The 112,976-nt window shown below is 73.2% G+C and carries 100 protein-coding genes, 1 rRNA gene and 3 pseudogenes (1 of these 104 running past the window's edge); 66 read left to right on the forward strand and 38 right to left on the reverse strand.

Annotated features, from left to right (window positions below; all coding sequences use genetic code 11):
- From rrf to ACIGAQ_RS32700, 3 genes are all read left to right on the forward strand, one after another.
- Positions 1-91: ribosomal RNA gene (gene rrf / locus ACIGAQ_RS32690) — 5S ribosomal RNA — on the forward strand; the annotation flags it as partial.
- 225 nt (positions 92-316) lie between these two features.
- A complete protein-coding gene (locus ACIGAQ_RS32695) occupies positions 317-1,486 on the forward strand; it encodes a hypothetical protein (RefSeq protein WP_399790151.1) in 1,170 nt (389 codons plus the stop codon).
- Positions 1,378-2,160, forward strand: a complete 783-nt coding sequence (locus ACIGAQ_RS32700) for a tetratricopeptide repeat protein (RefSeq protein WP_362279093.1) — start codon at positions 1,378-1,380, stop codon at positions 2,158-2,160. Before ACIGAQ_RS32695 ends, ACIGAQ_RS32700 begins: the two co-directional genes overlap by 109 nt.
- An 84-nt stretch (positions 2,161-2,244) precedes the next feature.
- Here ACIGAQ_RS32700 and ACIGAQ_RS32705 read toward each other — a convergent pair whose 3' ends face one another.
- Positions 2,245-3,537 (reverse strand): DUF1015 domain-containing protein, encoded by a 1,293-nt coding sequence (locus tag ACIGAQ_RS32705; RefSeq protein WP_399789441.1) that lies wholly within the window; start codon positions 3,535-3,537, stop codon positions 2,245-2,247.
- Positions 3,538-3,610: 73 nt separating this feature from the next.
- Between ACIGAQ_RS32705 and ACIGAQ_RS32710 the strand changes: the two genes are divergently transcribed.
- The 4 genes from ACIGAQ_RS32710 (at position 3,611) to ACIGAQ_RS32725 (ending at position 7,781) form a co-directional block, all read left to right on the forward strand.
- Positions 3,611-4,642: an HAD hydrolase-like protein gene (locus ACIGAQ_RS32710; protein ID WP_399789444.1), complete on the forward strand. Its 1,032-nt coding sequence runs from the start codon at positions 3,611-3,613 to the stop codon at positions 4,640-4,642.
- A gap of 105 nt (positions 4,643-4,747) precedes the next feature.
- Positions 4,748-5,791, forward strand: a complete 1,044-nt coding sequence (locus ACIGAQ_RS32715) for a FecCD family ABC transporter permease (RefSeq protein WP_399789447.1) — start codon at positions 4,748-4,750, stop codon at positions 5,789-5,791.
- Positions 5,788-6,849, forward strand: coding sequence for an iron chelate uptake ABC transporter family permease subunit (locus tag ACIGAQ_RS32720; protein ID WP_362278925.1), 1,062 nt, complete (start codon positions 5,788-5,790; stop codon positions 6,847-6,849). Before ACIGAQ_RS32715 ends, ACIGAQ_RS32720 begins: the two co-directional genes overlap by 4 nt.
- The gene (locus ACIGAQ_RS32725; protein WP_399789450.1) at positions 6,846-7,781 is read left to right on the forward strand and encodes an ABC transporter ATP-binding protein; all 936 of its coding nucleotides are present in this window, start codon (positions 6,846-6,848) and stop codon (positions 7,779-7,781) included. The genes ACIGAQ_RS32720 and ACIGAQ_RS32725 overlap by 4 nt, the downstream gene beginning before the upstream one ends.
- An 85-nt stretch (positions 7,782-7,866) precedes the next feature.
- Here the strand turns inward: ACIGAQ_RS32725 and ACIGAQ_RS32730 are convergent, their stop codons facing one another.
- Positions 7,867-8,214 carry a sterol-binding protein gene (locus ACIGAQ_RS32730; RefSeq protein ID WP_399789453.1) on the reverse strand — a complete coding sequence of 116 codons (348 nt, stop codon included), beginning with the start codon at positions 8,212-8,214 and terminating at the stop codon, positions 7,867-7,869.
- 42 nt (positions 8,215-8,256) lie between these two features.
- Here ACIGAQ_RS32730 and ACIGAQ_RS32735 point away from each other — a divergent pair, with 42 nt between their 5' ends.
- The 5 genes from ACIGAQ_RS32735 to ACIGAQ_RS32755 all read left to right on the forward strand — a co-directional run bounded on the left by ACIGAQ_RS32735 (position 8,257) and on the right by ACIGAQ_RS32755 (position 13,478).
- Positions 8,257-8,577, forward strand: coding sequence for a hypothetical protein (locus tag ACIGAQ_RS32735; protein ID WP_362278927.1), 321 nt, complete (start codon positions 8,257-8,259; stop codon positions 8,575-8,577).
- Positions 8,578-8,584: 7 nt separating this feature from the next.
- Entirely contained in the window at positions 8,585-9,400 is an 816-nt protein-coding gene (locus tag ACIGAQ_RS32740; protein WP_399789458.1) for a TlyA family RNA methyltransferase, read from the forward strand.
- Entirely contained in the window at positions 9,397-10,302 is a 906-nt protein-coding gene (locus tag ACIGAQ_RS32745) for an NAD kinase (RefSeq protein WP_094055423.1), read from the forward strand. The genes ACIGAQ_RS32740 and ACIGAQ_RS32745 overlap by 4 nt, the downstream gene beginning before the upstream one ends.
- A 70-nt stretch (positions 10,303-10,372) precedes the next feature.
- A complete protein-coding gene (gene recN / locus ACIGAQ_RS32750) occupies positions 10,373-12,091 on the forward strand; it encodes a DNA repair protein RecN (RefSeq protein ID WP_399790105.1) in 1,719 nt (572 codons plus the stop codon).
- Between the two features lie 244 nt (positions 12,092-12,335).
- Positions 12,336-13,478: a glycosyltransferase family 4 protein gene (locus ACIGAQ_RS32755; protein ID WP_311688668.1), complete on the forward strand. Its 1,143-nt coding sequence runs from the start codon at positions 12,336-12,338 to the stop codon at positions 13,476-13,478.
- Between the two features lie 49 nt (positions 13,479-13,527).
- On the opposite strand, the gene ACIGAQ_RS32760 is transcribed toward ACIGAQ_RS32755, so the two are convergent.
- The gene (locus tag ACIGAQ_RS32760) at positions 13,528-15,201 is read right to left on the reverse strand and encodes a PucR family transcriptional regulator (protein WP_399789462.1); all 1,674 of its coding nucleotides are present in this window, start codon (positions 15,199-15,201) and stop codon (positions 13,528-13,530) included.
- A gap of 126 nt (positions 15,202-15,327) precedes the next feature.
- Between ACIGAQ_RS32760 and ACIGAQ_RS32765 the strand changes: the two genes are divergently transcribed.
- Positions 15,328-16,284, forward strand: a complete 957-nt coding sequence (locus ACIGAQ_RS32765) for an LLM class F420-dependent oxidoreductase (RefSeq protein ID WP_362278930.1) — start codon at positions 15,328-15,330, stop codon at positions 16,282-16,284.
- An 18-nt stretch (positions 16,285-16,302) separates the two neighbouring features.
- Here ACIGAQ_RS32765 and ACIGAQ_RS32770 read toward each other — a convergent pair whose 3' ends face one another.
- Complete coding sequence (locus tag ACIGAQ_RS32770) at positions 16,303-18,105, reverse strand: glycoside hydrolase family 15 protein (protein ID WP_094055418.1); 1,803 nt, start codon at positions 18,103-18,105, stop codon at positions 16,303-16,305.
- 474 nt (positions 18,106-18,579) lie between these two features.
- On the opposite strand from ACIGAQ_RS32770, the gene ACIGAQ_RS32775 reads away from it, so the two are divergent.
- From ACIGAQ_RS32775 to ACIGAQ_RS32825, 11 genes are all read left to right on the forward strand, one after another.
- Complete coding sequence (locus ACIGAQ_RS32775; RefSeq protein ID WP_311688642.1) at positions 18,580-20,226, forward strand: CTP synthase; 1,647 nt, start codon at positions 18,580-18,582, stop codon at positions 20,224-20,226.
- A 95-nt stretch (positions 20,227-20,321) separates the two neighbouring features.
- Positions 20,322-20,948 (forward strand): NUDIX hydrolase, encoded by a 627-nt coding sequence (locus tag ACIGAQ_RS32780; RefSeq protein WP_362278931.1) that lies wholly within the window; start codon positions 20,322-20,324, stop codon positions 20,946-20,948.
- 240 nt (positions 20,949-21,188) lie between these two features.
- Positions 21,189-23,228 (forward strand): tetratricopeptide repeat protein, encoded by a 2,040-nt coding sequence (locus tag ACIGAQ_RS32785; protein ID WP_399789467.1) that lies wholly within the window; start codon positions 21,189-21,191, stop codon positions 23,226-23,228.
- A 138-nt stretch (positions 23,229-23,366) separates the two neighbouring features.
- Positions 23,367-24,491 carry an alanine dehydrogenase gene (gene ald / locus ACIGAQ_RS32790; RefSeq protein ID WP_094055414.1) on the forward strand — a complete coding sequence of 375 codons (1,125 nt, stop codon included), beginning with the start codon at positions 23,367-23,369 and terminating at the stop codon, positions 24,489-24,491.
- Between the two features lie 425 nt (positions 24,492-24,916).
- Entirely contained in the window at positions 24,917-26,044 is a 1,128-nt protein-coding gene (locus ACIGAQ_RS32795; protein ID WP_086559363.1) for a ParA family protein, read from the forward strand.
- The gene (locus ACIGAQ_RS32800; protein WP_362278933.1) at positions 26,029-26,592 is read left to right on the forward strand and encodes a hypothetical protein; all 564 of its coding nucleotides are present in this window, start codon (positions 26,029-26,031) and stop codon (positions 26,590-26,592) included. The genes ACIGAQ_RS32795 and ACIGAQ_RS32800 overlap by 16 nt, the downstream gene beginning before the upstream one ends.
- A 429-nt stretch (positions 26,593-27,021) precedes the next feature.
- Positions 27,022-28,026, forward strand: a complete 1,005-nt coding sequence (locus ACIGAQ_RS32805; RefSeq protein ID WP_399790109.1) for a segregation and condensation protein A — start codon at positions 27,022-27,024, stop codon at positions 28,024-28,026.
- Positions 28,023-28,709, forward strand: coding sequence for an SMC-Scp complex subunit ScpB (scpB, locus tag ACIGAQ_RS32810; RefSeq protein ID WP_311688630.1), 687 nt, complete (start codon positions 28,023-28,025; stop codon positions 28,707-28,709). The genes ACIGAQ_RS32805 and scpB overlap by 4 nt, the downstream gene beginning before the upstream one ends.
- The gene (locus ACIGAQ_RS32815) at positions 28,709-29,827 is read left to right on the forward strand and encodes a pseudouridine synthase (RefSeq protein ID WP_311688628.1); all 1,119 of its coding nucleotides are present in this window, start codon (positions 28,709-28,711) and stop codon (positions 29,825-29,827) included. Before scpB ends, ACIGAQ_RS32815 begins: the two co-directional genes overlap by 1 nt.
- A 68-nt stretch (positions 29,828-29,895) precedes the next feature.
- Positions 29,896-30,615 (forward strand): NUDIX hydrolase, encoded by a 720-nt coding sequence (locus ACIGAQ_RS32820; protein ID WP_399790112.1) that lies wholly within the window; start codon positions 29,896-29,898, stop codon positions 30,613-30,615.
- Positions 30,612-31,631: an ADP-ribosylglycohydrolase family protein gene (locus ACIGAQ_RS32825; RefSeq protein WP_399789472.1), complete on the forward strand. Its 1,020-nt coding sequence runs from the start codon at positions 30,612-30,614 to the stop codon at positions 31,629-31,631. The genes ACIGAQ_RS32820 and ACIGAQ_RS32825 overlap by 4 nt, the downstream gene beginning before the upstream one ends.
- Before the next feature lie 3 nt (positions 31,632-31,634).
- Here ACIGAQ_RS32825 and ACIGAQ_RS32830 read toward each other — a convergent pair whose 3' ends face one another.
- Positions 31,635-32,081, reverse strand: a complete 447-nt coding sequence (locus tag ACIGAQ_RS32830; RefSeq protein WP_362278935.1) for a Rieske (2Fe-2S) protein — start codon at positions 32,079-32,081, stop codon at positions 31,635-31,637.
- A 182-nt stretch (positions 32,082-32,263) separates the two neighbouring features.
- Between ACIGAQ_RS32830 and aroH the strand changes: the two genes are divergently transcribed.
- The 5 genes from aroH (at position 32,264) to der (ending at position 36,800) form a co-directional block, all read left to right on the forward strand.
- Positions 32,264-32,626 carry a chorismate mutase gene (gene aroH / locus ACIGAQ_RS32835; protein ID WP_311688622.1) on the forward strand — a complete coding sequence of 121 codons (363 nt, stop codon included), beginning with the start codon at positions 32,264-32,266 and terminating at the stop codon, positions 32,624-32,626.
- Positions 32,623-33,708 carry a prephenate dehydrogenase gene (locus ACIGAQ_RS32840; RefSeq protein WP_311688620.1) on the forward strand — a complete coding sequence of 362 codons (1,086 nt, stop codon included), beginning with the start codon at positions 32,623-32,625 and terminating at the stop codon, positions 33,706-33,708. Before aroH ends, ACIGAQ_RS32840 begins: the two co-directional genes overlap by 4 nt.
- 211 nt (positions 33,709-33,919) lie before the next feature.
- The gene (cmk, locus tag ACIGAQ_RS32845; RefSeq protein ID WP_362278937.1) at positions 33,920-34,600 is read left to right on the forward strand and encodes a (d)CMP kinase; all 681 of its coding nucleotides are present in this window, start codon (positions 33,920-33,922) and stop codon (positions 34,598-34,600) included.
- Positions 34,597-35,244: a lysophospholipid acyltransferase family protein gene (locus tag ACIGAQ_RS32850; RefSeq protein ID WP_399789477.1), complete on the forward strand. Its 648-nt coding sequence runs from the start codon at positions 34,597-34,599 to the stop codon at positions 35,242-35,244. Before cmk ends, ACIGAQ_RS32850 begins: the two co-directional genes overlap by 4 nt.
- Positions 35,245-35,324: 80 nt before the next feature.
- Positions 35,325-36,800: a ribosome biogenesis GTPase Der gene (gene der / locus ACIGAQ_RS32855; RefSeq protein ID WP_311688617.1), complete on the forward strand. Its 1,476-nt coding sequence runs from the start codon at positions 35,325-35,327 to the stop codon at positions 36,798-36,800.
- 64 nt (positions 36,801-36,864) lie between these two features.
- Here the strand turns inward: der and ACIGAQ_RS32860 are convergent, their stop codons facing one another.
- Positions 36,865-37,254 carry a hypothetical protein gene (locus tag ACIGAQ_RS32860; protein ID WP_311688615.1) on the reverse strand — a complete coding sequence of 130 codons (390 nt, stop codon included), beginning with the start codon at positions 37,252-37,254 and terminating at the stop codon, positions 36,865-36,867.
- Positions 37,255-37,340: 86 nt separating this feature from the next.
- Positions 37,341-38,123 carry a hypothetical protein gene (locus ACIGAQ_RS32865; protein WP_311688613.1) on the reverse strand — a complete coding sequence of 261 codons (783 nt, stop codon included), beginning with the start codon at positions 38,121-38,123 and terminating at the stop codon, positions 37,341-37,343.
- Between the two features lie 544 nt (positions 38,124-38,667).
- Between ACIGAQ_RS32865 and ACIGAQ_RS32870 the strand changes: the two genes are divergently transcribed.
- The gene (locus tag ACIGAQ_RS32870; protein ID WP_399789481.1) at positions 38,668-39,297 is read left to right on the forward strand and encodes a transglycosylase family protein; all 630 of its coding nucleotides are present in this window, start codon (positions 38,668-38,670) and stop codon (positions 39,295-39,297) included.
- A gap of 72 nt (positions 39,298-39,369) precedes the next feature.
- Here the strand turns inward: ACIGAQ_RS32870 and ACIGAQ_RS32875 are convergent, their stop codons facing one another.
- Genes ACIGAQ_RS32875 through ACIGAQ_RS32885 form a run of 3 tightly spaced genes read right to left on the reverse strand, consistent with a single transcriptional unit; the run spans position 39,370 to position 43,516 of the window.
- Positions 39,370-40,011, reverse strand: coding sequence for an ATP-binding cassette domain-containing protein (locus tag ACIGAQ_RS32875; RefSeq protein ID WP_399789484.1), 642 nt, complete (start codon positions 40,009-40,011; stop codon positions 39,370-39,372).
- Positions 40,008-43,031 (reverse strand): ATP-binding cassette domain-containing protein, encoded by a 3,024-nt coding sequence (locus ACIGAQ_RS32880; protein WP_399789487.1) that lies wholly within the window; start codon positions 43,029-43,031, stop codon positions 40,008-40,010. The genes ACIGAQ_RS32875 and ACIGAQ_RS32880 overlap by 4 nt, the downstream gene beginning before the upstream one ends.
- Positions 43,031-43,516: a hypothetical protein gene (locus ACIGAQ_RS32885; RefSeq protein WP_311688605.1), complete on the reverse strand. Its 486-nt coding sequence runs from the start codon at positions 43,514-43,516 to the stop codon at positions 43,031-43,033. The genes ACIGAQ_RS32880 and ACIGAQ_RS32885 overlap by 1 nt, the downstream gene beginning before the upstream one ends.
- A gap of 154 nt (positions 43,517-43,670) precedes the next feature.
- Between ACIGAQ_RS32885 and ACIGAQ_RS32890 the strand changes: the two genes are divergently transcribed.
- Genes ACIGAQ_RS32890 through ACIGAQ_RS32900 form a run of 3 tightly spaced genes read left to right on the forward strand, consistent with a single transcriptional unit; the run spans position 43,671 to position 46,577 of the window.
- Entirely contained in the window at positions 43,671-44,234 is a 564-nt protein-coding gene (locus ACIGAQ_RS32890; protein WP_311688603.1) for a hypothetical protein, read from the forward strand.
- On the forward strand, positions 44,209-45,498 hold the full coding sequence (locus tag ACIGAQ_RS32895) for an ABC transporter substrate-binding protein (RefSeq protein ID WP_399789491.1): 1,290 nt from the start codon (positions 44,209-44,211) through the stop codon (positions 45,496-45,498). The genes ACIGAQ_RS32890 and ACIGAQ_RS32895 overlap by 26 nt, the downstream gene beginning before the upstream one ends.
- A 38-nt stretch (positions 45,499-45,536) precedes the next feature.
- The gene (locus ACIGAQ_RS32900; RefSeq protein WP_311688599.1) at positions 45,537-46,577 is read left to right on the forward strand and encodes a YafY family protein; all 1,041 of its coding nucleotides are present in this window, start codon (positions 45,537-45,539) and stop codon (positions 46,575-46,577) included.
- A gap of 43 nt (positions 46,578-46,620) precedes the next feature.
- Here ACIGAQ_RS32900 and ctaD read toward each other — a convergent pair.
- Positions 46,621-48,147 (reverse strand): annotated as a pseudogene (ctaD, locus tag ACIGAQ_RS32905) (cytochrome c oxidase subunit I); the annotation flags it as partial.
- A 431-nt stretch (positions 48,148-48,578) separates the two neighbouring features.
- On the opposite strand from ctaD, the gene ACIGAQ_RS32910 reads away from it, so the two are divergent.
- Positions 48,579-48,788 (forward strand): I78 family peptidase inhibitor, encoded by a 210-nt coding sequence (locus ACIGAQ_RS32910; RefSeq protein WP_399789494.1) that lies wholly within the window; start codon positions 48,579-48,581, stop codon positions 48,786-48,788.
- Between the two features lie 96 nt (positions 48,789-48,884).
- Here the strand turns inward: ACIGAQ_RS32910 and ACIGAQ_RS32915 are convergent, their stop codons facing one another.
- Both ACIGAQ_RS32915 and ACIGAQ_RS32920 read right to left on the reverse strand, forming a co-directional pair.
- Positions 48,885-49,868 (reverse strand): phosphatase PAP2 family protein, encoded by a 984-nt coding sequence (locus tag ACIGAQ_RS32915; RefSeq protein ID WP_362278943.1) that lies wholly within the window; start codon positions 49,866-49,868, stop codon positions 48,885-48,887.
- Positions 49,869-50,095: 227 nt separating this feature from the next.
- Entirely contained in the window at positions 50,096-51,304 is a 1,209-nt protein-coding gene (locus tag ACIGAQ_RS32920) for a glycosyltransferase family 39 protein (RefSeq protein ID WP_399789497.1), read from the reverse strand.
- Positions 51,305-51,566: 262 nt separating this feature from the next.
- Between ACIGAQ_RS32920 and ACIGAQ_RS32925 the strand changes: the two genes are divergently transcribed.
- Both ACIGAQ_RS32925 and ACIGAQ_RS32930 read left to right on the forward strand, forming a co-directional pair.
- Entirely contained in the window at positions 51,567-53,168 is a 1,602-nt protein-coding gene (locus ACIGAQ_RS32925; RefSeq protein ID WP_399789499.1) for an MFS transporter, read from the forward strand.
- A gap of 259 nt (positions 53,169-53,427) precedes the next feature.
- Entirely contained in the window at positions 53,428-54,618 is a 1,191-nt protein-coding gene (locus ACIGAQ_RS32930; RefSeq protein WP_094055437.1) for an acyl-CoA dehydrogenase family protein, read from the forward strand.
- A gap of 50 nt (positions 54,619-54,668) precedes the next feature.
- Here the strand turns inward: ACIGAQ_RS32930 and ACIGAQ_RS32935 are convergent, their stop codons facing one another.
- Positions 54,669-55,106: a cell division protein SepF gene (locus ACIGAQ_RS32935; protein ID WP_311688586.1), complete on the reverse strand. Its 438-nt coding sequence runs from the start codon at positions 55,104-55,106 to the stop codon at positions 54,669-54,671.
- Between the two features lie 291 nt (positions 55,107-55,397).
- Between ACIGAQ_RS32935 and ACIGAQ_RS32940 the strand changes: the two genes are divergently transcribed.
- From ACIGAQ_RS32940 to ACIGAQ_RS32955, 4 genes are all read left to right on the forward strand, one after another.
- Positions 55,398-56,666 (forward strand): DUF5685 family protein, encoded by a 1,269-nt coding sequence (locus ACIGAQ_RS32940; RefSeq protein WP_399789503.1) that lies wholly within the window; start codon positions 55,398-55,400, stop codon positions 56,664-56,666.
- A gap of 27 nt (positions 56,667-56,693) precedes the next feature.
- Entirely contained in the window at positions 56,694-57,479 is a 786-nt protein-coding gene (locus ACIGAQ_RS32945; RefSeq protein ID WP_399789506.1) for a DUF1684 domain-containing protein, read from the forward strand.
- Positions 57,480-57,691: 212 nt separating this feature from the next.
- Positions 57,692-58,594: a S1 family peptidase gene (locus ACIGAQ_RS32950; protein WP_311688580.1), complete on the forward strand. Its 903-nt coding sequence runs from the start codon at positions 57,692-57,694 to the stop codon at positions 58,592-58,594.
- 348 nt (positions 58,595-58,942) lie between these two features.
- On the forward strand, positions 58,943-60,025 hold the full coding sequence (locus ACIGAQ_RS32955) for a S1 family peptidase (protein ID WP_399789509.1): 1,083 nt from the start codon (positions 58,943-58,945) through the stop codon (positions 60,023-60,025).
- Positions 60,026-60,097: 72 nt separating this feature from the next.
- Here ACIGAQ_RS32955 and ACIGAQ_RS32960 read toward each other — a convergent pair whose 3' ends face one another.
- Entirely contained in the window at positions 60,098-61,099 is a 1,002-nt protein-coding gene (locus ACIGAQ_RS32960; RefSeq protein ID WP_311688576.1) for a DUF3533 domain-containing protein, read from the reverse strand.
- 152 nt (positions 61,100-61,251) lie between these two features.
- Here ACIGAQ_RS32960 and ACIGAQ_RS32965 point away from each other — a divergent pair, with 152 nt between their 5' ends.
- Together ACIGAQ_RS32965 and ACIGAQ_RS32970 are read left to right on the forward strand one after the other, a co-directional pair.
- Positions 61,252-64,758, forward strand: coding sequence for a DNA polymerase III subunit alpha (locus ACIGAQ_RS32965; protein WP_399789512.1), 3,507 nt, complete (start codon positions 61,252-61,254; stop codon positions 64,756-64,758).
- Positions 64,755-65,738, forward strand: a complete 984-nt coding sequence (locus ACIGAQ_RS32970; protein WP_362278951.1) for a DNA polymerase thumb domain-containing protein — start codon at positions 64,755-64,757, stop codon at positions 65,736-65,738. Before ACIGAQ_RS32965 ends, ACIGAQ_RS32970 begins: the two co-directional genes overlap by 4 nt.
- Before the next feature lie 16 nt (positions 65,739-65,754).
- On the opposite strand, the gene ACIGAQ_RS32975 is transcribed toward ACIGAQ_RS32970, so the two are convergent.
- Entirely contained in the window at positions 65,755-66,129 is a 375-nt protein-coding gene (locus ACIGAQ_RS32975; RefSeq protein WP_362278952.1) for a cupin domain-containing protein, read from the reverse strand.
- Between the two features lie 94 nt (positions 66,130-66,223).
- Here ACIGAQ_RS32975 and ACIGAQ_RS32980 point away from each other — a divergent pair, with 94 nt between their 5' ends.
- The gene (locus ACIGAQ_RS32980) at positions 66,224-66,670 is read left to right on the forward strand and encodes a MarR family winged helix-turn-helix transcriptional regulator (protein WP_311683933.1); all 447 of its coding nucleotides are present in this window, start codon (positions 66,224-66,226) and stop codon (positions 66,668-66,670) included.
- Between the two features lie 162 nt (positions 66,671-66,832).
- Complete coding sequence (locus ACIGAQ_RS32985) at positions 66,833-67,693, forward strand: esterase/lipase family protein (protein WP_399789517.1); 861 nt, start codon at positions 66,833-66,835, stop codon at positions 67,691-67,693.
- Between the two features lie 67 nt (positions 67,694-67,760).
- On the opposite strand, the gene ACIGAQ_RS32990 is transcribed toward ACIGAQ_RS32985, so the two are convergent.
- Positions 67,761-68,837 (reverse strand): lytic polysaccharide monooxygenase, encoded by a 1,077-nt coding sequence (locus ACIGAQ_RS32990; protein WP_399789520.1) that lies wholly within the window; start codon positions 68,835-68,837, stop codon positions 67,761-67,763.
- 181 nt (positions 68,838-69,018) lie between these two features.
- Here ACIGAQ_RS32990 and ACIGAQ_RS32995 point away from each other — a divergent pair, with 181 nt between their 5' ends.
- Positions 69,019-69,468, forward strand: coding sequence for a GNAT family N-acetyltransferase (locus tag ACIGAQ_RS32995; protein WP_399789523.1), 450 nt, complete (start codon positions 69,019-69,021; stop codon positions 69,466-69,468).
- Between the two features lie 25 nt (positions 69,469-69,493).
- Here ACIGAQ_RS32995 and ACIGAQ_RS33000 read toward each other — a convergent pair whose 3' ends face one another.
- Complete coding sequence (locus ACIGAQ_RS33000; protein WP_311683940.1) at positions 69,494-69,628, reverse strand: hypothetical protein; 135 nt, start codon at positions 69,626-69,628, stop codon at positions 69,494-69,496.
- 160 nt (positions 69,629-69,788) lie between these two features.
- Here ACIGAQ_RS33000 and ACIGAQ_RS33005 point away from each other — a divergent pair, with 160 nt between their 5' ends.
- Entirely contained in the window at positions 69,789-70,397 is a 609-nt protein-coding gene (locus ACIGAQ_RS33005; RefSeq protein WP_399790115.1) for a class I SAM-dependent methyltransferase, read from the forward strand.
- 54 nt (positions 70,398-70,451) lie between these two features.
- Here the strand turns inward: ACIGAQ_RS33005 and ACIGAQ_RS33010 are convergent, their stop codons facing one another.
- The gene (locus ACIGAQ_RS33010; RefSeq protein WP_399789526.1) at positions 70,452-70,952 is read right to left on the reverse strand and encodes a DUF402 domain-containing protein; all 501 of its coding nucleotides are present in this window, start codon (positions 70,950-70,952) and stop codon (positions 70,452-70,454) included.
- Positions 70,933-71,859 carry a GNAT family N-acetyltransferase gene (locus tag ACIGAQ_RS33015; RefSeq protein ID WP_399789529.1) on the reverse strand — a complete coding sequence of 309 codons (927 nt, stop codon included), beginning with the start codon at positions 71,857-71,859 and terminating at the stop codon, positions 70,933-70,935. Before ACIGAQ_RS33015 ends, ACIGAQ_RS33010 begins: the two co-directional genes overlap by 20 nt.
- 72 nt (positions 71,860-71,931) lie before the next feature.
- Between ACIGAQ_RS33015 and ACIGAQ_RS33020 the strand changes: the two genes are divergently transcribed.
- On the forward strand, positions 71,932-72,300 hold the full coding sequence (locus ACIGAQ_RS33020; RefSeq protein ID WP_399789532.1) for a GntR family transcriptional regulator: 369 nt from the start codon (positions 71,932-71,934) through the stop codon (positions 72,298-72,300).
- 48 nt (positions 72,301-72,348) lie between these two features.
- On the opposite strand, the gene ACIGAQ_RS33025 is transcribed toward ACIGAQ_RS33020, so the two are convergent.
- The 6 genes from ACIGAQ_RS33025 to ACIGAQ_RS33050 form a co-directional block, all read right to left on the reverse strand.
- Positions 72,349-73,119 (reverse strand): DUF72 domain-containing protein, encoded by a 771-nt coding sequence (locus ACIGAQ_RS33025; RefSeq protein WP_399789535.1) that lies wholly within the window; start codon positions 73,117-73,119, stop codon positions 72,349-72,351.
- Between the two features lie 33 nt (positions 73,120-73,152).
- Positions 73,153-74,247 (reverse strand): DUF5925 domain-containing protein, encoded by a 1,095-nt coding sequence (locus ACIGAQ_RS33030; protein ID WP_399789538.1) that lies wholly within the window; start codon positions 74,245-74,247, stop codon positions 73,153-73,155.
- A 75-nt stretch (positions 74,248-74,322) separates the two neighbouring features.
- Positions 74,323-75,096 (reverse strand): polysaccharide deacetylase family protein, encoded by a 774-nt coding sequence (locus ACIGAQ_RS33035; protein WP_362279100.1) that lies wholly within the window; start codon positions 75,094-75,096, stop codon positions 74,323-74,325.
- Positions 75,097-75,118: 22 nt separating this feature from the next.
- Entirely contained in the window at positions 75,119-76,108 is a 990-nt protein-coding gene (locus tag ACIGAQ_RS33040; protein WP_311683954.1) for a glycosyltransferase family 2 protein, read from the reverse strand.
- Entirely contained in the window at positions 76,105-76,926 is an 822-nt protein-coding gene (locus ACIGAQ_RS33045) for a glycosyltransferase family 2 protein (RefSeq protein WP_399789541.1), read from the reverse strand. Before ACIGAQ_RS33045 ends, ACIGAQ_RS33040 begins: the two co-directional genes overlap by 4 nt.
- 473 nt (positions 76,927-77,399) lie before the next feature.
- On the reverse strand, positions 77,400-78,605 hold the full coding sequence (locus ACIGAQ_RS33050) for a S8 family peptidase (RefSeq protein ID WP_362278964.1): 1,206 nt from the start codon (positions 78,603-78,605) through the stop codon (positions 77,400-77,402).
- Between the two features lie 335 nt (positions 78,606-78,940).
- Here ACIGAQ_RS33050 and ACIGAQ_RS33055 point away from each other — a divergent pair, with 335 nt between their 5' ends.
- Positions 78,941-79,747 (forward strand): SGNH/GDSL hydrolase family protein, encoded by an 807-nt coding sequence (locus ACIGAQ_RS33055; RefSeq protein ID WP_311683960.1) that lies wholly within the window; start codon positions 78,941-78,943, stop codon positions 79,745-79,747.
- Positions 79,748-79,751: 4 nt separating this feature from the next.
- Here ACIGAQ_RS33055 and ACIGAQ_RS33060 read toward each other — a convergent pair whose 3' ends face one another.
- From ACIGAQ_RS33060 to ACIGAQ_RS33075, 4 genes are all read right to left on the reverse strand, one after another.
- Positions 79,752-81,383: a serine/threonine-protein kinase gene (locus ACIGAQ_RS33060; RefSeq protein ID WP_399789545.1), complete on the reverse strand. Its 1,632-nt coding sequence runs from the start codon at positions 81,381-81,383 to the stop codon at positions 79,752-79,754.
- Positions 81,384-81,462: 79 nt separating this feature from the next.
- Positions 81,463-83,079, reverse strand: coding sequence for a nickel transporter (locus ACIGAQ_RS33065; protein ID WP_399789548.1), 1,617 nt, complete (start codon positions 83,077-83,079; stop codon positions 81,463-81,465).
- Positions 83,076-84,728, reverse strand: coding sequence for a tetratricopeptide repeat protein (locus ACIGAQ_RS33070; protein ID WP_399789551.1), 1,653 nt, complete (start codon positions 84,726-84,728; stop codon positions 83,076-83,078). The genes ACIGAQ_RS33065 and ACIGAQ_RS33070 overlap by 4 nt, the downstream gene beginning before the upstream one ends.
- Before the next feature lie 109 nt (positions 84,729-84,837).
- Positions 84,838-86,370, reverse strand: coding sequence for a DUF4331 domain-containing protein (locus ACIGAQ_RS33075; protein ID WP_399789554.1), 1,533 nt, complete (start codon positions 86,368-86,370; stop codon positions 84,838-84,840).
- 226 nt (positions 86,371-86,596) lie between these two features.
- Here ACIGAQ_RS33075 and ACIGAQ_RS33080 point away from each other — a divergent pair, with 226 nt between their 5' ends.
- The 3 genes from ACIGAQ_RS33080 (at position 86,597) to ACIGAQ_RS33090 (ending at position 88,344) form a co-directional block, all read left to right on the forward strand.
- Complete coding sequence (locus tag ACIGAQ_RS33080) at positions 86,597-87,139, forward strand: sigma-70 family RNA polymerase sigma factor (protein WP_311683970.1); 543 nt, start codon at positions 86,597-86,599, stop codon at positions 87,137-87,139.
- Complete coding sequence (locus tag ACIGAQ_RS33085) at positions 87,136-87,951, forward strand: anti-sigma factor domain-containing protein (RefSeq protein WP_399789557.1); 816 nt, start codon at positions 87,136-87,138, stop codon at positions 87,949-87,951. Before ACIGAQ_RS33080 ends, ACIGAQ_RS33085 begins: the two co-directional genes overlap by 4 nt.
- 126 nt (positions 87,952-88,077) lie before the next feature.
- Positions 88,078-88,344, forward strand: coding sequence for a hypothetical protein (locus ACIGAQ_RS33090; RefSeq protein WP_033312817.1), 267 nt, complete (start codon positions 88,078-88,080; stop codon positions 88,342-88,344).
- 176 nt (positions 88,345-88,520) lie between these two features.
- Here ACIGAQ_RS33090 and ACIGAQ_RS33095 read toward each other — a convergent pair.
- From ACIGAQ_RS33095 to hmgA, 4 genes and pseudogenes are all read right to left on the reverse strand, one after another.
- Positions 88,521-88,763 (reverse strand): annotated as a pseudogene (locus tag ACIGAQ_RS33095) (ABC transporter permease); the annotation flags it as partial.
- A 159-nt stretch (positions 88,764-88,922) separates the two neighbouring features.
- On the reverse strand, positions 88,923-90,068 hold the full coding sequence (locus ACIGAQ_RS33100; RefSeq protein ID WP_311683975.1) for a type ISP restriction/modification enzyme: 1,146 nt from the start codon (positions 90,066-90,068) through the stop codon (positions 88,923-88,925).
- 61 nt (positions 90,069-90,129) lie between these two features.
- A complete protein-coding gene (locus ACIGAQ_RS33105) occupies positions 90,130-90,879 on the reverse strand; it encodes a GntR family transcriptional regulator (protein ID WP_311683977.1) in 750 nt (249 codons plus the stop codon).
- A 26-nt stretch (positions 90,880-90,905) separates the two neighbouring features.
- Complete coding sequence (hmgA, locus tag ACIGAQ_RS33110) at positions 90,906-92,222, reverse strand: homogentisate 1,2-dioxygenase (protein WP_311683979.1); 1,317 nt, start codon at positions 92,220-92,222, stop codon at positions 90,906-90,908.
- A gap of 152 nt (positions 92,223-92,374) precedes the next feature.
- On the opposite strand from hmgA, the gene ACIGAQ_RS33115 reads away from it, so the two are divergent.
- The 11 genes from ACIGAQ_RS33115 to ACIGAQ_RS33165 all read left to right on the forward strand — a co-directional run bounded on the left by ACIGAQ_RS33115 (position 92,375) and on the right by ACIGAQ_RS33165 (position 107,283).
- Positions 92,375-93,337: a hypothetical protein gene (locus tag ACIGAQ_RS33115; protein WP_399789562.1), complete on the forward strand. Its 963-nt coding sequence runs from the start codon at positions 92,375-92,377 to the stop codon at positions 93,335-93,337.
- Between the two features lie 58 nt (positions 93,338-93,395).
- A complete protein-coding gene (locus ACIGAQ_RS33120) occupies positions 93,396-94,016 on the forward strand; it encodes a TetR/AcrR family transcriptional regulator (protein ID WP_311683981.1) in 621 nt (206 codons plus the stop codon).
- Positions 94,017-94,131: 115 nt separating this feature from the next.
- Positions 94,132-96,399, forward strand: coding sequence for a molybdopterin oxidoreductase family protein (locus tag ACIGAQ_RS33125; RefSeq protein ID WP_399789565.1), 2,268 nt, complete (start codon positions 94,132-94,134; stop codon positions 96,397-96,399).
- 135 nt (positions 96,400-96,534) lie between these two features.
- Positions 96,535-97,995 (forward strand): CitMHS family transporter, encoded by a 1,461-nt coding sequence (locus ACIGAQ_RS33130; RefSeq protein WP_399789568.1) that lies wholly within the window; start codon positions 96,535-96,537, stop codon positions 97,993-97,995.
- Positions 97,996-98,027: 32 nt separating this feature from the next.
- Entirely contained in the window at positions 98,028-99,335 is a 1,308-nt protein-coding gene (locus ACIGAQ_RS33135; protein ID WP_399790118.1) for an MFS transporter, read from the forward strand.
- A 100-nt stretch (positions 99,336-99,435) separates the two neighbouring features.
- A complete protein-coding gene (locus ACIGAQ_RS33140) occupies positions 99,436-100,023 on the forward strand; it encodes a hypothetical protein (RefSeq protein ID WP_362278973.1) in 588 nt (195 codons plus the stop codon).
- 412 nt (positions 100,024-100,435) lie between these two features.
- A complete protein-coding gene (locus tag ACIGAQ_RS33145) occupies positions 100,436-101,458 on the forward strand; it encodes a class F sortase (RefSeq protein WP_399789571.1) in 1,023 nt (340 codons plus the stop codon).
- Between the two features lie 232 nt (positions 101,459-101,690).
- Positions 101,691-103,031, forward strand: a complete 1,341-nt coding sequence (locus tag ACIGAQ_RS33150; protein WP_399789574.1) for an ABC transporter ATP-binding protein — start codon at positions 101,691-101,693, stop codon at positions 103,029-103,031.
- Between the two features lie 201 nt (positions 103,032-103,232).
- Positions 103,233-104,621 (forward strand): aldehyde dehydrogenase family protein, encoded by a 1,389-nt coding sequence (locus ACIGAQ_RS33155; protein ID WP_311683993.1) that lies wholly within the window; start codon positions 103,233-103,235, stop codon positions 104,619-104,621.
- 19 nt (positions 104,622-104,640) lie between these two features.
- On the forward strand, positions 104,641-105,723 hold the full coding sequence (locus tag ACIGAQ_RS33160; RefSeq protein WP_399789577.1) for a Zn-dependent alcohol dehydrogenase: 1,083 nt from the start codon (positions 104,641-104,643) through the stop codon (positions 105,721-105,723).
- Between the two features lie 192 nt (positions 105,724-105,915).
- Positions 105,916-107,283: an MFS transporter gene (locus ACIGAQ_RS33165; protein ID WP_399789580.1), complete on the forward strand. Its 1,368-nt coding sequence runs from the start codon at positions 105,916-105,918 to the stop codon at positions 107,281-107,283.
- Here ACIGAQ_RS33165 and ACIGAQ_RS33170 read toward each other — a convergent pair.
- The 3 genes and pseudogenes from ACIGAQ_RS33170 to ACIGAQ_RS33180 all read right to left on the reverse strand — a co-directional run bounded on the left by ACIGAQ_RS33170 (position 107,272) and on the right by ACIGAQ_RS33180 (position 109,769).
- Positions 107,272-108,240 (reverse strand): DMT family transporter, encoded by a 969-nt coding sequence (locus ACIGAQ_RS33170; RefSeq protein WP_399789583.1) that lies wholly within the window; start codon positions 108,238-108,240, stop codon positions 107,272-107,274. The genes ACIGAQ_RS33165 and ACIGAQ_RS33170 overlap by 12 nt on opposite strands.
- Before the next feature lie 110 nt (positions 108,241-108,350).
- Positions 108,351-109,072 (reverse strand): annotated as a pseudogene (locus ACIGAQ_RS33175) (ArsR/SmtB family transcription factor).
- 46 nt (positions 109,073-109,118) lie between these two features.
- Complete coding sequence (locus ACIGAQ_RS33180) at positions 109,119-109,769, reverse strand: TetR/AcrR family transcriptional regulator (RefSeq protein ID WP_311684001.1); 651 nt, start codon at positions 109,767-109,769, stop codon at positions 109,119-109,121.
- A 75-nt stretch (positions 109,770-109,844) separates the two neighbouring features.
- Here ACIGAQ_RS33180 and ACIGAQ_RS33185 point away from each other — a divergent pair, with 75 nt between their 5' ends.
- The 3 genes from ACIGAQ_RS33185 (at position 109,845) to ACIGAQ_RS33195 (ending at position 112,064) form a co-directional block, all read left to right on the forward strand.
- Complete coding sequence (locus ACIGAQ_RS33185) at positions 109,845-110,996, forward strand: acyl-CoA dehydrogenase family protein (RefSeq protein WP_399789587.1); 1,152 nt, start codon at positions 109,845-109,847, stop codon at positions 110,994-110,996.
- A 59-nt stretch (positions 110,997-111,055) separates the two neighbouring features.
- The gene (locus ACIGAQ_RS33190; protein WP_362278980.1) at positions 111,056-111,307 is read left to right on the forward strand and encodes a YiaA/YiaB family inner membrane protein; all 252 of its coding nucleotides are present in this window, start codon (positions 111,056-111,058) and stop codon (positions 111,305-111,307) included.
- 82 nt (positions 111,308-111,389) lie between these two features.
- The gene (locus ACIGAQ_RS33195; protein WP_311684008.1) at positions 111,390-112,064 is read left to right on the forward strand and encodes a TetR/AcrR family transcriptional regulator; all 675 of its coding nucleotides are present in this window, start codon (positions 111,390-111,392) and stop codon (positions 112,062-112,064) included.
- On the opposite strand, the gene ACIGAQ_RS33200 is transcribed toward ACIGAQ_RS33195, so the two are convergent.
- Complete coding sequence (locus tag ACIGAQ_RS33200) at positions 112,055-112,516, reverse strand: MaoC family dehydratase (RefSeq protein WP_311684010.1); 462 nt, start codon at positions 112,514-112,516, stop codon at positions 112,055-112,057. The genes ACIGAQ_RS33195 and ACIGAQ_RS33200 overlap by 10 nt on opposite strands.
- A 100-nt stretch (positions 112,517-112,616) precedes the next feature.
- Here ACIGAQ_RS33200 and soxR point away from each other — a divergent pair, with 100 nt between their 5' ends.
- Positions 112,617-112,976, forward strand: partial view of a redox-sensitive transcriptional activator SoxR gene (soxR, locus tag ACIGAQ_RS33205; protein WP_311684013.1) — the 5' portion only. 123 nt of this gene lie beyond the right edge of the window; 360 of the gene's 483 nt are visible here — the first part of the coding sequence; its start codon is at positions 112,617-112,619; its stop codon lies off the right edge, out of view.

Raw genomic sequence — 112,976 nt, forward strand, 5'->3', positions numbered from 1 at the left:
GCCCGGTTACATTCCGAACCCGGAAGCTAAGCCTTACAGCGCCGATGGTACTGCAGGGGGGACCCTGTGGGAGAGTAGGACGCCGCCGAACAATCTTTGGAAGGACCCCTGGTCACCAGCGTTCAGCTGGGACCAGGGGTCCTTTTTGTTTTTGCACTGCGCGCTGGGCACCCGGCTGCGCGAGAATGACTTGCGGTACCGAAGACAGGAGTCACCATGTCCACCAACTCTCCCGACGACCGACCGGAGCGCGACCAGCGGCGACGGGAGGGCGACCGGAGCGATCGCGGCGGTCAGCGCGGGGATCGTGGCGACCGTGGCGGCTTCCGTCGGAACGACCGTGGCGAGCGCCGTGACGACCGCGGGGAGCGCGGCGGCTTCCGGCGCGATGACAACCGACGCGATGACAACCGGCGTGACGACAACCGCGGCGGCGGCTACGGCCGGCGGGACGACCGTGACCGGGGCCCGCGCCGTGACGACCGGGACCGGGGCGGTTTCCGTCGCGACGATCGTGGTGACCGTCCCTCCTTCCGCCGTGACGACCGCGGTGACCGCGGTGACCGTGGCGATCGCGGTGGTTTCCGGCGCGACGACAACCGGCGCGATGACAGCCGCCGGGATGACAGCCGTCGTGACGACAGCCGTCGTGACGACAGCCGTGGCGGCGGCTATGGCCGGCGGGACGACCGCGGCGGTTTCCAGCGCCGCGACGACCGCGGACCCCGCGGCGGCTTCCGGCGTGACGACCGCCGGGACGACCGGCGCGACGATCGCCGTGACGACCGCAGGGACGATCGCCGTGATGACCGGCGCGACGACCGGCGTGACGGCGACCGCGGCGGATTCGTCCGGCGCGACGACCGCGGAGAGCGCCGCGACTTCCGTGACCGCGGCTACCGTAGCGATGACCGCGACCGGGGGTTCCGCAGCGACGACCGCGACCGGGGGTTCCGTAGCGACGACCGTGAGCGCGGGCCCCGCGGCGATGACCGGGACCGTGGGTTCCGGCGGGACGACCGTGACCGTGGCTTCCGTGGCCGTGACGAGCGTGGGGACCGCGGCGGCTTCCAGCGCCGCGACCGTGACGACGCCGGCCGTGGCGGGCGTCCCGGCTTCCGTCGCGACGACGGCCCGCGCGGCGACCGCGGCGACTTCCGCCGGGACGAGCGTCGGGATGACCGGCGTGACGATCGTCGGGACGGCGAGCGGGGTGGATTCCGTGGTGGCCGGGACGACCGTGGTGGGCGTGGGCCGCGCCGCGACGACCGTGGTGGACGTCCCGGCGGCTTCCGGGGTGGCCGGGACGACCGGCGTGGCGGCGGTGGCGGCCGGTTCCGTGACGAGCGGGAGCGGGACAGGGAGCCGATCAAGCGGCTGCCGATCCCCGAGGACGTCACGGGCGAGGAGATCGACAAGGACGTCAGGCAGGAACTCCAGAGTCTGCCGAAGACGCTCGCGGACGACGTCGCCAGGAACCTCGTGATGGTCGCGCGGCTCCTCGACGAGGACCCCGAGGGCGCGTACGCCTACTCCAGGATCGCGCTGCGGCTGGCCTCGCGGGTCGCCGCCGTCCGGGAGGCCGCCGGGTTCGCCGCGTACGCCAATCAGAAGTACGGCGAGGCGCTGGCCGAGTTCCGGGCTGCCAAGCGGATGACCGGGAACATCGACCTGTGGCCCGTCATGGCCGACTGCGAGCGTGGGCTCGGGCGTCCGGAGAAGGCGCTGGACATGGCCGGTGCGCCCGAGGTGCACAAGCTCGACAAGGCCGGGCAGGTCGAGATGCGGCTCGTCGCGGCCGGTGCGCGGCGGGACATGGGGCAGCTGGACGCGGCCATCGTGACGCTGCAGAGCCCTGAGCTGGCCGCCAGTTCCGTGCAGCCCTGGACCGCGCGCCTGCGGTACGCCTACGCGGACGCCCTGCTCGCCGCCGGGCGCGAGGGCGAGGCGCGGGAGTGGTTCGCGAAGGCCGTCGAGGCCGACCGGGACGGCAGCACGGACGCCTCGGACCGGCTCGCCGAGCTGGACGGCGTGGAGTTCCTGGACGCCCTCTCCGACGACGGGGACGACGACGAGAGCACCGACGAGGTCCAGGACGGCAACGCGGACGACAGCGCGGACGGCGATGCGGAGCCCGATGAGCCGGAGCAGAAGGACTGACGCGCGAACGCAGACGTCCGAACGTGAGTGAAGGGGGCGGATCCCGGTCGGGGTCCGCCCCCTTCGTGTGTCGTGGGGCGGGTGTCAGAGGTCCAGGGCCCGCAGGACCAGCCCGGTCGCCGGCTTCGGGCCGAACGACGTCGACTTGCGCGGCATGGTCACGCCCTGCCGGGCCAGGTCGCGCACGACCTCCTCGCGCACCGGGTGCATCAGGACGGCCGTACCGCCGTCGCGCTCCGCCTTCGCGACCGTGGCGGCGGTGTCGTGGATGTAGGCGATGCGGTCGGGGGAGTCCTCGGGGATGCGCCACACGTGTTCCAGGAGCGTGGCGTGCAGCACCGTCGCGTCGAGGGTGCGCCAGGCGGTGGGCCGGTCGGCCGGGACCGTGCGGTTCAGCAGGTCCGGGTCGGGTTGGTCGACGAGGTGGAAGGAGCCGTCGCCGGCCAGCAGGAACGCGTTGCCCGCGCAGGCCGCGTCCGCCAGCACCTCCAGGGCCTCGGCGAGCGGCACGTCGAGGCGGCGCACCCGGAAGCGGCCGTCCAGGGCGGTCAGGGCCCGCTGGACCGGCAGGCCGTGGAGGAGGCGGTGGATGGCGCGGACCCGCAGCGGGTAGCGGGCCGTGTCGACGAGGAGGACCAGGCCGTGGTCCCACGGGCTGGGGGAGGGGTGTTCCGTGCGCAGGCGGCGGTAGGTCGCCCAGCGGTGGTGGCCGTCGGCGATGAGTGCCTGGTGGCGGGCCAGGTCGCGCTGGACGGTGGTGAGCTCCGCGGGGTCGGTGATCGCCCACAGGCGGTGGCGGAAGCCGTCCTCCGTGGTGGTCGCGAGGAGCGGGGGCCGGTCGGCGACGCGCTCGATCAGATCCGCCGTGGCGGCCGACGAGTCGTCACCGCGGTACGTCAGCAGCAGGGGTTCGAGGTTCGCCGAGGTGGCCCGCATCAGGGCGGCGCGGTCGGCGACGACGTGCGGCATGACGTCCTCGTGCGGCAGCACCACCTGCTCGGCCGGGTCCGACACGCGCAGGGCGCCGATGATGCCGCGCTGCAGCATGCCGTCGCCGTCGCGCTGCTCGTACACGTAGAGGCAGGGTTCCGGGTCGGGGGTGAGGATGCCCTCGGCAAGCCAGCGGCGCAGGGTCTCGGCGGCCTGTTCGTTGCGGGCGCCGGCGGTGGCGGCCTGGGGGAGGATCAGGCGGACGATGTTGTGCGGGTCGGAGGATTCGAGGTGGTGCAGGCCGTCGGGGCGCACCACGACGTCGTACGGCGGGGATGTGACGGCGGCAAGGCCGCCGACCCGGTCGGGGTCGTAACGAAGGCCTCGGAACGGGGTGAGTTCCAGGCCTCGGTGCGCCGTTGCCTCCGAGTGACCTGCTGTGTTCATCCCGGCATCGTACGGGTGTCGGTGGCATGGGGGATGATCGGGGGAAAGCCGCCGAACCGAGGAGCGATACGGGATGAGCCGGAGCGTCAGGACGAGGCCCGAGGGCAGTGGGCAGGCCCTGAGCGAGGCGTACGACACGGCCCTGCTCGATCTGGACGGGGTCGTGTACGCGGGCGGGAGTGCCATCGCGCACGCGGTCGAGTCGCTGGCGGCGGCCCGGGAGGGCGGGATGCGCCTGGCGTACGTCACCAACAACGCGCTGCGGACTCCGGACACGGTGGCCGGGCATCTGACGGAGCTGGGGATACCGACGGGTGCGCAGGACGTCATCACGTCCGCGCAGGCGGTCGCGCGCCTCATCAGCGAGCAGGTGCCGCGGGGCGCGCGGGTGCTGGTGATCGGCGGGGAGGGGCTGCGGGTGGCGCTGCGGGAGCGGGGGCTGGAGCCCGTCGAGTCGGCGGACGACGATCCGGTGGCGGTCGTGCAGGGGTACGGCGGGCCCGATCTGCCGTGGGGCCGGTTCGCCGAGGCTTCCTACGCGGTCGCCCGGGGCGTGCCGTGGTTCGCGTCCAACACGGACCTGACGATCCCGAGCGGGCGGGGCATCGCGCCGGGCAACGGGGCGGCGGTGGAGGTGGTCCGGATCGCCACGGGCGCCGAGCCGCAGGTCGCGGGCAAGCCGCTGCCGCCGATGCACCGGGAGACGATCCTGCGGACGGGGGCGGAGCGGCCGCTGGTCGTCGGGGACCGGCTGGACACGGACATCGAGGGAGCGTTCAACGGCGAGGTCGATTCGCTGCTCGTCCTGACCGGTGTGACCGACGGGGCGCAGCTGCTGGCCGCTCCGCCGCAGCACCGGCCGACGTACGTGGACGCCGACCTGCGTGGGATGCTGGGCGGGCAGCCGGACGTCGTCGACGCGGGCGAGGGAGGGTTCCGGTGCGGCGGCTGGACGGCGAGGGCCGGGGCGGAGCGGCTGGAGCTCGACGGGGAGGGTGAGGCGCTGGACGGGCTGCGGGCGTTGTGCGCCGCCGCGTGGTCGGCCGCCGGTGACGGGACGTGCGGCCTGGACGGCGGGAAGGCGCTGGCCCGGCTCGGGTTGTGAGGGCCGGTTGGGCAGTGTCCCGCGTGGGCACACTGCGCTCGTGTGTGCGAACGGGTGGTCGCTCTCGGATCGTGATCGATTGCGAGGGTAGGCTAACCTAACTGCGTGTTGGTCGAGAGTCCCCCCGAACAGCGCGCGGAGTCCGCCCCCGCGCCCCCAACCCGACGTGCGGCGCGCGCCTTTGGGCTGCTGCTGTCCGTCGCGATCCTGGTGCTCGTCGCGCTGGCGAGTATCGCGATCGGTGCGAAAGAGCTGTCCCTCGGCCAGGTCTGGCACGGTCTGTTCGAGGACTCGGGCAGCTACGGCGACGTGGTCGTCGCGGAGCGGCTGTCGCGGACCGTGCTGGGGCTGCTCGCCGGTGCGGCCCTGGGGCTGGCCGGGGCGGTCCTCCAGGCCCTCACGCGCAACCCCCTGGCCGATCCCGGACTGCTCGGCATCAACGCCGGCGCGTCCGCCGCGGTCGTCACGGCCATCACGTTCCTCGGCGTCACCTCGCTCAGCGGCTATGTGTGGTTCGCGTTCTTCGGCGCGGCCGCGGTCGGGGCGCTGGTGTGGTTCCTCGGCGGCAGCCGGGGCGCGACACCGGTGCGGCTTGCCCTGGCCGGCACGGCGATCAGCGCCGCGCTGTTCGGCTACCTCCAGGCCGTGATGATCATGGACGACGCGGCGCTCGGCAAGATGCGCTTCTGGACGCTCGGTTCGCTCTCCGCGGCGACCGACTCGACCATCGAGCAGGTCCTGCCGTTCCTGCTCACCGGCACGGTCCTCGCGCTGGCCCTGGCCCGGCCGCTCAACGCCATGGCCATGGGCGACGACACGGCCAAGGCGCTGGGCGCCAACCTGAACCGGACGCGGGCGCTGTCGATGCTGGCCGCGACCGTGCTGTGCGGGGCCGCGACCGCCGCGTGCGGGCCGATCGTGTTCGTCGGGCTGATGGTGCCGCACGTGGTGCGCTCCTTCACCGGGCCGGACCTGCGCTGGATCCTGCCGTACGCGGCGATCCTGTCGCCGGTGCTGCTGCTCGGCGCGGACGTCATCGGCCGGGTCGTGGCCCGGCCCGCGGAGCTCCAGGTGGGCATCGTGACCGCGATCCTGGGCGGCCCGGTGTTCATCTTCCTGGTACGACGGCGGAGGACGGCGCAGCTGTGAAGACCATCAACCGTGTCGAGAAGACCACCGGCCGGGTCGTACGCGCCCCGGGCGGGCTCTCCGTACGTCTGGACGTGCGGGCCTTCACCGTCGTGCTCCTGCTGCTGGTCGCGGCGCTCGCGGCGAGCGTGGTGCTCATCGGCACCGGCGACTTCCCCATTCCGGCCGCCGACGTGCTGCGCACGCTGGTCGGCGAGGGCAACGCGGGCCAGGAGTTCATCGTCAACGAACTGCGGCTGCCGCGGGTCCTGGTCGGACTGCTGGTCGGTGCCTCGCTGGGCCTGGGCGGCGCGCTGTTCCAGTCCATCTCCCGCAACCCGCTCGGCAGTCCGGACGTGCTCGGCCTCGGCCAGGGCGCGACGGCCGGCGCGCTCACGATGATCGTGCTGTTCTCCGGCAGCGCCAACCAGGTCGCCCTCGGCGCCCTCGTGGGCGGCCTGGTGACGGGCTTCGCCATCTACGTGCTGGCCTGGAAGCGCGGCGTGCACGGCTACCGGCTGGTCCTGGTCGGCATCGGCGTCTCGGCGATCGTCACCGCGGTCAACGGCTATCTGCTCACCAAGTCCGACATCGTGGACGCGGCCCGCGCTGTGGTGTGGATGACCGGCTCCCTCGACGGCCGTGACTGGGCCCAGGTGTGGCCGCTGCTCGCCCTGTGCGCCGTGCTCGTGCCGCTCGTGCTGGCCAACGGGCGCGGGCTGCGGATGATGGAGATGGGCGACGACGTGGCGTACGCCCTGGGCGTGCGGGTGGAGCGCGTGCGGCTGCTGCTGATGGTCGCGGCGGTGCTGCTCACCGCGTCGGCGACCGCCGCGGCCGGTCCGGTCAGCTTCGTGGCGCTCACCGCGCCGCAGCTGGCCCGGCGGCTGACCCGCTCGCCCGGCCCGAACCTGCTGGCGTCGCTGTGCATGGGCGGCGCCCTGCTGGTCGTCGCCGACCTGGCCTCGCAGCGGGCGTTCGGGGCCGAGCAGCTGCCCGTGGGCGTGGTCACCGGCGTGCTCGGCGGTGTCTACCTGCTGTGGCTGCTGGTCACCGAACGCAAGGCGGGGCGGATATGAGCACCGGAACCTCAGCGGGCACGAGCGCCCCGAGCAGCAACAGCAGCGGGCTGAACAACCGAAGGAGCACCGTGAACCGTCTGTCCGCCCAGAACGTCACCCTCGCCTACGACCAGCGGGTCATCGCCGAGCAGCTGTCGGTGGAGATACCCGACCACTCCTTCACCGTGATCGTCGGGCCCAACGCCTGCGGCAAGTCGACGCTGCTGCGGGCGCTGTCGCGGATGCTCAAGCCCAGCCAGGGCCGGGTGCTGCTGGACGGGCAGGTCATCCAGTCCCTGCCCGCGAAGAAGGTCGCCCGCACCCTCGGCCTGCTGCCCCAGTCGTCCATCGCGCCCGACGGCATCACCGTCGCCGACCTGGTCGGCCGCGGCCGCTACCCGCACCAGGGCATCCTGCGGCAATGGTCCACCGAGGACGAGCGGGTCGTGCAGGAGTCGATGCGGCAGACCGGCGTCGCCGAACTCGCCGACCGCTACGTCGACGAGCTCTCCGGCGGCCAGCGGCAGCGCGTGTGGATCGCCATGGCGCTGGCCCAGCAGACGCCGCTGCTGCTGCTCGACGAGCCGACGACGTACCTGGACATCCAGCACCAGATCGACGTGCTGGACCTGTGCGCGCAGCTGCACGAGGAGCAGGGGCGCACGCTGGTGGCCGTGCTGCACGACCTGAACCACGCCGCCCGCTACGCCACGCATCTCATCGCCCTGCGCCAGGGCACGGTCATCGCCGAGGGCGCGCCGAACGACATCGTCACGGCCGAGCTCGTCGAGGAGGTCTTCGGGCTGCGCTGCCAGGTCATCGACGACCCGGAGACGGGCACGCCCCTGGTCGTGCCGGCGGCGCGCAAGGCACGCGTGCGGGAGGCGGCCGGGCCGCGGGCCGGGGCGGAGACCGGGGCGGAGAAGGTCGCCGCCACGGAAGTCTCCTGAGGCGGAGATGGTCGCCGCCACGGAAGTCTCCTGAGGCGGAGATGGTCGCCGCCACGGAAGTCTCCTGAGGCGGAGAAGGTCGCCGTTACAGCAGTCTCCTGAGGCGGAGCAGGTCCCGCAGCCCCGCGTGCAGCTTCACCCGGCCCGAGCCCCAGGCCGTGGCGAAGTTCAGCTCGCCGTCGACCAGGGCCACCAGGTCGTCGCCGGTCATGGCCAGTCTGATCCCGGCCTTGTCCGGCGGCGGCCCGGGCACCGTGTCACGCACCTCGATCCGACCGCCCCGCATCCGGCCCACGAAGGTGACGTCCAGGTCGGTGATGTGGCAGCTCACCGAGCGGTCCAGGGCCGCGGCCTCGCGGACGTCCCCTTCGGCGCGCTGCATGCTGTCCGAGAGCTTGTCGAGTGCGCTGCGGCACTCCTCGATCGTGGCCATCGCGATCGACGGTACCGCAGGGGTTCGCGGTAGCGTCGGGGCATGGACCACGCAGTTCCCCCCGCGGACCTCACGGCGGGCCTTCCTGAGGACCTCCCGGCGGATTTCCCGCAGGAGGCGCGGCAGGCGGAGCCCGAGCCCGACCCGGCCGCCCCCGCCCCGCTGAACGTGCCCCGCACCCCCACCGGCGACGCCGGCGTGGACGCGGCCCTGACCCGGCTCGGCGACGCCGACCACCTCGCCACGGACGGGCACATCGAGGTGTACGAGGATGTACACCGGGGGCTGCGCGACGCGCTCACCGCGCTCGACGTACGCCCGGGACCTCCGGCGCCCCCGTCGCCGCCTTCACCGAGGAGCTGAACCGAACGTGGCAGGAGTCGCACGACGCCGTCTGGACGCGGAGCTGGTCCGCCGCAAGCTCGCGCGCTCGCGTGAGCACGCCGGCCAGCTGATCGCCGCCGGGCGGGTCTCCGTCGGCAGGACCGTCGCGACGAAACCGGCCACGCAGGTGGAGACCGCCGCCGCGATCGTCGTCGCGGCCGACGCCAACGACCCCGACTACGTCTCCCGGGGCGGCCACAAGCTCGCCGGCGCGCTGGAGGCGTTCGTGCCGCAGGGCCTCGCCGTCGAGGGCCGCAGGGCGCTGGACGCAGGCGCCTCGACCGGCGGTTTCACCGACGTCCTGCTGCGGGCCGGTGCCGCCCACGTCGTCGCCGTGGACGTCGGTTACGGACAACTCGCGTGGTCCCTGCAGAACGATGAACGCGTCACCGTCAAGGACCGTACGAACGTACGCGAGTTGACGCTTGAAGCGATCGATGGGGAGCCTGTGGATCTTGTCGTGGGGGATCTGTCCTTCATCCCGCTCGGGCTGGTCCTGCCCGCCCTGGTGCGGTGCGTGAAGCCGGACGCCGACCTGGTGATGATGGTCAAGCCGCAGTTCGAGGTGGGCAAGGAGCGGCTGGGCAGCGGGGGAGTCGTACGCAGCCCCCAGCTGCGGGCCGAGGCGGTGCGGGGGGTGGCCGAGAAGGCCTGGGGGCTGGGGCTCGGGGTGAAGGGCGTGACCGCCAGTCCGCTGCCCGGGCCGTCGGGGAATGTCGAATACTTCTTGTGGCTGCGGGCCGGGGCACCGGAACTGGACCCGGCCGACGTTGACCGAGCAGTGGCGGAGGGGCCGCGTTGACCGAGAACCGAGCTCGTACTGTTTTCCTGCTCGCCCACACGGGCCGGCCCGCGGCCGTGCGCAGTGCCGAGCTCGTGGTGAAGGGGCTGCTGCGCTCGGGTCTGGGCGTGCGGGTCCTGGAGGACGAGGCCCGGGACCTGCCGCTGCCGGACGAGGTGGTGCTGGTCAAGGAGGCGACCCCGCAGTGCCTCGACGGGTGCGAGCTGCTCATCGTGCTGGGCGGCGACGGCACGCTGCTGCGCGGCGCGGAGTTCGCGCGGGCGTCCGGGGTGCCGATGCTCGGCGTCAACCTCGGGCGGGTCGGCTTCCTCGCCGAGGCCGAGCGCGACGACCTCGACAAGGTTGTCGACCGGGTGGTGACCAAGGCGTACGAGGTCGAGGAGCGGATGACCGTCGACGTCGTGGTGCACCAGAACGGCGACATCGTGCACACGGACTGGGCGCTGAACGAGGCGGCCGTGCAGAAGGTGTCCGCCGAGCGGATGCTGGAGGTCGTCCTGGAGATCGACGGGCGGCCGGTCACCGGGTTCGGCTGCGACGGGATCGTGTGCGCCACGCCCACGGGATCGACGGCGTACGCCTTCTCCGCCGGCGGGCCGGTGGTGTGGCCGGAGGTCGAGGCGCTGCTGATGGTGCCGATCTCCGCGCACGCGCTGTTCGCCAAGCCGCTGGTGACCTCGCCGGATTCCGTGCTGGCCGTGGAGGTGCTGCCGCACATTCCGCCGGGCGTGCTGTGGTGCGACGGGCGGCGGACGGTGGAGTTGCCCGCCGGGGCGCGCGTGGAGGTGCGCAGGGGGGCCGTGCCGGTCCGGCTGGCCCGGCTGCACCACGCCTCCTTCACGGACCGGCTGGTGGCGAAGTTCGCCCTGCCCGTGTCCGGCTGGCGAGGGGCTCCTCACTAACGGGTGACAAGGGCAGGCCGGTCGCAATCCCCGGCCCGGACCTCGTAAGGTCGTGTCCGTGTTGGAGGAGATGCGGATACGGTCGCTCGGTGTGATCGACGACGCTGTCGTCGAGCTGTCGCCGGGGTTCACCGCGGTCACCGGTGAGACGGGTGCGGGCAAGACCATGGTGGTCACCAGCCTGGGATTGCTGCTGGGCGGCCGGGCCGACCCGGCGCTCGTGCGGATCGGGGCCGGCAAGGCGGTGGTGGAGGGGCGGATCACCGTGCCCGAGCACGCCGCCGTCGCCGTGCGGGCCGAGGAGGCCGGGGCCGAGCTCGACGACGGTGCCCTGCTGATCAGCCGTACCGTTTCGGCCGAGGGGCGTTCCCGGGCGCACCTGGGCGGGCGCAGCGTGCCTGTGGGCGTGCTCGCGGAGCTCGCCGACGAACTGGTGGCCGTGCACGGGCAGACCGACCAGCAGGGGCTGCTGAAGCTGTCCCGGCAGCGGCAGGCGCTCGACCGGTACGCGGGCGACGCGGTCGCCGTGCCGCTGGCCAAGTACGGGGAGGCCTACAAGCGGCTGCGGGCCGTCGCCGCCGAGCTCGACGAGATCACCACGCGCGCGCGGGAACGGGCCCAGGAGGCCGACCTGCTGCGCTACGGGCTCGACGAGATCGCCGCCGTCGAACCCCGGCCCGGCGAGGACGTGGAGCTGGCCGAGGAGGCCGAGCGGCTCGGGCACGCCGAGGCGCTGGCGTCCGCCGCCGCTGTCGCCCACGCCGCGCTCGCGGGCAACCCGGAGGACCCCGAGGGCGTCGACGCCGGGACGCTCGTCGCGGGCGCCCAGCGGGCCCTGGACGCGGTGCGGTCGCACGACCCGGCGCTGGCCGCGCTCGCCGACCGCATCGGCGAGATCGGGATCCTGCTGCGCGACGCGGCCGGGGACCTCGCGGGGTACGCCGACGACCTGGACGCCGATCCGCTGCGGCTGGCGGCCGTGGAGGAGCGCCGGGCCGCGCTGACCGGGCTGACCCGGAAGTACGGCGAGGACATCGCCGCCGTGCTGGCCTGGGCGGAGAACGGCGCCGCCCGGCTGACCGAACTCGACGGCGACGACGAGCGGATCGGGGAGCTGACCGCCGAGCGGGACGCGCTCCGCGCCGAACTGGGCGGACTCGCGCAGGCGTTGACGGACGCGCGGACGGAGGCCGCCGAGCGGTTCGCCGCCGCCGTGACCGCCGAGCTGGCCTCCCTCGCCATGCCGCACGCGCGCGTGTCCTTCGACATCCGGCAGACCGAGGACCCCGAGGGCGTCGAGGTCGGTGGGCGGCCCGTCGCCTACGGTCCCGCCGGTGCCGACGAGGTCGAACTGCTGCTGGCGCCGCACCCGGGCGCGCCGCCCCGGCCGATCGCCAAGGGCGCCTCCGGTGGTGAGCTGTCGCGCGTGATGCTGGCCGTGGAGGTGGTGTTCGCGGGGACGGACCCGGTGCCGACGTACCTCTTCGACGAGGTCGACGCCGGGGTCGGCGGCAAGGCGGCGGTCGAGATCGGCCGGCGTCTCGCGCGGCTGGCGAAGACCGCGCAGGTCGTGGTCGTGACGCACCTGCCGCAGGTGGCCGCCTTCGCCGACCGGCAGCTGCTGGTCGAGAAGACGAACGACGGCTCCGTGACCCGTTCCGGCGTGAAGGTCCTGGAAGGGGAGGAGCGGGTCCGCGAGCTGTCCCGCATGCTCGCCGGCCAGGAGGACTCGGAGACGGCCCGGGCGCACGCGGAGGAGCTGCTGGCGACGGCGCGGGCGGACCTGTAACCGGAGGGGGGAGCGGACCTCCAGCGGAGGACGCGCACCCGGCCGGGCGGACCGGGACCGGGCGGGTCGCCCAACTTCACTCGTGTGGGTGACCCGGCCCGGCGCATTCCCCCGCTGCCGCGCCCCACGGTCGCGCCGCCGGGGTTCCGGCGTTCCCGGAACCCCCGTATGTCCTGGCATCCTTGGCGGTGTACGCGTGGGAAACCGCGTCGTGACCGCCCGACCGAACCAGGAGCCCGGCCACGTGACCCCCGTGAGCAGCCACTCACCGCCTGGCCAGTCACCGCTGCGCACCGTGCAGGTGCTGGGCGGGGGCAATGCCACCAGCAGCGCGCATGTGCGCTCGCTGACGGCGGGGCTCGTCGCCCGGGGCGTGAGAGTCACGGTGTGCGCCCCCTTCGAGGCGGATCGCGCCTATGACTTCAGCGGGGTCGGGGCCGACCACGTGCACGTGCCGCGCAGCAGTGACCCCGTGTCGGTGGCGGCCCTGCGGGCGGCCTGCGCCGACGCCGACCTGGTCCACGCCCATGGGCTGCACGCCTCCTTCCGCACCGTGCTGGCGCTCAGCGGGCGGCGCGTGCGGACCCCGCTGGTCGTGACGTGGCACGACCGGGCGCACGCCGACGGTGCGCGGGCCCATCTGCTGCGTGTCCTGGAACGCCGGGTCGTCAAGGCGGCCACGGTGGTGCTCGGCACGACCTCGGCGCTGGTGGACCGGGCCCGGCTGACGGGCGCCCGGGACGCGCGGCTGGCCGCCGTGGCGCTGCCCGGCCCGCGCCGGCCCGTGGAGCCGGACGACCCCGACCGGCTGCGGCCCAAGGTGCGCGCCGAACTCGGCGCGATCGGACGGCCGTTGCTCATGGCCGTCGGTTCCCTGGAACGGCACCGCGGCTACGACGTGCTGCTGGACGCGGCCCGCGTATGGCGCCGGCTGGACCCGGTTCCGCTGGTCGTGATCGCGGGGGAGGGGCCGCTGCGCGGCGAACTCCAGGAACGGATCGAGGGGGAGGGCCTGCCCGTCCGGCTCATCGGCCGCCGCGACGACGTCTCCGACCTGCTCGCCGCCGCCGACCTCGCCCTGCTGCCCAGCCGCTGGGAGGCGCGCTCGGTCCTCGCCCAGGAGGCCCTGCACGCGCGCGTGCCGCTCGTCGCGACCGACGTCGGCGGCATTCCCGAACTCGTCGGCGACGCGGCCGAACTCGTCCCCGCCGGGGACGCCCCGGCCCTCGCCGCCTCCGTCGTGCGGCTGCTCGGCGACCCCGAGCGCCGGACCCTGCTCCAGGACAAGGGCGCCCGGCAGGCGGCGACCTGGCCGACCGAGGACGAGACCGTCGCCCAGGTGCTCAGCGTCTACGACGAGTTGACCCGCCCCCTGCCCCTCGCCTAGGGGCCCCGGCCTCTGCCCCCCTCCCCCCCCGCTTCCTGTCCCGCGTCGCCTAGAGGGCGCCGCCCCCCGCCCGTGGGCCCCTCGGCACGTGGCGGCGGGCCCGCAGGGCCAGGCTCAGGGCCAGCACCGTCTGCGGATCGTCCAGGTCGGTGCCCAGCAACTCCCCGATGCGCGCCAGCCGGTTGTACAGGGTCTGCCGGTTGAGGTGGAGCTCCCGGGCCGTCTCCGCCTTGCGTCCCGCGTGGGCCAGGTAGGTCGTCAGCGTGGGCAGCAGCGGCGGCCGGGAGCGGCGGTCGTGCTCCAGGAGGGGCCCGAGCGCCCGGTCGACGAAGGCCGCCAGGTCCGGATCCTCGCGCAGGCGCCACAGCAGCAGGTCGATGTCCAGGCGGCGGGCGTCGAACCAGGGCCGGTCGGGCAGCCCCTGGGCCGCCGTGGCCGTCTCGGCCGCGTGCCTCAGGCCCGACGCCGCCGCCGTCCAGCCGCCGGCCACCCCGACGACCACCACGGGCGGCCGGCCGCCCGGCCGTGGCATCCCTGCCCGGCCCACCCCGGCCCGCAGCGCCGCCGCCACCCGGTCCGCGACCGTCGCCCGCTCCGTCTCCGCGCGCAGCCCGAGCAGCACCAGCACCCGCCCCTCCACCGGCCGCACCCCCAGCAGCACCGGCACGCCCACCGTCGCCAGTTCCTCCGAGACCGCCCGCGCCAGCACCGCCCAGCCGCCCCCGGGGGACAGTGCGTCGCCGAGCCGCATGACGACCGGCAGCAGCGGGCCCTCGCCCGGTCTGAAGCCCAGTACGCGGGCCTGCGCCGGGGCGTCCTCGGCCGAGACCCGGCCCTCCGCGAGGTCCGTGAGGAAATCGCCGCGCCCGCGCGCGGCCAGCTCCTCCTCCTGGCGTGCCTGCATGAGCACCACGGCCAGGATGCCCGCGGCCCGCTCGGCGGCCATCCGGTGCACCGGGTCCAGGGACGCGCGTACGGGCAGCAGCACCAGCCGTGCCCGGACGCCCCCGCTGCCGGGACCGCCGCCCGGCACGTCCACGAACAGCGAGCCCGCGAGCGGCGGTTCGTCCTGGTGCTGGCCGCGCAGCCCTTCCCACACCTGGAGCGGGTCGGCGCCCTCGGGACCGGCCCCGGCGGCGTACAGCAACTGCCCCTCCACCGTCTCCAGGAAGACCGGGTTGGCGGCGAAGTCGGCCAGGATGCCGAGCACCTGCGGCACCCCGCCGCCGCTCAGCACGGCCCGCGTGCAGCGGCGGTGCACCTCCTCGGCCCGCTGGAGCAGCGCGTAGTGGCCGTTGACGATCTCGGTGTGGATCTCCTCCGTCACGGTGACGAACGGCACCTCTCGGTGCAGCTGCACCAGCGGCAGCCCGGCCGAGCGCGCCGTGTCCACCAGGGCCGCGGGCAGCCGCGTGAACCGCGGGCCGAGCTCCACCACCAGGGCCGCGATGCCGCGCTCGGCCAGCGTGCGCACGAACGCCCGCTGCTCGGCCGGGCGGGTGCCGAGCCCGTAGCCCGTGGTCAGCAGGAGTTCACCGCCCTTGAGCAGGGAGGCGATGTGCGGCACCTCGCCGGCGTGCACCCAGCGCACGGTCCGCCCGAGCCGGTCGGCGCCCGCCAGCACCTCGGGCAGCCCGCCGCGCAGCCCCGGCAGCTCCAGTGCCCGCTGCACGGTGATCCCGGCGCCCTGGGTGTCGTGGCCACTGTGCGTCCCGCTCTCCATGGGCCGGACGCTACCCGGGTGGCTGCCCTTCGGACATCTCCGGACGGGCAGCGGGACGATCACACCCGGGTCCGGGAGCGGATCCTCCCCGGATTACGGCGGGAACGACCGGGTACGGGCGCCGTCATGGACATGAGCGTGGTCGCGGTGGGGCGGGAGGACGACAGTCCGGTCGAGGAGCCGTTGCGGGTCGCGGTCCTCGCCGACCGGCTCGGGTACCGGGAGGTGTGGGCGGGCGAGGGGCCGACCTGGGACTCGTTCGTCCTGGCGACGGCGATCGGCGCGGCCACCGAGCGGGTCGCGCTGACCGCCGGGCCCGTGCCGGTGAACGTGCGCGATCCGCTGACCGTCGTCCGGGGCGCCGCCTCGGCCGCGGCCGTCACCGGCCGGCCCGTCGGCGTCGCCCTCGGCACCTCCAGCAAGCGGGTCGTCGAGGGCGTGCACGGCCGCCCGCGGACCCGGCCCGCCACGACCCTGGAGGAGTCGGCAGCGGCCGTACGGGCGCTGCTGGACAGCGTGCCGGGCGAGCCGGTCGTGCCCGGCAGCGGGTTCCTGCGCCGGCTGCCGCCGCCCGGCGGGATGCTCACCGTCGCGGCGTTCGGCGAGCGCGCGGTCGCCGCGGCCGTCGGGCACGCCGACCGGATGCTCCTCGACCTCGTCTCGCCCGGGCAGGTGCGCATGCTGCGGGCGCGGATGCTGGCGGCCGCCGAGAAGGCCGGGCGCACCCCGCCGCGGCTGGCCGCCTGGCTGCCCGCCGCCGTCGACCCGGAGCCGGAGTCGCTCACCCAGATCCTGCGCAGCGTCGTCGGCTACCTGCCCGTGCCGGGCTACAGCGACATGTTCGTCGACGCCGGGTTCGCCGAGGTCGTCGAGCTGGCCGTCAAGGGCGCCGACCGGGACACCCTGCTGCAGGCCCTGCCGCCCGAGGCCGCCGGGACGGTCGCCCTGGTGGGCGACGCCGCCACAGTCCGCGCCCGCGTCGACGCCTACGCCGAGGCCGGCCTCGACGAGATCGCCCTGGTCCCGGCCACGGCGGGCGACCCGGCCGGGGAGCGCACGCTCACGGCCCTCAAGCCGGAGTGACGCTCCCCAGGGCCCCGTTCAGCCGCCGTACGCGCCCGAAGCCGTCAGCCGCAGCGCCGTGTCGATGAGCGGCACGTGGCTGAAGGCCTGCGGGAAGTTGCCCACCTGGCGCTGCAGGCGCGGGTCCCACTCCTCGGCCAGCAGACCGAGGTCGTTGCGCAGGGACAGCAGCTTCTCGAACAGCTTGCGGGCCTCGTCCACGCGGCCGATCATCGCCAGGTCGTCGGCCATCCAGAACGAGCAGGCGAGGAACGCGCCCTCGTCACCGGGCAGGCCGTCCACGCCCTCGTCGCCGCCCGAGGTCGGGTAGCGCAGGATGAAGCCGTCCGGCGTGGACAGCTCCCGCTGGATCGCCTCGATCGTGCCGATGACGCGCTTGTCGTCCGGCGGCAGGAAGCCCATCTGCGGGATCAGCAGCAGCGACGCGTCCAGCTCCTTCGAGCCGTACGACTGCGTGAAGGTGTTGCGCTCCTTGTCGTAACCGCGCTCGCACACGTCCCGGTGGATGTCGTCGCGCAGTTCCTTCCAGCGCTCCAGCGGGCCGTCGGCGTCGCCGGACTCGATCAGCTTGATCGTGCGGTCGACGGCGACCCAGGCCATCACCTTGGAGTGCACGAAGTGGCGGCGCGGACCGCGCACCTCCCAGATGCCCTCGTCCGGCTCCTGCCAGTGGTCCTCCAGGTAGCGGATCAGCTTCAGCTGGAGCAGCGAGGCGTAGTCGTTGCGCGCGAGGCCGGTCATGTGGGCCAGGTGCAGGGCCTCGGTGACCTCGCCGTACACGTCCAGCTGGAGCTGGTGCGCGGCGCCGTTGCCGACCCGGACGGGGGCGGAGTTCTCGTAGCCCGGCAGCCAGTCCAGCTCCGCCTCGCCGAGCTCGCGCTCACCGGCGATGCCGTACATGATCTGCAGGTTCTCCGGATCGCCGGCCACCGCCCGCAGCAGCCACTCGCGCCAGGCGCGGGCCTCCTCGCGGTAGCCGGTGCGCAGCAGCGAGGACAGGGTGATGGCCGCGTCACGCAGCCAGGTGTAGCGGTAGTCCCAGTTGCGCACGCCGCCGATGTCCTCCGGCAGGGAGGTGGTCGGCGCGGCGACGATGCCGCCGGTCGGGGCGTACGTCAGGGCCTTCAGCGTGATCAGCGAGCGGACCACGGCCTCGCGGTAGGGGCCGTGGTACGTACAGTGGTCGACCCACTCGCGCCAGAAGTCCTCCGTCGCCTCCAGCGACTGCTCCGGCTCGGGCAGCGGCGGCGGCTCCTTGTGCGAGGGCTCCCAGGAGATCGTGAACGCGATCCGCTCGCCCGGCGCGACCGTGAAGTCCGAGTAGGTCGTCAGCGACTTGCCGTACGTCTCGACGGATGTGTCGAACCACACGGAGTCGGGGCCCGCGACGGCCACCGTGCGCCCCTCGTGCTTGTGCACCCACGGCACCACCCGCCCGTAGGAGAACCGCATCCGCAGCGCCGAGCGCATCGGCACCCGGCCGGAGACGCCCTCGACGATCCGGATCAGCTGCGGGGCGCCGTCACGCGGCGGCATGAAATCGGTCACCCGGACCGTGCCCCGCTGGGTGTCCCACTCGGACTCCAGGATCAGCGAGTCGCCGCGGTAGCTGCGCCGGGCCGCGGTGGGCGGCTCCTGGTCGGAGGCGTGCGCGGGGCCGAGCCGCCAGAAGCCGTGCTCCTCGGTGCCCAGCAGGCCGGCGAAGATGGCGTGCGAGTCGAAGCGGGGCAGGCACAGCCAGTCGACTGTCCCGTCCCGGCAGACCAGGGCAGCGGTCTGCATGTCTCCGATGAGTGCGTAGTCTTCGATGCGCCCGGCCACGTGCAACTCCAGTCGAACGGCCACGTCACCCCGCAAGGGGGCTGTCGCTAGTGCGGTCAAGGGGGGTTTTCAGCAGGTCTTGCAATGCGTCGTTGAGCGATGAAGCAAAACAGTTCACTCAGCCGTGACGCAAAGCGCCAATTGTTGCTCAACGAACTGACGAGCTCACGTTGTTCCGGTGCTTACGGGCGGGGGGTGGTGCCGTTGGGCCGGACGGGCTCGGCAGCGAGTGTCCGAGCAGGATACGACGCACGCGGATGTTCCGGGTGCCCGTCGCGACAAGGCGGGTACGCCGAACGAGTGAGCAACGGGTGAGGGACGGGTGAGCATGATCGCCCCGTGTCGGAATGTGTGCGGAGCGTGGCCGGAAGCCATCGCCCCGCGGCGCTGATACGCTGGTAGCCCGTGGACCGGTGGGCGTCTGACCCCCGAACCGCACCTCCAGATCGCGACCACGGGAGCCCCCTCTTGGCCATGCCCAATTCCACGACGACCAAGCACATCTTCGTCACCGGGGGTGTCGCCTCCTCGCTCGGCAAGGGTCTGACGGCCTCCAGCCTGGGCATGCTGCTCAAGGCCCGGGGCCTGCGCGTCGTGATGCAGAAGCTCGACCCGTACCTGAACGTCGACCCCGGCACGATGAACCCCTTCCAGCACGGTGAGGTGTTCGTCACCAACGACGGCGCCGAGACCGACCTGGACATCGGCCACTACGAGCGCTTCCTCGACCGCGACCTCGACGGCTCGGCCAACGTCACCACGGGCCAGGTGTACAACACCGTGATCGCCAAGGAGCGGCGCGGCGAGTACCTGGGCGACACCGTGCAGGTCATCCCGCACATCACCAACGAGATCAAGCACCGCATCCGCCGCATGGCGACGGACGAGGTCGACGTCGTGATCACGGAGGTCGGCGGCACGGTCGGCGACATCGAGTCGCTGCCGTTCCTGGAGACCGTCCGCCAGGTCCGTCACGAGGTCGGCCGTGACAACGTCTTCGTCGTCCACATCTCGCTCCTGCCGTACATCGGCCCCTCGGGTGAGCTGAAGACGAAGCCCACCCAGCACTCGGTTGCGGCCCTGCGCAACATCGGTATCCAGCCGGACGCGATCGTGCTGCGCTGCGACCGCGAGGTGCCCACCGCGATCAAGCGGAAGATCTCGCTGATGTGCGACGTCGACGAGGCCGCCGTGGTCGCCTGCCCCGACGCCCGCTCGATCTACGACATCCCCAAGACCGTGCACGGCGAGGGCCTGGACGCCTACGTCGTCCGCAAGCTCGACCTGCCCTTCCGCGACGTGGACTGGACGACCTGGGACGACCTGCTCGACCGCGTCCACAACCCCGACCACGAGATCACCCTCGCGCTCGTCGGCAAGTACATCGACCTGCCCGACGCCTACCTGTCGGTCACCGAGGCGCTGCGCGCCGGCGGCTTCGCCAACCGCGCCCGCGTCAAGATCAAGTGGGTCACCTCCGACGACTGCAAGACCCCGGCCGGCGCCGCGGCCCAGCTCGGCGACGTCGACGGCATCTGCATCCCCGGCGGCTTCGGCGAGCGCGGCGTCAACGGCAAGGTCGGCGCCATCCGCTATGCCCGCGAGAACAAGGTGCCGCTGCTCGGCCTCTGCCTGGGCCTGCAGTGCATCGTGATCGAGGCCGCGCGCAACCTGGCCGACATCGCCGACGCCAACTCCACCGAGTTCGACCCCGCCACCGGCCACCCGGTCATCTCCACCATGGCCGAGCAGATGGACATCGTCGCCGGCGAGGGCGACATGGGCGGCACCATGCGGCTCGGCATGTACCCGGCCAAGCTCGCCGAGGGCTCGATCGTGCGCGAGGTGTACGACGGCAAGGAGTACGTCGAGGAGCGGCACCGTCACCGCTACGAGGTGAACAACGCCTACCGCGCCGAGCTGGAGAAGAGGGCGGGCATCCTGTTCTCCGGCACCTCGCCGGACGGCAAGCTCGTCGAGTACGTCGAGTACCCGCGCGACGTCCACCCCTACCTGGTCGCCACGCAGGCGCACCCGGAGCTGCGCTCGCGCCCGACGCGCCCGCACCCGCTGTTCGCGGGGCTCGTCAAGGCCGCCGTCGAGCGGAAGACTTCGAAGTAACACACCAGTTGTACGGTGGCCGGGGTGCATCCCTTCAAAGGGTGTGCACCCCGGTTTCGTTTCGGCAGTCGTGCAGGGCACGTGGAAGGACAGGCATGACGATCAAGGACATCCCGGAGGAGTGGGAGATCCGGGCGACGGACACGCCCTTCGTGGGCAACAAGACCTCCGTCCGGACCGACGACGTGGTCATGCCCGACGGCACCGTGGTCGGCCGCGACTACCAGGTCCACCCCGGCTCCGTCGCCGTCCTCGCCCTCGACGAGGCCGACCGCGTCCTGGTCCTGCGCCAGTACCGCCACCCCGTGCGCCACAAGCTGTGGGAGATCCCGGCCGGGCTGCTCGACGTCCCCGGCGAGAACCCGCTGCACGCGGCGCAGCGCGAGCTGTACGAGGAGGCGCACGTCAAGGCCGAGGACTGGCGGGTGCTGACCGACGTCTACACCACGCCCGGCGGCTGCGACGAGGCCGTGCGGATCTTCCTCGCGCGCGATCTGTCCGAGGCCGAGGGCGAGCGCTTCGCGGTCGCGGAGGAAGAGGCCGACATGGAGCTCGACCGGGTGCCGGTGGAGGAGCTGGTCCGGGGCGTGCTGGGCGGCGACCTCCACAACAACTGCCTGGTGGTGGGCGTCCTGTCGCTGGTCGCCGCGCGGGCCGGTGACGGGCTGGACGCGCTGCGCCCGGCGCAGGCCCCTTGGCCCGCGCGTCCCTTCGAGGCGTAGCCGCTCCGCGGGGGAGGGGGTGTCGCGGTCGTCGGGGCGCTGCGGCGCCCTCGGGGCCGGTCGCGCAGTTCCCCGCGCCCCTTCGAGCACGACTCCGTCGGTCCTACGATCTGCTGATCCGATCGGGGGATGTGCCCGCCCTGCTCCTCCGGGGACGTCGCAGAGCGTGAACTAGGCTCTGAGCACGCCCGCACCGGAGTCCCGGCGGGCTCGCAGGTGCGGTGGACGGGAGTGTGGCCCGTGACGGATCAGGTCGTGGAGACAGGCGACGTGCGGCCGGCCGGGCGCGCTGCCGCGGAGCACCAGTTCCTGGGCCGCACACGGGAGTTGAAGGAGCTGCGCGCCGACATCGAGCGCGCCGGACTGGACACCCTCGCGGGCCGCAAGGCCCCCCGCGCGCGCGTGCTGCTCATCGCGGGCCGCCCCGGCTCGGGCCGCACCGCACTCGCCGAGGAACTCGCCCGGCAGGTGGCGGACCGTTACCCGGACGGGGTCCTGCGCGCCCGCCTCACCGACCCCGACGGCACCCCCGTACCGGTCGAGCGCGCCGCCCGTGACCTGCTCGCCGCCCTGGAGGAGCAGGCCCCGGCCGGAGCCTGCGAGGACGACCTCACCGACGCCCTGCGCACCGCCCTGGCCGGCCGGCGCGTCCTGCTCCTGCTGGACGACGCCGCCGACGCCGAGCAGGTCGACGCGCTGCTGCCCGACACGCCGGACTGCCTGGTCGTCGCGGTCTCCCGCGGCCCGCTCACCGGCATCCCGGACGTCCGCCCCTGCACCCTGGGCGGCCTGGACGCCAAATCCGGGGTGGAACTGCTCTCCCGGCACACCGGCTCGGTCCGCATCACCGTCGACCCCCGGGCCGCCGAAGGGCTCGCCGAGGAGTGCCAGGGGCAACCCGCCGCGCTGGTGCTGGCGGGCGGCTGGCTCGCGGCCCGGCCCAAGGCGGCCGTCTCCGACCTGGCCAAGCAGCTGCGTGCCGAGGAGCCCGAGGGCACCGCCCTCACCCGGGTCTTCCGGCTCGCCCACGCCGCCCTGCCCGCCACACCCGCCCGGATGCTGCGCCTGCTCGCCCTCGCCCCGGCCGGCCTGGTCGACCCGCAGGTCGCCTCCGCACTCGCCGGCTGCTCGGTCGGCACCGCCCGCGCCACCCTCGACGACCTCGTCGCCCTCGGTTTCCTGCATGCGGTCGACTCACCGCTGCCCCAGTACGAGGTGCCCGGCTGCCTGCACGACCAGCTCCGCCTCCTCGTCCGGCACCACGAGCGCCCGGCCGAGCTCCAGCTGGCCCGGGCCCGCATGCTGGAGCGGACCGTACGGCTGCTGCAGGCCTGCCGGGCGATCACCGAGACCGACAGCGCCCAGGCCCGCCAGAAACTCCTCGACATGCCGCGGGCGCTGCGCTTCTCCACCCCGCGGGCGGCCGCCGAGTGGCTGCGCCTGACCCGGCCCGCGCTGCTCGCCGCCGCCCGGCTCGCGGTCGCCGACGGGGAGCTGGACACGCTGGCGAGGCGGCTGATGTCACAGCTGGTCAGGGCCATGGTGGCCCATGTCGGGACCCGGGCGGCCGCCCCCGACCTCTATGTCGTCCACAGCCTGGTCCTCGACATCGCCGAGCGCCGGGACCTGCCCCGGGAGAAGGCCGCCGCCCTGCTGAACCTCGGCGACCTCGACGCCCGCACCGGCCGCACCACGGACGCCCTGGCCCGCTACCGGGCCGCCCTGGACGCCGGACGCGAGGTCGACGACCCGTACGCGACCGGCCGCGCGATGGAATCCGTAGGGGGCGCACACCTGGAGCTCGGGGACTTCGACCGGGCCGCCGACTGGTTCGGACGGGCCCTGACCGAGCGGCTGGCCCGGGGCGAGCGCGCCGACGCCGCCCGGCTGTACGGGCGCATCGCCGCCGCCCACACCTTCGCGGGCCGCTACGGCGAGGCCCTGCGCAACTGGCGCTCGGCGATCGCCGGGCACCGCCGGTGCGGCGACGTGGCCGCCCAGGCGCGGGCGTTGAGCGAGCTGGCGCGGGTCCAGGAGTACGCGGGCCGGCCCGAGGAGTCGCTGCGCACCTGCCGCGAGGCCGTCGAGTGGGCCCGGCGCGCGGAGGACACCCGGCTGCAGGCCGCGCTGCACCTGCGGGTCGCCGACACCCTCGAACACCTCGGCGATCCCGCCTCGGCCGGGCTGCACCGGGGCGCCGCCGAGCGGATCCTCGGCGACTCAAACCTTCAAACCGAACCGGACGCCTGCGAAATCCGTACCGCATCCACTGAAGATTGATGCAATGGAAGGCTAGACAGCGGGAACACCTTCATTAGACTGGCTCTGCCGCACGTTCTCCTGCGGTCTCTCCCGGTGTGCCCGTGCGTGCCCGGGTATGTCTAAGAAATACCCCCCATACCCTCTGAGCCAAGGACCGTGATCGACGTGAAGGTCGGCATCCCCCGCGAGGTCAAGAACAACGAGTTCCGGGTGGCCATCACCCCCGCCGGCGTGCACGAGCTGGTGCGCCACGGCCACCAGGTCGTCATCGAGCGCGACGCCGGTGTCGGCTCCTCGATCACGAACGAGGAGTACGTCGCCGCCGGCGCGCGGATCCTGGACACCGCCGACGAGGTGTGGGCCACCGCCGACCTGCTGCTGAAGGTCAAGGAGCCCATCGCCGAGGAGTACCACCGCCTCCGCAAGGACCAGACGCTCTTCACCTACCTGCACCTGGCCGCGTCCAAGGAGTGCACCGACGCCCTGCTGGAGTCCGGCACCACGGCCATCGCCTACGAGACGGTCGAGCTGCCCAGCCGCGCGCTGCCGCTGCTCGCGCCCATGTCCGAGGTCGCGGGCCGCCTGGCCCCGCAGGTCGGCGCCTACCACCTGATGCGCGCCAACGGCGGCCGCGGTGTGCTGCCCGGCGGTGTCCCCGGCGTGCTCGCCGGCCGTGCCGTGGTCATCGGCGGCGGCGTCTCCGGCTGGAACGCCGCGCAGATCGCCATCGGCATGGGCTTCCACGTGACCCTGCTCGACAAGGACATCAACAAGCTCCGCGAGGCCGACAAGATCTTCGGCACGAAGATCCAGACCGTCGTCTCCAACGCCTTCGAGCTGGAGAAGGCCTGCCTGGAGGCCGACCTCGTCATCGGCGCGGTGCTGATCCCCGGCGCCAAGGCTCCCAAGCTGGTCACCAACGAGCTCGTCTCGCGGATGAAGCCCGGAAGTGTCCTTGTCGACATCGCGATCGACCAGGGCGGCTGCTTCGAGGACTCCCGCCCGACCACCCACGCCGAGCCGACCTTCCCGGTCCACGAGTCGGTCTTCTACTGCGTCGCCAACATGCCCGGCGCGGTGCCCAACACCTCCACCTACGCGCTGACCAACGCCACGCTGCCGTACATCGTGGAACTGGCCAACCACGGCTGGGTGGACGCCCTGCGCCGCGACCCGGCGCTGGCCAAGGGCCTCAACACGCATGACGGCAAGGTCGTTTACCGCGAGGTCGCGGAGGCGCACGGCGTGGAGCACGTCGAGCTGTCCTCGCTGCTCGGCTGAGCCCCCGACCCGCACGCGACGGCCGGTAAATCGGCTAAGTCACCCGACGGCAAAGGCGATACGTCAACACCCGTCGTCAACGCCGCGCACCCGGCCGGACCTTGCCCGACAAGGTCCGGCCGGATGTGTGTATGGTCACTTCGCGATTCTCGGGCAACTCGCCTCGAACGTAACCCTTCAACCGATTCGCACACCGGTGAAACCTGCCGTGCGACGGCCGTACGCCCTTGACAGCGGGATGTTTCATTGCCGACACATCGGGCCGGGTCCGGCGGATTGTGTTGCTGCGGACGCCCGACACGCCATAGAGTCGCCAACCGTCGGCATGGTGCCACGCTGACCTGTCTAGAAGTTTCCTGGTCACCAAGGAGGTAAGACGACTTGTGAATGAGTCGACATTTACTCCCGGGGGTGGTCAACCAGGAATGCCTGCACGGGACCAGGGGCCCGCGGGGTTCGCGGCTGTCGGCTCCGTCGCTGTGCGCACCTTCGCAGCCCACCAGAGTCAGCAGGCGACTCACACTGCACACCAGAAGATGGATGGCCATCACGTGAACGCCATGGCCGGCGACGGAAGTGGCGCGCCCCACAACCACTTCGCCGACTACGACGAACTGCCCGAGGGGCACTTCTACGACCCCGACGCGGAGTACGAGCCCGACCCCGAGTACGCGGCCACTCTCGCTCCCGACGCGGCCAGACAGCGCCGGGAGCGCATCGGCCCGACCGGGCGCCCGCTGCCGTACTTCCCGATCCCGGGCCCGCTGACCGACCACGGACCCGCGAAGATCATCGCGATGTGCAACCAGAAGGGCGGCGTCGGCAAGACCACGTCGACCATCAACCTGGGTGCCGCGCTCGCGGAGTACGGACGCCGTGTCCTGCTCGTGGACTTCGACCCGCAGGGCGCGCTGTCGGTCGGACTCGGCGTCAACCCGATGGAGCTCGACCTCACCGTCTACAACCTGCTCATGGAGCGGGGGATGGCGGCCGACGAGGTGCTGCTGAAGACGGCGGTCCCCAACATGGACCTGCTGCCCAGCAACATCGACCTGTCGGCGGCCGAGGTCCAGCTCGTCTCCGAGGTCGCCCGCGAGTCGACCCTGCAGCGCGCCCTGAAGCCGCTGCTGGACGACTACGACTTCATCGTCATCGACTGCCAGCCCTCGCTCGGCCTGCTCACGGTCAACGCCCTGACGGCCGCGCACAAGGTGATCGTGCCGCTGGAGTGCGAGTTCTTCGCGCTGCGCGGCGTGGCCCTGCTGACGGAGACCATCGAGAAGGTCCAGGAGCGGCTCAACCCCGACCTGGAGCTCGACGGGATCCTCGCCACGATGTACGACTCGCGCACCGTGCACAGCCGTGAGGTGCTCGCGCGTGTCGTCGAGGCGTTCGACGACCACGTCTACCACACGGTCATCGGGCGCACGGTCCGCTTCCCGGAGACCACGGTCGCCGGTGAGCCGATCACCACGTACGCCTCCAACTCCGTCGGTGCCGCCGCCTACCGCCAGCTCGCCAGGGAGGTGCTCGCCCGGTGTCACGCCGAGTGAGTCTGCCGGGGGCCGACGAACTCTTCCGTACGACAGGGGGGATGGGACTGCAGTCGTCCTCGCCCAGGCGTCCGGCCAACGGCGACGCCCGGGTGCCCGCTCCGGCGGGCGAGGGCGACGCGGCGGCAGCGACCGCGGACGACGCACCGCAGTCGGTGCCCGCGCAGGGCGGCGACGGCGAGGGCGCGGAGCATGTCGCGGCGGACACGGACGCGGCCGAGGCCGGGGAGTCCCGCAGCCGCTCCGGCCGCCGGCCGGCGGCGCAGGAAGGTTCTGCCGCCGCGGGTGCCGCCGCGGCACCCCGCAAGCGCGGGCGGGCCGCGGCACGCCGTCCCAGCGGCCGTGAGCGGCACGACGAGAAGATCACGGTGTACGTGTCGGCCGAGGAGCTCATGGACCTGGAGCACGCGCGTCTCGTGCTCCGCGGCGAGCACGGCCTGGCCGTCGACCGGGGCCGCATCGTCCGCGAGGCGGTCGCCGTGGTCCTCGCCGACCTGGAGACCCGCGGAGACGCCAGCATCCTCGTACGACGACTGCGCGGGCGGTAGCGGTAGCCTGCGAGGGCCATGACCTCGAACGCTTCTCCACCACCCCCCGGCGGCCCGGCCGGCCGCCGGCGCGCGCTGGGGAGGGGGCCGGGCGCTCCACGCACGGCCCCGCCGGGGCCTGCCGAGGAGCCTGCCGAGCAGCAGGCGGCCGCCGATCCGGGTACGCCGGAGCGATCGCCGGACGTGGGCCGGCCCGGTGAGCCGCGTGAGGACACCGGGGAGCCGGACGTGCCGTCCGTCGGGGCCGGGATCGTCGGCGCCGGCGTGCCGTCCGCCCCGGCCGAGGAGCCGCCCGTCGCCGGGGAGCGTCGGAACCCGGCCGGGTCCGCCGCTTGCGAGCCGGGCTGGGAGGGCGTACAGGCGGCAGCGCAGGACGCGTCCGGCGTGGAGGCCGGGCACGCGGGGCGTGGGCACGGCGCCCCCGGGCCGGTGGCCGCGGCGGAGACCGTCGGTCCGGCCGCCGGATCCGCCGCCGGGGCCCTGCGCGAGACGCTCCCGCCGGCCCCACGTGCCGACACCGAGGCCGGGGTCGTCACCGCCCCCGGAGCGCAGGTCCCGCGGACCCGGACCGAGCCGGGGGACGCCGCGCGGCCTCCGGCCGGAGGGGTGGACGCGGAGGACGGTGACGGTGGCTTCAAGGTGCGGCTCGCCAACTTCGAGGGGCCGTTCGATCTGCTGCTGCAGTTGATCTCCCGGCACAAGCTGGACGTCACCGAGGTCGCGCTGTCCAAGGTGACCGACGAGTTCATGGCGTACATCCGGGCCCTCGGGCCGGACTGGGACCTGGACGAGACGACCGAGTTCCTGGTCGTCGCGGCCACGCTGCTCGACCTGAAGGCGGCCCGGCTGCTGCCCGCCGCCGAGGTGGAGGACGAGGCCGACCTCGCACTGCTGGAGGCCCGGGACCTGCTCTTCGCACGGCTGCTGCAGTACCGCGCGTACAAGCAGGTCGCCGACATCTTCAGCGGGCGGCTCGACGACGAGGCCCGGCGCTATCCCCGTACCGTCGGGCTGGAGCCGCACCACGCCGAACTGCTGCCCGAGGTCGTCATCAGCATCGGGGCGGAAGGATTCGCCAAGCTCGCCGTCAAGGCGATGCAGCCCAGGCCCAAGCCGCAGGTGTACGTCGACCACATCCACGCCCCGTTGGTCAGCGTGCAGGAGCAGGCGGGGATCGTGGTGGCCCGGCTCCGGGAGCTCGGCGAGGCCGACTTCCGGACGCTCGTGGCCGACACCGACGACACCCTGACCGTCGTGGCGCGCTTCCTCGCCCTGCTGGAGCTGTACCGCGAGAAGGCCGTGGCCCTGGAGCAGGAGGCCGCGCTCGGTGACCTGCTCGTGCGGTGGACCGGCGGGGACGGGGACGAGACACCGACCGTCACCGACGAGTTCGACCGGCCGCCCGAGCCGCCGAAGGAGGAGAAGAACGCGTGAGCCGACCAGCCACCGAGACCCCGGCCGGGCTGCGCGACGTCGCCGGCCTCGACCTGAAGCCCGCCCTGGAGGCCGTGCTCATGGTCGTGGACGAACCCGCGACCGAGGAGCACCTCGCGAAGATCCTGGAGCGGCCGAAGCGGCAGATCGCCGACGCGCTGCGGGAGCTCGCCGACGAGTACACCGTGCAGGGCCGCGGCTTCGAACTGCGGTTCGTCGCGGGCGGCTGGCGGTTCTACACCCGGGCCGACTACGCGCCCGCCGTCGAACGCTTCGTGCTGGACGGCCAGCAGGCCCGCCTCACGCAGGCCGCGCTGGAGACCCTGGCGGTGGTCGCCTACCGCCAGCCGGTCAGCCGCAGCCGCGTCTCGGCCGTGCGCGGAGTGAACTGTGACGGTGTCATGCGCACCCTCCTGCAGCGCGGCCTGATAGAGGAGGCGGGCACGGAACCCGAAACAGGTGCGATCCTGTACAGGACGACGAACTACTTCCTGGAGCGGATGGGCCTGCGCGGCCTGGACGAGCTCCCGGAGCTCGCGCCCTTCCTCCCGGAGGCGGAGGCGATCGAGGGCGAGACCCAGGAAGGCGTACCGTCGTTCGACCCGGACGCGCCCGACGACGACGCGCCGGGCCGCCCGGTGAGCCCGGGGACCCACGACGAAGACGACCAGACGGAACTTTGATGCGAAGCAGCAGCGGCAGGAACAGCAGCGGAAACAACGGCGGGAGCCGTGGTGGCAACAGCGGCGGCCGCGGCGGGAGTGGTGGTGGTCGCGGCAACTTCCGCGGCGCCGGCAACAACCGCGACGACAAGCAGGGCAGCGGCCGTCCGAAGAAGCCGCGCCCGGAGGAGCGCCGTTACGACGTGGGCCCCGGGGCGACCAAGGACGGCCCCAAGGCCGGGCGCGGAGGAGCCGCCCGGGGCGGCGCGAAGGGCGGGCCCCGGCAGCCCCAGAAGCAGGGCCGCACGGCCCCGGCGCGCCCCCGTGAGTACGAGGCGCAGATCGAGGAGCGCAACCGCGACCGGTACGCCGGCAAGAAGGAGGTCAAGCTCCCCAAGACCTTCCCCGGCGCCGAGCAGGAGGGCGAGCGGCTGCAGAAGGTCCTCGCCCGGGCGGGCTTCGGCTCCCGGCGCGCCTGCGAGGAGCTGATCGACGAGGCCAGGGTCGAGGTCAACGGCGAGATCGTCCTGGAACAGGGCAAGCGCGTCGACCCCGAGAAGGACGAGATCAAGGTCGACGGGCTGACCGTCGCCACCCAGCGCTACCAGTTCTTCTCGCTGAACAAGCCCGCCGGGGTCGTCTCCACGATGGAGGACCCGGAGGGCCGGCAGTGCCTCGGGGACTACGTCACCAACCGTGAGACCCGCCTCTTCCACGTCGGCCGGCTCGACACCGAGACCGAGGGCGTCATCCTGCTCACCAACCACGGTGAGCTGGCGCACCGCCTGACCCACCCGAAGTACGGCGTGAAGAAGACCTACCTCGCGCACATCGTCGGCCCCATCCCGCGCGACCTGGGCAAGAAGCTCAAGGACGGCATCCAGCTGGAGGACGGCTACGCCCGCGCGGACCACTTCCGGGTCGTCGAGCAGACCGGCAAGAACTACCTGGTCGAGGTCACCCTGCACGAGGGCCGCAAGCACATCGTGCGCCGCATGCTGGCCGAGGCCGGCTTCCCGGTCGACAAGCTGGTCCGGGTCGCCTTCGGCCCGATCACGCTGGGCGACCAGAAGTCGGGCTGGCTGCGGCGGCTGTCCAACACGGAGGTCGGGATGCTGATGCAGGAGGTCGACCTCTAGGCCTTGTGGTCACCGGCACCCCCTTTTATAGTCGTGCTGACTATAAAAGGGGGTGTCCGGTGCTCGCCATGAACGGCTACGACAAGTACGCCCACGAGCCCTTCGCCGTCACCGTCGACCTCGCCGTGTTCACCCTCCGGGAGACGGTCCTGCACGTGCTGCTCGTCGAGCGCGGACAGGAGCCGTACGCCGGGCACCGGGCCCTGCCCGGCGGGTTCGTGCAGCCCGACGAGTCCGCGGAGACGGCCGCCCGGCGCGAACTCGCCGAGGAGACGGGCCTGTCGGACGTCTCCGGGCTGCACCTGGAGCAGCTGCGGACCTACAGCGAGCCCGGCCGCGACCCCCGGATGCGGGTCGTGTCGGTCGCCTACGCCGCGCTGCTGCCCGACGCGCCCGAGGCGCACGGCGGCAGCGACGCCGCACGGGCCGACTGGGTGCGATACGGCACGGCGGGGCCGCTCGCGTTCGACCACGACCGCATCCTCGCCGACGCCCACGAGCGCGTCGGCGCCAAGCTGGAGTACACCTGCCTCGCCACCGCCTTCTGCCCGCCCGAGTTCACCCTCGGCGAGCTCCAGCAGGTCTACGAGGCGGTGTGGGGCACCCCGCTCGACCGGCCCAACTTCCGGCGCAAGGTCCTCGCCACCCCCGGCTTCGTCGAACCCGTCCCCGGCGCCGCGCGGCTGACCGGCGGCCGCGGCAAGCCCGCCGCGCTCTACCGCGCCGGGACCGCCACCGCCCTCCACCCGCCGCTGCTGAGGCCGACCCCGGAAGGACGCCCCGCATGACCACCCTCGTCCACAAACAGGCCGCCACCGGGGCGCTCACGGGTCTCGCCCTCGGGGACGCGCTGGGATATCCGACCGAGTTCGACGACGTGCCGACGATCCTCGCCAAGCACGGTCCGTGGCGCGAGCTGCCGCTGCCCCGGCGCGCCTGTGTGTCGGACGACACGCAGATGACCCTGGCGGTCGGCCGGGCGGTGCGCACGGCCATGGACCGGGGGTTGCTGACACCCTCGCGGCTGGCCTCGACCCTGCGCGAGGAGTTCGTCGACTGGTACCAGTCGCCGCAGAACAACCGGGCCCCCGGCCGCACGTGCCTGAAGGCCTGCTCACTGCTGAAGGACGTCTCCCGGCCCTGGCAGGACGCCAGCCAGATCCACTCCAAGGGCTGCGGTGCCAACATGCGCGTCGCACCCCTGGGCCTGGTGCCCGGACTCAGCGACGAACAGCGCGCGGGCGCCGCCCAGTTGCAGTCCGCCCTCACCCACGGGCACCCCACCGCCCTGGCCGCCTCCGACCTCACCGCACACGCCGTACGCCTGCTCGCGCGGGGCGCCGAGCCGACCGGGCTCGTCGGACTGCTGCGGTCGTACGCCCTGGAGAACCGCAGCCGGTACCACGAGCGCTGGCTCGGCGACCTGTGGAGGCGGGCCGAGGACGCCGGGCCCGGGCAGTTCATCGCCCGCGGCTGGGACGAGTGCCTGGCGATACTCGACCGGCTCCAGCACGCCCTACGGACCGTGTCGCCGGAGACCGACCCGTGCCTGGCCACCGGGGAGGGCTGGATCGCCGAAGAGGCGCTGGCGACCGGGTTGCTGTGCTTCCTGCTCTTCGTCGACGAGCCGGTCACGGCCCTGCGCCGGGCCGCCTGCACCGCCGGTGACTCGGACTCGATCGCCTGCCTCACCGGCGCCTTCGCCGGCGCGCACCTGGGCGCGGAGGCCTGGCCGGCCGAGTGGGCCGACCGCGTCGAGTGCCGGACCGATCTGCTGACCCTCGGGGCGCTCTGGGACGCCTGACCGTCACGCCAGGCGGACGGAGCCGCCCTCCACGGTGATCTTCTCGGCGGGCAGGGGGCTCGTCGCCGGGCCGTCGGCCACCGAGCCGTCCGCGATGCGGAACCTGCTGCCGTGGCACGGGCAGTTGATCGTGCCGTCGGAGACCGACCCCAGCAGGCAGCGCTGGTGCGTGCAGATCGCGGAGAAGGCCTTGAACCGCCCCTGCTCCGGCTGGGTCACCACGACCTTCTCGTCCTTGAAGATCGTGCCACCGCCGACCGGGATCTCGCCGGTCGAGGCCAGCTCCTTGCCCTGGCCCGCGGAGGCGCTCGTGGCGTCCCGGCCGGTGGGGGAGTCCGTCGCCGCGGAGCCGTTGTCGTCGCCGCCACCGCCGCAGGCCGCGACGAGTGCCACCGCGCCCGTCGCGCCCGTGGCCAGGAGGACCGTGCGGCGCGTGGTCTCGTGGGTCATGTCGTCACTCCGAAGGTGTGATGAAGAAGGAGGAAAAGGATTTCGCTGTATGCCGACTCTGAAAATACCCAAAGGGCAGCAATCCCGGCGTCTCGCCGGGCGGGCGCCGCGTACCCGGTCCCCGCGGGCTGACTAGGCTGGACGGACGCAGAGCGACACGCACGTCAACGAGGAGCATCGCCGTGGCGGTACGAGCGGTCCGGGGCGCCGTCCAACTGGAACGGGACGAGGCCGGGCACATGGACGAGCAGGTAGGCGCCCTGCTCTCGGCCATCCTGGAGCGCAACGACCTGGTCCCCGACGACCTGATCAGCATCTGGTTCACGGCCACGCCCGACCTGCACAGCGACTTCCCGGCGGCCGCCGCCCGGAAGCTGGGGATCGTCGACGTCCCCCTGATCTGCGCCCAGGAGCTGGACGTCGAAGGCGCCATGCCGCGTGTCGTCCGGGTCCTCGCACACATCGAGTCCGACCGGCCCCGCGCCGGGATCGCCCACGTCTACCTCGGCGCCGCCGCCGCCCTGCGCAAGGACATCGCCCAGTGAGAACCGCACTCGTCATCGGCACCGGCCTCATCGGCACGTCCGCCGCTCTCGCCCTGTCCCAGCGGGGCGTCACCGTGCACCTCGCCGACCCCGACCCGGAGCAGGCCCGTACGGCGGCCGCGCTCGGCGCCGGGACGGACGACGCGCCGGACGGGCCCGTCGACCTGGCCGTCATCGCCGCCCCGCCCGCGTACGTGGCCGACGTGCTCGCCGACGCCATGGGCCGCGGTGCGGCGCGCGGCTACCTCGACGTGGCCAGCGTCAAGGGCGGGCCGCGCCGCGAGCTGGAGGCGCGCGGCCTCGACCTCGCGGCCTACATCGGCACGCACCCCATGTCCGGCCGGGAGAAGTCCGGCCCGCTCGCCGCGAGCGGCGACCTCTTCGAGGGCCGCCCCTGGGTGCTCACCCCGACCCGGGACACCGACACCGAGGTGCTGAACCTCGCCCTGGAGCTGGTCTCGCACTGCCGTGCGGTGCCGGTGGTGATGGACGCCGACGCGCACGACCGGGCCGTCGCACTCGTCTCCCACATGCCCCACCTGGTCTCCAGCCTGGTCGCCGCGCGGCTGGAGCACGCCGAGGAGGCCGCCGTGCGGCTGTGCGGGCAGGGCATCCGGGACGTGACGAGGATCGCCGCCTCCGACCCCCGGATGTGGATCGACATCCTCTCCGCCAACCCCGGGCCGGTCGCCGACCTGCTCACGGACGTCGCCGCCGACCTGGAGGAGACCGTGCGGGCGCTGCGGGCGCTGCAGTCGTCCGACGACCACAAGCGGCGCGAAGGGGCCGGCGGGATCGAGGACGTGCTGCGGCGCGGCAACGCCGGGCAGGTCCGCGTCCCCGGCAAGCACGGGTCCGCTCCGCGGGTCTACGAGGTCGTGGCCGTGCTCATCGACGACCAGCCGGGGCAGCTGGCCCGGATCTTCGCGGACGCGGGCATGGCCGGGGTCAACATCGAGGACGTGCGGATCGAGCACGCGACCGGGCAGCAGGCCGGACTCGTGCAGCTCATGGTGGAGCCGAAGGCCGCGCCGGTGCTGTCCGCCGCGCTGCGCGAGCGGGGCTGGGCGATCCGGCAGTAGCCGGTGCCGGTGCGGCGCCGGAGGCGGGTGCCCAGGGGGCCGCTGCGCGCGCCGGCCGGTCGTGCGCCGGGCGGCGCGGGTGTGAGCGGGGCCTCGTCACTCGTCCGGCCCCGGCGCCGACGCGCGGCCGGACGAGTGACCCGCACCCAGTAACCTTGTGCGGGGCAGTCGCGCCCTCACCCCGCCAGCCCGGTTCAGGAAGGTCCCCACAGTGGAAAGCGCCACGCCAGTGATTGTCGCCATCGACGGCCCCGCCGGCACCGGCAAGTCGAGCACGTCGAAGGCCGTGGCGGCCCAGCTCGGGCTGAGCTACCTGGACACCGGCGCCCAGTACCGGGCGATCACCTGGTGGATGGTGAACAACGGCATCGACGTCGACGACCCCTCCGCCGTCGCCGCCGCCGCGGGCAAGCCCGAGATCGTCTCGGGCACCGACCCGGAGGGGCCGACGATCACCGTCGACGGCGTGGACGTGGCCGGCCCGATCCGCACCCAGGAGGTCTCCTCCAAGGTCAGCGCGGTCAGCGCGGTACCCGAGGTGCGGGCCCGGATCACCGAGCTGCAGCGCTCCATCGCGGCCTCCGCCGCGCAGGGGATCGTCGTCGAGGGCCGCGACATCGGCACGACCGTGCTGCCGGACGCCGACCTGAAGATCTTCCTCACCGCCTCCGCCGAGGCCCGCGCCGCCCGCCGCAGCGGTGAGCTGAAGGGCGCCGACGTGCAGTCCACGCGCGAGGCCCTGATCAAGCGCGACGCCGCCGACTCCAGCCGCAAGACCTCCCCGCTCGCCAAGGCGGACGACGCCGTCGAGGTGGACACCACCGAGCTCACCCTGGCCCAGGTCATCGAGTGCGTCGTCACCCTCGTCGAGGAGAAGCGGGCCGGGAAGTGACCGAGCTGCCTTCGGCGCGGGGCGCCGAGGTCGGGCGGCGCATCGGCGTCGGCCTGATGTACGGGCTGTGGAAGCCGCGCGTGCTCGGCGCCTGGAAGGTGCCCGCGACCGGCCCGGTGATCCTCGCGGTCAACCACTCCCACAACATCGACGGCCCGATGGTCATGGGCGTGGCGCCCCGGCCGACGCACTTCCTGATCAAGAAGGAGGCGTTCGTCGGCCCGCTCGACCCCTTCCTGACCGGTATCGGCCAGCTGAAGGTGGACCGTGACACCACCGACCGCACGGCGATCACCCGCGCGCTCGGCGTGCTGGACGCCGGCGGCGTGCTCGGCATCTTCCCGGAGGGCACCCGCGGCGAGGGCGACTTCGCCTCGCTGCGCGCCGGGCTCGCCTACTTCGCGGTCCGCAGCAGCGCCCCGATCGTGCCGGTGGCCGTGCTGGGAAGTTCCGAGCGGCCCGGACGGTTGATAAAGGCGCTGCCCCCACTGCGCTCGCGCGTCGACGTCGTCTTCGGCGAGCCCTTCGAGGCCGGCGACGGCAGCGGCCGCCGCACGCGCAGGGCACTCGACGAGGCGACCGGCCGCATACAGAAGCAGCTGGCCGCCCACCTGGAAAACGCCAGGCGCCTCACCAGGCGCTAGGCGACACTGAGTAGTGGAACGGCCCGCACCACGGCGGACCCTCCACCGACCACCACGATGAACGACGAGGTACGGACTTCATGAACGACCACATCCAGCCCGAGGGCGCGCAGGAGCACGACCACGGGGCGCTCGGCGACGCCGAGTACGCGGAGTTCATGGAGCTCGCCGCGGAGGAGGGCTTCGACCTCGAGGACGTCGAGGGCGCGATCGAGGAGGCGGGTCACGGCCCGCTGCCCGTACTCGCCGTCGTCGGCCGCCCCAATGTCGGCAAGTCGACCCTCGTCAACCGCATCATCGGGCGCCGCGAGGCCGTCGTCGAGGACAAGCCCGGCGTCACCCGCGACCGCGTCACCTACGAGGCCGAGTGGGCGGGCCGCCGCTTCAAGGTCGTCGACACCGGCGGCTGGGAGCAGGACGTCCTCGGCATCGACGCCTCCGTCGCCGCCCAGGCCGAGTACGCGATCGAGGCCGCCGACGCCGTCGTGTTCGTCGTGGACGCCAAGGTCGGCGCCACGGACACCGACGAGGCCGTCGTGCGGCTGCTGCGCAAGGCCGGCAAGCCGGTCGTGCTGTGCGCCAACAAGGTGGACGGCCCGAGCGGCGAGGCCGACGCGGCCTACCTGTGGTCACTGGGCCTGGGGGAGCCCTATCCGGTCTCCGCGCTGCACGGCCGCGGCACGGGCGACATGCTCGACCAGGTCCTGGAGGTGCTGCCCGAGGCGCCCCGCGAGTCCTTCGGCGGGGGCGGCATCGGCGGCCCGCGCCGCATCGCCCTGATCGGACGCCCCAACGTCGGCAAGTCCTCCCTGCTGAACAAGGTGGCGGGCGAGGAGCGCGTCGTCGTCAACGAGCTGGCGGGCACCACCCGCGACCCGGTCGACGAGCTGATCGAACTCGGCGGCGTCACCTGGAAGTTCGTCGACACGGCCGGCATCCGCAAGCGGGTGCACCTCCAGCAGGGCGCCGACTACTACGCCTCGCTGCGCACCGCGGCCGCCGTCGAGAAGGCGGAGGTCGCGGTCATCCTGATCGACGCCTCCGAGTCCATCTCGGTGCAGGACCAGCGCATCGTCACGATGGCCGTCGAGGCGGGCCGTGCGGTCGTCCTGGCGTTCAACAAGTGGGACACCCTCGACGAGGAGCGCCGCTACTACCTGGAGCGGGAGATCGAGACCGAGCTCGGCCAGGTCGCCTGGGCGCCGCGCGTGAACGTCTCGGCGCGCACCGGCCGGCACATGGAGAAGCTGGTCCCGGCGATCGAGACGGCCCTGGCCGGCTGGGAGACCCGGGTGCCGACGGGTCGGCTCAACGCCTTCCTCGGCGAGCTGGTCGCCGCCCACCCGCACCCCATCCGGGGCGGCAAGCAGCCCCGCATCCTGTTCGGCACGCAGGCGGGCACCAAGCCGCCGCGGTTCGTGCTCTTCGCCTCCGGCTTCATCGAGGCGGGCTACCGGCGCTTCATCGAGCGCCGTCTGCGCGAGGAGTTCGGCTTCGAGGGGACGCCGATCCACATCTCGGTGCGGGTGCGCGAGAAGCGCGGCAAGAAGAAGTAGCGCGACACACAGGTGAGGGGCGGCCCGCCGGGGGCCGCCCCTCACCTGTGTGTCCGGTGCCCGCTCAGACGCCGCCGCGCCGCCCCGGCGGCAGCGCGGCCGGCACGTGGTGCATCTGCCCGCCGTGCGAGCCGATGGTTCCGACGCGCTGCCACTGCGGCTGCTGCGCGGCGGCGTGCCGGGCGCTCTGGGCACCCGCGCTGTAGGCACTGTACGAGCTGCCGTGTGAACTGCTGTACGAGCCCGTACTGTGCGGAATGTTCCCGAAGGCGGTGAAGCCCAGCTTCTCCTCGCCGCTGCGGTCGCCGGGCAGCGCGCGGAAGGACTTGACGTACTCGGCGTAGAGCGCGTCGTAGATCGGCGTGGCCGATGGGCCGCCCTGGGAGTCCTGAGCCGACCGCGCGGAGGGGATCGACGAGAAGGACTGGCGGCGGGGAACCTCGTATGCGTGCACGTATGTCCAAACGACCCCGCGGGTCAAGGGATGCGGCTGCGGTTACGGCTTTCGCAGGGGTGCGGCCCACGCGGGTGACGTCCGGCTCAGGTGCCGGCCAGCGGCAGGGCCGCGGCGACGAGCTTGCCGTTGGCCGCCGCCTTGTCCAGGGCGTCCCGCAGCAGGTCCTCGCGCGGCTGCCGGCCGATCGAGCCGACGGGGGCGGCGAACATCAGCACCTGCTGGTGCTTGTTGGCGGCCGACCGCCAGGCGTCGGTGACCTGCAGCGGCTGGTGTGCCTGCCACCAGGCCACCGGCTGGCCGCCGTTGGCGGAGGGCTGGAGCACCGCGTGCAGCTGTCCCACCGCGAGCAGCACGGACCAGCCGTGCAGCACCGGCGGCACGGCCGACAGCTCGGTCAGCGGCATGAAGCCCTGCTCGATCAGCAGCGGCAGGAAGTCGTCGCCGGCGCCGGTCGTGCCGGGCCGGGCGATGGGCGCGGTCGGCTCCACCACCAGGGCCGGGTGCAACTCGCCGCCGATCAGCACCAGTCCGCTGGTCACCCCGAGCACCGCCTGCTCGGGCACCACCTTGTCGGGCTCCAGGTCGACGGTGTCGCCGGTGATCGACTTCACGGCGCCCCGGAGCTGCTCCTCGGTGACCTGGACGACCTGCGAGGGCAGGCAGCCGGCGTGGGCGAAGGCGAGGACGGCGGTCTCGTCCCCGATGAACAGGACGGTGCTGGTGCGCTCCTGTTCGGAGTCGCCCGGAGTGCGGCAGGACGTGCAGTCGTAACTGCCCGGGGCGGTCTCTCCGGCGAGCAGGCGGTCGGCTTCTTCGTCGCCGATCTCGGCGCGTACCTCGTCGCTGACGTCGAGCATGCGCGGCACGGGTGGCTCCCTGGGATGCGGTGCGTGGCGAGGCCGGGTGGCTCCCGGCCCGTGGTCCGGGTCGGCCCCGGCTCATGAAGAAGACAACGGGCGATCTGTGGCGGGAGTCACGCCTCGGAGCGAACGGAATCGAACCAACCGCCGCGCAGGGTCACCGTGCGCGCGGAATCGCGCACTCAACGTCAACTAGCCTCCGTGTAAAGGGTGTTGGGAAGGTGAAGTGGGTCACAGATCGTCGAACCGTTGGGTCGACAAATCCGGAAATCCGCGAATGAAGTGGGTGTCCGGAAATCGCCGTTACCTCGGGTATCGACGAACTGGCCTGCCACAACGGGCGACCGGTTGATGGCGGACCGTCGACCTCCTTAGATTCCTCGGCCGTGTGCATCGAGCACCGCTCGGGTACGTCCGCCGGCCGCACGGCTCCCTCGGGACCGTGCACAGCGCCACCGCCGGCGGACGGGGCGAGCGCGACCTCCGCGCCCCATGGCGCGGGGCGTGGCGTGCCGCCCGGGGGACCCCGAGTGCGTCGAGAGGGAACCACATGTCCGAATGTGCCCATAACGCTCGCGACAACGTCCGGAAGAACCAGGTGCGTACGACGGCGGTCCTCGCCGGAGCGGCACTGCTCGCGCCTCTCGGACTGCTCGCCGCGACCGGGAACGCCGCGGCGGCCGACAGCGGGGTGTGGGACCGCATCGCCCAGTGCGAGAGCGGCGGCAACTGGCACATCAACACCGGCAACGGCTACTACGGCGGACTCCAGTTCGCCCCCTCCACCTGGCGGGCCTACGGCGGCACGGCCTACGCGCCCACCGCCGACCGGGCGAGCAGGTCCCAGCAGATCGCCGTCGCCACCGAGGTCCAGAGGTCCCAGGGCTGGGGCGCCTGGCCCGTCTGCTCGGCACGCGCCGGGGCGAGCGGCAGCGCACCCGCCGCCGGCGCGGCGAACACCCGGTCCGTGCCGGAGAAGCCCGCGAAGGCGCCGGCACGACCCACGGCACACCCGGACCGCGGCGCCTCCCGCGGCGACTACACCGTCCGCGCGGGCGACACGCTGAGCGCCGTGGCCGCCCGGCACGGGACCACCTGGCAGCGCCTGTACGCCGTCAACAGGGCGGTCGTCGGCGGTGATCCCGACATGATCGTGCCCGGCCTGCGCCTCGACGTCTGAGCCGCTGCTCCCCCTCGCCGGGACACGGGCCCCGTCCGGTCGGCCGACCGGACGGGGCCGCGGCGCGCCGGGTCACCGCGTGAGCTCGCCCGCCTCCCCGGCGAACACGACGGCACCGCGGCGCAGTTCGTAGACGAACGCGGGCCGGTCCCGCAGGGCGGGCGGCAGCCGCTGTTCGGCGACCACGACACACGCGTCCAGCGCGGTCAGCACCTCGTAGGTGCGGGCCGCCACCGCGGGCGACATGCCCTGGGCGGGCTCGTCGACCAGCACCACGCGCGCGCGTGCCAGCAGCGCCCGGGACAGGGCGAGCATGCGCTGCTCGCCGCCGGAGAGGGTGCCGGCGCGCCGCTCCAGCAGGGGACGCAGCTGGGGATAGGCGTCGAGGGCCGTGCCGTGGTCGCGGGCGACCAGGTCGAGGTTCTCGCGGACGGTGAGCGAACCGAACACCGCCTGCCGCTCCGGCACCAGGCACATCCCGCGCCGGGCCCGCCGATACGCCGGTACCCGGGTCACGTCGGTGCCGTCCCACACCACCGACCCGCCCGCCAGGGGCACCGTCCCGGCCAGTGCGCGCAGCGCGGTCGTGCGGCCGGAGCCGTTGCGGCCCAGCAGCACGGTCAGGCCCGGGCCCGGGGCGGCGAGGGTGACGCCGTGCAGGGCCTCCAGTGGACCGTAGCGCACGCGCGCGTGGCGCAGGGAGACGGTGGTCATCGGGCGGCTCCCCTTCCCTGGGCGTCCAGTACGCGACCGGGCGGGCCCGAGGCGACGATCCGGCCCGCCGTCATCACGTGCACGACGTCGGCGAGGTCCGCGACCAGGTCCAGATCGTGCTCGACGACGAGGAGGGCCGTGCCGTCGGCGGCCAGCGCCCGGAGCACGCGGGTCAGGGCGTCCACCTCCGCGGTGTCCAGACCGGCGGCGGGTTCGTCGAGCAGCAGCACGCGGGGGCCGCCCGCGAGGATCCGGGCGAGTTCGACGCGGCGCAGTGTCCCGGTCGGCAGCCCGGCGGCGGGCCGTGCCCGTACCGGCCCGTCCAGCCCCAGCAGCCTGAGGGTCCGCTCCACGGCGTGAGGATCGGCGACCCGGCCCTGCTCGGCACCCACCCGGACGTTCTCGGCCACCGTCAGCGAGGGGAAGACGGCCAGTTGCTGGAAGCTGCGCGCGACACCGAGCCGGGTCCGGGCGTGCGCCGGCAGCGCGGTGATGTCCCGCCCTCCGAGCAGCACCGCCCCGCGGGTCGGCCGCAGCGTCCCGGCCAGACAGTGGAACAGGGTGCTCTTCCCGGCCCCGTTGGGCCCGACGACCGCGGTGACCCGGCCCGGGAAGAGGTCAAGGTCGACTCCGTCGAGAGCGGTGAACCCGCCGTAGCGGGCACGCAGGCGGCGGGCGGTGAGGAGAGGGGACGCGGGGGTGGAAGGGCGGGTGGGGTGCGCGGGCGGGGCGGTGCGCGGGTGGCCGGGCGTCCGCACGCCGGGCGTCGTCTCGTGGTGTGTCGTGGCCGGGGGAGCGGCCCCGGAAAGCGGCGGAGACCCGCCCCCGCCGGGCATCGACACCCCTGCTGCCCCGGCGGACCCGGGCTCTCCCGTCGCTCCGGCGGGCCCCGACCCTCCCGTCGTCCCGTCGGGCTCCGACATTCCCGTCGCTCTGGCGGACCCGGACACCCCGGTCCTCCCGTCGGGCCCTGACACCCCTGTCTTCCTGGCGGGCCCGGGCTCTCCTGTCGCCCGGGTGGGCCCGGACCTTTCCGTCGCTCCGGCGGACCCGGACACCCCGGTCCTCCCGTCGGGCCCCGACAACCCCGTCCCCCCGTCAAATCCCGACACCCCCGTCGCCCCGGCCGGTACCGGCGCTCTCCGGGCCCGTCGCGGTTCTGCCGGATACGGGCGCAGCAGGGTGCGTGCCCTGGTGCCGCGTGGTGTCAGGGTCGGGGTGCGCCGCAGGCGCAGGCGTTCCGCCGTGGTGCGCAGGGCCTCGTACGGGCCGCCGGGGAAGCGGCCCACCAGGACCGCCAGGACGCCGATCAGGGCCGCCGCGACCCCGCCGCGGGTGCCCGCGTCCAGGCCGACCAGGAGGGCCGCCGCGGCGAGGGCGCCCAGCGTGCTGTCGGCGCCCAGCACCACCACCGCGGCGAACCACAGCAGGCCCCGCACCGGGTCGTAGGCGGCGGCGTCGAAGGCGCGCAGGCCCATGCCCAGCATGCCGCCGCCCAGCGCGGCCAGCGCCGCGCCCGCGACGAAGGCCAGCAGCTTCAAGGAGGGCACCCGCACGCCCGCCGCCTGCGCGCCCGCCTCGTGGTCCCGCATGGCCGCGAGGGCCCGGCCGGTGCGGCCCCGGCGCAGCGCGTGCACCGCCAGCAGCGCGCCCGCCAGCAGCAGCAGTTCGAGGACATAGTAGGCCCGGTCGCCGGCGAAGCCCGCCGGGCGGCCGAGGGTCAGACCCGACGTCGCGTACGGCTGCGCGAAGACGAACCGGCTCACCCCCACGCCCACCGCGAACGTCGCCAGCGCCAGCGCCAGGCCCCGGCGGCCGATCGCCGGCCAGCCGGTGAGCAGACCCAGCGGCGCCACCAGGACGACCGCCACCGCGAGGGCCGCCAGCTCCGGCAGACGCGGCAGCCCCGGGAAGCGGCCGGCTGCCAGCAGGGCGGTGAACAGCGCGCCCAGACCCGCGTACGCCGCCTGCCCCAGCGAGATCTGGCCGCCGCGCCCGGTCACCACCACCAGGGACAGCAGGATCACGGCCAGGGCCGGCACCTGCACCGAGGTGTGCAGGTCGCGGCCGGCCAGACCCAGCGGCAGCAGGAACAGCACGCCCGCGACGATCCACGCGCCGGGCGGCGTCGGCACCCGCGTGCTCGCCGGGCGCGGCAGCGCGTCCCGCGCCCCGACACCGGGCAGCACCAGCGCCGCGACGAGCAGCGCCACGACGAACAGGTTCGTGCCCGCCGTCTGGAGCAGCGGCTCGGCCCAGCCCGACGGGTGCAGACGCGTCAGCTGGCTCTGGGCCACCCCGATGCCGAGCGCCACCCCCACCGCCACCGGCAGGCTCCGCATCCGCGCGGCCACCGCGACCGCCACGACCTCCATCACCAGCAGCGGCAGCCCGTACGGATCGAGCCGCACGTACGGGGCGAGCAGCACGCCCGTCAGACCCGCCGTGAAGGAGCCGAACGCCCAGCCCGCCGCCGCGACCCGGTCCGCGTCGATACCGCCCAGCACGGCGAGCCGCCGGTCGTCGACCACCGCCCGCAGCTCCCGCCCGAACCGCGTCCGGCGCACCACCGCGGCGACCCCGGCGGCCAGCACCAGCACCACCGCCAGCTGCCCCCACGGCTCGTCCGGCACCAGCTCCGGCGCGTCGTCCCGCGCGCCCTGCCCCCACAGCAGCGCCGCCCCGCCCACCAGCAGCACGAACACCCCGATGGAGGCCACGAGCGACTGCGCCGGGTCAGCGCCCAGAACCGACAGGGGACGGAAGACGAACCGTTCCAGCGCCACCCCCAGCCCCGGCGCCAGCACCAGCAGGGTCACCGCGGCCCCCAGCCACAGGGGCCAGCCCCACCCGACCACGCACTGGCGCAGCGCGTAGGCGCACACCATCGCGATCGCGCCGTGCGCGAAGTTGAGCACCCCGGTCGCGCGGTACGTCACGATCAGGCCGATCCCGGTGAGCGCCGCCGCGCTGCCGACCGAGAGGCCGGCCAGGGTGAGGTCGTACGTCAGCGAGGACATCAGTCGGTTTCTTCGGCCGGCTCGCAGATCGGGCAGGGGCTCAGCTCTCCGCTCGCGAGCAGCTTGGAGTCCACCGGCACCGCCTCGGCCTTCCCCGCGACCAGCGGGCAGTCCGCGCGGTGCCACAGCGTGCCGCCCGGCACCATCAGCAGCTCACCGCTGACCGCGAGCGGCGCGAACGCGGCCCGGCCGGTCCCGGCCCCCTCGTGGTCCTCGTCGGGTTCGGCCGCCACCAGCAGGCCGTACAGCTCCTCCACGCGCGCGGCGGCGATGGCACCCCGGCCGTGGGCCAGCAGCACCGCCCCGGCGACGAGCAGCGCGGCCCCGGGGACCGTGCAGGAGGCCAGGTAGGGCAGCTGCCGTTCGGCGTAGCGCTCGCCGGAGATCCCGTACCAGCCGACGACGCACAGCACCGCGCCGGCGGCCAGCGCGGCCCAGCCGGCCCACAGGAGGGGGTGCACGGTCCGCAGTCGGCTGGTACGCATCACTCGGATCACTGGCTCCCACACGTCGGTTCCGGCTGTGCACGTGTCTGGCTGCCTGTTCAAGTACGCCGATCGCTTGCACTATGCCCTGTGGAAGCTGACCCTGAAAGCACCGGGCGCGCATGGCCCGGACCGACACCCGGTGGTGAGCCAGATGGTTCTCGGCAGCGACCTCAAGCGGGGGAACGCGACGGGGGGTCCACGCACGGCGGGACGGGGCACGGCGATCGCTGCCGCCCTGGTCCTGGCCCTCGGCCCGGCCCTGGCGGCCTGCAGCGACGACGACGGCGGAGGCAGCGGGTCCACGCCCCCCACACCCACAGTGGAGCGGACCACCAGCGCCCCGGCCACGGCGCCGGCCGACCGGGCCGCGGCGGAAGCGGAGATCAAGCAGAACTGGCAGACGTTCTTCGACCCGAAGACCTCGACGCAGGACAAGCAGGCCGTCCTGGAGAACGGCGACCGGATGGGTCCCGTGCTGCGGGCCTTCAGCGGTGACGAGCGCGGCGGGCAGGTCCAGGCGCGGGTCACCAAGGTCGAGTTCACCTCGGCGACCGAGGCGACCGTGACGTACACGCTCACCCTGAAGGGCGCCACCGCCCTGCCGGATGCCTCCGGCACGGCCGTCGAGCAGCAGGGCACCTGGAAGGTGTCCGTCAAGACCCTGTGCTCGCTGGTCCAGATGAGCGGCAATGGGTCGCCCGTCCCGGGCTGCTGAGGCGATCGCCGCGGTACTGCTGCTCGCGCTGAGCGCGGCCTGCGGCAGCCGCCTCCCGGAGAGCGACTTCACGCGCGACGACCGCACGTCCGTGCCGTCCCGCGAGGCCGCGCCCCTGAAGGTCGGCATCATCACCAGCGCCACCAGCCCGGTCGGCGGCAGCGCCTTCACCGGGCCGCGCGACGGGGCCAAGGCCTACTTCGACCGGCTCAACGCGCGCGGCGGCATCGACGGGCGCCGGGTCGAGGTGCGCCTGTGCGACGACGGCGGCAGCGGCGTCGGCAACAGCGAGTGCGTCGACAAGCTCGTCGAGCAGGAGAAGGTCGTCGCCCTGGTCGCCACCACCGCCCTCGACTACGCGGGCGCCTCCCGCGTCTCCCGTGCGCGGGTGCCCGACATCGGCGGCCAGCCCATCGGCGCCGCCTACGACACCCACCCCCACCTCTACGGCATCTACGGCAGTCTCGCGCCCCGCGACGGCACCCCGGGCTGGGGCGGCGAGCTGTACGGCGGCACCGAGGTCTACCGCTACTTCAAGCGCGAGCACGGCGCCCGTACCGCCGCCGTCGTCTCCTACAACCAGGCCGCCTCCGCCGCGTACGCCCGGCTCGTCGAGCGGGGCCTGCGCGCCGAGGGCTACCGGGTCGTCACCGAGCAGGTCGACTTCGCCCTGCCCAACTTCCGCGCCGCCGCGGCCGATCTGAAGGAACAGGGCGCCGACCTGGTGTTCGACGCCATCGACGGACACGGCAACGCCCGCCTGTGCCAGGCCATGGACGAGGTCGGCGCCCGCGTCACCGCCAAGGTGACCAACGTGCAGAACTGGACGTCCACCGTCCCCGACGCCTACGAGGACGCCCCGCGCTGCCGCAACGCCCTCTGGGCGACCGGCGCCAGCCGCAACTTCGAGGACACCGGCCACCCGGCCGTACGGGAGTTCCGCGAAGCGACGAAGGACCTCAAGACGCACGGGCAGTGGCAGCTGGAGGGGTGGGCGGCCGCGCGCTGGTTCACCGACGCCGCGCGGTCCTGCGCGAAGACCGGCATCACACGCGCGTGCCTCGACGCCTGGACGGACCGCAGCCGGGGCTACACCGCCGGCGGGCTGCTGCTCCCCGTCGACTTCGCCCGGCTGCCCGACCCGCCGCGAACCAGGGACACCTGCCTGTCGGTGGCCCGCTGGCGGGACGGCAAGGGCTGGGTCGCCCAGGGCGACATGAACCGCACCTGCTTCACCGTCCCGCAGCTGGCCTACACGCCTTGAGGACAGTGGCTGTCCGCAAGGCCTGGCAGACTCGCCCCATGTTGGAGACCTCGGCACGCCTGCTGCGCCTGCTGTCCCTGCTCCAGGCCCACCGCGAGTGGTCCGGCGCCGACCTGGCCGGCCGGCTCGGCGTCAGCGCCCGCACCCTGCGCCGGGACGTCGACCGGCTGCGCGAGCTCGGCTACCCGGTCAACGCGAGCCCCGGCACCGGCGGCGGCTACCAGCTCGGCGCCGGCGCCCAGCTGCCGCCGCTGCTCCTCGACGACGACGAGGCCGTCGCCGTGGCGGTCGGGCTGCGCACCGCCGCCGGACAGGGCATCGAGGGCATCGGCGAGACCTCGGTACGGGCCCTGGCCAAGCTGGAGCAGGTGCTGCCCGACCGGCTGCGCCGCCGCGTGGGCGCCCTCAACGCCGTCACCGTGCCCATGCTCCGCGGCTCGCTGCCCTCCTCCGTCGACCCGGCCGTGCTGACCGAACTCGCCCACCTGTGCCGGGACGCCGAACGGCTCCGCTTCGCGTACCGGGGCCACGACGGCACCGAGTCGCGCCGCAGCGTCGAACCGCACCGGCTGGTGTGCACCGAACGCCGCTGGTACCTGGTCGCCTGGGACCTCGACCGGGAGGACTGGCGCACCTTCCGCGTCGACCGCATCACCCCCAAGCCCCCGCACGGCCCGCGCTTCGTCCCCCGCGACCCGCCCGCCGAGGACCTGGCCGCCTACGTCTCCCAGGGCGTCTCCACGCGGGTGTACGCCACCCACGCCGTCGTCCGGGTGCTGGCGCCCCTGGAGGAGGCCGCCGCGCACATCTCGCCCTCCGCCGGAGTGCTGGAGGCCGAGGGCCCGGACACCTGCCTGCTGCGCTGCGGGGCCGGCAGCCTCGACGTGATGGTCATCCACGTCGTCATGCTGGGCTTCGAGTTCGAGGTGGTGGAGCCGGCCGAGCTGGTCGACGCGGTCAGGAGGACTCGTGACCGGCTTGATGGCGCTCTGGCTCGGGCTGCGCAGTCACCGCCGCGTACTGCGGATGGTGCAGGTCGAAGGCCGGCGACTCCGAGCGGATCCGGGGCAGCGTCGTGAAGTTGTGCCGCGGCGGCGGGCAGGAGGTCGCCCACTCCAGGGAACGGCCGAAGCCCCAGGGGTCGTCGACCTCGACCCGCTCGCCGTACCTGGCCGTCTTCCAGACGTTGTAGAGGAACGGCAGCGTCGACGCGCCGAGCAGGAACGCGCCGATCGTCGACACCGTGTTGAGCGCCGTGAAGCCGTCCGCCGCGAGGTAGTCGGCGTACCGGCGGGGCATGCCCTCGGCGCCCAGCCAGTGCTGCACCAGGAACGTGGTGTGGAAGCCGACGAACAGCGTCCAGAAGTGGATCTTGCCGAGCCGCTCGTCGAGCAGCTTCCCGGTGAACTTGGGCCACCAGAAGTAGAAGCCGGCGAAGATCGCGAAGACGACCGTGCCGAAGACGACGTAGTGGAAGTGCGCGACCACGAAGTACGTGTCCGTCACGTGGAAGTCCAGCGGCGGCGACGCCAGGATCACCCCGGTCAGCCCGCCGAACAGGAACGTCACCAGGAAGCCCGTCGCCCACAGCATCGGCGTCTCGAACGACAGCGAGCCCTTCAGCATGGTGCCGGTCCAGTTGAAGATCTTCACGCCCGTCGGCACCGCGATGAGGAAGCTCATGAAGGAGAAGAAGGGCAGCAGCACCGCACCGGTGGCGAACATGTGGTGCGCCCACACGATCATCGACAGCCCGGTGATCGCCATCGTCGCCCCGACCAGGGTCAGATAACCGAACAGCGGCTTGCGGCTGAAGACCGGGATGATCTCCGTGATGATGCCGAAGAACGGCAGCGCGATGATGTACACCTCTGGATGGCCGAAGAACCAGAACAGGTGCTGCCACAGGATCGCCCCGCCGTTGGCCGCGTCGAACACCTGCGAGCCGAACCGCCGGTCCGCCTCCAGCACCAGCAGCGCCGCCGCCAGCACCGGGAACGCCATCAGGATCAGGATCGACGTGAACAGCGTGTTCCAGGTGAAGATCGGCATCCGGAACATCGTCATGCCCGGGGCGCGCATCCCGATGATCGTGGTGATGAAGTTGACCGCGCCGAGGATCGTGCCGAAGCCCGACAGGGCCAGCCCCATGATCCACAGATCGGCGCCGATGCCCGGCGTGCGCTCCGCGCTGTTGAGCGGGGCGTAGGCGGTCCAGCCGAAGTCCGCCGGCCCGGAGGGCACCAGCAGGGAGCCGAGCACGATCAGCCCGCCGAACAGGAACAGCCAGTACGAGAACATGTTCAGCCGCGGGAAGGCGACGTCGGGCGCGCCGATCTGCAACGGCATCAGCTCGTTCGCGAAGCCCGCGAAGGTGGGGGTGGCGAACAGCAGCAGCATGATCGTGCCGTGCATGGTGAACAGCTGGTTGAACTGCTGGTTGTCGATGACCTGAAGCCCGGGTCGGGCCAGTTCGGCCCGCATCAGCAGCGCCATCACACCGGCAACCAGGAAGAACCCGAACGCGGTGATCAGGTAGAGGTGGCCGATCTTCTTGTGGTCCGTGGTCGTGAGCCAGTCGACCACCACCCGGCCGTGCCGTGTCCGCTGCTCGGGCGGCACCGTCGCCTGTACGGTCTGCGTCCCCATCGCTCGCTCGCCCCTTCGCTCCTCGCGTGCCGGGCCCGCCACAGCCCGCGCCTCACGTACCCGCGAGCTCAGGCCATGATGCTCGCGTCACCGCACGCCCGGACAGGGGGCGTACCGGCCTCTTCCGGGCCGGAGCCCTGCATTTCCCGTGCGGCGCCTGCCCGGTCCGGCCGGTCCGGCGCCGGAATGGAAGCGGGCGCCGGGAGCCCTTCTACGGGCCCTTTCCGCCGGTCTTTTCCAGGAGTTCACAGAACGCGCGGGAATTGCGATCGAATGCCTGCGGAAGGCCTAGGGAACCGCTCGTCCGTGTGACCGGCACGGCCCGAAACGCCTGTCGTGATCTTGTGACACAAGCGTGACCGGGAGCGGACAGTGACCACCGGTGCGGGCCCGCACTTCCGTGCCCGGCGGGCAGGACATAGCGTGGCGGCATGGCACCGACACCTTCCGCGGAACCCGACGACAGCCCGGACGCCTACGTCGGCCTGGAGGCCGGCCGGGCCGAACGCCTCGCGCGCGAGCGCGGCTGGCCCACGGTGCGTTCGCTGCCGCCGGGGGCGATCATCACCATGGAGTACCGGTTGGGCCGGCTGAACTTCGAGGTCAAGGGCGGCCGGGTCGCCCGGGCCTGGAAGGGCTGAGACCCGGCGAAGGCCCCGGTTCCGCGCGGAACCGGGGCCTTCGTGCTGCCGGCCGGGTGCGTACCGGGTGCGTACCGGGCCGTGCCCAGCCGCCTGTCAGGGGCGGGCCGAGGAGGCGGAGCCGCGTGGATGCCGCTCCGGATGGGGCGGACGGCGGCTGCCGGCCGGGGTGGTCGGGGTGCGTTCCGAGCGGGCCGTGTGCGGGCCCGGCGCCAGATAGACCGGAGCGCGGGCGGAGCGGGCGGGGACGTCGTCCAGGTCGACGGGCAGCGGCGTGACCACCACGGGCGGCGCGCTGACCGGGGCGGCCGCGGCCCGGCCGCGGCGGTCCCGCCAGCGGTCGCGCAGAGCGAAGATCCGGGCCTCGGAACGGGCGATCAGCGGCTCGAACCAGGGCAGGGCCAGCAGGATCAACAGGCCGGCGGCCCAGCCGAGCAGGACATCGCTCAGCCAGTGCGTACCGAGGTAGACGGTGGCCATGCCGACGCCGAGCGAGGTCACGGCGGACACGGCGGACAGCCAGCGGCGCGCTCTCGGGGTGGAGGCCATGTAGGCCAGGATTCCCCAGGTCACCACGGCGTTGGCGGTGTGACCGCTCGGAAATATATCGCCGCCGCGCCACATCTCGTTCGAGCCGATCACGGTCGCGTAGTGCGGGCCCAGGCGGCCCATGCCGTACTTCGCCGCGCCGACCGTGACGTTGAGGAGCAGCAGCGAGACGCCGAGGGCGAGCAACGGGCGCAGGGTGTGCTGCCGCCAGGAGCGCCAGCCCAGCCAGGCCGCGACCATCACGGCGGTCGGGCCGCGCTGGCCGAGCACGACGTAGTAGTCGACGAACCAGTGGATCTCCGACCACTGCTGGTACGGCCGGAAGAACATCACCTGCCAGTCGAGCCGCACCAGCCAGGACGTGATCACCACGGCCCACACGATGGCGCCGTAGAAGGCGAGCGTCGCCGCGAGGAGCACGATGCGGTGTCTGCTCATCTTCGGCACATCGATGTGGGCCGGTCGTTCCGGCTCACGGTCCAGCCGGGCGAACACCCGGTCCAGACGGGTGAGCTTCGGTTCGGTACGCACCCAATCGACGTTACAGCGAGTGAGCTCGGATCCCGGGCGAATCAACGGCTTTGTGATGACGATGTGATGTGGGATTCCTCTCAGGAGCAGGTTTATTTCCAGCGAATCCACAATCGCCGGGCGCTGCGGCCTTCAATTCCTTTGATCATTCCGGAGGCGGGTTTTATTGCGCTTTTGAATTCGTTCACCGGAGGATGGCACGGAATTCTCCCGGCGCTCACAGCCGGTCAGGGCGGACCGGAGCCGTTCAGCCAGAACGCCCCGTACGCCGAGGAGACCACGGCGACGACTCCCAGCACCCACGCCGACCTGCGCGTACGCCCCTTCGCCAGGGCCAGTGCGAGCGGCAGCAGAAGGGGGAAGGCGGGCATCAGCAGGCGCGGTTTCGAGCCGAAGTAGCTCGACGCGCACAGGGCGAGCGCGGTGACGACGCCGCTGTAGACCAGCAACGGAAGCGGCTGCCGCTGACGTACTCCGATCCCGTACAGCCAGACGACTGACGCGACCCCGGCGATCAGCCCCGCGCCGGCGAGCGCCGAGGGGAACGACGTGAACTTCTCGGCGACGAACCGGGCGAAGGCGTAACCGCCGTCGAACCCGTTGCGCCAGCCCGCCTGTACGTCGAGATAGCCGAGCGGGCCCCGGCCCGTGCGGTGACCGACCCAGAGCACGTAACCGGCGGTCCCGAGGGGGGCGAGGGCCATGCCGAGAACGCGCCGGGCCCGGGAGGCGGCCGGGTCCGGGCCCTGGGGCATCCCGTACGTGGGCCGTTCTCGTTCGACCGTGCCCGCACGCCGCTCCGTGAGGAAGGAAGCGAGCGCCGCGGCCCATACCGCCGCGACCACCGCCATCCCCACCGGCCGGGTCAGCCCGGCCGCCAGGGCCAGCGTGCCCGCCGTCACCCAGCGGCCGGTCAGCACCGCGTACAGCGACCACGCCGCGAGCGCGGTGAACAGCGACTCGCTGTACGCCATCGACTGCACGATCCCGACCGGCAGCACGGCCCACAGCAGCACCGCGCACACCCCCGCCCGGCGGCCGTACACCCGGTCCGCGACCGCGAAGATGCCCCAGGCCGCGGTGAGTGAGGCCAGCAGGCTGACGAGGAACCCGCCGTCGGCGTACGACAACGGCGACACCGCCGCCACCAGCCGCTCCAGCCACGGCAGCAACGGGAAGAACGCCAGGTTCGAATGGACGTCCCCGTTGGCCAGGCGCACCTCGTAGCCGTACCCCGACTCGGCGACGCGGACGTACCAGAGCGCGTCCCAGCGGGCCGTCAGAAGGGTGTACGCGCTCTTGTCCCGCGCCGCGCTCCACACGAACAGGACGAGCAGGCCCAGGGCGCGGACGGCCGCGTACCCGAGGAGCGCCGGAGCCGCCCGTCGCAGCGCCCCGGCGCGGGACGGGGCCGCGCGCGTCTCAAGAACGGTCACGGGCCCGATTATCGGCCGGAGCGGGAACCGGCCGGTCGGCCGGGGCGTGCTCGACGGAGAGGGCAGTGGCGTACGCCACATCGTTCCGCCGGACGTGTGAGAGGTCCGCCACTAGGCACCGGCGCGGACTCGCGTACGCTGACGTGTCACTCGCTTTTCGTTTGCGCGGGCCGGAGACCACCGCTCCTCTCCGGCCGAGTCGCGGGGGCGTCCCCCACCCCGTGAGCCCGCCGATCGCGAGGAACATCTTGGAGGTACGTACATGTCCGGGACGACCACGGCCGCCGCTGCGCTGCGCCGTCGGGCGGCCGGGGCCGGTGCCAACCGCTGGGTGGTTCTGGTCGTCCTCTGCGTCAGCCTGCTGCTGGTCGCCGTCGACGCCACCGTGCTGCACGTGGCCGTCCCCGCCGTCACCGAGGACCTCAGGCCCGGCGGGATCGAGCTGCTCTGGATCGTCGACGTCTACCCACTGGTCTGCGCCTCGCTGCTGATCCTCTTCGGCACGCTGGGCGACCGTGTCGGGCGCCGGCGGATCCTGCTCCTCGGCTACACGCTGTTCGGCGTCGCGTCCGGTCTCGCCGCGCTGGCCGACAGCGCCCAGGTGCTGATCGTGGCGCGGGCGCTGCTCGGCGTCGGCGGCGCGATGATCATGCCCGCCACACTGTCGATCCTGCGGCAGGTCTTCCCCGACCGGCGCGAACGGGCGCTCGCCATCGGTGTCTGGAGCGCGGTGGCGGCGGTCGGCGCGGCGGTCGGGCCGCTGCTCGGCGGCTTCCTGCTGGAGCACTTCTGGTGGGGCTCGGTCTTCCTCGTCAACATCCCGTTGATGCTGGTCAGCCTCCCGGTGGGCCGTCTGCTGCTGCCCGAGTCGAAGGGCGAGCGCGACGGGCCCTGGGACGTGGTCGGCGCGCTGATGGCGGCGGCCGGTCTGTTCGGCGTCGTCCTGGGCGTGAAGCGGCTCGGCAGCGGGGAGTCGGTGGGGAGCCTGGCGACCGTGCTGCCGCTGGTCGTGGGCGCGGGGCTGCTGACCGGCTTCGTACGGCGGCAGCGGCGGCGGACGCATCCGCTGGTCGACCTGCGGATGTTCACGCGGCCGGCGTTCAGCACCTCCGTCGGCTGCATCGTGCTGGCCATGCTCGCGCTGGTGGGGCTTGAGCTGATCGCGGCGCAGTACCTGCAGCTCGTGCTCGGGCTGTCGCCGCTGGAGACGGGGCTGCGGCTGCTGCCGCTGACGTTCGCGGCGATGGCGGCCGGGCTGGCCGGGGCGCGGATGCTGCGGCGGTTCGGGCCGCGGCGGATGGTGTGCGCCGGGTTCTGTCTGACGGCGTTCGCGGTGGTGCTGCTCACGGGGCTGGGGCGGACGGACCAGTGCGCGCTGATGCTGGGCGGGTTCGTGCTGCTGGGCTTCGGGCTGGAGACGACGCTGTTCGGGGCGTACGAGTCGATGCTGAGTGAGGCGCCGCCGGAGCAGGCCGGTGGGGCGGCGGCGATCGGGGAGACGTCGTACCAGCTCGGGGCGGGGATCGGGATCGCCCTGCTGGGCACGGTGATGAACGCGGCGTACGCGCCGGGGCTGTCGGGCGTGCCGGGTGTGCCGGAGTCGGCGTCGGCGGCGGCGGGGCATTCGCTGGGGGAGGCGTACGAGGTCGCCGCGCAGCTGGGTGGGGCGGCCGGACTCGCCCTGCGGCATGCCGCGCGGGACGCGTTCGTGCACGGGCTGCACGTGACGTTGCTGGTGAGTGCGGGGTTGTTGCTGCTGGGGGCGGCGATGGCGTTGCGGTTGCCGCGGGTCATGCAGTGTGAGGCGGGGCCGGTGGAGGTGCCCGCGCCCCGGGAGTCGACGGAGTCGCGCGTCTCGGTGTGAGGACCTTCGTCCTCCAGGCGCCGCCGGTGACTGCCGGCTTTGTGGTTGAGGTCGCCCGTGGGGGTCGCCCGCCATCGGCGGCTCGCGGTCACAGCCTTCGCCCACCCGCGCGTCGCCGTGGCTGTCGTCGAGAGGCCCGGGTCGACCGTGGGGGTTGCTCGGCGTCGGCGGCTGGTGGGTACGGGTGGTGCGCGGGTGGGGGAAGGCCGTAGTTTCTTGGCTAGCGGTGCTAGTTAAAGAGTCTCGGAGGGATTCGATCATGTCCGGTTCGTCCAAGCTGCCTCCCTTCGATCCCGCCGATCCCCTCGGGCTGGACGACCTGCTGGAGCCGGAGGACCTCGGGATCAGGGACACCGTGCGGTCCTGGGCCGCGGACCGGGTGCTGCCGTACGTCGCCGAGTGGTACGAGACGGGGGAGCTGCCGGGGATCAGGGAGTTGGCCAGGGAACTCGGCGGTATCGGTGCCCTCGGCATGTCCCTGGAGGGGTACGGCTGCGCCGGGGCGAGCGCCGTGCAGTACGGCCTGGCCTGCCTGGAGCTGGAGGCCGCCGACTCCGGCATCCGCTCCCTCGTCTCCGTCCAGGGCTCCCTCGCCATGTACGCCATCCACCGCTTCGGCAGCGAGGAGCAGAAGCGGCACTGGCTGCCCCGCATGGCCGCCGGCGAGGTCATCGGCTGCTTCGGTCTCACCGAGCCCGACCACGGCTCCGACCCCGCCTCGATGCGCACCTACGCCAAGCGCGACGGCACGGACTGGATCCTCAACGGCCGCAAGATGTGGATCACCAACGGCTCGGTGGCCGGCGTGGCCGTCGTGTGGGCGCAGACCGAGGACGGGATCCGCGGGTTCGCCGTCCCCACCGACAGCCGCGGCTTCTCCGCGCCGGAGATCAAGCACAAGTGGTCCCTGCGCGCCTCCGTCACCAGCGAGCTGGTCATGGACGACGTACGGCTGCCCGCCGACGCCGTCCTGCCGGAGGTCACCGGCCTGCGCGGACCGCTCAGCTGTCTGTCCCACGCCCGGTACGGGATCGTCTGGGGCGCCATGGGCGCGGCGCGCAGCTGCTTCGAGGCCGCGGTCGACTACGCGAAGTCACGGGAGCAGTTCGGGCGGCCCATCGGCGGCTTCCAGCTCACCCAGGCCAAACTCGCCGACATGGCGGTGGAACTGCACAAGGGGATTCTGCTCGCCCACCATCTGGGGCGGCGGATGGATGCCGGGCGCCTGCGTCCCGAGCAGGTCAGTTTCGGCAAGCTCAACAACGTGCGCGAGGCGATCGAGATCTGCCGCACGGCCCGGACGATCCTCGGGGCCAACGGGATCTCCCTGGAATACCCCGTCATGCGGCACGCGACGAACCTGGAGTCGGTGCTCACCTACGAGGGCACCGTCGAGATGCACCAGCTCGTCCTGGGCAAGGCGCTCACCGGACTCGACGCCTTCCGGTAGACCCGGTCCGGTAACCCTGCACGGGGGCAGGGCCGGTGAGCGGCCCTGCCCTAGCTCTGGTTGAAGAAGCCGTCCGCGCGGTGCGCGGCCGGGTCGCCGTTCACGATCTCCGTGTGGGCGGGGGTCAGCAGGAACACCCGGGTCGACACCCGCTCGATCGAACCGCGCAGGCCGAAGATGAGTCCGGCCGCGAAGTCGACCACGCGCTTGGCGTCGGCGGCTTCCATGGCCGTGAGGTTCATGATGACGGGCACACCCTCGCGGAACAGCTCGCCGATGGCGCGGGCGTCCCGGAAGCTGTCCGGGGTCACCGTGCCGATGCGGCGGCCCTTCTCCTCGGCGACGTCCGAGGCCACCTTGACGCGCGGATCGGTGACCCAGGCCTCCCCGGGCTCGGTCCCGTCGGAGTAGTCGTCGTCGTAGTAACGCTCGTCTTCGTTGTCGTCGACGAGGCCAAGCCAGGCACTTGCCTTGCGTACCGATCCCATGGACGCCTCCTCTCACAGCGGTCTTTCTGCTTTCCGCATCCCTATGGTCGTCCATGATGCGGATGGCGCGCCAAGTGGATAGACGCCGCGCGGGGGGTTTGTGACGGTACTGGTGCACAGCGAATCCGTCGAGAGTCCGTGTGTCCCAAGGGTCGTTTCCCAAACGGCTGCTGACTGTGAGTGAAATATGATTCTTCTCGGCGTCCGGGTGACGGCCGGGGCGTACGGGTGAATGCGCGGGGCCGATACGATGCGGCAGCTCAGCGTCGCAACGAAGCTCGGGGGAGCGCCGTGTTCGGAATCGTCAGGCCCTGCAGACACCATCTCGGGGAGAAGCTCACCGGTCAGTGGATGGCGCATTTGTGCGGACTGTGTCTCGCGCTGCGCGGAGATCACGGGCAGTTCGCCCGCCTCGTGACGAACTATGACGGGCTTCTCATATCGGTTTTGACGGAGGCTCAGACCGAGCTGCCCGGGGCCGGACGGCGCACGGCCGGGCCGTGCCCGCTGCGCGGGATGCGCACCGCCTCCGTCGCGCACGGCGAGGGCGCGCGGCTCGCCGCGGCCGTCTCGCTGGTGCTGGCCTCCGCCAAGGTGCGCGACCACGTCGTCGACGGTGACGGGCTGCTGGCCCGCGCGCCGGTCGCACGCGCCGCGCGCCGGGTCGCCGCCGGCTGGGACCGCGCCGGGGCGCGCACCGGCTCCGCCGTGGGGTTCGACACGGCCGTCCTGGTCGACGCGGTGGACCGGCAGGGCGGCATCGAGGCACTCGCCGGGCCCGGGACACCGCTGCTGACGGTCACCGAGCCGACCGAGACCGCGACGGCCGCCGCCTTCGCGCACACGGCCGTCCTCGCCGGCCGGCCGCTCAATGCCGGACCGCTCGCCGAGGCCGGCCGTCTCTTCGGGCGCCTGGCGCATCTCCTGGACGCCGTGGAGGACCTGCACGCTGACGCCGCGTCAGGCGCCTGGAACCCGATCGCCGCGACGGGCACGCCGCTTCCCGAGGTCCGGCGGCTCGCCGAGGACGCGCTCCACGGGGTGCGGCTGGCGCTGCGTGACGTCGAGTTCGCCGACGCCGAGCTCGTGCACCTGCTGCTCGTGCACGAACTGCGGCGTTCGGTGGACCGGGCGTTCGGCACGGTGCCGGTGTGCGCCTCGCACCGGGGCGGTGGGCCGTACGGACAGCAGCCGCCGCAAGGACCTCACGGACAGCAGGGGCCCTATGGACAGCAGGGCCCGTACGGGCAGCAGGGGGCGTACGGCTCCCCGCAGCATCCGTACGCGGGGGGCGGCGGCAACCCGTACGCCGGCGGGGGAGGGGCGTACGGCGGCGGTGGTGGTTTCGGCGGGGGCGGATTCGGTGAGGGCGCGCCGGCGTCCCGGCCGCCGCGGCGCGGGTTCTGGGCCGGCTGCGGGATGTTCTGGCTGCTGTGCTGCACCTGCAAGCTGTGCTGTGCCAAGGAGTACGAGGGGCCGTGGTCCCGGAAGAAGCGCGAGGGCTGCTGCCGGGACTGCGACTGCGACGGGTGCGACTGCTGCTGCCCCTGCGACGGCTGAACCGTCCCGTATGGCAGGGTCGCCCGTATGACGACGGACGCATCCGAGGACTGGCGGCGGTGGCACGAGCGGCGCGTCGCGACGGTGTCGGCCCCCTACGGGCCGCTCGCCCTCGTCGGCACGCACTGGATTCCCGACTATCCGGACGGTCGACTTCCGGACATCCCGGGGGTGTGGCACACCGGCGATGACGGGGTCGTGCTGATCGCCGCCGAAACGGACGGTCTCACGGTGGACGAACAGCCGTTCAGCGGCGAGGTGCGGCTCACGGCCGACCCGGGACCGGCCGGCCGGGCGCGCGTGGCGCACGGCGAGCGGCGGCTGGTTGTGCTGGTGCGCGAGGGGGTGTGGGGCGTGCGGGACTACGATCCCGAGTCCCCCGCGCGCCGGGCGTTCCGCGGTCTGCGCGTCACGCCGTACGACCCGCGCTGGGCGGTGCCGGGGCGCTTCACGCCCTACGGCAGCGGCGACCGTACCGTTCGGGTGCCGAACGCCGACGGGCGGGAGCGGGGGCTCGGGCTCGCCGGGGAGCTGTCCTTCGAGCTGGACGGCCGGGAGCTGAGCCTTCAGGTGACGGTCCAGCAGGACGGCTCGCTCTGGGCGGTGTTCGCCGATGCCACCAGCGGCGACGGCAGTTATCGCTTCCGGTTCCTCAAGCCCGGCGCACCGGACGCCGAGGGGCGCACGACGGTCGATTTCAACCGGGCGCTGCTGCCGCCGTGCGCCTTCGCCGACCACTTCGTCTGCCCCTTCCCGCCGCCGGGGAACACCCTGGATGTCCCAATTGCCGCGGGGGAGCGCACACTCGGGTGACGGGTGGGTTCCGAGGGGCTGAACGCAAAGATCGTTCAAAGGTTGACGGCCGAAAGGCACCCTTGCGCCGACCGGCCGTTCGGCCGAATACTCCCCCTCAGCGCTTGTCAGGGACACGGTGTGTTCGGAATCCGGACAGCCGGTCCCGGACTGCGCCTCACGGGCCCACAACCCCACGAGGGCCCCCGACTTCCTTTGTGGAGGAACGAAAAGTGAGGATCAAGCGCACCACCCCCCGCGGCATGTCGAGACGGACCCGGCTGATCGCCGTTTCCACCGGCCTCGTCGCCGCTGCCGCGATCGCGATCCCCAGCGCGAACGCGTCCGACACCCCCAGCACCTTCAGCGCCGCCGAGCTCAAGAGCGCCAGCGGCTCCATACTGAAGGCCGACATCCCGGGCACCGCCTGGGCCGTCGACAGCAAGACCAACCGCGTGCTCGTCACGGTCGACAGCACGGTCAGCCAGGCCGAGATCGCGAAGATCAAGCAGCAGGCCGGCGGCAACGCCGACGCGCTCACGATCAAGCGCACGCCCGGCAAGTTCAACAAGCTGATCCAGGGCGGCGACGCCATCTACGCGAGCAGCTGGCGCTGCTCCCTCGGCTTCAACGTCCAGAACAGCAGCGGTCAGCAGTTCTTCCTGACCGCCGGCCACTGCACGGACGGCGCGGGTACCTGGTACTCCAACTCCGGCCGCACCACGGTCATCGGCTCGACGACCGGCTCCAGCTTCCCGGGCAACGACTACGGCATCGTCCGCTACAGCGGCTCCGTCAGCCGGCCCGGCACCGCCAACGGCGTGGACATCACGCGCGCGGCCACGCCGAGTGTGGGCACCACCGTCATCCGCGACGGTTCCACGACCGGTACGCACAGCGGCCGGGTCACCGCCCTCAACGCCACCGTCAACTACGGCGGCGGCGACGTCGTCTCCGGCCTGATCCAGACCACGGTCTGCGCCGAGCCCGGTGACTCCGGCGGTCCGCTCTACGGCAGCAACGGCACCGCGTACGGTCTGACCTCCGGCGGCAGCGGCAACTGCTCCTCCGGCGGTACGACGTTCTTCCAGCCGGTCACCGAGGCCCTGAGCGCCTACGGCGTCAGCGTCTACTAGGCCGGTTCGGCTCGCAGTCCGCAGCATCCTGGGCCCCCGTGCGCTTCGGCGTGCGGGGGCTTTTTCTACCCTGAGGCAGGGGCGAAATCCAGCCAGGTGTAGACCTCACAGAGTGTGCACATATTACTCACGCGTAATGTTTGCAGTGGGGACGGGAGTTGATTGCGTCTGGTTTGACCATGGACGGTCCACGTGAGGGGGCGTGCGAAGCGCTGTCTACGCGCGTCTCGAACTCACCCTTGTGTGCTCCCCGTTGCCCTCGGAATAGTGGGCGCTCGTCAACGAGGCCTTCCGGTCCGACGAGGTCCCCACAACCTCCCGGGCCGACCCCCCACAGGAGGACAGAAGTTGAAGCACCGACGCATACCCAGGCGGCGTGCAGCCGTGGCCGGTGCGGGCATCGCCGCACTCGTCGCCGCGGGAGTGACGTTCCAGACCGCGAACGCCAGTGAGACCCCTGAGGCGTCCGCACCCCGCGCCCTGTCCCTCGCGGCGGCCGGAAAGCTCGCCTCGACGCTGGCGGAGGACCTGGGCGCCGACTCGGCCGGGACGTACTACGACACCAAGAGCAGGACGCTCGTGGTGAACGTGCTCGACGAGGCCGCCGCGCAGACGGTCGAGAAGGCCGGCGCCGAGGCGAGAGTCGTGGCGAACTCCCTCGCCGAGCTCAAGAGCGCCCGCAGCACGCTGAAGCAGGACGCGACGATCCCCGGTACCTCCTGGGTGACCGACCCGACGACGAACAAGGTCGTGGTGACCGCCGACCGCACGGTCTCCGAGGCCGAGTGGGCGACGCTGACGAAGGTCGTCGACGGGCTCGGGGCGAAGGCCGAACTGAAGCGGACGCGGGGCGAGTACAAGCCCTTCGTCGCCGGCGGCGACGCGATCACCGGGGGCAGCGGCCGCTGCTCGCTGGGCTTCAACGTGGTCAAGGGCGGCGAGCCGTTCTTCCTGACCGCGGGGCACTGCACCGAGGGCATCTCCACGTGGTCCGACTCCAGCGGCAACGAGATCGGGACCAACGCGGACTCCAGCTTCCCTGGCAACGACTACGGGCTGGTGAAGTACACCGCGGACGTGGCGCACCCGAGCGAGGTGAACCTCTACGACGGGTCCACCCAGAAGATCTCCGGTGCCGCGGAGGCGACCGTCGGCATGCAGGTCACGCGGAGCGGGTCGACCACGCAGGTGCACGAGGGGAAGGTCACGGGGCTGGACGCCACCGTGAACTACGGCAACGGCGACATCGTGAACGGGCTGATCCAGACCGACGTGTGCGCGGAGCCGGGGGACAGCGGCGGGTCGCTGTTCTCGGGTGACAAGGCGATCGGACTCACGTCCGGCGGCAGCGGCGACTGCACCTCCGGCGGGGAGACGTTCTTCCAGCCGGTGACCGAGGCGCTGTCGGCCACGGGAACGCAGATCGGCTGATCGTGCGTCGGTGAGCCCCGCCCCCCTGTCGTGGGGGCGGGGCTTTCGTGCGTGGGTACGGGCCGGTCTGTGTCATGTCCTGCGGCGCGTCGCCGCTGCCATCGTGACGGCCGTGCCGATCGCCGCCCAGGCCGCCAGGACCAGGAGCGGGCCGGTCATCGCGTTGTGGTCGAAGTACGCGATCGAGCGGGCCGACCAGGTGCCGGCGCCCGGGGGCAGGGCCGGGCCGATCGCCTTCCAGAACGGTGGGAGGAGGGGCGGGGGCAGGGCGCCGCCCGCGCTCGGGTTGCCGAGGACGACCACCAGCAGGATGACCAGGCCGATGCCGATCGTGCCGAACAGGCCCTGCAGGGCCAGGGTGGCCGCTCCCACAGCGAAGATGATCAAGGCGCCCAGGCCCCAGAGGGCGGCCGTGCCGCCGGGGAGGGCGTCGAGGACCGGGCCCGCGATGAGGGCGCCGCCGAGCCCGCCGACGATCGCGATCAGGGCCGTCACCCCCAGGCGGATGGCGGCGCGGGCGGGGTTGGAGGGCTTGGCCCCGGCGCTGACGGCCAGGGCCGCGGCGCCCAGGTAGCCGCCCACGCACCAGCCGATCACCAGGTAGAAGGACGACAGGCCGTTGGGGTCGTGAGCGGCGGACGGGATCACGTCGACGGTGCGCAGGGTGCGTCGCTCGGACTTCTCCAGGTTCGTGACGAGGGTCGTCAGCGTGGTGGACAGGACCCGGCCGCCGCCGGAGGCGACCAGGAGCGTGTCGGTGGTGCCGGACGGGTCGACGATCAGCGCGGCGTCGATGTCGCGGTCGCGGATCTGCTCCCGGGCCGTCGCCTCGTCCGGCAGGGTGCGGGGGTCCAGGGGCGAGCCGGGGAGCCGCTCCAGGCGGGTCGTCGTCTGCTGGGCCGCCGCCCCGGGGGCCACCACGCCGAAGGGCACGTCCCTGGGTCTCGGGTCGTGCAGCGCCCCCACGTAGGAGGCGATGAAGAGCAGCTGGAGCGCGACCACGCCGAGGATGAGCAGGGTGGCCCGGGGGGTGACGGCGTCGGTCACCTCGGCGCGGAACGAGCGGTGGGACATTCCTCCACGGTCGGGGGCGGCCGGGTGTTTCCGCAGGTGGGGCGGGGCCGAACGGATGTCGCACATACATTCGAGGATGGGGGTATGGTGGGGGTGAGGTAGCTGGGAACAGATGTTCGAGAGCGGGTTGCTCACGAGTGCGGGAGGTGCGTGTGCCGGGGTTCACGCATCTGCACACCGTCTCCGGATTCTCGTTGCGTCATGGAGCCTCGCACCCGGAGCGGCTGGCCGAACGTGCCTCCGAGCGGGGCATGGAAGCCCTGGCCCTCACCGACCGCGACACGGTCGCCGGTGCCGTCCGGTTCGCCAAGGCCTGTGCCGGGCACGGCGTCCGTCCGCTGTTCGGGGCGGACCTGGCGGTCGGTCCCGGGGCCGGGGCCGGGAAGCAAGAGCGCCGCCGGACCCCGGTGCGCGGAGGCGCCTTCGTCGACGAGTCGGCTCCCCGCGCGGTCTTCCTCGCCCGGGACGGTGCCCGGGGGTGGGCCGCGCTGTGCCGGCTCGTCTCGGCGGCGCACGAGGGGGAGGGGGCGACGCCCCTGCTGCCCTGGGAGCGCAACCGGGGCGAGGGGCTGACCGTGCTGCTCGGGCCCGGCTCCGACGTCGGGCGTGCCCTGGCCGCGGGACGCCCCGACCGGGCGGCCCGGCTGCTGGCCCCCTGGCGGGAGGTCTACGGCGACGACCTGCGGCTGGAGGCCGTCTGGCACGGCCGGAACGGGACCGGCCCCGGATCGCTGCGGCTGGCCGCCCGTACCGTCGGCTTCGCCGCCGAGCAGGGCGTCCGGCCGGTGCTCACCAACGCCGTGCGGTACGCCGACCCCGGCATGGGGCCGGTCGCCGACGTCCTGGACGCCGCACGGCGCCTGGTGCCCATCGACCCCACCAAAGGGCTGGACTCCGGTGAGGCCTGGCTCAAGGACCCGGGGGCCATGGCACACGCCGCCGAGCGGATCGTGGAGGCCGCCGGGTTCCGGCGGGAGCTCGCGCACCGGCTGCTGGAGCAGACCGCGGACACCGCCGCCGCGTGCCGGGTCGACCCCGAGGACGACCTCGGGATCGGCACCGTCCGCTTCCCCGAGCCGCACCTGGTCGGCGCCGGGCGCCGCACCGCCCAGCGGGCCCTGGCCTCACGGGCGGCGGCGGGCATGGTGCTGCGCGGGTACGAGCGGCGGCGGGAGTACTGGGAGCGGATGCACCACGAGCTGGACATCATCGCCCACCACGGGTTCGCCTCCTACTTCCTCACCGTCGCCCAAGTGGTCGACGACGTCCGGGAGATGGGCATCCGGGTGGCCGCCCGGGGGTCCGGGGCCGGATCGCTCGTCAACCACCTGCTCGGCATCGCGCACGCCGACCCGATCGAGCACCGGCTGCTGATGGAGCGGTTCCTGTCCAAGGAGCGAGTCGTGCTGCCCGACATCGACATCGACGTGGAGTCCGCGCGCCGGCTGGAGGTGTACCGCAGGATCATCGACCGGTTCGGCGCCGAGCGGGTCGCGACGGTCGCGATGCCGGAGACGTACCGCGTGCGGCACGCGATCCGGGACGTGGGGGCCGCCCTGTCCATGGACCCGGCCGAGATCGACCGGGTCGCCAAGTCCTTTCCGCACATCCGTGCACGGGACGCCCGGGCCGCGCTGGAGGAACTGCCCGAGCTGCGCGCGCTGGCGGGGGAGAAGGAGAGGTACGGCAGGCTGTGGGAGCTGGTCGAGGCGCTGGACGCCCTGCCGCGCGGGGTCGCCATGCACCCGTGCGGGGTGCTGCTGTCGGACGCCTCCCTGCTCGCGCGTACCCCGGTCGTGCCGACCAGCGGTGAGGGCTTCCCGATGTCGCAGTTCGACAAGGACGACGTCGAGGACCTCGGGCTGCTGAAGCTGGACGTGCTGGGCGTGCGGATGCAGTCGGCCATGGCACACGCGGTCCGGGAGGTGGAGCGGGCCTCGGGGGAGAAGGTCGACCTGGACGCCCTGCCCGCGGGGGACGAGGAGACCTACCGGCTGATCCGGTCCACCGAGACGCTCGGCTGCTTCCAGATCGAGTCGCCCGGGCAGCGGGACCTGGTCGGGCGGCTCCAGCCGGGCACCTTCCACGACCTGGTCGTCGACATCTCGCTGTTCCGGCCCGGGCCGGTCGCCGCCGACATGGTGCGGCCGTTCATCGAGGCGCGGCACGGGCGGGCGCCCATCCGCTATCCGCACCCGGATCTGGAGGGGCCGCTGAAGGAGACGTACGGGGTCGTCGTCTTCCACGAGCAGATCATCGACATCGTCGACATCATGACCGGCTGCGGGCGCGGCGAGGCCGACCGGGTGCGGCGCGGGCTGTCCGACGCCGAGTCGCAGGGGCGGATCAAGGTGTGGTTCGCCCAGCACGCGGCGGCGAACGGCTATGACGCAGAAACGATTCAGCGGACCTGGGAGATCGTCGAGGCCTTCGGGTCGTACGGCTTCTGCAAGGCGCACGCGGTCGCCTTCGCCGTGCCGACGTACCAGTCGGCGTGGCTGAAGGCGCATCACCCGGCCGCCTTCTACGCGGGCCTGCTCACGCACGACCCCGGGATGTACCCGAAGCGGCTGCTGCTGGCGGACGCGCGGCGGCGCGGGGTGCCCGTGCTGCCGCTGGACGTGAACAGGTCGAGGGCCGCACACCGTATCGAACTGGTGTCCGGTAAGTGGGGTCTGCGGCTGGCGCTCTCCGATGTGCACGGCATCAGCGAGGCCGAGGCGGCGCGGATCGCCGAAGGGCAGCCGTACGCCTCGCTGGTCGACTTCTGGGAGCGGGGCCGGCCCAGCCGTCCGCTGGCCCAGCGGCTCGCACAGGTGGGCGCGCTGGACGCGTTCGGCGCCAACCGCCGGGACCTGCAACTGCACCTGACCGAGCTGCACCGGGGCGCGCGGGGCGGTGGCGGTGGCCAGCTGCCGTTGGCCGGCGGGCGCAAGACGGCCCCGGCCGGACTGCCCGACCTCACCTCCGCGGAGCGGCTCAGCGCTGAGCTCGGGGTGCTGTCCATGGACGCCTCGCGCCATCTGATGGACGACCACCGGCCGTTCCTCGACGAGCTGGGCGTGGTGTCGGCCCGCCGGCTGCGCGAGGTCCGGCACGGGGAGACGGTGCTGGTCGCGGGCGCCAAGGCGGCCACCCAGACGCCGCCGATCCGGTCCGGCAGGCGGGTCATCTTCTCCACCCTGGACGACGGCACGGGCCTGGTCGACCTCGCCTTCTTCGACGACTCCCACGACGCCTGCGCCCACACCGTCTTCCACTCCTGGCTGCTGCTGGTGCGCGGGGTGGTGCAGCGCCGCGGCCCGCGCAGCTTCAGCGTGGTCGGCTCCGCCGTGTGGAACCTCGCGGACCTGCTCGACGTGCGCCGGGAGGAAGGTCTTGAGGGGGTCGCGGCCCGGCTGGCCGGGACCGGGGATCCCGGCGGCGCCGGAGAGCCCGGTGACGACGGCGACGGCGAGGGCGCGGCCCGCCGGCGGCTCGCCGGGTCGGAGGGCGCGCCCGCGCCGGCGGGTTCCGCGGCCGTGGACGCGATGGAACGGCGGAAGATCCGCATGGCCACGGGGTACGAGATGCACCCCTGGGCCGATCTGCGCCCCGCGGGTGAAGGACCCGCGGTCGGAAGGAAGTTGTGGCACCAGAGTCCGGGGAGTGCGGGATGACCATCCTCTGCGTACGTTTCCAGCTGCCTCCGACGAGCGAGGCCGACCTGCCCAGGCTGCTCGGGATGCTGGAGGAGTTCACCCCCGTCGTCCAGGCCCTGCCACCGGACGGGGCGCTGGCCGACCTGCGGGGCGCCGAGCGGTACTTCGGGCGGGACGCCGTCGAACTGGCCTCGGTGATCCGGGTGCGCGCGCTCGCCCTGTACGGCGTGGACTGCGTGATCGGCGCGGGGCCCGGGCCGATGCTGGCCCGGATCGCGCTGCGCCACGCCGTGCCCGGGGTGACGTGCGCGGTGCCCGCGGAGCCGGACGCCGTCGCCGAGTTCCTCGCGGACCAGCCCGTCGCCGCGCTGCCCGGCGTGGGCGCCGCGACCTCGCGCACCCTGACCGACTACGGCCTCGACACCCTCGGCCGGGTCGCCGCCGCGCCGCTGTCCACGCTCCAGCGGCTGATCGGCGCGAAGGCGGGCCGGGAGCTGCGCGAGAAGGCGAGCGGCGTCGACCGCGGCCGGGTGGTGCCGAACGCCGTCTCCCGGTCCCTGGCCGCCGAACGCCCCTTCGGGCGGGACGAACTGGACCCGGACCGGCACCGCCGGGCACTGCTGTCGGCCGCCGAGGAGATCGGTGCCCGGCTGCGCGCCCTGGAGAAGGTCTGCCGCACACTCACCCTGACCGTGCGCTACGCCGACCGCAGCGCCACCACCCGCAGCCGCACCCTGCCCGAACCGACCGCGCACTCCCCGGCCCTGACCAGGACCGCGTACGGCATGTACGAGGCGCTCGGGCTGCAGCGGGCCCGGGTCCGGGCGGTCGTCCTGCGCGCCGAGGGGCTCGACCCCGCGGACCAGGCCTCCCACCAGCTGACCTTCGACCCGGTGGACGAGAAGGTCCGCCGCATCGAGGAGGTCGCGGACCGCGCGCGGGCGAAGTTCGGGCCGCGGGCGGTGATGCCCGGGGGGTTGGGCGGCCTGGCGGCCTAGATCCTTCCCCCTGAGGTCAGTTGGCCCACGGCGGTGCGATGCGGGTGCCGTCGGCCAGCCGTGCCTCCAGGCCGATCGAGGTGGTGACCCAGGAGTACGCCGTCCGGTCGGTGGGGTTCTCGACGGTCAGGGTGGCACCGGGGTTGACGATCACGGTGTCGCCCGCCGTGATGCGCTCGGTGCGGCCGTCCAGGGTGATGAGCAGCTCGCCGTCGAGCAGATGGAAGATCTCCTCCCGGTCGACGGTGTGCGCCGGTGCCCTGAGGCCGGCGGGGATCTCCCCGCGCCAGGCGCACAGCTCCTTGCTGCCGCTGCGGGGTGTGGCGTGGGAGACGAAGCGGGCGCCGTGGATCTCGTGGGTGACGGCCTCGGACGAACGGACGACGGGCATGGCGGCCTCCGGGTACGGGAGCGATGATGGTCAATCTACTTGACTATATGGTCAAGCAGCTTGACCATCCCGTCAAGGGTGTTTCAATGCGTGGGTGCAGAACTCCGAGGCCATGGCCCTGTCCGCCGCCCTGCTGGCCGCCGCCGGCGGGCTCACGCACCGCATCCACGAGGGCGTCGTCGCGCGCGGCTTCGAAGGGCTGCGGCCCGCGCACGGCTTCGCCTTCGCCCGGCTGGCCCCCGACGGCGCGACGGTCACGGATCTGGCCGTCCACCTCGGGGTGACCAAGCAGGCGGCGAGCCAGCTCGTCGACGAGATGGTCCGCAAGGGATACGCCGAGCGGCGGCCGCACCCCGGGGACGCCCGGGCGCGGCTGATCGTGCTGACCGGGCGCGGGTGGGAGTGCACCCGGGCGGCGGAGGAGGCGGCCGCGGAGGCCGTGCGGGAGTGGGAGGACGTGCTCGGGGAGCCCGTGTTGCGGACCCTGCGCGAGCAGTTGCCGCGCATCGCGCCCCGTGGGCCCGTGCGGCCCACCTGGTGAAGGCGGGCCGTGCGGAGCCGGCTGCCACCACGAGTTTTTGCTGACGCGTAACTTCCCAGTTTGACTACTCGCCCGTAACTTGACGAGTGAACAGCATCCCGTGATCCGGATCACAGGGCGTCGTGCCGTCGCACCTCCCTTGAGCCGCAAGGAGATCACCCGATGCTGCCCTGGAAACGAGTGCTCAGACCCCTGGCCGCGCTGCTGCTGACCGCCGCGGCCGTCACCGTCCCCGCCACCACCGCCCAGGCCTCCGGCGCTTCGAGCTCCGGCTGGAACGACTACTCCTGCAAGCCCTCCGCCGCCCATCCCCGCCCCGTCGTCCTGGTCCACGGCACCCTCGGGAACTCCGTCGACAACTGGCTGGGCCTCGCCCCCTACCTCAAGGTCCGCGGCTACTGCGTCTTCTCCCTCGACTACGGGCAGCTGGAGGGCGTCCCCTTCTTCCACGGGCTCGGACCCGTCGAGAAGTCCGCCGCGCAGCTGAGGGACTTCGTCGACCGGGTGCTCGCCGCGACCGGCGCCGCCGAGACCGACCTCGTCGGCCACTCGCAGGGCGGCATGATGCCCCGCTGGTACCTGCGGTTCCTCGGCGGGGCCGCCAAGGTGAACGCCCTCGTCGGTATCGCGCCCAGCAACCACGGCACGGACCTGAACGGCTTCACGCACCTGCTGCCCTACTTCCCGGGCGCCGCCGACCTGCTGTCCAGGAACGCGCCCGCCCTCGCCGACCAGGTCGCCGGCTCCGACTTCCTGACGAAGCTCAACGCCGGCGGCGACACCGTCCCCGGCGTGCGCTACACCGTCATCGCCACCAAGTACGACGAGGTCGTCACACCGTGGCGCAGTCAGTATTTGAGCGGGCCGGGCGTGCGCAACGTCCTGCTCCAGGACCTGTGCCCGCTGGACCTGTCCGAGCACGTGGCCGTCGGGCTGTTCGACCGGATCGCCTTCCACGAGGTGGCCAACGCCCTCGACCCGGGCCGCGCCACGCCCACCACCTGTGCTTCGGCATTCGAGTGACACGTGTCAGGGAAACGTTTCGGGGCCTGTCCGGCCTGAGCCGCCGGACAGGCCCCGAGCCCTGAGGTCAGCGGCCGTGGCGGCCGCCGCTCACCGCCCGGCGCCGGGCCGACAGGAACAGGGCCGACGCGCCCAGCGCCAGCGCGGCCGCGCCGCCGATCGCGACGAACGGGGTGCTGCCGTCACCGCCCGTCTCGGCGAGGCCGGCGGTGGCACCCGCGGCCTTCGGCTCGTTGGGAGCGGCGGCGGCCTCCGGCTCGTCCGCGGTGGTGTCCCGCGGGGCCGCGGCGGGCTCCGCCGAGGTGCTGGGGTCGTCGTCGCCGTGCCCGCCGTGCTCGATCGTCGACTTGTCGTTGCCCTGCTCGATCTGCTCCTCCGTGGGGGCGGAGGCCGACGGAGCCGGAGCGGCGCCGCCGCCGGCGGACTCACCGTCACCGGCCGACGCACCGTCACCGGCCGACGCACCGTCACCGGCCGACGCACCGTCACCGGCCGACGCGCCGCCCCCGCCGCCGAAGCTGACGTCCGAGCAGGAGTAGAACGCCTCAGGGCTGTCCGAGCGCTGCCAGACCGCGTACAGCACGTGCTTGCCGGACCGCTCGGGCAGGCTGCCGGAGAAGGTGTAGAAGCCGCCCGTGGCCACCGGGTCGGTGGACGTCGCCACCGGGTTCTGCAGGTCGAGGTCGCCCCAGGCGAGCGACTTGGCCGGGTCGTGGCCGGGCTTGGTGATGTACACCTTGAAGGTGCCCTTGTGCGGGGCCGTCACGCGGTACCTGAAGGTGTGCGGTCCGCTCTTGACGGTGGTCGCGGGCCAGTCGGCGCGGGCCAGGTCCAGCCCCTTGAACTGCTCGTTGTTCGCGCTGCACAGCTTGCCGTCCGGAATCAGCTGCTGGTGGCGTCCGCCCGCGTCGCCGATGCGGATGCCGTTCCAGTCGTAGAGGGCCTGGGTGCCGCCCGCCGCCACCGCCGCCTTGCAGGCGGCCGACTTCGGGCTCTCGGGGCCCTCGGCGTAGCACTGCGAGACCCGGCTGACCGGGTCGCCCATCGAACCGTGCGCGGCCACCGGGCCTGCGGACAGCGCGGTGAGGGCGAGCGGGAGGGCGCCGAGGGTGGCGACGCTGGCTGCCGTGCGGCGTGCGGGCATGCGGGAACTCCTCGAAACGGTGCGTGGATCTGGGCCGGGCCCGAACGGGCCGAATCCCGTGGGGTGATCCGAAGCTAGGCCCCGAGGAGCGGGAAATCGCCTGCTGAGGGCGGGTGGAGGAGATCCTTATGGTCGCGTTAAGGGAGTGCTCAGACTGGCATCAGGTAGATACCGTCACGGCATGACCGACGAGGAGATCCGGCCGGCCGGCGCCGCCGACGTACCGGCCGTCGCGGAGGTGATCGACGCGGCCTTCCGCCCCTACATCGAGCGCATCGGCCAAGTGCCGCAGCCCATGCGGGAGGACCACGCGGCGAACGTGGCCGCGGGCCGGGTCTTCGTGACCGGGGATCCGGTGCTCGGTCTGGTGGTCGTCGAGGCGTTCGAGGACCACCTCTTCCTCGACACCATCGCCGTCCACCCCGCGGCGCACGGCAGGGGAGTGGGGCGGCGGCTGCTGCGCTTCGTGGACGCACGCGCGCGTGCCCTGGGCCTGCCCGAGGTCAGGCTCTGTACGAACGCGCTGATGTGGGAGAACCAGGAGATCTATCCGAAGTACGGCTACCGGCCGGTGGAGCGCCGCGTCGACGGTCCCTACGACCGGATCCACTACCGCAAGCGACTGCTCTGACACGTCTCACGGGCGCGCCGGGCGGTCAGCCGTCCGGCCACCAGGTGCGCGCGATGTCCTTGCGGACCTCCGGGCGCCCGGCGGGGCGCTCGTCGGCCTCCTCGCGGATCCGGCGGACGTCCGTCTTCTTCAGGGGCTTCTGCACGGTCGTACGGCGCATGGCTGCCTCCTTCAGGTTCTACCGGGTTCCGCGTTCTCACGGAGGTAGACCTTTCGGGGGAGAGTTCCTCATCGCTCCTGGTCTGTCTGTGGCCGCAGTCACGAATCGAGTGTCAGTGGCGGGTGTCACCCTTGGGCCCGTGACGAACGACAGTGACGCCATGACCTCGGCGGACACCGGCGGCGCCGTGGACTGGGACGCGCAGGCCGCGGTCTTCGACGAGCAGCCGGACCACGGGCTGCGCGACCCCGAGGTGCGCCGCGCCTGGGCGGATCGGCTGCGCGGCTGGCTGCCCGGGCGGGCGGGCGACGTCCTCGACCTCGGCTGCGGCACCGGCAGCCTGTCCCTGCTCGCCGCCGAGCAGGGACACCGGGTGACGGGCGTGGACCTCTCCCCGGCGATGGTGCGGCTCGCCCGGGAGAAACTGGCCGGCCGTGACGCGGTGTTCCTGGTCGGTGACGCGGCGGCACCGCCGGTCGGTGAGCAGCGCTTCGACGCCGTGCTGGTCCGGCATGTCCTGTGGACCCTGCCCGACCCGGCCCGCGTCCTGCGCCGCTGGTACGGGCTGCTGCGGCCGGGCGGGCGGCTCGTGCTGGTCGAGGGCGTGTGGGGGAGCGCGCACCCCGTGGGCATACCGGCGGAGCGGCTCACCGGTCTGCTCACCCCGATCGCCGGGCAGGTGCGCGTGGAGCGGCTGTCGGACGACGCGCGGCTGTGGGGCGGGGAGGTGACGGACGAGCGGTACGCGGTGGTCGCGCCGGTGCCCTGATCGGGCCCCGGGGGCGGACGCGCGGTGCTCGTCGCGTGGGTGCGGCGGGTGCGGTCAGGCCGGCAGCGTGGTGAAGCCGCCGCCGCGGGCCAGGGTCTCCAGCTCGTCGAGCGCGGCCAGGGCGGCCCGCGCCGCTGCGGGGTCCGCCTCGGCGAGGCCGCTCGCCGCGAACTCGTCCTCGTCCAGCCGCCGTACGTCCGTGCCGTCGGCCGAGCACCACAGGTCCAGGTCGAGGTCCTCCACGACCAGCTCGGCACCCGAGCGCGCGGCCGGGCGCGTCACGTCGCAGTACCAGCCCTTCGGCGTGCCCGCGGCGGAGCGGACCTCCTTGATGGCGTACCAGCGGTCGCGCCAGTAGTACTCGGTGAAGACGTCCCCGGGCTCGAAGCGGACGAAGCCGAAGTCACGGACCCCGGAGCCCGCCCACGGGGCACGGACGGTGACCCGCGTGCCGTCGTCCGCCAGGAGTTCGCCCGGGTAACGGATCTTCGTGCGGCCCGCCTTGACGAGCACCACGTCCAGCCGCGCGGGACGGTCAGCCGAGTGCGCGGACATAGCGCACCTCCGTCGCGCCGACCTCGTAGCCGAACCACTTGTTGATGGCGATCATCGGTTCGTTGCCCGTGTCGTTGCCGGTGAACGCCTCCGTGTACCCCGCGGCGCGCGCCCGGTGCAGGGAGTCGTTCTTGGCGAGCTTGGCCATGCCCCGGCCGCGGAACTCCCGGGCGGTGCCGGTCATGGCGGTGCCGTAGCGGGTGCCGTCGGTGTGGGCCACGCTGAAGGCGGCCGGCCGGCCGCCGACCACGGCGACGACGGTCAGGTCGCGGTTCAGCAGCGGGTGCCGCCAGTTCTCGTCCAGCCACGCCTCGTAGTCGGTGAACTCGACGTCGATGTCACTGGGTTCGTCGCTCACGACCTCCGCGTCGAGTTCGAACAGCGGGCGCGGGTCGGCCGCGAAGTCGGCGGCGGTGCGCAGCTCCACGCCGGGCGGCGGGTCCTGGCGGGGCGGCAGGGTGCCGGACGTCAGGTCGAGGCGGAGGAAGTAGGCGGACCGGCTGGCCCGGAAGCCGTGCCGCTCGGCGAAGGCGCGGTTCTCCGGCTCGTCCAGCACCCAGGCGAACAGCTTGGTGACGCCCAGCGCCGCGAGTCGCTCCTCGGCCGTGCGCAGCAGGAGGGAACCGGCGCCGCGGTGCCTGCGGTCGGGACGCACGTAGATGTTGGCGGAGCCCTGGCCGGGTTCCGTGCTGTCGTGGGCGACACTGACCTGGGCCGTGCCGATGATCTCCCCGTCCTGCTCGGCGACGAGCTGGGTGAAGTGGGCGTCCGGGTGGGCGTGGGTGAGGGTGTGCACCACGGACTCGGGCGTGGAGAGCATGTAGGGGAGGGCGAGGCGGCGGGTGGTGGAGAACCCCTCGGCGTCGGCTCGGACATCGGGTCGCAGGTCGCGCACGATCACGGTCATGGGGGCGCACGTTACGTGGAGGCGTGCCCCGCGTGCCTCTCATTTTCCGTCCCGTGCGGGACAATCGGCCCTGTGACCTTGAAGATCGACATCGACGACAGCGCCCCGCCGTACGAGCAGGTCCGGGCGCGCATCTCCGAGCAGGCGCGCTCGGGCGAACTGCCGGTGGGATACCGGTTGCCGACCGTGCGCGGGCTGGCCGAGTCGCTGGGCCTCGCGGCGAACACGGTCGCCAAGGCGTACCGCGCGCTGGAGGCGGACGGGGTGATCGAGACGCGGGGCCGCAACGGCACCTTCGTGGCCGCCGCCGGTGTGGCGGCGGAGCGGGAGCTGGCGGCCGCCGCCCAGACGTACGTCGAGCGGGCCCGCCGGCTGGGACAGGACGAGGACGCGGCCCTCGCCGCGGTACGGGACGCCCTGCGGGCTGCTTACGGGGGATAAGGCGACGCGCTCAGGAGCGCTCAGGAACGCCCGGCGGGTCGGCGTCTGTCATGCGCGGACCAGGTGCTCCGGCGTGCGAGTGATCTCCAGGCCCGCCGACCTCCCCGCCCGGGCGAACGCCATCGCGTCCGCCACGGCCGCGCCGCCCGGGTCGTTGTTGAAGTACGCGTAGACGTCCTCGCCGGCGTGCCAGGTCGTGGCGATGCGGTCGAGCCAGGTGGCCAGGGAGCGGCGGCCGTACCGGGGCCACGGGTGGGCGCGGCCCTGGTGGAAGCGGACATAGCCCCAGTCGGCCGTGCGCCACAGCGGCGTCGCGGGGCGGGCCAGCACGTCGGCCCAGCACAGGGCGGCACGCCGGGACTCCAGGACCGCGCGGACCTCCGGCGTCCACCAGGAGTCGTGGCGGGGCTCGACCGCGACCCGCGTCGAGGCCGGGAAGCAGGCCAGACAGGCGTCGAGCAGACCGGGGTCGGCGCGCAGGGTGGGCGGGAGCTGCAGGAGGACCGGACCGAGGCGGTCGCCGAGGCCGGCGGCGTGGGTCATCAACCGGTGCACCGGCTCCTCGGGCTCCTTGAGCCGCTTGATGTGGGTCAGATAGCGGCTCGCCTTGACCGCCACGACGAAGTCCGGCGGCACCCGGCCGCGCCAGTCCTCGAAGGTCTCCCGGGCCGGCAGCCGGTAGAAGGCGTTGTTGATCTCGACGGTGGCGAAATGCCCCGCGTACTCCTCCAGCCAGAGCCGCATCGGCAGCCCGGACGGATAGAGGACGTCCCGCCAGTCCTTGTACTGCCATCCGGACGTGCCGACGAACAGGGTCATAGCCCCATGAAAACACCGGCGGGCGGTGACCTCCTACAGATACAGGCCCGCGTCCACGCCCCCGCGCGGCTCCGGAAGGGCGGTCGGGGACGTGCCCCGGCGCAGCGCGTACAGCTCCGCCAGGGTGGCGCCCTCGCGGCCGACGCCCTCCTCGCGGCCCAGCCAGCCCACCGCCTCGGCGCGGGTCAGCGGGCCCACCTCGATCCGGGCGAGGCAGCGGCCGGGGCGCACGACGGCCGGGTGCAGGCGCTCCAGGTCCTCGTTGGTGGTGACGCCGACCAGGACGTTGCGGCCCTGGCCGAGCAGACCGTCGGTCAGGTTCAGCAGCCGCGACAGGGCCTGGCCCGCCGTGTGCTTGGCCTCGCCGCGGATCAGCTCGTCGCAGTCCTCCAGGAGCAGCAGCCGCCAGCGGCCCTTGCCCGTCGCGTCCTCCTCGCCGATGGCGATGTCCATGAGGTAGCCGACGTCGGAGAAGAGCCGCTCGGGGTCCAGCACGCAGTCGACCTGGCACCAGTCACGCCAGGACCGGGCGAGCGTGCGCAGCGCCGAGGTCTTGCCGGTGCCCGGCGGACCGTGCAGCAACAGCAGCCGGCCCGCGATGTCCTCGGGGGTCGTCTTCATCAGCCGGTCCATGGCGTCGGCCACGGGCGCGGTGTAGTTGGGCCGGACCTCGTCCCAGGTGCCCGCCGCGATCTGGCGGGTCGTGCGGTGCGGGCCGCGGCGCGGCGAGACGTACCAGAAGCCCATCGTGACGTTCTCCGGCTGCGGTTCGGGCTCGTCCGCCGCGCCGTCCGTGGCCTGGTCGAGAACCTTCTTCGCCAGTTCCGCGCTGGTCGCGGTCACCGTGACGTCGGCGCCCCGGTTCCAGCGGGAGACCAGCAGCGTCCAGCCGTCGCCCTCCGCCAGCGTGGCGCTGCGGTCGTCGTCCCGGGCGACGCGCAGCAGCCGGGCGCCGGACGGCAGCAGGGTCGCGCCGGAGCGGACACGGTCGATGTTCGCCGCGTGGGAGTACGGCTGCTCGCCCGTCGCGAAGCGGCCGAGGAACAGCGCGTCGACGACGTCGGACGGGGAGTCGGAGTCGTCGACGTTGAGCCGGATCGGCAGCGCCTCGTGCGGGTTGTCAGACATGCCGCCATGATCCGGCACGGGCGCGCCGCGTGCACCCGGTTTCCGGGTGCACGCGGCAGGCCGTCCGCACGCGGGTCAGCCGCCCGGGCGGGGGAGGAGCCGGCGCGCCTGCCGGGTCCTGCGGACCATCGCGTACCCCTTGGTCAGGGCCCGGTCCCGGGCGAACGTCCGGGCGATCGCCCGGCCCTCGACCAGCCGCTCGAACTCCTCGACGCCCGTGCTGCGCCGCACCGTCACCCGCCGCAGGGCGTACGGCCCCTGCGCCCGGCGCGCGAGGGCGTTGCCGACGGCGAGGGCCTGCGCGTAGCCCGTCTCGCGCACCGCCTGCCGGACCCGGCGGCTGGAGTAGCCGTACGGGTAGGCGAACGAGGCCGGGACGGTGCCCAGTTGATCCGAGACGATCTCCTTGCAGTGGATCAGCTCGAAGCGCAGGGTGGCGTCGGAGACCTGGTCGAGCTGCGGGTGGCTGTGGCTGTGCCCGCCGATCTCCACGCCCGCCGCCGCGAGTTCCCGGACCTGGTCCCAGTCGAGCATGGTGTCCAGGCCGCCCCCGGTGTCGTACGGCCCCCTGAGCCACCCGGTCGAGACGAACAGGGTGGCCGGGAAGCCGTGCTTGGCGAGGGCGGGCAGGGCGTGCCGGTGCACGCCCTCGTAGCCGTCGTCGAAGGTGACGAGGACCGGCCGGTCGGGCAGCGGGCGGCCCGAGCGCCAGCGCGCCGCGAGATCGGCGGTGGTGAGCGGGGTCAGGCCCCGGTCGGCGAGCACCGCCATCTGCCCGGCGAACGCCTCCGGGGTCACGGACAGGGCGCGGGTCGCCTCGTTCGGGTCGGTGGCGACCGCGTGGTACATGAGGATCGGCACCCGGGCGTCGTCACTCACGGGCCGCCACCTCCACCCGGGGCACCTGGAAGGTGGTGCCGCCGCGGCGTGCCCGTACGCTGCCGACGACGTACCCGCCCGCCGCCGTCAGCACCCCGGCCACGATGGCGCCCGCCCGCCCCGCGCCCCCGGGCCGGGCCAGCAGGGCGTCCCGCAGCCCCCGGGCCACCCCGGCCGGCAGCACCCGGGTGGCGTACCGGCGTTCGGACTCCAGGCCCTTGTCCGCGCCGACGCTCCGGGCCACCAGGGCCTTGGACAGGCCCTCGGCGTACGTGCGCGTGCGGAAGTACCGGAAGTGCTCGCGGGCCGCGGGCACCCGGTGGTGGATGACGGCCCGGTCGTCGATCAGCAGCACCGCGTCGGGCCGGGCGCGGCTGAGGCGGATGCACAGCTCCGTCTCCTCGCAGCCCAGGGGGCGTTTGTCGCCGTCCCTGCCGATGCCGGTGGCGAAGCCGCCCGCCGCGTCGAAGGCGCTGCGCCGGAACGAGGCGTTGCCGCCCAGCACGTTGCGCACCCGGACCCGGCCGCGCGGCAGGCCCCGGTAGCTGCAGCCCACCACCCAGTCGAACTCCGCCGGGAACCAGTCCGGGCGCCGCCCCGACGCCCACACCGGCACCGTGCGCCCGCCGACCGCCAGCACCCGGGGGTCCTCGTACGCCTCGGCGAAGTACCGCAGCCAGTCGCGCTCGGCCACGGCGTCGTCGTCGAGGAACGCCACGATCTCGCCGCGCGCGGCGGCGATGCCGGTGTTGCGGCCGGCGGACAGGCCGCGGGGGCCCGCGTTGGCGAGCACCCGCACCTCGTCGGTTTCCTTGTACTCCCTGTCGAGACGGTCCAGCAGGGCCTGGTTGTGGTCGACGACCAGCAGCGTCTCCAGGGCCGGCCGGGACTGCGCCCGCACCGAGGAGACCGCCGCGAGGATGTCCTCCCAGCGGTCCTCGGTGTAGGCGCAGATCACGACGGAGACGTCGGGACCGCTCAACGCGCCTCTCCCCGGACGGCGTCGAGCATCGGCGACGGTGCCGAACGGCGGCGCAGCGCCCGGCGGTTGGAGCGCTCCTGGAGGATCACCCGCAGCACGCGCAGCCCGTCGCGCACGGCCCGCAGATTGCTGGTGCCGTGGATGCGCAGGTACTCGTGGCTCGGGATCTCCTGCACCTTCAGGCCGGCCTTGACGACCCGGATGTTCATCAGGGTCTCGACCTCGAAGCCGGTGCAGTCCAGGTCGATCTTGTCGAGGCAGTGCCGCCAGAAGGCGTTGTAGCCGTAGCACAGGTCGGTGTACCGGGCGCCGAACTTGCGGTTGACGACCGTGCACAGCGCCCAGTTGCCCAGCTTGCGGATGAAGGTCATGTCGTCGGTGCCGCCGCCGTTGGCGAAGCGGGAGCCCTTGGCGAAGTCGGCGCCCGAGACCAGGGCGGAGACGTAGGAGAGGATTTCGCTGCCGTCGGCCGAACCGTCGGCGTCGACCATCACGATGATGTCGCCGGTGCAGGCCTGGAAGCCGGTGATCAGGGCGTCGCCCTTGCCCTTGCCGCGCTGCTCGACCACCTTGACCTCGGGCCACAGCTCGCGGGCCACCTCGACGGTGCCGTCGGTGGAGTTGCCGTCGACCAGGACCACCTCGTGGATCCAGTCGGGCAGGGTCTTGAAGACGTACGGAAGGTTCTCCGCCTCGTTCATGGCCGGGATGACCACGCTCACCGGCGGGGCTATCGCCAGGTGCGAGGAGACGGGCCGGTACTTGGCTGCGGTCGGCGGATGCTCTTCCGTCACGGCCGGCTGCAGAACTGAGCTCATGAGTCTGGTCCCTCTCGTCCGGTGGACCGCCCCCCCAGGGCAGTCCGGATCCAGTCCGGTTCGAAAGGGGGGTTCTCACCCGGGGCAGGCCGAGATGGACCTTCGGCACGCCGGGTGAGCTGGCAAAGCTGGCCGACCCCCGGAAAACGGCAGCCGACCGCGCGGCACGGCCCGGAGACCGTTGCGGTCACCGAGCACGGCACCCCCCTACCGCGCCCCGCGCCGGTACGTCGCGGTCCTTGAGCCCTCCCCTAGAGCCGCGTACTGACGGACCGATGCGGGTGAGATGTATGACGGTATTGACGATTGAACCCGTATGGCAAGACCTGGAACGGCACCTCACGTTTTTGTTGGTTTGGTCGTTGCGTGAGGCGCTTTGTGGGGCACAAGTTGACAGGTTCCCGCCCCATAAACGGCCGTTCCCCGACAGGCGTGTCATGCCTGACGGGGAACGGTCGTTCAGGTGTTCGTGCTTACGGAACGAGCTGCAGCAGCCGGTTCGGCGAACCCGAACCCGCGCTCGTCACCTTGCCGGTCACGGCGCCGCCCACCAGGGCCGAGGCGACCTGGGCCGGGGTGGAGGCGGTGTGGCCGGCCAGGTAGACCGCCGCCGCGCCCGCGACGTGCGGGGTGGCCATCGAGGTGCCGGAGATGGTGTTGGTGGCGGTGTCGCTGGTGTGCCAGCCGGCCGTGATGGAGGAGCCGGGCGCGAAGATGTCCAGGGCCGAGCCGTAGTTGGAGTAGCTCGCCTTGGCGTCCGTGCTGGTGGTGGCGCCCACCGTGATCGCCTCGGCGACCCGGGCCGGGGAGGACGAGGAGGCGGTGGTGCTGCTGTTGCCGGCGGCGACGGCGTAGGTGACGCCGCTGGCTATGGAGTTGCGGACGGCCGTGTCGAGGCTGGTGGAGGCGCCGCCGCCGAGCGACATGTTGGCCACCGAGGGGCCGGAGTGGTTCCGCGTCACCCAGTCGACGCCCGCGATCACGCCGGCGGTGGTGCCGGAGCCGCTGTTGTTCAGCACGCGCACCCCCACGATCCTCGCCTTCTTGGCGACGCCGTAGGTCGAGCCCGCGATCGTGGTGGCCACGTGGGTGCCGTGGCCGTTGCCGTCGGAGGCGTTGGTGTCGCCGTCGACGGCGTCGTAGCCGTGGGCCGCACGGCCGCTGATCTGCTGGTGGGTGATGCGCACACCGGTGTCGATCACATAGACCGTCACGCCGCTGCCCGCGCTGTCCGGGTAGGTGTAGGTGCCGGAGAGCGGGAGCGAGGCCTGGTCGATGCGGTCCAGGCCCCAGGGGGCGTTGGTCTGGGTGGCGGCGAGCGAGACGCGCTGGTTCTGCTCGACGGAGGCCACCGCCGGGTCGGCGGCCAGCCGCCGGGCCTCGGTGGCGGAGAGCTCGGCGGAGTAGCCGTTCAGTGCCGCGCCGAACGTCTTCTCGACCGTGCCGCCGTACTCCTTGACGAGGCCCTTGCCCGCGGCCGAGGACGCCTTCAGCCCCGCGCTCTTCTTGAGCGTGACGATGTAGCTGTCCTTGATCGCCGCCGGGGAGTCCGCGGCGAGCACCCGGCCCTCGGCGGGGGCGGCCTGGGCGGGGAGGGCGGTGAGGCCGCCGACGAGGGCGGCGGTCGCCGACAGCGTGACGACGGCGGATCCGAGTCTCTTGCTACGCAGTTGTGCCATTACGAGGGAGTCCTCCTCTAGGCGGCGCGCGCCTGGGTGGGGCGCGCGTCATGTGGGGGATGTGCGCGTGCTCGCGCACACGGCCGGGGAGCGTCGCGTTCCGCTCCCGGCCGGAGTAAAGCGTCGACCATCTACCGGCGTAGAACAAGGGAGTTGAACAGCCATCAACAAATCTGTCATGAACACGAAACAGGCGAGGTTGAATACCGGACAAGGAGCGCGGTGAACGCGCCACGTGCCGTGGAAAAGGTCTCCAGACTTGGCATGGACACTTCCTGTCAACACGCGTAGCTGCTACGACGGTTGTGGCAGAGATCCTGCTAAAGGGAGGTTCCATGAGACGTTCCCGATTTGTCGTCCTCGTGAGCTCGCTCCTCCTCGCCGTCGGCACCGCCCTCACCGGGGCAGCCACGGCGCAGGCGTCCTCACTCGCCGCAACTGGCGGCTATGTGGCCCTCGGTGACTCCTACTCCTCCGGAGTCGGAGCGGGCAGCTACATCAGCTCCAGCGGCGACTGCAAGCGCAGCACGAAGGCATACCCCTACCTCTGGGCCGCCGCCCACTCACCCTCGACCTTCGATTTCACGGCCTGCTCCGGCGCCCGAACGGGTGATGTTCTCTCCGGACAGCTCGGCCCGCTCAGCACCGCCACCGCCCTCGTCACCGTCAGCGTCGGCGGCAACGACGCCGGGTTCGCCGACGTCATGACGACCTGTGTGACCCAGTCCGACAGCGCCTGCATCTCCCGCATCAACACCGCCCGCGCGTACGTCGACTCCACGCTGCCCGGCAAGCTCGACAGCGTGTACTCGGCGATCCGCTCCAAGGCACCGAGCGCTCGGGTCGTCGTCCTCGGCTACCCCCGCTTCTACAAGCTCGGCGCCACGTGCCTCGGGCTGTCCGAGGCCAAGCGCAAGGCCATCAACGACGCCTCCGACCACCTGAACACCGCCATCGGCAAGCGCGCCGCGAGCCATGGCTTCGTCTTCGGCGACGTCCGCTCCACCTTCACCGGTCACGAGATCTGCTCCGGCGACTCCTGGCTGCACAGCGTCAACTGGCTCAACATCGGCGAGTCCTACCACCCGAAGGCCCCCGGCCAGTCGGGCGGCTACCTGCCCGTGCTCACCGCCAACGACTGACCGCTCAACCGGACCCGGACCCACCGTCCGGGTCCTCCTCCGCGTCCGGCCCCGTGCCCGAAGGAGAAGGGGAGACCCCGCCCGACGGGGTCTCCGTCTCGCACGTGATCGAGAACGGCACCGACTCGGACGTCGTGCGCACCGGCTCCTGCACCTCGACGGCGATCTCGTTCTCGAACGTGCCGGACCGCGCCTCGGTCGTGACCGTCACGGCGTCCTGTTTCGTCCGGCCGCCGCCCTCCGGGAACGACGCCGTCTTCCAGCCCCCGTCCAGCACCGAGCCGTCCTGCGTCACCCAGCGGTAGCGCACCTCGGCCGGCAAACGCCCCACCGTGAGCGTCGCCGTGAACCTCGGCGCCCGCGCCTGCTGCGGCGGGCACGGGCCCGTGTAGTCCGTGCGCGAGCCCGCCAGCGCGACCCGCACCGACTGCGGCGGCGGACTGCTCCGCTCGCTCTCGCTCGGTGTCGGCGAGGGACTGGACTTCCCGCTGCCCGTGTTCCGCGGCGGGTCCTGTGTCCCGGCGGGTGTGCTCGCCCCCGCGCCCCGGTCGCCGTCCCCGCCGCCGCCCCCGTCGTTCAGCAGCGCGTACGTCAGCCCGCCCACCGCGAGTGCCAGCGCGACCACGCCCGCGACCAGCACCCGGCCGGTGCGCCGGTCGCGCTCCCGGCGGGCGACCGGCGCCGTCACGCCCGAGCCCGCGGCCGCCGGCTGTCCCGGGAAGGCCATCGGTGGCGTCGGGGAGGGCTCCCGGTGACCCGCCACGGTCGGCGGAAAGGGCACCGCCCGCACGGTGTCCGCGCGGGGCGAACCGCCCGCCCCGATCACCCGCAGCTCCTGCTCGGCGCGTTCGGCCGGCAGCCGCTGCTCGGGGTCCTTGCGCAACAGCCCCTCGATCACCGGGGCGAGCGGACCGGCCCGGTACGGCGGCGGCAACTCCTCGTCCACGATCGCGCGCAGGGTGCTCAACGGGGTGTCATGGCGGAAGGGGGAGTGACCCTCCACCGCCGCGTACAGCAGCACACCGAGCGACCACAGGTCGGACTCGGGGCCCGGCGTGCGCCCGAGCGCGCGCTCCGGGGCGAGGAACTCGGGCGAGCCGATCACCTCCCCGGTCATGGTCAGCGCCGAACTGCCCTCCACCATGGCGATGCCGAAGTCGGTGAGCACGATCCGGCCGTCGTTGGCGATCAGCACGTTGGCCGGCTTCACGTCCCGGTGCAGCACCCCGGCCTCGTGCGCGGCCCGCAGCGCGGCCAGCACCTCCGCGCCGACGTGCGCGGCCCGCTGCGGTGACAGCGGCCCCTCGGCGTCCAGGACCTCGGCCAGGGACAGGCCGCGGACCAGCTCCATGACGACCCAGGGCCGGCCCTCGTCCGTCGCCACGTCGTACACGGTGACCACGTTCCGGTTGGTGACCCGGGCCGCCGCCCACGCCTCCCGCTCCAGCCGGGCGTACATCCGCTGGACGTCGTCGCCCCCGAGCCCGGCCGGGGCGCGCACCTCCTTGACGGCCACCTCGCGGTGCAGCAGCTCGTCGCGGGCGCGCCAGACCGTGCCCATGCCGCCCTCGCCGAGCGGTGCCAGGAGCCGGTAGCGGCCCGCGATCACCCGCTCATGGCCCGGTTCTTCGGACACGGCGCCCCCATTCGCAGCCGGGCGGAATCTCTCTGAGGTCTGTCTTCCCCAGGACGTCGGATTTCCTCACGAACGTAACTCAGCCCAGTGCGGATGCCGCCCCCTTGCACACGAGTCCGGCCCCGAGGACGACGACGGCGAAGGCCGAGCCGAGGGGGGCGGTCCGGCGCACGAGGGCCGCCGTCGGGCCCGCCGTCCAGCGGGGCCGCCGGTCCAGCAGCCGGGTCATGCCGCTTCCCGCCTTGACGACCGCGTACCCGGCGGCGGTGAGGGTGAGGGCCAGACCCACGCCGTAGGCCACGACGAGCAGCAGGCCGAACCAGGCCTGCCCGAGTGCCGCGGCGCCGACCAGCACCACCACGGCCGAGGGGCTGGGCACGAGCCCGCCGGCGAACCCCATGAGGATCGTGCCGCGCAGGGTCGGGGCGACGGGGTGGCTGTGGGTGAACCCGCCGTGGGTGTGCTCGACCGTGTGGGGGTGGGGACGGGGGTGTGGGTGGGTGTGGTCGTGCGGGTGGGTGTGGTCGTCGTGGTGGTCGTGGTCGTGGCTGTGGCTGTGGTCGTGAGGGTGGTGGTGATCGTCGGGGTCCTGCCCGTGCCCGTGCCCGTGCTCGTGTGCGTGGCCGGGGGCGTGCGCGTGGGTGTGCGCGTGGGTGTGCGCGCGGGCGCGCAGGGCGCGGCGGACCAGGCTCGCGCCCGCCAGGGTCACCAGGATCCCGCTTGCGACGCCCAGCCAGGCGATCACCGAGGGGGCCGCCGCCGAGCCGGCCGTGACGAGGAGGCCGAGGGCGACCACGCCGAGGGTGTGGGTGACCGTCACCGAGGCGGCCATGGGCAGGACGTCCTTCATCCGGGCCCGGCCGCCCCGGGCCGCAGCCGTCGCGGCCATGATGGTCTTGCCGTGGCCGGGGGCGAGCGCGTGCAGCGCGCCGAGGACCACGGCGATGCCGAGGGCCAGGGCGGCGAAGCCGGCGGTGAGGTCGTGCCGGGCGACCAGCTCGTCCAGGGCGCGCGTCCAGCGGTCGGCGCCCCGTGGCAGCACCGAGGCGGCGGGGGCGTCCGACTCCTCCTCGGCCAGGGCGGGACCGCCCGGGCGCACCCGCAGCGCCGCGGCGGCCGTGTCGGCCGGGGACGACAGCAACTCCTCCGGATAACGGGTCAGTTCGTCGGAGACCGACGCCTTCGGCACGTCCGACGCGGTGAGCGTCATACGGTCGCCGCGGGCCGTGATCTCGCGCCAGCCCGGCCCGGACGAAGCGCCCGCGCCGCGGAAACCGAGCGAGACGGACTCCCGGTCCGGGGGGAGGGGAGCGGTCAGCGCGCACTCCACCCGGAGGGTGTCGAGCCCCGCCTGCCCGGGCCGCACGCGCGCGTGGCTGCGCTCGGCGGTCAGGGCCACCGCGCGGCCGTCGACGGTGACGCGGCTGTCCTCGGCGGCCGTGGCGCACCGCTGTCGGGCCCACATCGCCATGCCGAGGCGCTCGATGTCGGGTTTCGCCTGGGTCGCGGGGATCTCCGCGAGGTCCTCGACGTGCCGGACCCGGAGTTCGCCGGGCGCGGCGACCAGGCCGTCGTAGCGGTTGACGGTGAAGTTGCCCAGCGGGTGGGCGCTCGCCGTGGCGGCGGGCAGCAGGGTGAGCGCGCAGGCGGCCGTGAGGACGGCGGCGCCGGACGCGAACAGCCGGCGCACGGTCACCGGTTCCCCTCCAGGTCGTCGAGTGCGGTACGGGCCTCGCGCGCGCCGAGGGGCGAGAAGCCGGGGTTCAGGTCGAGCGCGGCCTTCAGGTGCTCGCGGGCCGCGCGCTCGTTCCCGGTGGCGCGCTCGATGATCCCGCGGTGGTACAGGAAGGCCGCGTTGCGGTAGCCGGTCGCGGTGGCCCGGCGGGCGTACGGCAGCGCCTCGTCGTCCCGGCCGTTGACGTGCAGGGCCCAGGCGAGGGCGTCGGCGGTGTGCACGCTGCGGCGGCGGTCCCACTCGGCGCGGGCGGCGCGCAGGGCCGCCTTGCGATCGCCGTGGTCGGCGGCGGCCAGGGCCGCGTCGAGGTCGGCGTTGACACCGCCCGCCCGGGCGAGGGACGTCCAGGCGTCCACGAGGGCGTACTGGTCACCGGCCCTGGCCCGGTCGCCGTCGCCGCCACGGTCCTCGTACAGCTCGCCGAGCGCGACGAGCGGGCCGGGCAGCGGCGAGCGTGCGACGACCTGTTCGAGGCCCCGGACGGCGGCTGCCCGGTCGCCCCGCGCGGCCTGCGCGCGGGCACGGCCTTCCAGGGCGGGGAGGTACTCGTCGTCGGCGGCGAGAGCGCGGGCGTAGTGGCCGAGGGCGGAGTCGTGATCGCCCTGGTTCCAGGCCAGTTGGCCCAGGGCCGTGGCGACGTAGGCGACGTCGGCGGGGGCGCTCGCGGCGTCGAGGGCGCGCCGGAGCACCTCGCGGGCCGTGCGGACGTCGCCGCGCAGCTCGTGCACGTACGCGTACCGGGTGAAGACCGGCACCCCGGGGCGTTTGTCGTCGGCGGCCCGGGCGGCCTCGGCGGCGTCGTCGTAACGGCCGAGCTCGACGAGCGCGTCGATACGGGTGCACAGGGCGCGTTCGTTGTAGGGGTTCTGCTTCAGGGCGCGGTCGGCGTGGGCCAGGGCGCCGGGGAAGTCGTGCCGGGCGGCGGCGAGGGCGGCCCGGCCGGCGAGGGCCTGGTCGTTGCCGGGCCGCAGGGCGAGGGAGCGCCGGAGCGCGCGTTCGGCCTGTGGGTAGCGCGAGGGGTCGCCCTTGGTCCGGGCCTGCTCGACGTAGGCGACGCCGAGGGTGGCCCAGCTGCCGAAGTCCCTCGGCTGGGCACGCAGGTGCCGCTGGAGCGACGCGATGCCGGAGTCGAGATCGCCCCGGGCGAGATCGCCGGGGGACAGGACCTCGGCGGCGGACACGGGGGCGGCCCCAGTGCCCCCGCCCCCCGTCCCCCCGAAGGCCACGGCCCCACCGGTCAGCGCGACAGCCAGCAGCGCGGCACACCCGGCGAGGTGAGCGGCGCGCCAACGCCGGCCCCCAACGGCGGCCCGCCGCATCACGTCCACGCGCCGGCCGGTGCCGGCACCGGTGCTTTCGGTGCCTTCCGTGTCTTCAGTGTCGTTGGTGTCTGCGCCTCCGTGCGCGTCCTCGGTGCCGCCCGACTCCGCCTCCACGCCCGGCGTTCCGTCGACCGCGCCCGGCGTTCCCTCAGTCGCATCCGGCGTTCCGTCGGCCGCACCCCCGGTTCGTTCCGTGGATCCCGGTCCGTCGGTCCCGGCTGCGGGGTCCGGTGACGTCGGCCGGTCGCCGGACCTGTCCGGTGTGCTGTCGGTCGTACGCGGAGGCATGACCTCTCCTCGGTCGGATCTGGGGGCGGGATGCGGAAGGGGTGGCGCGGCCCGTGCCGTGGGGGTGCGGGGACGGACCGCGCCGGCCGGGGGCGGAAGGGGCGGTACGTCAGTACGCCCGGTTCCGCATGCGGCGCCACCACATCAGGGCCGCGCCGATCAGGACGATGCCGCCCGCTCCGGCGCCGGCGGACGCGGCGATCAGGCGCATGTCGTCCGAGCCCTGCGCACCGGCCGGCTGGAGCGCGTCACCCAGCTGGCTGCGGACGTCGTTGCCGCCGTCCACGCCCTTGGCGAGCGGACCGCGCGAACCCTCCGTCGGCAGCGCGACGTACGGGAAGGACTTCTCGAAGTCCTTGTCGTTCTTGTCGACCGCGTCCCCCAGGTCGTTCTTGGCGCCCAGCAGCTCACCCTCGACGACCTGGAGCGAGGCGTCGATCACGTCGTCGGTGAGGCGACGGCCGTTCGGGAAGCCCGCGGTGTCCCCGTCCAGGACGCCCAGCCGCTTGGGCTTCGCGGCCGGCTTGATGGACGTGTTGAGCCGCAACTGCTCCGACGGCGTCACGTGCGGCGGCTGGTTGAGGTCCTTGACGCCCTTGAGGAAGACGTCGACCAGGTCGTTGCGCGGCTCGTCCGGGGCCGGGATCTTGTAGATCGCCTCGATGAGCTTCGGCAGCTCCGGGTTGGTCACGTTCTTCAGGAACTGGGCGTCGTCCCGGGGCGCGGACGCGTTGAACTTGTCCTTGTCCTTGATCGGGTTGACGACCTCGTTGACCAGCGGGTTGCCCAGACGCGAGACCTGCGAGAAGTAGCCGCGCGCGTTCTTGCGCTGGGTCGTGGACCAGATGCCGACGACCGGCTGGTCGTGCGACGCGGTGAGGAAGCTGCTCGGGACCTGCAGGGCTATGGAGTTGACGTTGTAGCCCTTGAGCGTGTCGTTGCCGACCTCGGAGAGGTTCCCGCCGTACAGCAGGTCGAAGACGCGCAGGTCCAGGAAGAACGGGTCGTCGGCCTGCCCGGCGAACGTCTGCGCGCCCCCGGCGAGCTTGTGCACCGCCTGCTTGCGCAGGGTGTCGTAGTTGGGCATCGACGCCTTGCCGACGTTCGACGGAGCCACCGGCACGTCATCGGCGATCTTGGTCTTCGACACCGCCTTCAGATGACGCAGCTTGATCAGTTCGAGGTCGTACGTCTGCGTGATGTTGAGGTCCGGGTCGTCCAGGCTCTCGACGGGGCCGGTGTTGTACAGGAACGTCTTGTCGTTCTTCGTGTGCGTCTTGAACGTGTAGCGGAACAGCAGGTCTTCCTGCGCGTCCCCGTCGCTGTCGACGCGCAGGTCGTACTGCGCGTCCTCGGCGAAGGTGAAGAAGTTCGGACCGCCGGCCGGTTCCTCGAAGGGGATCCAGTTGGCGATGATGGTCGTCGTGTCCGGCTTGTCCGGGCTGACGAACGCGTACACGTCCGTGTTGTCGTACTGCGGGGTCCCCGAGATCAGCGGGGCCTCCCGGTGACTGGAGGCGGAGGCCGCCTCAGGTTCCAGCGCGGTCACGCCGGCGGCCGTGAGCCCGCCGGCGGCCAGCGCACCACAGATCGCGGTCGCGATGCTCCCGCGTCCCGCACCGGTCCTGGAGATAGGTGTCATGCCGTCCGTCCTCCGTGCCAACTTGCCTGACACACACCCTTCGGAGCGGCCGGCGAAGCGGATTGGTCGAATCTCAAACGTTCTTACGGCGCGTCTGAAAAGTTGTTTCACCGCCGGCGACCCGCGTTTTCGGCGCGCTGATCCGTAACCCCATCCGGAGGTGTGTGCGTTGCGAATGCCTCGTGTGAGGGGACAGGCCCGGTGCGGCCTCGGAGAGGGGGACCGAGTGGAGGCGGACGAACTGCTGCTGCTCGTGGCGAGCGGGGACCAGAAGGCGTTCGAAGATCTGTACGGACTGGTGTCCGGCCCGGTGTTCGGGCTCGTACGGCGTGTGGTGCGCGACCCCGCCCAGTCGGAGGAGGTGGCTCAGGAGGTGCTGCTCGAACTGTGGCGGACCGCCGCGAAGTTCGACCCGGGACGGGGCAGTGCGATGTCCTGGATCCTCACCCTCGCCCACCGCCGTGCCGTCGACCGGGTGCGCAGCGCCCGCGCGGCCGGGGAGCGCGAGCAACGCGAGGCCCTGCGCGCCGGCCAGCCGGCCTTCGACCACGTCACCGAGGAGGTCGAGGCGGGTCTCGAACGCGAGTGGGTGCGCCGCTGCCTGGACCGGCTCACGGTGCTGCAGCGCCAGTCCGTCACCCTCGCCTACTACGAGGGCTACACCTACCGTGAGGTCGCCGAGCAGCTCTCCCTGCCGCTCGGCACGGTCAAGACCCGGATGCGCGACGGGCTGACCCGGATGCGCGAGTGCCTGGGAGGCGTGGCATGAGCCTGTTCCGCCGCGAGGACCTGCACTCGCTCGCCGCGCCCTACGCGCTGGACGCCCTCGAACCGCCCGAGCGGGTCCGCTTCGAAAAACATCTGAGGGACTGCGACCGCTGCGCCGCCGAGGTGCGCGCCCTGTCCGAGGACGCCGTCCGGCTCGCCTGGTCCACCGCCGCCCCCGCCCCGGCCGCGCTGCGCGACCGGGTGCTCGCCGCCGTCCGGACGACGCCGCAGGACCCCGCACCCCAGGAGACGCGCGAGACGGCCCGCGCGCGTGCGCCGCAGTTGCCGCCGCACGTGTGGGGTGCCCAGCCGCCGCCCCGGCAGCGGGCGCGACGCCGGATCCCGCTGTTCGTGCCCTTCGCCACGGCCACCGCCGCCGCGGCCCTCGTCGTCGCGTCGCTGTTCGCCGTGCAGGCGAACCGGACCCAGGACGAACTGGCCGCCGAGCGCGACCGGTCACGTGAGATCGCCCACGTTCTCGCAGCTCCGGACGCCCGTGTGAGCAGCGGACGGGACGCCCGGGGCCGCACGATCGGAGTGATCGCTTCCGCCACGGAGGGGAGCGCGGTGGTCACCCTCGGCGGATACGGCGCCCCGCCGGGCGGGCGCGTGCACCAGTTGTGGCTCATGCGCCCGGGCGCGCAACCACGCTCCCTGGGCCTCTTCCGGAGCGACACGCCGCTGGTCGCGACCGGTCTCGGCACCTCCGCGACGTCACTGGCCGTGACCGTCGAGCCCGCCGGCGGATCGCCCCAGCCCACTACGCAGCCGATCGTCCAACTCGCCCTGAAATCTGTTGGATTCGGAGAGTGATCGGAGATACATCGTCAACCCCCTTACGGGGAAGGTGAATCCTGTGACCGCGATACACGTGTGCCCGGACGGGGAGATAGGGTTAACCTGCCCGGGCCGGGTGGACTCGTACGGGTGGGGAGTGACATGGAACAGATAACAGTGCGCAGCAGGGCCAGGGTCCCTGCGATCACCTGCGGGAGCAGCGCGACCAGTTCGCGCCTCGACCGCCACCTCTCGGTGCTCGGCGGCCCCGCCGTCCCGCAGCGGGAGACGGTCGAGGCGACCTCGCTGATGCGTGAACTGACCGCGCGTCAGCCGCACGACCGCAGTGGCAGGGGCGCGCGCGTGCGTCGCGTCTCGCTGTTCGCGCCACTGCGCCGACTGCGCCGTTCGCTCTTCGGCAGCAGGTAGGGGCCCGCGCTCGGGCGGTCGCACCGCCCCCGGCGCACGCTGCGCACTCGTCGTCCGTCATCCCCGCGGCACGCAGCGGCGCCAGGTGTGTTCCCGAGCGCGGTACGCCTCCGTCGGTGTCCCGACCCACCCGGCATGACGGGGGCTCCGCGCGGCCTCGGTCCCGAGCCGCCCGCTCACCGCTCCCCGTGCGCGTACCGACGCACGGCCGGCGGCACGAACACCCCGAGCAGCACGACGCACCACAGCAGTGACCCCGCGACGGGGTGAGCCACCGGCCAGGTCGCCCCGTCGGGCCCGGGGCGTTGCCGAAGAGGTCCCGCAGGGCGGTCGCCACCGCGCTGATCGGATTCCACTCGGCGACCGTCCCTCGCCGCCTCCTCGTCACGGCTGAGCAGAGCGAGGTGGATCCCTGCCCACGGGCGCCTCCCCGCTGCCGGCCGCGGCCTTCGCGGAGCAGAGCGGGTCGGTCGGCCTGGAAGCCGTCTTCCGGCGGGCCCTGGAGCGCGTACTGGACGCAGCACGATGCTCCTCGACGGCCTGACCGCGTTCGTCGCCCGGTAGCGGGACGGCCGGGGCTAGAGCAGCGCGAGCTGTCCCTCGGGGCCTTCCTCCGGGCCGCCCAGGACCGAGGCGGGGCGGCGGGCCGCCGCCGGCACGGGGAGCACGCCCGCCGCGCGCAGCTCCGCCGCCGTGACCGGGTCGGGGACCGGCGTCTCCGCACGCGGGCGCGTCTCCGCCAGCAGGGCCAGGACCGTGATCAGCTCCAGCAGCTCCGACGTCCAGGCCTGCGGCCACGTCGCCGGGCGGATCGCCGCCAGCGTGCCCGGCTCGGGGGCGGTGACGCGGGCCGCGAACCACTGCTCCAGGACGCGCACGCCGCCCACCTCGTAGTCCCAGGCCTCCGGCGGCACGGGGGAGATGCGGCCCTCGTCCAGCAGGAGCGTCTCCTCGTCCCGGTCGTAGCGCAGCTCCACGGGCCGGGAGGGCAGCGGGGCGCGGACGTAGGGGCGGCGGCCGCCCGGGAGCCTCGGGCGCTCGCCGTCGCGGCGCATCAGCCACAGCAGCCGGTGGCCGTGCTCCAGGCCCCGCTCCCACGCGTCGGCGTCCCCGGTGAGCGGGACGGTGAGGTCCGGGCGGGCCGTGGCCGTGATCCAGGCCAGGACGTCGAGCGGTGCGGGGGCGGTGCCCAGGCGGCCGCCCAGGTGCTCCAGGAGACCCGGAGCCAGGTTCGGCTCCAGGCCGCCGGGCCGCCGGAACAGCGGGCGGACACGGCCGGGCCGGAGCAGGGGGAGCAGCGAGGTGGCCAGCACGGCCTCCGGCGTCTCCGTCAGGAAGACCTGCCGCTCGTCCGCCACCCGCCACAGCTCCGGGCGGGCGGCGTCGATCAGCCGCTGGTCAGGGATGAGCCACTGCTCGTCGAAGGGCGCGTACAGCACCCGCACCGGCTCCGGGCAGGGACCCGAGGCGCGGACCAGCTTCTCCGTGCCGCTGTCCGTACGGCCGGGCAGCTGACCGACCGCGGTGTGCAGCGTGCGCGAGCGGCTCGGCTCGAACAGGGCCTCACGGTCGGGACCTTCGGCCTTCACCAGGGCGTCCCAGCGGGCCTTCAGGGACGCCGCGTCGGGTCCCGCCGGCCAGCCCCGGCCGAGCCGCGGCGGTGCGACGGACCACGGCATGAGGTCCGCCAGCAGCGGAGCGTCGTCGTGCGTCACGCCCCGCATCGTACGACGTGTCCCGCACTCCCTGGGGGCGCGGGGAACGGCGCTCGCATGACCGCTGCGCTCACGTGGCCTCCAGGGTCACCGTGAAGGAGAACCGGTCACCGCGGTAGTGGATGACGGCCACGTCCAGAGGACGCCCCGCGGTGTCGTACGTGACACCCGTGTAGTGCAGGATCGGGCTCAGCAACGGCACGTGCAGCAGCCGGGCCGTCTCCGGATCGGCCAGCCGCGCCTCCACGGTGTCCGTGATGCGGCTGATGTCCGCCCCCACCACGTCCCGCAGCACCTTGGTCATCGGCCAGCGCACCAGATCGTCGAGGTCGATCCGCGCGGCCAGTTCGGGACGCACGTAGTTGCGGGCGTGGTTGGTCGGCTCACCGGTCTTCTCGTCGCTGCGCAGCCGGTGGTACGTCGCGACCTCCGCCACCTCCGGGAAGAACTCGGCGAGTTCGCCCGGCACGGGAGCCGTGCCGTGGTCCAGCAGCCGGGTCGTCATGCCGGACTGCTGGGCCACGATCGCGTCCACCGAGCCGAGCAGCCGCACCGGCGAGCCCCGGCGCGCGTCCGGCTCGATGAACGTGCCCCGCCGCCGGTGGCGCGAGATCAGCCCCTCGTCCTCCAGCTCCTTCAGCGCCTGCCGCATGGTCAGCACGCTCACGCCGTAATGCCCCGCCAGCTGCTCCTCCGTGGGCAGCCGCAGCGGGTCCCGGGGCGAGCGGCCGAGGATCGAGGCGCGCAGCGACTGCGACACCTGGTACCAGAGCGGCAGCTTGCGGTTCAGGACGATCGAGTCCGGGGCGAAGGAGGTCACGGGCCATCCGTACCGGTAGGAAATGATCAGTGCAAGGGGTTGAAGTGCCGCTCCAGGCCCTGCCAGACGTCGTCGTAGCGCTCCTGGAGGTGCTCCGCGCGGGCCGCGTGCGGGGTGAGGGTCACCGGCCAGCGGGTCTCGAACATGAAGGCCAGGCCGTCGTCGATCTTCTGCGGCTTCAGCTCGGCGGCGCTCGCCCGGTCGAAGGTCTCCCGGTCCGGGCCGTGCGCCGACATCATGTTGTGCAGCGAGCCGCCGCCCGGCACGAAGCCCTCGGCCTTGGCGTCGTAGGCGCCCTCGATCAGGCCCATGTACTCGCTCATCACGTTCCGGTGGAAGTACGGCGGACGGAAGGTGTCCTCGCCCACCAGCCAGCGCGGCGCGAACACCACGAAGTCGACTCCGGCCAGGCCCGGGGTGTCCGAGGGGGAGGTGAGCACCGTGAAGATCGACGGGTCCGGGTGGTCGTAGGTGATGGTGCCGATCACGTTGAACCGGCGCAGGTCATAGACGTAGGGCACATGGTTGCCGTGCCAGGCGACGACATCGAGCGGGGAGTGGTCGTAGGTGGCGGTCCACAGGTTGCCGCAGAACTTGTTCACCACTTCCACCGGGCCCTCGACGTCCTCGTAGGCGGCGACCGGGGCGCGGAAGTCCCGCGGGTTCGCGAGGCCGTTGGCGCCGATCGGGCCCAGGTCGGGGAGGCGGAAGGGCGCGCCGTAGTTCTCGCACACATAGCCGCGGGCGGAGTCGTCGAGCAACTCCACACGGAAGCGGACACCACGGGGGATCAGCGCCACATGTCCCGGCTCCACATGGAGCAGACCGAACTCCGTGCGCAGCAGCAGTCCGCCGCGCTCCGGGACGATCAGCAGCTCGCCGTCGGAGTCGCTGAACACCCGCCGCATGGAGGCGTTGGCCGTGTAGAGATGGATGGCGATGCCGGTGCGCTGGGTGGCGTCGCCGTTGCCGCCGAGCGTCCACAGGCCCGCGAGGAAGTCCGTCTCGGGCGCCGGGTCGGGCAGGGGGTTCCAGCGCAGGCGGTTGGGATCGGGCACGGTCTGGGTGAAGGGTGCGGTGCGGATCGTGCCGTTGTGGGTGCGGGTGAACGCCGGGTGGGCAGCGGACGGGCGGATCCGGTACAGCCAGGAGCGGCGGTTGTGGGCCCGCGGCTCGGTGAAGGCCGTGCCGCTCAGCTGCTCGGCGTACAGCCCGAGCGGGGCCCGCTGGGGCGAGTTGCGGCCCTCGGGCAGTGCGCCCGGGACGGCCTCGGAGCTGTGCTCGTTGCCGAAGCCGGAGAGGTAGGTCAGCCCTTCGGCGGTCTTCCGCGCGTCCGCGCCCATGGTGCAGCTCCCTTGCGATCCGATTCCTATGGAGCACCGTAGGATTGCGTTTTCCCCGGCGCAAGAGGGACGCGGCCCTCCTCTTGACGGATGACCCGAACCCGACTTGAGGACGATCCGGCGGGCCGGACGTCTGTTCTAGGCTCCCCGGCATGTCGTGGACACGCGGACCCCTCGCCGTGCTCGCGGTCTGTGTCCTCTCCCTGGCCGGATCCGTGGGCTGCGGCTCCGACGGCGCACCGGAGAGCGGAGCGTCGCCCTCACCCGTGGGCAGACTCCTGGAGGACCGGGACAAGGAAGGGCGGCCCTACCGGGAGGTGGAACGCGCGGGCGCCCCCGACGTCGGCGTCGAGGTGCAGCCCGACGCGGGCGGCGGCTGGGACGTGCGCCTGACCCTGCGGAACTTCCGCTTCTCGCCGGCCGGGTCGGCGGAGCGGGCGGTGGCCGGGCGCGGCCTCGCCCACCTCTACGTCGACGGCCGGCTGGTCGCCCGGCTGCGCACCCCCGAGTACCGGCTGCCCGCCCGCCTCGTCCCGCGCGGCACGCACCAGGTGACGGCCCGCCTCTACGCCGACGACGGCACGGTGTGGGCGGTGGACGGCCAACCGGTGGAGACCACGGCCGACGTCACGGCCTCGCGGCCGGACCCGGACCCGGACCCGGACGCCGCCGACCGGCGGTGGGCGCGGACGGCGGCGGGGGCGGCGCGGGCGGTGGGGTCGGCCGGTCGGGCGGGTGCGCCGGCTGCGACCGGTTCTGCGCGGGCGCCGGAGTCGGCCGGTTGGGCAGGTGTGCCGGCTGCGACGGGTCCTGCGCGGGCGGCGGACGCGGCCGGTCCTGCGCGGGCGGTGGGGTCGGCCGGTTGGGCAGGTGTGCCGGCTGCGACCGGTCCTGCGGGTGCGGCGGGTGCGGCGGGCGCGGCCGGTCCGACGGGTGCGGCCCGTCCGGCGGGTGCGGCCCGTCCGGTGGAGGGCGAGAAAGCCCGCGGGCGGGTCGGTGCGGCCGGTGCGGTGGAGGTCGGGCGTGCCCGTGGGCGGGCCGGTGCGGCGGGGGGCGAGAGTATCCGTGGGCGGGCCGGTGCGGGGCACGCCGGCGTGCTGGGCCGGCCGGCGTGACAGGCGTCCCGCGGCCCGCCAGGGGGCGAGGTTCACCCGGTCGCGCCGGAAGTGCATCATGAAGTCCGTGCCCCACGCGACATCGCTCCGTCGTGCGCCCGTGCAGCGGCGCAGCGCCGAACGCCTGACCAGGATCCTCGACGCCTGCGCCGACCTCCTCGACGAGGTCGGCTACGACGCCCTGAGCACCCGCGCGGTCGCCGAGCGCGCCGGCGTCCCCATCGGCTCGGTCTACCGCTTCTTCGGCAACAAGCGCCAGATGGCCGACGCGCTGGCCCAGCGCAACCTGGAGCGGTACTCCGAGCGCGTCACCGAGCGCCTGCGCGAGGCCGGTGACGGCGGCGGCTGGCGCACGGCCATGGACGCCGTGCTCGACGAGTACCTGGAGATGAAGCGCACCGCGCCCGGCTTCTCCCTGGTCGACTTCGGCAACCAGATCCCGGTCGGCGCCCGCCACGCCGAACCGAACCACCGCGTCGCCGAGCGCCTCACCGAGCTCCTCTCCGGCTATCTCGACCGCGAGCCGGACGAGGACCTGCGCCGGGTGTTCCTGATCGCCGTGGAGACCGCCGACACCCTCGTCCACCTGGCCTTCCGGGTCGCTCCCGAGGGGGACCGGAAGATCATCGACGAGGCACGGGAGCTGCTCCGCTCCTATCTGGCACGGGCGCTCGACTGACCGTCGGGGTGCCGCGGCGCATCCTCGTTCCCCGCAAGGGCTCCCCTCCATGCATACCGGTCGGTATGCTCGGCCGCGTCAGCGCGTCACCGTAGCCGTCGCCCCGGGAGGACCCGTGTCCCGCACCGCCCTGCGAATCTGTCCCCTGTGCGAGGCCACCTGCGGCCTGACCCTCACCATCGAGGGGAGCCGCGTCACCCACGCCCGCGGTGACCGCGACGACGTCTTCAGCAAGGGCTTCATCTGTCCCAAGGGCGCCTCCTTCGGGGCCGTCGACTCCGACCCCGACCGGCTGCGCACTCCGCTCGTGCGCCGGGACGGCGAACTGCGCGAGACCACCTGGGAGGAGGCCTTCGACGCGGTCGCCGCCGGCATCCGGCCGGTCGTCGAGCGGCACGGCCCGCACGCGGTCGGCGTCGTCCTCGGCAACCCCAACGTGCACACCATGGCAGGCGGCCTCTACCCGCCCGTCCTGCTCGCCGGCCTCGGCACCCGCAGCGTCTTCACCGCCTCCACGGTCGACCAGATGCCCAAGCACGTCTCCAGCGGCCTGCTCTACGGCGACGCCAACGCCATCCCCGTGCCCGACCTGGACCGCACCGACCACCTGCTCCTCATCGGCGCCAACCCGCTGGAGTCCAACGGCAGTCTGTGCACCGCCCCCGACTTCCCCGGCAAGCTCAAGGCGCTCAAGGCCCGGGGCGGCACCCTCGTCGTGATCGACCCGCGGCGCACCCGCACCGCCAAGCTCGCCGACCGGCACATCGCGGTCCGGCCCGGCACCGACGCGCTGCTGCTCGCGGCGATGGCCCGGGTCCTCTTCGACGAGGGCCTGGTCGAACCCACCCCGCACGTCGAGGGCGTCGAGGAACTGTCCGAGGCCCTGCGGGAGTTCACCCCCGAGGCCGTCGCCGGGGCCTGTGACGTGGACGCCGGGCTCGTCCGCACCCTCGCCCGGGACCTCGCCGCCGCCCCGACCGCCGCCGTCTACGGCCGGATCGGCAGCTGCACCGTCCCGCACGGCACGCTCGCCAGCTGGCTCGTCGACGTACTGAACATCCTCACCGGCAACCTCGACCGCCCCGGCGGCGCGCTCTTCCCGCAGGCCGCCACCGACCGGACCCCGCGCCCCGCCGGACCCGGCCGCGGCTTCGCCCTGGGGCGCTGGCACTCCCGGGTGAGCCGGCACCCCGAGGCCAAGGGCGAACTGCCGCTGTCGGCCCTCGCGGAGGAGATCGACACCGCCACCGAGGAGGGTGAGCCGGTCCGCGCGCTGATCGCCGTCGCCGCCAACCCCGTGCTGTCCGCGCCGGACGGCGACCGGCTCGACAAGGCGCTCGCCTCGCTCGACTTCATGGTCAGCGTCGATCCGTACCTCAACGAGACCTCGCGCCACGCCGACGTGATCCTGCCCCCGCCCCCGCCCGCCCAGAGCCCGCACCACGACTTCGCCTTCAACACCCTCGCCGTGCGCAACCAGGTCCGCTACACCCGCCCCGCCGTCCCACTGGAGCCGGGCCGCATGGCCGAGACGGAGATCCTGGCCCGGCTGATCCTCGCCGCGACCGGCATGCACGGGGCCGATCCCGGTGCCGTCGACGAGATGGTCATCGGCCAGACCCTCGGCAAGGCGGTGAAGGAACCCCACTCGCCCGTGCACGGCCGCGACCCCCGCGAACTCGCCGCGCGGCTCACCGGCGAGACCGGCCCCGAACGACGCCTGGACATGATGCTGCGCCTCGGCCCCTACGGCGACGGTTTCGGCGCGACGCCGGACGGGCTGACCCTGGAGAAGCTGCTCGCGCACCCGCACGGCATCGACCTCGGCCCGCTGCGACCCCGCCTCCCGCAGCCGCTGAAGACCAGGAGCGGCCGGGTGGAACTGCTGCCCGGGCCGATCGCCGCCGACCTGCCCCGCCTGCGCGCGGCCCTGGCCGAACGCCCCGAAGGACTCGTCCTGGTGGGCCGCCGGCACCTGCGCTCGAACAACAGCTGGATGCACAACGTGCCCGCGCTCACCGGCGGTTCGAACCGCTGCACCCTGCACATCCACCCCGAGGACGCCGAGCGCCTCGGCGTGGCGGACGGTGCACCGGTCCGGGTGAGGGGCGCCGGGGGAGAGGTCACCGCACCCGCCGAGGTCACGGACACCGTCCGGCGGGGCGTGGTCAGCCTGCCCCACGGCTGGGGACACGACCGCCCCGGAACCCGCCTCAGCCATGCCTCGACCGACCCCGGCGTCAACGTCAACCAGCTCCTCGACGGCCGGCTGCTCGACCCGCTGTCGGGCAACGCGGTCCTCAACGGCGTGCCCGTCGACGTCGCCCCCGCGACCGCCCCCGGAGGTCCCGCGATGACCGAAAAGCACACCGCCCTGACCTGAGCAAAGCTGTGACCAGCAGTTTTGCGCTTATTGCTCGCACGTCAACGTCTTGTTAACGCTGCTTGACGGGACCTAACGTCTCGGACACCGCCGGCCCTGGTGGGATGTTCAAGGGCGAACGTTAGGTATCCACTCATGCTGACCATCCTCGGCTTCGCCATGATCGCGACCTTCCTGGTCCTGATCATGATGAAGAAGATGTCGCCGATCGCGGCGCTCGTGCTGATTCCCGCGCTGTTCTGCGTGTTCGTCGGCAAGGGCGCCCACCTCGGCGACTACGTCATCGACGGCGTGACCAGCCTCGCCCCCACCGCGGCGATGCTGATGTTCGCGATCGTCTACTTCGGCGTGATGATCGACGTCGGTCTCTTCGACCCGATCGTGCGCGGCATCCTCAAGTTCTGCAAAGCCGACCCGATGCGGATCGTCGTCGGCACCGCCGTGCTCGCCGCGATCGTGTCGCTGGACGGCGACGGCTCCACCACCTTCATGATCACCGTCTCGGCGATGTACCCGCTGTACAAGCGCCTGAAGATGAGCCTGGTCGTGATGACCGGTGTGGCCGCCATGGCCAACGGCGTGATGAACACCCTGCCCTGGGGCGGCCCGACCGCGCGTGCCGCGACCGCGCTCAAGCTCGACGCCAGCGACATCTTCGTCCCGATGATCCCGGCGCTCCTGGTCGGCCTGCTCTTCGTCTTCGTCCTCTCCTACGTCCTCGGTGTGCGCGAGCGCCGGCGGCTCGGCGTGCTGACGCTGGACGAGGTGCTGGAGGAGGAGCAGGAGACCGAGACGGTCCTCGTCGGCGCGGGCGGCTCCGGCGACGGCAAGGTCTCCATGCGCAAGGGCGGCACGGGTGTCACGACCGGTACCGGCGGTACGGGCGTCACGGGTGGCGCGGGCTCCGGTACCGACGCCCGCGACGACGACGCCGCGGCCGGGGCCGACGACGGCCTCCAGGGCCTCGACCCGAACCGGCCCACCCTGCGCCCCAAGCTCTACTGGTTCAACGCCCTGCTCACGGTGGCCCTGCTCACCGCCATGATCATGGAGTGGCTGCCGATCCCGGTGCTGTTCCTGCTCGGCGCCGCGCTCGCCCTCTCCGTCAACTTCCCGCACATCCCCGACCAGAAGGCCCGCATCGCCGCCCACGCCGACAACGTCCTGAACGTCTCCGGCATGGTCTTCGCCGCCGCCGTCTTCACCGGCGTCCTCCAGGGCACCGGCATGGTCGACCACATGGCCAAGTGGATGGTGGACGTCATCCCCGGCAGCATGGGCCCGCACATGGCCCTGGTCACCGGCATCCTGAGCCTGCCGCTGACGTACTTCATGTCGAACGACGGCTTCTACTTCGGTGTCCTGCCGGTCCTCGCCGAGGCCGGTGCCGCGCACGGCGTCTCCCCGCTGGAGATGGCCCGCGCGTCCCTGGTCGGCCAGCCGCTGCACATGTCCAGCCCGCTCGTCCCCGCCGTCTACGTCCTGGTCGGCATGGCCAAGGTCGAGTTCGGCGACCACACCAGGTTCGTCGTGAAGTGGGCCGCCCTCACCTGCCTGGTCATCCTCGCGGCGGGCATGCTCTTCGGCATCATCTGACCGTTCGTACCACGCTCCCCATGGAGGACATCGTGAGGCCCGGTGGGAACCGCGGCTGGCTGCTCCGCCTCGTCATCGCCTTCAGCTTCACGCAGGGGGCGGTGTCGATGGCCCGGCCCGCCGTCTCCTACCGGGCCCTCGCGCTGGGCGCGGACGAGCGGGCGGTCGGCGTCATCGCCGGCGTGTACGCGCTGCTGCCCCTGTTCGCCGCCGTCCCCCTGGGGCGCCGCACCGACCACGGCCGGTGCGCGCCCCTGCTGCCCTTCGGGGTGGTCCTGATCGCCGGCGGCTGCGCCCTCAGCGGCGTGGCCGGCTCCCTGTGGGCGATGGCCCTGTGGAGCGGGGTGATGGGCCTCGGCCACCTCTGCTTCGTCATCGGCTCGCAGTCCCTGGTCGCCCGCCAGTCCGCACCGCACGAACAGGACCGCAACTTCGGCCACTTCACCATCGGCGCGGCCCTCGGCCAGTTGATCGGACCCATCGCCGCGGGCGCGCTGATCGGCGGCGCGGACATGGCCGGCACCAGCGCGCTGGCCCTGCTCGCGGCGGGCGCGACCGCGGCGGTCTCCTTCACCTCGCTCTGGCGCATCGAGCACCGCCGAACGGCTTCGGCCTCCCGCGCGCACAAGGGCGACCGGGTGCCGGTGCGGGGCATCCTGCGCACCCGGGGCGTGCCCGCCGGGATCTTCATCAGCCTGGCCGTGCTGTCCGCGACCGACATCCTCACCGCCTACCTCCCGGTCGTCGGCGAGCACCGGGGCATCGCGCCGTCCGTGGTCGGCCTCCTGCTCAGCCTGCGCGCGGCGGCCACCATCGCCTGCCGGCTGGTCCTCACGCCCCTGCTGCGGCTGCTGGGCCGGACCCTGCTGCTCACCATCACCTGTCTGCTGGCGGCCCTGCTGTGCGCGGGCATCGCCCTGCCGGTGCCGGTGTGGGCGCTCGGTCTGCTGCTGGTGCTGCTCGGCTTCTGCCTCGGCGTCGGGCAGCCGCTGTCCATGACGACGGTCGTCCAGGCCTCGCCGGAGGACGCGCGTTCCACGGCCCTGGCGCTGCGTCTGACGGGCAACCGGCTCGGCCAGGTCGCCGCGCCCGCCTCCGCCGGTCTGATCGCCGGGGTCGCGGGGGTGGCGGCGCCGTTCGTGATGCTCGGGGTGCTGCTGCTGGTCTCCGCGGGGGTGGCGCTGCGGTCCCGGGGCAGTGGGCCGCCCGAGCCGGGCCCGGAGGCGGCGGCGCCGGGCGACGAGGCGGCGATGCCGGGCCGCGACGTGCCGAAGCCGGGTGGCGAGGGCGCGAAGCCGGGCCGACGGCGGGTGTCGCTGCGCCGTAAGAGCGATATCTGACGCGTCGTCGGGCGGTGCTGCACCCCTTTCGGCGGTGAGGTGACACAGAGTCAGGTGACGAGGAGTTTGTATGAAAATCGTCTGACTTGGAGGCATCTTCATGCCCGTCGTACCCCTCGCGCGCCGTGCCGGCACCCGTACCGCCGTCCTCGCCGCCCTCACCCTCGCAGGGACCACCCTGAGCGGTGTGCCCGCCGTCGCCGCTCCTGTCCCGGGGGACAACGGAGACGTCAAGATCCACGCGACCACGACCCGGGCCGACGACCAGCGCAACGACCCGAAGGTCTGCGACTTCTACCTCGCCGCGTTCAACTTCGACGCGGGGGAGAAGGTCAACTGGACCATCCAGACCCAGCCCGAGGTCCCGGGCGGGGCCACCCGCACCGGGACGTTCACGGCCGACGCGAGCGGCGCCGGCCGCACCAAGGCCGTGGACCTGCCCAACGGGCAGTACAAGCTCACGTGGCTGACCGACCAGGCCCACGGGGCGGGCAAGTTCAAGGTGTTCAAGGTCGACTGCCCGACGTCCAAGCCGACCACGCCGGTCGGCGGCCCGCCGGCGGGCGGCGGCGGCATCGCCCGCGGCGAGGCGTTCACGCCGGTCGCCGGCGCCGCCGCGGTCGGCCTCGCGGCCGTCGCGGGGACGGTCTGGTTCCGGCTCCGCCGCCGCCCCGATGGCGCCGCGTAGGACACGTTCCGCGGATCGCCCCGCCCACCCAGGGCGGGGCGGGGGCGGGGCGAGTACGGACAACGCCGCAACCGCGTCCGACACCGGGCCGACGCCCCGGGCCGGGGCCAGGGGCGGCATGAGGGACGGGCGCGGGCCAGGGGCCCGGGCGGTTCCGGCGGAGTGGCGCGGGCCCGGGGCTCGCGCGGTCCCACCGGAGAGGGCGCCTCGGCGTGGTGCCGCTCACCGGGGGCCCGGGGAGGGGGTGGCTGGTTCGCGCGGCTTCGGTCCCGCCGGTGCTCGGCGTGCGGCCGGTCACGGGCACGAGCCGGTGATCCGGCTCGGCGGTGGGGGCCCTCACGGTGCGGCGTGGCGGCGTGGCGGTGGGTCCGGCGGTGGTCGGTCCGGCGGCGGTGGGGCGGGGTATCCGCCCGTGCGCAGATCCTTCCGCCGGAGGCGGGCCTACCGGCTGGCGCGGACGATCGTGCTGGCCGTCTCTCTGCTGGTGGGCTGTCTCTGCTGGGACCGGGGCGACGAGCCCAGCGACACCGTCACCGCCCTCCCCCAGGGGCCGGCAGGAGTCGCGGCCACCTTGCCGGGCGCCACGGACCCCACCACCGTGACAGGCACAGGCACAGGCACCCTCACCCGTTCCGCCGCCCCCGCCCCCCGCACCGCCACTCCCGCCGCACCCGCCCGCACCGCACCGGGCCACCGCACCGCACCCACCCGCCCGGCCCCGCCCCCGAGGCCCGGCACCCCCACACCCCCGCGCCCGCAACCGGCGCCTCCCAAGACCGCGCCCGCCACCCCGGCCTCCCGTGCGCCCGGCCACGCCGCCCGGCGACCCGGCGCCCCACCCACCACGAGCCGCCCCCCGGCCCGCCCCAGGCCGGCAGCCACGCCGGTCGTCAGGCCCGTCACCCCCAAGGGAACCGCCCGTCCGGTCGCCGGGCGGCCCTCGGCGCGTCACCCCGCCCGCCCCGCGCTGCGCCCCCTGCCGCCCTCCCGCGCCACCCGCCTGCTCATCCCCTACCTCCGCCTCGACGCCCCCGTCATGCAGCTGGGACTCGATCGCGAGCACCGTCTCACCGCGCCCCCGGAGGACGACCCGAAGCTGGTCGGCTGGTACCAGCAGGGCGCCTCGCCCGGGGAACAGGGCACCGCCGTGGCCGTCGGGCACCTGGACACCGACAGCGGGCCCGCCGTCTTCGCGGGGCTGACCGAGCTGAAGCGTGGCCGGATCGTCAAGGCCCGCCGGGCCGACGGCCGGACCGCCGTCTACACCGTGGACCGGATCAAGTCGTACGAGAAGGCCGACTTCCCGAGCCAGGAGGTCTACGGCGCCCGCGGCCGTCCCGAGCTGCGCCTGATCACCTGCGGTGGCACGTACGACCGCAGGAAGGGCTACTCCGGGAACGTCGTGGTCTTCGCCCACCTCACCGGCATCCGCTGACCTCACCGGCATCCGCGGACGGCCGGGGGCCGGGCCGGGGCCGGGGCAGGGGCTGGGGCCGAATCCGGGATTCCGTCTTCTCGCCAGTCGGAATGCGGCCCCCGATCCCGTTCCGAGTCTTCCCCCGGCCGGGCACATTCCGTTAACTTCCGTGACCCACAGCCCCGTACGGCCCGTACGGGGCTTCCGACCGCGGAGCACCAGCGCCCTGAAGACCCCTCGGGGGCACCTCATGACACGCGCCATCTCCCTGCACGACGTGAGCAAGGCCTACACGCGAGGCGTCCGCGTGGTGGACCGGCTCTCGCTGGACATCGCGCCCGGCGAGTTCCTCGTCCTGCTCGGCCCGTCCGGCTGCGGCAAGTCGACCGTGCTCAGGATGATCGCCGGACTGGAGGAGATCGACGAGGGCGAGCTGCTGCTCGACGGCGAGTACGCCAACGACCTGACGCCGTCCGGCCGGGACATGGCGATGGTCTTCCAGAACTTCGCGCTGTACCCGAACATGACCAGCCGGAACAACATCGGCTTCCCGCTGCGCATCGAGTCCCCGGGCACGGACCCCTCCCCGCGCGTGGACGCCACCGCCCGGATGCTGGGCATCGAGGACCTCCTCGACCGCCTGCCCGGCCAGCTCTCCGGCGGCGAACGCCAGCGGGTCGCCATGGGCCGGGCCATCGCCCGCCACCCCTCGGCCTTCCTCATGGACGAGCCGCTGTCCAACCTGGACGCCAAGCTCCGTACGCACCTGCGCGCCGAGATCTCCCAGCTGAGCAAGGAGCTGGGGGTCACCACGATCTACGTGACCCACGACCAGGCCGAGGCCATGTCGCTCGGCGACCGGGTCGCGGTGCTGCGCGGCGGCGTGCTCCAGCAGGTCGACAGCCCCCGGGCCGTCTACGCGCTGCCCAGCAACGTCTTCGTCGCCGCCTTCATCGGCACCCCGCGCATCAACCTGCTGCGCGGTCTGGTCCGCGCCCCGCTCGACGGGGCGATGACCATCAGTCTGGGCAAGCAGTTCCTGCGCCTGCCCGAGCCGCTGTCCCTGGACCACCAGTTGCTGCGGGTCCAGCAGGGCCGCGAGGTCATCGTGGGGCTGCGGTCGGAAGCCGTCCGCATCGCCAAGCACAGCGCGGCCCGCCCCGGTGAGGTGCCGCTCACCGGTCTGGTCGAGCACGTGGAGTTCCAGGGGCACGAGATCCTGGTCCACTTCGACACCGGGTCCAGTCCCGCCGTCGTCCCCGAGCTGGAGGCCCCGCGCCCGCGTCCCGGCCGTCCCGCCCGGCGCCGTCGCCGCGAGGGCTCGGTCCTCACCCGCCTGCGGGAGCGCACGGCGGCCGGCCGGGCCGGACCCGTGGTGGCCCTGGAGCACCCCGGGGACGCCGAACCCCGTTCCGCGCCCGCGGAACCCCGGCTGCCCGGCGACCTCATCGTCCGCACCACCCCGGACCTGGCCCTCCGTCACGGCATGCAGGTGCCGCTCCTGGTCGACCTCGCCCACCTGTTCGTCTTCGACCAGCACGGCGACCGCATCTGCCCGAGCCCGGCGCACCTGCCCGACCTGGAGGAGTGAGCGGCCCGGCCCGGGGGAGGAGCGCCAGGCCCGGAGGAGCGAGCGGCGCGGAGTGAGCAGCCGCACACCCGGGGCGGGCCCCGGCCGTGCTGAGATGGCCGGGACCGGGTCCGCCCGGCACCCCGGGACGTCTGGCGCCGGAAAACTATCGTCGCTAGTTTATGTGCCGGACGACGACGCCCCCGCCCCGGAGGAAGCGCGATGAAGGCACACGACGGCATGTACATCGGGGGCGCCTGGCGCCCCGCCGCCGGCCAGGACGTGATCGAGGTCGTGAACCCGGCCGACGAGCAGGTCGTCGGCACGGTCCCGGCGGGCACCGCCGAGGACGTCGACGCCGCCGTACGGGCCGCCCGGGAGGCACTGCCCGGCTGGGCCGCGACCCCGCCCGCCGAGCGGGCCGCCCGCCTCTCGGCCCTCCGGGACGGCCTGGCGGCCCGGGCCGACGAGATCGCCGCCACGGTGACGGCCGAACTCGGCTCGCCCCTGAAGTTCTCGCAGGCCGTGCACGCGGCGGTGCCGATCGCGGTCGCGGGCTCCTACGCAGAGCTGGCGGCGACGTACGCCTTCGAGGAGAAGATCGGCAACTCCGTCGTGCACCATGAGCCGATCGGTGTCGTGGCCGCGATCACCCCCTGGAACTACCCCCTGCACCAGATCGTCGCCAAGGTCGCCCCCGCCCTCGCGGCGGGCTGCACGGTCGTGGTGAAGCCCGCCGAGGACACCCCGCTGGTGGCCCGGCTGTTGGCCGAGGCCGTGCACGAGGCCGGGGTCCCGGCGGGCGTCTTCAACCTGGTGACGGGCCTCGGCCCGGTCGCCGGGCAGGCCCTCGCCGAGCACCCCGGCGTGGACCTGGTCTCCTTCACCGGCTCCACCGCCGTCGGCCGCCGGATCGCCGCGATCGCGGCCGGACAGATCAAGAAGGTCGCGCTCGAACTCGGCGGCAAGTCCGCCAACGTGATCCTCCCGAGCGCCGACCTCGCCAAGGCCGTCAACGTCGGCGTCGCCAACGTCATGTCCAACTCCGGGCAGACGTGCAGCGCCTGGACCCGGATGCTCGTCCACCGCGACCGCTACGACGAGGCGGTGGACCTCGCCGCCACGGCCGCCGCCAAGTACGGCGAGCGCATCGGCCCGGTCGTCAACGCCAAGCAGCGGGACCGGGTGCGCGGGTACATCGAGAAGGGCGTCGCCGAGGGCGCCCGCCTGGTCGCCGGCGGTCCCGGGGCCCCGCGCGAGACGGGCTTCTTCGTGCACCCGACCGTCTTCGCCGACGTCACCGAGGACATGACCATCGCGCAGGAGGAGATCTTCGGCCCGGTCCTGTCGATCCTCCGCTACGAGGACGAGGAGGACGCCCTGCGGATCGCCAACGGCACGGTCTACGGCCTGGCCGGTGCGGTCTGGGCCGGGGACGAGGCCGAGGCGGTGGCCTTCGCCCGCCGGATGGAGACCGGCCAGGTCGACATCAACGGCGGACGCTTCAACCCGCTCGCCCCCTTCGGCGGCTACAAGCAGTCCGGCGTCGGCCGAGAACTCGGCGTGCACGGCCTGGCCGAGTACCTGCAGACCAAGTCCCTCCAGTTCTAGTCAGGGAGTCCGTTCCGTCATGGCTGTCCGCGCCGCCGTCCTGCCCGCCGTCGGCTCCCCGCTGGAGATCACCGGCATCGAGCTGCCCGACCCCGGACCCGGCCAGGTCCACGTCCGGCTCGCCGCCGCCGGGGTCTGCCACTCCGACCTGTCCCTGTCCAACGGCACCATGCGCCTGCCCGTCCCGGCCGTGCTGGGGCACGAGGGCGCCGGCACGGTCGTCGCCGTCGGCGAGGGCGTCACGCACGTCGCGCCCGGTGACGGGGTCGTCCTCAACTGGGCCCCGTCGTGCGGTGCCTGCCACGCCTGCTCGCTCGGGGAGGTGTGGCTGTGCGCCGACGCCCTGAGCGGCGCCGCCGCCGTCCACGCCCGCACCACCGAGGGCACCGACCTGCACCCCGGCCTGAACGTCGCCGCGTTCGCCGAGGAGACGGTCGTCCCCGCCTCCTGCGTGCTGCCCGCCCCGGACGGCGTCCCGCTCACCGACGCCGCCCTGCTGGGCTGCGCCGTCCTCACCGGCTACGGCGCCGTCCACCACTCGGCCCGCGTGCGGCAGGGCGAGACGGTCGCCGTCTTCGGCGTCGGGGGAGTGGGCCTCGCGGCGATCCAGGCCGCCCGGATCGCCGGTGCCTCGAAGATCGTCGCGGTGGACGTCTCCCCGGCCAAGGAGGAACTGGCCCGCACGGCCGGTGCCACCGACTACCTCGTGGCCTCCGACACCACCGCCCGCGAGATCCGCGGCCTCACCGGCAGGCAGGGCGTCGACGTGGCCGTCGAGTGCGCCGGACGGGCCGTCACCATCCGGACGGCCTGGGACTCCACGCGGCGCGGCGGCCGCACCACGGTCGTCGGCATCGGCGGCAAGGACCAGCAGGTCACCTTCAACGCCCTGGAGATCTTCCACTGGGGCCGCACCCTGACCGGCTGCGTCTACGGCAACTCCGACCCGGCCCGGGACCTCCCGGTCCTGGCCGGACACGTCCGGGCGGGCCGCCTCGACCTGAGCGCCCTGGTGACGGAACGCATCGGGCTGGACGGCATCCCGGCGGCCTTCGAGAACATGCTGGCGGGCAAGGGCGGCCGCGCCCTGGTCGTCTTCTAGCCCTCCCGACCCCGCGCCCCGGCCTCCCCGCGAGGCCGGGGCCGCAGCCGTGTCCGCACTCCACTGCATGCCGCGTACAGGTGAAAAGTCCTGGTGCACGACCCGTTGACGTCCATACCGTCCGGTCAGTACGTTCCCCGGAACCCGAGCCACCCCCCGTTCCGTCCCCGCACCCCCCGGAGCGCGCACCGCATGGACACGGCACCTTCCGCTCAGCCCGTCCCCATCCCGCCCGCCGCCGGCAACCGCCGCCGGGTCGCCACCGCGGCGGCCCTCGCCTCGGCCGTCGAGTGGTACGACTACTTCGTCTTCGGCATCGCCGCCGCCCTGGTCCTGGGCGACCTGTACTTCCCCGCGGGCAGCCCCACCGCGGGCGTCCTCGCCTCGTTCGCCACCTTCGCCGTCGGCTTCCTCGCCCGGCCCCTCGGCGGCATCGTCGCCGGACACCTCGGCGACCGGCGCGGCCGCAAGCCGATGCTGGTCCTCGCCCTCACGCTCATGGGCGTCGCCACCACCGGCATCGGCCTGCTCCCCACGTACGACACCATCGGCGTCGCGGCGCCGATCCTGCTCGTGCTGCTCCGCGTCGCCCAGGGCGTCGCCGTCGGCGCCCAGTGGGGCGGCGCGATGCTCCTGGCCACCGAGTACGCCCCGGAGGGCAGGCGCGGCGTCTACGGCAGCGTCGTGCAGCTCGGCGTCCCCATCGGCGTGGTCACCGCCAACACCGTCTTCCTGCTGGCCGGTGCCCTCACCACCGACTCGGCGTTCACCGCCTGGGGCTGGCGCGTGCCGTTCCTGGTCGGCCTGCTGGTGCTCGGCCTCGCCTGGTACATCCACACGCGCGTCGAGGAGACCCCCGCGTTCCGCGAGGCGGAGCGGGCGCTCGCGGAGCAGGAGAAGTCCGAGCAGAGCTCCCCGCTGCGCACCATCCTGCGCGGCCACCTCGGCACAGTGCTCCTGGCCGGCGGCTCCTTCGCCGTGAACACCGCGACCTTCTACATCCTCATCACGGGCGTCCTCGACTACACGACCCGCGAACTGGACATGGACAAGGGCCCGGTCCTCATGGTCTCGCTCTGCGTCAGCCTCACGCAGCTCGTGCTGATCCCGGCCGCCGCCGCCCTCTCCGACCGGGTCGGCCGCATCCGGATCTACGCCCTGGGCGCGGCCGGCATCGCCCTGTGGGCCGTACCGCTCTTCCTGCTGATCGACACCGGTTCGCTGCTGTGGCTCGCGGTCGGCACCTTCGTCGCCAGCTGCTTCCTGAGCATCATGTACGGCCCCCAGGCGGCGCTGTTCGCCGAGTTGTTCACGCCGGAGATGCGCTACACCGGCGCCTCCCTCGGCTACCAGATCGCGGCCGTCGCGGGCGGCGGGCTCGCCCCGTTCGTCATGGTGCTGCTGCTGGAGGCGACCGGCACCTCGATGGCCGTCTCCGGTTACATCATCGGGCTGTCGGTGATCGCCCTGGTCTCGATCAAGGTCCTCGCGGGCCGGGCCCGCGCGGCGGAGCCGGAGGCCGTGGCCGAGGCCCGCGCGGAGGCGGAGTCAGCGAGCTGAGTCCGGCGCCTGCTCGGGCCGGTGTTCCGGAACCGCTCCCGGAACAGCGGCCCGGGCGGCCGCTCGCGAGCGCGACCGGGACACCGCCACGCCCGCCAGGCACAGCGCCCCGCCGAGCAGCGTGAGCAGCCCCGGCACCTCGCCGAGGAACAGCCAGGACATCAGGACGACCAGTGCGGGCGCCGCGTACGTCGTCGCGCCCATCCGGCTCGCGGTCGTCCGGGACAGCGCGTAGGCCCACGTCGTGAAGGCGAGGGCGGTCGGGAAGACGCCCAGGTAGACCATGTTGAGTGTGGCGGAGGCCGGTGCCCGCGCGGCCTCCTGGACCAGCTGCCCCGCGAACGGCAGGCACACCACCGCGCCGACCAGGCAGCCGAACGTCGTCACCTGCAGCGGACTCGCCGAGCCCAGCGCCGGCTTCTGCGCCACGACGCCCCCGGCGTACGCGACCGCCGCCAGCAGGCACAGCACCACCCCGAGCACCGAGGAACCGCCCTCGCCGGACATCGACAGGCCCACGGTCACCGCACCGGCGAACGACACCGCCATCCCGGCCAGCAGCCGCGGCGGCATCGGGTCGCCGAGCAGCCGGGACCCGAGCAGCGCGATGAGGATCGGCCCGGTGTTCACCACCAGGGCGGCCGTGCCCGCGTCCACCTGCTGCTCGCCCCAGTTCAGGGCGACCATGTAGAAGCCGAACCACAGCACGCCCGAGATCGCGATCCCGCGCCAGGCCGGGCGCGGCGGCCACGTCTCCCGCCGCACCAGGCAGATCAGCCCCAGCGTCAGCGCGCCCGCGAGCAGCCGCCCGAGCGCCAGCGCGCCCGGCGAGTAGGCGTCCCCCGCGCTGCGGATCGAGACGAAGGCGGAGGCCCACAGCACGACGGTGACCGCGGCCGCGGCGGCGGCCAGCGTCTCGGCGCGACGAGGGGACGCGGCGGGTGGGGTGCTCATCATGCTCCTGAGGCTAGGGGGAGGCGGGGCGGGAGGCTCGCGGATTTCGGACGGGGCACCGGCGGCCGGCGCGGGGCGGTGCACCGGCGGGCCGGTGCGACGGGCACCGGGGGTCAGCGCAGGGCGGCGGGCTCGACGCCCAGCAGGTCGGACAGGGCCCGCTCACCGGCCGCCGTCACCTTCACCGCCCGCTCCGAGCCGATGCGCACGCACCACCCGGTCTCCAGGGCGTGCCGGCACAGGGCCGCGCCCGCCACGCCCGCGAGATGCGGCCGGCGTTCGGTCCAGTCCAGGCAGGCCCGGGCCAGCGGCCGCCGCCCCCGCCGGTCGAGGCCGATCCCGGCCCTGGCGAACCAGGCGAGCCCCGCGTCCGTGAGCGCGAACCCGGTCTCCTGCACGAGCGGCCCCGGGCCGTCAGCGCGTCCGTGACCGCGATGCCGAGCCGTCCGGCGAGATGGTCGTAGCAGGTGCGGCCCCGGGCCATCGCCGAACCGGCACTCGACTCGCGCAGGTTCCGCGGCCGTACCGCACTCTCCGGCGCGACCTGCGCCGCCAGGTCCTCGATCAGCTGCGCGACCCGCGCGTCGGCCAGCCGGACGTACCGGTGCCGGCCCTGCCGCTCCTCGGCGAGCAGTCCGCCCGCCACGAGCCTGCTCAGGTGCTCGCTGAGTGTGGAGGCGGCGACCCCCGCGTGGCGCGCGAGCTCGCCCGCCGTCCAGGCGCGCCCGTCGAGCAGCGCGAGCAGGCACGTGGCCCGGGTCTCGTCGGCGACCAGCGCGGCGAGCCGGGCCAGTGCCGTGGCCTGCGGGTCCCTCGTCGTCATGCTCCCCAGCATGGGACACGGATCCTTCGGCCGGGGCCGAAGTGTCCCGCCGGGACGGCTACGCGCTCCGGCGCACCTGCTCGTACTGGCGGGCCAGCCCGTCCAGCAGCGCCGTCAGACCGGTCTCGAAGGCCCGCTCGTCGATCTTCTCCTGCTGCTCGGCGAGGAGGTGGGCCTGTTGCAGGTGCGGGTAGTCGGCGGGGTCGTAGGCGCTCGCGTCGTCCACGAAACCGCCCGCGAAGGAGCCGAGGGCGGAGCCCATCACGAAGTAGCGCATCAGCGCCCCGATGGAGGTGGCCTGGGCCGGTGGCCAGCCCGCCGCCACCATCGCGCCGTAGACCGCGTCCGCGAGGCGCAGGCCCGCCGGGCGCCTGCCGGGACCCGAGGCCAGCACCGGCACGATGTTCGGATGGTCGCGCAGCGCGGCCCGGTAGGAGACCGCCCAGTCGTGCAGCGCGGTCCGCCAGTCCCGGCCGTCCTCGAACATCGACAGGTCCACCTGACCGCTCACCGAGTCGGCGACCGCCTCCAGGATCTCGTCCTTGGTGCGGAAGTGGTTGTAGAGCGAGGGCCCGCTGACCCCCAGTTCGGCGGCGAGGCGGCGGGTGGAGACGGCCGCGAGGCCCTCCGCGTCAACGAGCGCGCGGGCCGTCTCGACGATCCGGTCGGTGCTGAGCAAGGGCTTGCGCGGTCGGGCCATGGCGCACATAGTAGGGCTGCCGACAGAAACTAGCAGTGCTAATTTAAATGCGGAGTTCGCGCCGTTTCCGAGGGGTGGCTAGTGGTGAACCTGGAGCTCAGCGAGGAGCAGACCGCCGTACGGCAGCTCGCCCGGGACTTCGTGGCGCGCGAGATCGCCCCGCACGCCGTCGCCTGGGACCGCGCCGAGGAGGTCGACCGGTCGATCGTGAAGAAGCTCGGCGAGGTCGGCTTCCTGGGCCTGACGATCGACGAGGAGTACGGCGGCTGTGGCGGTGACCACCTCGCGTACTGCCTGGTGACGGAGGAGCTGGGCCGGGGCGACTCCTCGGTGCGCGGGATCGTCTCCGTCTCGCTCGGCCTGGTCGCCAAGACGATCGCCGCCTGGGGGAACGAGGAGCAGAAGCGGCGATGGCTGCCCGGGCTCACCTCGGGTGCGTCGGTGGGCTGCTTCGGCCTGACCGAACCGGGCACGGGCTCGGACGCCGGTCACCTCACGACGCGGGCGGTGCGGGACGGCGACGAGTACGTCGTCGACGGCACCAAGATGTTCATCACCAACGGCACCTGGGCCGATGTCGTCCTGCTCTTCGCGCGCTCCACGGACGCCCCCGGCCACCGGGGCGTCTCCGCCTTCCTCGTCCCCGCCGACACCCCCGGTCTGACCCGCCGCACCCTGCACGGCAAGCTCGGGCTGCGCGGCCAGGCCACCGCCGAACTCGTCCTGGAGGGCGTGCGCGTCCCGGCCTCCGCGATGCTCGGAGCGGAGGGCAAGGGCTTCTCGGTGGCCATGTCGGCACTGGCCAAGGGGCGGATGTCCGTGGCGGCGGGCTGCGTCGGCATAGCCCAGGCCGCCCTGGACGCGGCCGTGCGGTACGCGGGCGAGCGCGAGCAGTTCGGGAAGACCATCGCCCACCACCAGCTGGTCCAGGAACTGATCAGCGACATCGCCGTGGACGTCGACGCGGCCCGCCTGCTGACCTGGCGGGTCGCGGATCTGATCGACCGGGGGCAGCCGTTCGCCGTCGAGTCGTCCAAGGCCAAGCTGTTCGCCTCGGAGGCGGCCGTCCGCGCCGCCAACAACGCGCTGCAGGTCTTCGGCGGCTATGGCTACATCGACGAGTACCCGGCCGGCAAGCTGCTGCGGGACGCCCGTGTGATGACCCTGTACGAGGGCACGAGCCAGATCCAGAAGCTGGTGATCGGGCGGGCGCTGACGGGAGTCTCGGCGTTCTGAGTAGGTGCCTGAGTACGTCGACGGATGTGCGCGGGCCCCGTCGGCCCGAAGCTGTCGCCATGAGTGAGACACCGGGCAAGCAGCAGAACACGGCCGCCTTCTACGGCCAGGCCGTCGCCTCCTTCGCCGTCGCCATGGCGGCCACCGCGATCGGCATCTACCAGCTGAGCGCCGACGCCTGGGTGCGGGGCTTCCTCGCCATCGCCGTGCTCTACCTCGTCACCTCCTCCTTCACGCTGGCCAAGGTGATCCGGGACCGGCAGGACGGGCCCGCGCAGGCGTCGCCGTACACCCCCTTCGACAAACACTGAGGCAGCTCCCGGGCGGCTGCGCTAAGCGCCCGCTCACCTTCGGCGGTATGGTGGTGCCCCTGTCAGTGGAGAGGGGCGAGTGATGAGTACGGCGGAGGAGACGGCCGGCGGCGAGGCGCAGGCGTGGGGCGAGGTCACGCCCGACGCGGCGCGGCGGTTGCTGATCGCCGCAGTGGAGGCCTTCGCCGAGCGCGGCTACCACGCCACGACGACCCGGGACATCGCGGGCCGGGCCGGGATGAGCCCGGCCGCGCTCTACATCCACTACAAGACCAAGGAAGAGCTGCTCCACCGCATCAGCAGGATCGGGCACGAGAAGGCCCTGGAGATCCTGCGGACGGCGTCCCGCCGCGAGGGCAGCCCGACCGAGCGGCTCGCCGACGCGGTCAGCTCCTTCGTGCGCTGGCACGCGGGCGGGCGCACCACCGCGCGGGTGGTGCAGTACGAACTCGACTCGCTCGGCCCGGACGCCCGCGCCGAGATCCTCGGCTTGCGGCGGCAGGTTGACGCGGAGGTGCGCGGGATCATCGAGGAGGGCGCGCGCTCGGGCGAGTTCGAGGTCATCGACGTGCACGGGACGACGCTGGCGGTGCTGTCGCTGTGCATCGACGTGGCGCGGTGGTTCAGCCTGGACGGGCCGCGCACGCCGGAGGAGGTCGGCGAGCTGTACGCCGACCTCGTGCTGCGGATGGTGGGGGCGGCGGGTGCCGGCGCCGCGTCGGCCGCGCCGGCGGTTCCGGCGGAGCCTCAGACGTAGTAGCGCGAGACGGACTCGGCGACGCAGACGGGCTTGTCGCCGCCCTCGCGTTCCACGGTGAAGGCGACGCTCACCTGGACGCCGCCGGGGACGTCGTCGACGCCGGTGATCGTCGCGGTGGCGCGCAGGCGGGAGCCGACGGGCACGGGGGCGGGGAAACGGACCTTGTTCGTGCCGTAGTTGACGCCCATCTTCACGCCCTCGACGGAGATGAGCTGGGGGCCGAAGAGGGGGAGCAGCGACAGGGTCAGATAGCCGTGCGCGATGGTCGTGCCGAAGGGGCCCGCGGCGGCCTTCTCCGGGTCGACGTGGATCCACTGGTGGTCGCCGGTGGCCTCCGCGAAGAGGTCGATCCGCTTCTGGTCGATGTCGAGCCAGTCGGTGTACCCCAGTTGCTCGCCGACCGCCGACTTCAGGTCGTCGACGGACGTGAAGATCCTCGGCTGTGCCATGTCTTCCAGACCTCTCGTGCGGGGAGCTCGCTCTTCTAAGCGACTGCTTAGCATGGTCGGCCGCGAGGGCTGTGTCAACGGACTGGGTAGGGTTCGAGGGGTGCCTCAGATTCCAGAGAAGATCCACGAACTCACGGTCGGGCAGCTGTCGGCGCGCAGCGGGGCGGCGGTGTCCGCGTTGCACTTCTACGAGTCCAAGGGGCTGATCAGCAGCCGGCGTACGGCGGGCAATCAGCGTCGGTACTCCCGTGACACGCTGCGGCGCGTCGCGTTCATCCGGGCCGCGCAGCGGGTCGGGATCCCGCTGGCGACGATCCGCGAGGCGCTGGCGCAGCTGCCGGAGGAGCGGACGCCGACCAGGGAGGACTGGGCGCATCTGTCGGAGGCGTGGCGCTCGGAGCTGGACGAGCGCATCAAGCAGCTGAACCGGCTGCGGGACCACCTCACCGACTGCATCGGC

It is taken from the genome of Streptomyces sp. NPDC085932 (assembly GCF_044540525.1).
GTDB classification, from domain to species: Bacteria; Actinomycetota; Actinomycetes; order Streptomycetales; family Streptomycetaceae; genus Streptomyces; species Streptomyces levis.

Coding starts and splice junctions, on each gene's coding strand:
- ACIGAQ_RS32880 (WP_399789487.1), bottom strand. CDS start 43,031: ATGTCCTCGCTGACGTACGACCTCACCCTGGCCGGCCTCTCGGTCGGC.
- ACIGAQ_RS32780 (WP_362278931.1), top strand. CDS start 20,322: ATGACGATCAAGGACATCCCGGAGGAGTGGGAGATCCGGGCGACGGAC.
- ACIGAQ_RS33045 (WP_399789541.1), bottom strand. CDS start 76,926: ATGAGCTCAGTTCTGCAGCCGGCCGTGACGGAAGAGCATCCGCCGACC.
- ACIGAQ_RS32830 (WP_362278935.1), bottom strand. CDS start 32,081: ATGACCCACGAGACCACGCGCCGCACGGTCCTCCTGGCCACGGGCGCG.
- ACIGAQ_RS32730 (WP_399789453.1), bottom strand. CDS start 8,214: ATGGCCACGATCGAGGAGTGCCGCAGCGCACTCGACAAGCTCTCGGAC.
- ACIGAQ_RS32990 (WP_399789520.1), bottom strand. CDS start 68,837: ATGCCCGCACGCCGCACGGCAGCCAGCGTCGCCACCCTCGGCGCCCTC.
- ACIGAQ_RS32765 (WP_362278930.1), top strand. CDS start 15,328: ATGGACATGAGCGTGGTCGCGGTGGGGCGGGAGGACGACAGTCCGGTC.
- ACIGAQ_RS33130 (WP_399789568.1), top strand. CDS start 96,535: ATGCTGACCATCCTCGGCTTCGCCATGATCGCGACCTTCCTGGTCCTG.
- ACIGAQ_RS32900 (WP_311688599.1), top strand. CDS start 45,537: ATGTTGGAGACCTCGGCACGCCTGCTGCGCCTGCTGTCCCTGCTCCAG.
- ACIGAQ_RS32815 (WP_311688628.1), top strand. CDS start 28,709: ATGCGAAGCAGCAGCGGCAGGAACAGCAGCGGAAACAACGGCGGGAGC.
- ACIGAQ_RS32735 (WP_362278927.1), top strand. CDS start 8,257: ATGGACCACGCAGTTCCCCCCGCGGACCTCACGGCGGGCCTTCCTGAG.
- ACIGAQ_RS33140 (WP_362278973.1), top strand. CDS start 99,436: ATGCCCGTCGTACCCCTCGCGCGCCGTGCCGGCACCCGTACCGCCGTC.
- ACIGAQ_RS33050 (WP_362278964.1), bottom strand. CDS start 78,605: ATGGCACAACTGCGTAGCAAGAGACTCGGATCCGCCGTCGTCACGCTG.
- ACIGAQ_RS32985 (WP_399789517.1), top strand. CDS start 66,833: ATGCTGCCCTGGAAACGAGTGCTCAGACCCCTGGCCGCGCTGCTGCTG.
- ACIGAQ_RS32705 (WP_399789441.1), bottom strand. CDS start 3,537: ATGAACACAGCAGGTCACTCGGAGGCAACGGCGCACCGAGGCCTGGAA.
- ACIGAQ_RS33015 (WP_399789529.1), bottom strand. CDS start 71,859: ATGACCGTGATCGTGCGCGACCTGCGACCCGATGTCCGAGCCGACGCC.
- recN (WP_399790105.1), top strand. CDS start 10,373: ATGCGGATACGGTCGCTCGGTGTGATCGACGACGCTGTCGTCGAGCTG.
- ACIGAQ_RS33025 (WP_399789535.1), bottom strand. CDS start 73,119: ATGACCCTGTTCGTCGGCACGTCCGGATGGCAGTACAAGGACTGGCGG.
- ACIGAQ_RS32895 (WP_399789491.1), top strand. CDS start 44,209: ATGGGTCGCCCGTCCCGGGCTGCTGAGGCGATCGCCGCGGTACTGCTG.
- ACIGAQ_RS32945 (WP_399789506.1), top strand. CDS start 56,694: ATGACGACGGACGCATCCGAGGACTGGCGGCGGTGGCACGAGCGGCGC.
- ACIGAQ_RS33165 (WP_399789580.1), top strand. CDS start 105,916: ATGGACACGGCACCTTCCGCTCAGCCCGTCCCCATCCCGCCCGCCGCC.
- ACIGAQ_RS32875 (WP_399789484.1), bottom strand. CDS start 40,011: ATGACCACCGTCTCCCTGCGCCACGCGCGCGTGCGCTACGGTCCACTG.
- ACIGAQ_RS32885 (WP_311688605.1), bottom strand. CDS start 43,516: ATGCGTACCAGCCGACTGCGGACCGTGCACCCCCTCCTGTGGGCCGGC.
- ACIGAQ_RS32930 (WP_094055437.1), top strand. CDS start 53,428: ATGTCCGGTTCGTCCAAGCTGCCTCCCTTCGATCCCGCCGATCCCCTC.
- ACIGAQ_RS32825 (WP_399789472.1), top strand. CDS start 30,612: ATGACCACCCTCGTCCACAAACAGGCCGCCACCGGGGCGCTCACGGGT.
- ACIGAQ_RS32910 (WP_399789494.1), top strand. CDS start 48,579: ATGGCACCGACACCTTCCGCGGAACCCGACGACAGCCCGGACGCCTAC.
- ACIGAQ_RS33200 (WP_311684010.1), bottom strand. CDS start 112,516: ATGGCACAGCCGAGGATCTTCACGTCCGTCGACGACCTGAAGTCGGCG.
- ACIGAQ_RS33085 (WP_399789557.1), top strand. CDS start 87,136: ATGAGCCTGTTCCGCCGCGAGGACCTGCACTCGCTCGCCGCGCCCTAC.
- ACIGAQ_RS33195 (WP_311684008.1), top strand. CDS start 111,390: ATGAGTACGGCGGAGGAGACGGCCGGCGGCGAGGCGCAGGCGTGGGGC.
- ACIGAQ_RS33150 (WP_399789574.1), top strand. CDS start 101,691: ATGACACGCGCCATCTCCCTGCACGACGTGAGCAAGGCCTACACGCGA.
- ACIGAQ_RS32710 (WP_399789444.1), top strand. CDS start 3,611: ATGAGCCGGAGCGTCAGGACGAGGCCCGAGGGCAGTGGGCAGGCCCTG.
- ACIGAQ_RS33000 (WP_311683940.1), bottom strand. CDS start 69,628: ATGCGCCGTACGACCGTGCAGAAGCCCCTGAAGAAGACGGACGTCCGC.
- ACIGAQ_RS33115 (WP_399789562.1), top strand. CDS start 92,375: ATGTCGTGGACACGCGGACCCCTCGCCGTGCTCGCGGTCTGTGTCCTC.
- ACIGAQ_RS32970 (WP_362278951.1), top strand. CDS start 64,755: ATGACCATCCTCTGCGTACGTTTCCAGCTGCCTCCGACGAGCGAGGCC.
- ACIGAQ_RS33030 (WP_399789538.1), bottom strand. CDS start 74,247: ATGTCTGACAACCCGCACGAGGCGCTGCCGATCCGGCTCAACGTCGAC.
- ACIGAQ_RS33035 (WP_362279100.1), bottom strand. CDS start 75,096: ATGTACCACGCGGTCGCCACCGACCCGAACGAGGCGACCCGCGCCCTG.
- ACIGAQ_RS32795 (WP_086559363.1), top strand. CDS start 24,917: ATGCCTGCACGGGACCAGGGGCCCGCGGGGTTCGCGGCTGTCGGCTCC.
- ACIGAQ_RS32820 (WP_399790112.1), top strand. CDS start 29,896: ATGAACGGCTACGACAAGTACGCCCACGAGCCCTTCGCCGTCACCGTC.
- ACIGAQ_RS33170 (WP_399789583.1), bottom strand. CDS start 108,240: ATGATGAGCACCCCACCCGCCGCGTCCCCTCGTCGCGCCGAGACGCTG.
- hmgA (WP_311683979.1), bottom strand. CDS start 92,222: ATGGGCGCGGACGCGCGGAAGACCGCCGAAGGGCTGACCTACCTCTCC.
- ACIGAQ_RS33070 (WP_399789551.1), bottom strand. CDS start 84,728: ATGCCTCCGCGTACGACCGACAGCACACCGGACAGGTCCGGCGACCGG.
- ACIGAQ_RS32935 (WP_311688586.1), bottom strand. CDS start 55,106: ATGGGATCGGTACGCAAGGCAAGTGCCTGGCTTGGCCTCGTCGACGAC.
- ACIGAQ_RS33190 (WP_362278980.1), top strand. CDS start 111,056: ATGAGTGAGACACCGGGCAAGCAGCAGAACACGGCCGCCTTCTACGGC.
- ACIGAQ_RS33075 (WP_399789554.1), bottom strand. CDS start 86,370: ATGACACCTATCTCCAGGACCGGTGCGGGACGCGGGAGCATCGCGACC.
- ACIGAQ_RS32760 (WP_399789462.1), bottom strand. CDS start 15,201: ATGGAGAGCGGGACGCACAGTGGCCACGACACCCAGGGCGCCGGGATC.
- ACIGAQ_RS32960 (WP_311688576.1), bottom strand. CDS start 61,099: ATGTCCCACCGCTCGTTCCGCGCCGAGGTGACCGACGCCGTCACCCCC.
- ACIGAQ_RS32975 (WP_362278952.1), bottom strand. CDS start 66,129: ATGCCCGTCGTCCGTTCGTCCGAGGCCGTCACCCACGAGATCCACGGC.
- ACIGAQ_RS33180 (WP_311684001.1), bottom strand. CDS start 109,769: ATGTGCGCCATGGCCCGACCGCGCAAGCCCTTGCTCAGCACCGACCGG.
- ACIGAQ_RS33100 (WP_311683975.1), bottom strand. CDS start 90,068: ATGCGGGGCGTGACGCACGACGACGCTCCGCTGCTGGCGGACCTCATG.
- ACIGAQ_RS33055 (WP_311683960.1), top strand. CDS start 78,941: ATGAGACGTTCCCGATTTGTCGTCCTCGTGAGCTCGCTCCTCCTCGCC.
- ACIGAQ_RS33005 (WP_399790115.1), top strand. CDS start 69,789: ATGACCTCGGCGGACACCGGCGGCGCCGTGGACTGGGACGCGCAGGCC.
- ACIGAQ_RS33120 (WP_311683981.1), top strand. CDS start 93,396: ATGAAGTCCGTGCCCCACGCGACATCGCTCCGTCGTGCGCCCGTGCAG.
- ACIGAQ_RS32925 (WP_399789499.1), top strand. CDS start 51,567: ATGTCCGGGACGACCACGGCCGCCGCTGCGCTGCGCCGTCGGGCGGCC.
- ACIGAQ_RS32725 (WP_399789450.1), top strand. CDS start 6,846: ATGAGCACCGGAACCTCAGCGGGCACGAGCGCCCCGAGCAGCAACAGC.
- ACIGAQ_RS32890 (WP_311688603.1), top strand. CDS start 43,671: ATGGTTCTCGGCAGCGACCTCAAGCGGGGGAACGCGACGGGGGGTCCA.
- ACIGAQ_RS33155 (WP_311683993.1), top strand. CDS start 103,233: ATGAAGGCACACGACGGCATGTACATCGGGGGCGCCTGGCGCCCCGCC.
- ACIGAQ_RS32995 (WP_399789523.1), top strand. CDS start 69,019: ATGACCGACGAGGAGATCCGGCCGGCCGGCGCCGCCGACGTACCGGCC.
- ACIGAQ_RS32775 (WP_311688642.1), top strand. CDS start 18,580: ATGCCCAATTCCACGACGACCAAGCACATCTTCGTCACCGGGGGTGTC.
- ACIGAQ_RS32870 (WP_399789481.1), top strand. CDS start 38,668: ATGTCCGAATGTGCCCATAACGCTCGCGACAACGTCCGGAAGAACCAG.
- ACIGAQ_RS33010 (WP_399789526.1), bottom strand. CDS start 70,952: ATGTCCGCGCACTCGGCTGACCGTCCCGCGCGGCTGGACGTGGTGCTC.
- der (WP_311688617.1), top strand. CDS start 35,325: ATGAACGACCACATCCAGCCCGAGGGCGCGCAGGAGCACGACCACGGG.
- ACIGAQ_RS33090 (WP_033312817.1), top strand. CDS start 88,078: ATGGAACAGATAACAGTGCGCAGCAGGGCCAGGGTCCCTGCGATCACC.
- ACIGAQ_RS33160 (WP_399789577.1), top strand. CDS start 104,641: ATGGCTGTCCGCGCCGCCGTCCTGCCCGCCGTCGGCTCCCCGCTGGAG.